Consider the following 114,542-nt stretch of genomic DNA (forward strand, 5'->3'; position numbering starts at 1 on the left):
TTATCCGGTGACGCGCCGCCCCTATGGGGGGCGTCACACCGTGGAGTCGGCCGGAAGCTCTCGGTGTGCATGTTTGAAAAGCCGGGATTGCCAAGATCAGGAACCTATAGTCCGGATATGGCTCTCCACGAGACTAAAGACGTGAACGCCGGCGATGCCGACTCGGACGTGTTCACGTCCGCACTGAGCAGCCAGGTCCTCCCCAAGTACCGGATGCCCGATGACCACTCACCCACCGAGGTCGTCTACGAACTGCTCAGCAACGAGCTGCTCCTCGACGGCAACGCGGCCCAGAACCTCGCCACCTTCTGCACCACTTGGTCCGACGACGGCGTCCACCGCCTGATGAACCAGTGCCTCGACAAGAACATGATCGACAAGGACGAGTACCCGCAGACCGCGGAAATCGAGGCCCGCTGCGTCAACATCCTCGCCGACCTGTGGAACGCGCCGGCCGGCGGCGCGGCCACCGGCTGCTCGACCACCGGGTCCAGCGAAGCCGCCATGCTCGGCGGCCTCGCCCTCAAATTCCGCTGGCGCACCCGCCGCCAGGCCCAGGGCCTGCCCGTCGACCGGCCCAATCTGGTGTGCGGGCCGGTCCAGGTCTGCTGGGAGAAGTTCGCCCGCTACTTCGACGTCGAACTGCGCCAGATCCCGATCGAGGCCGACGCCACCGGTCTGCGGCCCCATCAGCTCGCCGAGTACATCGACGAGAACACCATCGGCGTCGTCGCCATCCTCGGCGTCACCTACACCTGCGACTACGAGCCCGTCGCCGAGATCGCCACCGAACTCGACCGCATCCAGGCCGAACACGGCTGGGACGTCCCGATCCACGTGGACGGGGCCAGTGGCGGCTTCATCGCGCCCTTCCTCCACGAAGACGTCGTGTGGGACTTCCGGCTGCCGCGCGTCGCCTCCGTCAACGCCTCCGGGCACAAGTACGGGCTCGCGCCCCTCGGCGTCGGCTGGATCGTGTGGCGCACCGCCGACCTGCTGCCTCCCGAGCTCGTCTTCGACGTGGACTACCTCGGCGGCGACATGCCGACCTTCGCCCTCAACTTCTCCCGCCCCGGCGGCGAGGTCATCGCCCAGTACTACCTGTTCCTGCGGCTCGGTCGCGGTGGCTACCGGCGCGTCCACGAGGCCTGCGTCGCCACCGCGCAGTACCTGGCCGGGGAGATCACCGCCATGGGCCCGTTCACCCTGCTCTACGACGGGCTCGGCGGCCTGCCCGCCGTCTCCTACCGGCTCACCGACCAAGCCGCGTCCGGCTTCAGCCTCTACGACCTCTCCGACCGGCTGCGGATGCGCGGCTGGCAGGTCCCGTCGTACCCGCTGCCGGCCGACCGGGACGACACCGTCATCCAGCGCGTGCTGATCCGGCACGGGGTGACCCGCGACCAGATCGCCCTGCTGGTCGAGGACCTGCGCCATGCGGTGGACCACCTCACCGCCACACCCCCGCCGGTCCCGGCGACCGAACCCCGCTCGGGCTTCCACCACTAGGGCCCGCCGTCCGGATCGGGCCGGGCGGTTGCGGCTGCCGCGGCGGGTCCACATCGCGCGCGGGGATCGCGTACCGGCGCGACGTGCGGAACGTGCGGAGCGGGCTGCTGGTGACGGACTCCCCGTACGCCACGGCGGCCCGCCCCGGCAGGTACCTGCGGCGCGGGGTGCCGTCGCCGTGGGTGAACCGGACGACCGCGTCCCGGCGGCCGGGTCCGTGACGATCCGGCCCCGCTCGTCGGTGCTCAGGCCCGCGTCGACGGCGAGCGCGGGCGGCGCGACCCGGTCCGGCCGGGTCACATGCGGGCGCCGAAGTTCTGCGTCCACCACGGGCCGCTCGGTCCCGTGTGGATGCCGACGCCGATCTCCTTGAAGGAGCAGTTGAGGATGTTGGCGCGGTGGCCCGGGCTGTTCATCCAGGAGTCCATGACCGAGTCCGCGGTCTGCTGGCCCCGCGCGATGTTCTCCCCGTACGTCGACCAGCGGTACCCGGCGGCCGTCGTCCGCTTCCCCGGGTCGGCTCCGTCGGGGTTGGTGTGCGAGAAGAAGTCCCGGGCCGCCATGTCGTCGGAGTGTCCCTGTGCGGCGGCCCGCAGCTGCGAATCCTCCTTCAGCGGGCCGCAGCCGGCCTTCGCGCGCTCGGCGTTGACCAGGGCGATGACCTGGCCCGCGACGCCCGCGGGGGCGGGCCCCGGAGCGGGGGTCGAGGGGCGCGGCACCGGCGCCTTGGACTTGGTCGGTGCGGGGCTCGGCGTCGGGCTCGCGGCGGAGGGGCTCGGCGAGGCGGAGGCCGACGGAGAGGGGGAAGCGGAGGGTGAGGGCGAGGCCGAGTCCGAGGGGGAAGCGGAAGCGGCGTCGGGCGCCGACAGCGCGGACAGCGGTGCGGCGGGCGCGGCGTCGGTGTCCTTGTCTCCCGAGCCGGGGAACCCGCCGAGGTAGGCGAGGCCGCCGCCCGCGACGCACGCGGCGATCACCGCCCCGCCGACTGCGCGGCGGCGGCTCTGGCGCCGCTTGCGCAGGACGCTGCGGCCGCCGCCGGGGGTGCCGTCCGCCCTGCCGCCCTGGCCGGAGACCGCGGGGGTGAGCTGCGTCGCGGCGTCGGAGAAGTCCGTGCCGTCGAGGCCCGTGCCCGTGCCCATCCCCGTGCCCGTTGCGACGCCCGCGCCCTCGGAGGCGTACGCCGCGTTCGCCGGTGCGTACGCCGCGCCCGCCGGGACGAAACCGCCCGCCGCGGCCGACCGTACGCCGGCCAGCAGGGCCGCCCCGACCGGGACCAGGGCCAGGCCCGCCAGCAGCCCCTCCGCCGGGAGCAGTCCGCTCCACAGTCCTGCGCACCGTATGCACTCCCGCGCGTGCCGGGCTATTCGCTTGCGCCACAGCGTCGACGGCGCCCCGTCCCAGCCGGCCGTCACCGTGCGCAGCTCCTCGCACGGGGGCTGCGCACCCAGGGCCCGCTCCACCACCCGGGCCGACTCCAGCTGCGCCTTCATCCGCTGCACCCGAACCGCCGTGTGCTGCGGGGACAGTTCGAGGGCCGCGGCCACCTCGGCACGGGTCAGCTCACCGGCGCACTCCAGCCACCACAGCGACAGCAGGGCGCGGTCGTCGGTGTCCAGCCAGCGGGTGGCGCGGGCCGTCTCCCGCTGCTGGCCTTCGAGCTGGAGCCGCAGGACGGTCAGGTCCACGAAGTCGGCGCCCGGGTCGGCCAGCTCCCAGGCCGCTTCGAGTCCGCTCTCGCCGGGGGCGCTGTGCCGGGCCTGCCAGTGCGCCCGCACCCGGTTCATGGCGATGGCGACCAGCCAGGACCGGAAGCTGTCGTCCGACCGCAGCGTGCCCAGCCCGTCGAGCGCCCGCAGCATCGTGTCCTGCACCACGTCGTCCACGTCGCAGGAGCCGTTCAGCGCCCGCCCCACGATGTTGTAGACGAGCGGCAGATAGGTGCTGACCAGCTCGTCCTGTGCGCGGGGATCGCCCGCGCGGGCCGCTGCCACCAGCGCTGCGGTGTGCTGTGTAGTCATGTGAGGTTCCCTGTCCGTACCGGCGGTCGATGATGCCCGATACCTGGGAGACCGTCGAGCGCGGCCCCGATAACGGTTATCCGGAAGAAGATTCCGAAGAATCTTCCGGGGCCCGCGCCGGATAGCGCCGCGCCGAGGCGTCCACCTGGGCGAGCCGCCGCAGCGCCACGAGCATCGCGTCCCCCAGCACGGTGCCCACCACGACACGTTCGACGAGGTCCTCCGGCTGCTCCCGGCGGGCCACGTAGGCGAGGTCGGCGGCGGCGATCAGCTCTCCGGCGGTCGCGAACTCGTCCAAATGCTCCAGATAGTCCCCGTGCCCGACCTTCAGGACGGAGGCCATCGCGGCGGTCAGTGCCTCCACCGCCGGGTGCCCCGGCTGGACCTGCCAGCCGCGCCGCTCGATCAGCTCTTCGGCCATCGCCCGGGCCTCGGTCCGTTCGGCGGTGTCGGAGTCGACGGGGTCGGGCAGGACGAGGTCCACGGTGCGGGCGGCTGCGCCCAGGAGCTTGTGCACGGGACGCTCGCGGTCCTCCACCGCCTCGACCACCTTGCCGACGGAGGCGAGCGGCAGTCCGCCGACGTCGGTGAGGGCGCGGATCAAGTGCAGGCGGCGCAGGTGGGAGTCGCCGTAGTGCGCCTGATTGGGGCTGGTCAACTCCCCGGCGGGGAGGAGCCCTTCGCGCAGGTAGTACTTGATGGTGGGCACCGGGACGCCGCTCGCCCGGCTCAACTCTCCTATGCGCACAGCGTTTTCTCTCTTTCGAACGGGCCGGGGACTTGCGGTACCCGGTCGCGTTATGGATAGTGAAGCTATCGGAAAGTGGACAGTGTGACTATCCATTACGGGGGAATCGTAGGATGCGGATCCACATCGCAGGATGGCATCGGCCGTTATTGCTCTTCACGGCGGCCATGGGGGTGATGACCCTGATTTCGGGGGTCGGGCTGCTCGTGGACGACCGGATGCTCCTCGGATCGCCGATCTGGCACAAACCCTTCAAGTTTTCGGTCTCGTTCGTGCTGTACGGGCTGACCCTGGCCTGGATGCACTCGCTGCTCACCCGTCGCCAGCGGGTCGGCTGGTGGGCCGGGACCGTCGTCGCGGCGGGCAGCGCGGTGGAGATGGTGATCATCGTGGGGCAGGTGGTGCGCGGCAAGCGCAGCCACTTCAACACCGAAACCCCCACGGACGCCGCCCTCTTCAGCCTGATGGGCACGACGGTGGTGGTGCTGTGGCTGGGCACCCTGCTGATGGCGGTCGTGCTGTGGCGCCAGCCGCTCGCCGACCGGGCCACCCAGTGGGCGATCCGGCTCGGCTCGGTGATCGGGCTGGCGGGACTCGCCGTCGGTTTCCTGATGACCCAGCCCACCGCCGACCAGGCGTCGGGCCGGATCACCGGCACGGTCGGCGCGCACGGCGTCGGGACCGCGGACGGCGGCCCGCACCTGCCGGTCACCGGCTGGGAGTCCACCGGGGGCGACCTGCGGATCGCCCACTTCGTCGGCATGCACGCGCTCCAGGTGCTACCGCTGCTGGCGCTCGGCCTCGCGTACGCGGCCCGGCGGTACGGATGGGCGGCCGACGCGGGGGTGCGGCCACGCCTCGTACTGGTGGCAGGGCTCGGGTACGCGGGGCTGGTCGGGCTGACCGTCTGGCAGGCCCTGCGCGGGCAGGCGCTGAGCTCGCCCGACGGGCTGACGCTGGGCGCCGCCGGGGCGCTGGCCGCGGCCGTCGCCGTGGCAGTGGCGGCGGTCCTGCGGATCGGTGCGGCCCGGAGTCGATCCGGCCCGGGTGGTTCGGGGGGCTCGGGCGGCTCGCCGGGTCCGGGCGCCGCCGGCGGCCCGGGTGGCGCGGCCGGCGCCCTGGTCGGTGCCGAGCCCCGCGGCTGAGCGCACACCGGCCGGCCCGGGCCGGCTCCGGCCGCCCGGGCCGGCTCACAGCAGCGGAGCCAGCGCCTGCGTCGCCGCGCGCAGGGCCGGCGCATACGCCTCGATCTCCTCGCGCGAGACGAGGAAGGTGACCGTGGTGATGCTGACCCCGCCGACCGGGCTGCCCCCGGGGTCCAGGACCGCGGCGCCGATGCACCGGATCGTCGCCTCGTTCTCCTCGTCGTCCATGGCGAAGCCCCGGGCCCGGACCGTCTCCAGCTCCGCCAGCAGCGCCTCTGGGCTGGTCAGCGTGTTCGGAGTGCGGGGCGGCAGTCCCGCGCTCTCGATCAGCGCCCGCACCTGCTCCTCGGGCAGGTGCGCCAGGATGCTCTTGCCGATCGCGGTGCTGTGCAGCGGCATCTGCATCCCGACCCGGGAGGCCGTCCGGAAGGGCTGGTCGCTCTCCAGCTTCCGGATGTAGGTGAGCGTCTCCCCGCTGTGCAGGGCCAGGTGGACCGTCTGGCCGACGGCCTCGCGCAGCTCGCCGAGGATCCGCCCGACGTCCTGCGGTTCGCCCCCGCTGACCAGGGCGGACAGCCCGCGCAGCCGGGGCCCCACCCCGTACCGCGCGTCGCTTTCGGGGCGTACGAAGCCCTGCTCGATCAACGAGGCGAGGATCCGGAAGGTGCTCGACTTGGGCACGGCCGCCGCCGCCACCACATCGGTGAGCCGGTGCGGCCCGCCGGGGGCGGCCACGGCCTCCAGGATCCGCATCGACTTCTCCAGCGCGGTGCCGGCCGTCGAGCTCCGGCCGCCGCGCGGGGGGCCTCCGGTCGCGTCCCGTGTGTTCCCGTCATCGGGCATGTGCTCTCCAAGGCGGGCGGCGGCGGGATAGGGTCCATGGCGAACGTTCCGTTACACGGTACATCGTTCCATTACGTGGAACAACTGCTGTGAGGAGCACAAGGAGGGCCCCCTGTCCTGCCACCCGTACGACGCGATGACCGCCCAGTGCCTGCTGCCGGTCCTGCGCAACGCCGACGCCGACGAAGCGGTCCACCGGACCACCGCCCTGCTGGCGGCCGGCTGCCGCACCGTCGAACTGACCACCTCCACCCCGGGCTGGGCCGAGGCCATCGCCCGGACCGTGCCGCTCGCCGACGCGCACGGCCGGCCCGCCCTGATCGGCGTCGGCACCGTCACCACCGCCGCCCAGGCCGGGGCGGCCCTCGACGCCGGCGCGGCCTTCCTGATCTCCCCCTATCCGGCCCCCGAGGCCCGCGCGGTCGCCCAACGGCGCGGGGCGGTCTTCGTCGAGGGGGGCTTCACCCCGGGCGAGATCGCCTCCGCCGTCGCACGCGCGGGCGCCGCCAAGGTCTTCCCGGCCCACGTCGGCGGCCCGCAGTTCATCCGCTCCCTCACCGCGGTCCTCCCCGGGGCGCTGTTCATACCGACCGGCGGCATCCGGCCCGCCGAGATTCCGCAGTGGCTCGCCGCCGGGGCGGCCGCCGTAGGCGTCGGCAGCGGCCTGCCCGACGATCCGGGCGAACTGGCCGCCGTGTTCGCCGGACTGGCCCGGCCGTGCTGCACCGGCTGCGCCACCGCGGGGCGCTGACGATGGCCCCCCGGACCGGCTACGACGTACTCGTCCTCGGCGAGGTCCTCGTCGAGATCCACTCCGACACCGCCCTGCACGAAGCCGCCGACGGCACCCCCGCCCGCATCTCCTACTCCGGCGACGCCCTCAACGCGGCGGCCGCGGCAGCCGCCGCCGGAGCCCGGACGGCCCTGCTGACCGTCGTCGGCGACGACGAGCTCAGCGTCCCGCTGCTGCACCGCGCCGCCGAGCTCGGCGTGGACGTCTCCCACGTACGCCGCGCCCCGCGCCCCAACGGCGCCTACCTGCTCGCCTCCGACGCCGAGGGCGACCGGGCCTTCGTCTACTGGCGCACCCACAGTGCCGGTTCCACCCTCTCCACCGCGCACATCGCGTCCTGGCGGGACCTGCTGACCGGGACGAAGGCCCTCATCACCAGCGGGATCACCGGAGCCCTGTCCCCGACCAGCCGCGAAGCGGTGGTGGCCGCCGCCGAGACGGTGCACGACTCCGGCGGGCACGTCTCGTACGACCCCAACTTCCGCCCCCGCCTCACCGGCCGGGCCGGGGCCCGGGAGCTGCTGGCCCGGATCGCCCCGCTGACCGGGCTGCTCAAGACGTCCTGCCCGACCGACGCCCAGGCCCTGGTGGGCACCGCGGATCCGCGCACCGCCGCTGCCCGCTACCGGGCCCTGGGCGTCCGTACGGTCGTCGTCACCGCGGGCGCCGACCGGCTCCTGCTCGACGACGGCACGCGGGCCGGCTTCCACCCCGTACCGGTCAACCCCGCCCCGGTCGACGCGACCGGCGCCGGGGACTGCCTCACCGGCACCACCACCGCCCGGCTCGTCCTCGGAGACACCCTCGCCGAAGCCGTCGCCTACGGCATGGCAGCCGCCTCGCTCTCGGTCTCCGGCCGCGGCGGCACGGGCCACGTCCCCACGTTCCCCCAAGCGGCGGCCCTGGCCACCACCCACGCCGCGAGCAGGCGCCCGTGACCCGGCGCCTTGGCAACAGGCCCCTGGCTTGCCGTTTATGGTCCGCCGTGGAACGAGGTTCGCACTTGTTCGGTGTTGCCCGGCGGCGGGGTGAACAGGCCCGTCTGGCTGTGGTGGTCGGGCACCGGCGCCGCCACGGAGGACGTTGACCGGTGCTGGCCGGCATTCCTGCGCAGGTTCGACGTTGAGCACACATTGCGGCTGCTCAAGCAGACTCTCGGCTGGAGCCGGCCCAGGCTCCGGGTCTCGGAAGCGGCCGACCGCTGGACTTGGCTCGTCCTGGCCGCACACACCCCGCCTCGCCCGCCCGCTCGCGCGCGACCTCCGACGGCCCGTGGGAGCGGCCGGCGAGTCCTACACCCGGCCGACCCACCACAAGGTCGCCACCAAACCCCGCAGGACAGGCTGACAAGCGACATCGGGGATCAGCACACTGAGCGCATGCGATACGAGGAGAAGGCGAAGCTCACCGCCGCGAGAACCCTGGTTCCGGCGGCCGTCCTGGGCCCAGCATCCACTGGTTCATGGTCAACAGCCCTCTTCTCGGCTGGCTCTGCCGGCCCACGGAGTCACTCGGCAGAGCCCGCTCACGCCGAGGTCAAACGGCAGGCTCAGTCCAGCCAGTCGAGGTCCTGGAACTCCAGTCCGTCGGCGCCGAGTTCGGTGTTCTCGGCGTGCTCGCGCATCCTCGGGCCGTACTCGGGGTGGTCGGCGAGCGAGGTGTACGTGTCGAAGTCCAGGTCGAGGACATCCGCGAGATCGGCGAGGTAGACGTCGAAGCCCGGGTACATCACGGCGACGTACGGCAGGTCGTCGATGTCGGTGACCAGCACCGGGTACTCGCCCGTGGAGTCCGGCGTGCCCAGGTAGAGCAGGCGGCGCGAGTCGCTGCCGCCGACGAGCGGCAGGCACACCGCGGGCAGCAGCTTCTCGAAGTCGGCGAACATCCCGACCATGACACCGCCGCAGCCGTACGTCCACTCGGCCGTCGCACCCAACCCCCGGTCCCCGAAAACGGGCTCGCGCTCGTCCTCGTACCAGCCGACGTCGGCGAGCCAGGAGCTGTCGAACTCCAGCCAGCGGCGCAGGCTCGGCGGCAGCGCCCTACCGCCGGGCAGCCTCAGCCGGTCGAGCACCTCCGGCGCGAGCGGCACCGGTTCGGATGTGTCGGGTGCGTCCGAGGTGGGCCAGCCCTGGTTCCTGACCCGCTCGATCACCCGGTCGATCAACGCCGCACCGTGCATGTTCTCGTTCACGCGGGGCACTGTGCCACACGGCACCGACAGCGCCGTGCAGCCCCGGTCTATGCGGCCGCGAGCAGCGCGATCTCCTCCGGGGACAGCCGCACCGCGCCCGTGGCGACGTTCTCCACGAGGTGCTCGGCGTTCCCGGTGCCCGGGATCGCGAGCACGTGCGCGCCCCGGTTCAGGGTGAAGGCGAGCCGTAGTTGCGCCGTCGACAGGCCGTGGGCCTCGGCGACGGCCCGCACCTGCTCGCTCTCCTGCGTGATCGCCCCGGCCTCCTTGCCCGAGCCTGCGATCGCGAAGAACGGCACGAAGGCGATGCCCTGTCGCCCGCAGGAATCGAGGAGGGCGTGGTCCTCGGCCGGGGAACCGATCCCGTACGGGTTCTGCACGCAGACGACGGGTGCGACGGCCCGGGCCTCGGCCAGGTGGTCGGGCCGTACGTTGGACACGCCGAGGTGGCGGATGAGCCCGGCCGTGCGCAGCTCGGCGAGTGCTCCGAAGTGCTCCGCGATGGACCCCGTGGTCTCCCGGCGCTGGACCCGCAGGTTGACCACGTCCAGATGGTCCCGACCCAGTTGGCGCAGGTTCTCCTCGACCTGTCCGCGCAGCTGCTCGGGCGTGGCCCACCACCACTCCCCGGACGGGTTGCGGCCCGGCCCGACCTTGGTGGTGATGACGAGGCCGTCGGCGTACGGGGCCAGCGCCCGGTTGATCAGCTCGTTGGCGGAGCGCGTGGGGGAGAAGTAGAAGGAGGCGGTGTCGATGTGGTTGACGCCGAGGTCGACGGCCCGCCGCAGTACCGAGATGACCCGTTCCCGGTCGCTGGGGGAGCCGTCGGCGAGGTGCGTCAGCCGCATGGCGCCGAAGCCGATGCGGCGGACGTCGAGATCGCCGAGCCGCCACGTGCCGGAGGTCGCTGCCGTGATCGCTTCGGAAGTCATGGCGTGAGGGTAACGGGGTCGGCGCCCCACCCCGCGGAGCGCACCGGCCGTCGGACCGCGGCTATCGCCGTACGCTCCACGGCCGGGACGTGACACCGGAAAGGCGGGGCGCGGGGGCGGGAAGCGGGTCGCTCACCCAGCCCGCGGCGAGCACCAGCCGGGTGGTGCGGTGGACGGCGAGGAAGCCGAAGGGGCGCTCGAAGGAGAGTTCGGCCCGGCGGGCGCGGTACTTGGGCCGGGGTGGCATTCCCGCGGCGTAGCGCGCCGCGACGGCGGTGACCGCCGCCGCCTCGAACCCCGTGGCGCTGAACGCGGCCGTGGCCGCCTGGCGCGCGGAGCCGACCGCCAGCGCCGTCGAACTGATCCCGGGGAAGTGGCCGTGCTCGTCGTCGGTCGCGGCCTCCAGCCCGAAGAGGCGGGCGTGCGCCAGCAGATCGTGTTCGGCCCGGACCGAGAAGGCGACCGTGGCGACGTGCAGCTGGGGCTCCGGGGCGTACGCGTCGACCGTGCGGAGGGTGAGTCCCGGACCCGGCTGACCTTCGTCGAGGGAGCCGGCGCCCGTGGACGGCGCGCCCCCGGTGACCGAGGCCAGTCCCGTCGCCAGGACGTCGCCCGGCGGGACGTGCGGCTCTCCGAGGATCAGGTGTACGTCCACCTCGTCCGCGCCGGCCACTTCGAGGGTCGTGACCGGTCCCGCCGCACCGTCCGTCACGCGGACCCGGTCGAGCTCGGAGGTGGTGCGGGTGGTGCGGTGCAGCCCGCGCAGGGCCCGCCCCTGCCACGGGCCCTCCGAGTGGGTTCGTCGGGGGCGTTCCGTGAACGGCTCGGCCCAGCGCAGCCGCAGCCCGAGCGCGGAGGCGAGGACCAGCGGCATCTCGGCGTCGAGCGTGACCGGCATCGTTTCGACGAGCCCGCCCGTCCCCTGTTCGGCCCAGGCGTCGAGGGCCTTGTGGTCGGTGTCCTCGTCGCCGGTCAGGGTGCCCCGGGCGCCGTCCGGGAGGCGGGCCAGCCACGGCTCGTGCAGGGGGAGGTCGGCGCGGGTCCACAGTCCGGTGGCCGCCTGGAGGCCCCGTACGCCGGCCAGGCCGGTCAGTAGCTCCCGGGCGGCCCCGGCCGCGGCCTCGGCGGGTATGCCGAGGGCTTCGGCGAGTTCGGTGCGGGCGGGGCCCGCCGCGCCGTCGGCGAGGAAGGCCAGCAGGGGCCACATCCCGGCCGCGGTGAGGACGGTGCCCTTGTCCGCGGTCGCCGACCGGCGGGCCCAGCGCGTGGTGAGCTGGTTGACGGCCTCAACCGTGGTGATCTTCATGGGGCGAGCGTACGGGGTGGGACGCCGCCGGGCCGGGTCGTTTCCGCGGCCCGGCGGCGCCGGTCTCGTGGCCGTGCGACGGCCGTGCAGGGGCCGGTCGACGGTCGTGTAGTGGCCGGTCAGCGACCGTGCAGGCCCTGGTCGACGGCCGTCATCAGCTCGCCGTCGGCGGTGTCCGCGTCCAGGGACCAGAACATGGCGCCGCCCAGGCCGTTCTCGCGGATGTACTCCGTCTTGGTGCGCAGTACCTGGGGGTCGTCGTACGTCCACAGGGTGCTGCCGTCGAACAGCCAGGCGTGTCCGCCCCGGCGGTCGCGGTAGACCTTGTACGTGCCCGAATCGGCCAGCTTCTTCAGCGCCTTGTAGTCCTCGTACCCGGCCGCCCAGGTCGCCGGGGCCGGTCCCGTCGCCGGCTGCCCCATACCGTCCCCGCCGCCGCTGACGCCGGTCCAGCCCTGTCCGTAGAACGGCATCCCCATCACCAGCTTGTGCGCGGGGGCCCCACGGTGGCGCCATGCCTCCACCGTGCCGTCCACGCTGAAGTCGCCGCGGGCGCGCAGCGCGGACTGCTGGGCGGTGGTCCGCTCACCGGAGACGTGGAAGTCGTAGCCCTGGAGGGTCACGAAGTCGAGGTCGCGCATGATGCGGGGGACGTCGAAGCCCGCGTCGATCTTGGCGGGTGCGGTCGGGACGAACGCCGTCAGTTCGTACTCGTCCTTGCGCTTCTGGCTGCGTGCGTACGCGTCGAGCTGGGTACGGAACTCCTTCACCAGCTCGGCGAAGTTCCGCTTGTCCTCGGGCCGGAACGTGGTGTCGGTGTCACCGGCCGAGCCGGGCCACTCCCAGTCGAGGTCGATCCCGTCGAAGACGCCGGCCGCAGCGCCCGCGCCGCCGCGGGCACCGTCCTGCGGCAGGTTGCCCTTGATGTAGAGGTCGATGCAGGACCGGACGAGTGCCTTGCGGGAGGCGGGGGTGAGCGCGGCGTCCGAGAAGCGCGTGGACCAGCTCCACCCGCCCAGCGAGAGGAGGACCTTGAGGCCCGGATGCCTGGCCTTGAGCTCGCGCAGCTGGTTGAAGTTCCCGGCGAGCGGCTGCTCGGCGCTGTCGGCGACCCCGTCGACGGAGTTCGCGGCGTCGAGCGGACGCACGTAGTCGGCCCAGGCGTCGGCCTCGCCCGGTACGTTCCCGGTGAAGCACTTGCCGTCCGCGCCGATGTTGCCGAAGGCGTAGTTGATGTGGGTGAGCCTGCCGGCGGTGCCGTTCGCCTCCAGGTCCTGGACCTGGAAGTCCCTTCCGTAGACGCCCCATTGGGTGAAGTAGCCGACCCGCTTGTACGAGCGGTCGTGCCCGCCGTCGGCCTGCGCGGCGGCGGACGGGGCGAGGGCGGTCAGCAGGGAGAGGGAACAGGCGGCGACGGCCAGCCTGCCGAGCATGCTGCGGCGCATGGGCTTCCTTCGGGGAGGCGGGAGCAGTGCGGGGGCGCGTGCGCGGTGCATGCCGGAAACTATTGGTCTGGACCAGGATGGTCAAGGGGGCGGGCCCCCTCCGCACCCCCCGGTCCCGCCGCCTGCCGGAGCTCCGCCCGGCCCCGTACGCTGGGCTCCCCGCGGAAGGAGTCTCCGGTCCATGCTCCTCGAATCCGGCGACCCGCGCCGTCGCCGTCACGGCCGCGATCCAGAGCGGCGACGTCCCCGGGCTGCGCAGGCTGTTGGACGCGCACCCCGGGCTCGCGGCGGGCCGCATCGTCCGGCGGGGGAAGGGCGCGGGCGAGCGCTCCCTGCTGCACATCGCCACCGACTGGCCGGGCCGCCGCCCCGAGACGGCACGGGTCATCCGCACCCTGGTGGCCGCCGGAGCCGACCCGGCGGCCCGGTTCGTCGGGGCGCATGCCGAGACACCGCTGCACTGGGCCACCAGCAACGACGACGTGGAGGCCCTCGACGCCCTCGTCGCAGCCGGAGCCGACATCACGGCGCCGGGCGCGGTCATCGGCGGTGGCACCCCGCTCGCAGACGCCTGCGCCTTCGGCCAGTGGCAGGTGGCCCGTCGGCTCCTCGAACTCGGGGCCCGCCCCGACCTCCACGAGGCTGCCGCCCTCGGACTGCTCGACCGCGTCACGGAGTACGTCACCGCGGGGCCTCCGCCGGCCGACGAACTCACCGGCGCGTTCTGGTCGGCCTGCCACGGAGGTCAACTTTCCACCGCCCATTACCTCCTGTCGCAGAAAGTCGACGTCGACTGGATCGGGTACGACGACACGACCCCGCTCGACATCGCACTGACCAGCGCAAACGAATCCCTCATCGACTGGCTCCGCAGCGTCGGCGCACACACTCGGGCCGAGCTTCCACCCGACTGACCCATAAATCCGTTAAATCCATTTGGATCTTCCAGGCGCTCCGTGTCAGAGTTGCTCTCACCGAAGGGGTGTAGCTCAGCTGGTCAGAGCGCTGGTCTCCAAAACCAGATGCCGCAGGTTCGAATCCTGCCGCCCCTGCGAACAGCACACGCCGTCGGGCCCGCCCCCTCTCCAGGGGGCGGGCCCGACGGCGTTGCTGCCGGAGGTGGTGCTGGACGCGGCCGTCGACCGGCGGTGAGGCTGGTAGCCGATCCGGACGCGGCTATCCGGCAGTGGGCTCCTCGTAGCCGTACGGGCGGGTGATGATCTCCATCCCGTGGCCCGACGGGTCCAGGAAGTAGACGCCGCGTCCGCCATCGTTGTGGTTGATCTCGCCGGCCCGCTTCATGTACGGGTCGGCGAAGTACGGGACCCCGCCCGCCCGGATCTTCCCGAACGCCGCGTCGAACTCCTCCTCGGAGACGAGGAACGCGTAGTGCTGCGCGGTGATGGAATCGGCCGGGGCCGTCGCGAAGTCCAGGGTGACGCCGTTGGCGGTGTCGACGGGGACGAACGGCCCCCACTCGGTCCCGACCTCAAGTCCGAGGATGTCCGCCAGGAAAACGGCGGCCTCCCGGTTGTTCCGGGAGTGGATGATCGTGTGGTTCAGCTGCACTGACATGAGTGAATGCCTCCGCAAGGCACATCACGGGCACCTCCATGTCTCACCCGGTCGGTGACCGACACGCGATGCCGTGATCGAGATCCTAAACACCACTTCCAGGTGGAGTCCACCGCATTCCGGTCAGGATGAACCTCCGTACACCGCTTTGACGTTGTCCTGTGCGGGATGCGTGCGCCCCGCCGGGCCCGCCGCGAACAGCCGGAGCAGGTTCTCCGTCACCCGGGTCGTCAGTGCCCCAGCCTTCGCGTCCAGGCCGTGGTTGGCCCCGCTGCGCCCGTCGCCCGTCGCGTCCAGCGCCTCCACCCAGCGCATGGTCCCGGTCGCGAACACGCCCGCGCCGCTCGGCACCGTGTAGTACGCGGTGTCCTGGTGGCTGGGCCGGCGCTCGCACACCACGGGGGAGTGGGCCAGTATCTCGATCGGCCGGGGCGTCGGGAACCCGGTGTTGACCTTGTCGTACTCCACCCCCACCAGGTGCGGGAAGTGGTCTCCCGCCCGCACACCGGTGCCCTCGAACAGCCAGTGGCCCGGGTTGGTCACCACGTACGGGGCGTCCACCGGGTAACCGTCGTAGATCACGCCCAGCAGCGAGCTCTCCGGGTCGGCGCCGGGCGCCGAACGGAAGTCCACGGTGGCCGGGTGGCCCCGCTTGAAGCCGGGGTCCTGGTCGTAGGAGGACTTGTAGCAGACCACCGTCCGGTCCGGACCGAGGTCGGAGGGCTCCAGCCGGATCCGGCGGAAGCAGCAGTTCGCGCCGAGGACCGCGATGTTGGTCCCGGCGTCCCGGGCGGCCGTGAAGTGGGCCCGCTGTTCCGGTGACCAGTACTCGTCGTGGCCGAGCGAGAGGACCGCCGAGGCTCCTTCCAGTAGCCGCTTCTCCCGCGCCACGTCGCTGGTCGTCGCGTAGGCCAGGGGTATCCCGAGCCGCTCGGCGAGGGCCAGCAGCGGGGCCTCGTACACCAGGAACAGGCCAGCGCCGTCGTCGTACTCGTACGGCCGGTCGAACGTGACGCACAGGGAGCGCGAGGCGTAGCCGCCACCGGGGCCGTCGTAGCTGCCGTAGCCGCCCCACCGGTTGTAGGCCTGCCACGTCGCCACCGCGTTCACCGCGACCGTACGGCCCGCGCCCGCCGCCGACCGGACCGTGACCGGGACGAAGCGTTGGCCCTCGCCGCCCTGCGCGTCGAGCCGTAGCAGGTAGCAGCCCTCCGGCCAGTCCTTGGTGTCGACGGTGGTCGTACGGGGCCAGCGGGTGCGGACCATCCGGGTCGCGGGATCCACCGTGTGCTCGGGCTGGCGCACGCCGGGCAACGCCTCGGAGCGCCAGACGAGCCGGGCCCGGGCGCCGCCGTACCAGCCCATCCGGTACGCGGAGACGATGAACCGGGGCGCGGTGGTGGACACGTGCAGGCCGAAGGGCTCGCCGGGCAGGACGCTGACCTTGTCGGCGAAGCCCTCGATGGCCCGCGCCGGGCCGGCCTTCGTCACATGCCAGTCGACGTTCCCCGGCTTGGCGTTCTCGGCCTTGACGTCGAACCCGACCGGTCCGCCCTCCCCGGCCGAGCCCTCGGGCGTCGGCCCCTTCTCCTTGCCCTTGAGCTCGCCCTTGCCCGCGGCTCCGTTCGCACAGCCCGCCACGGCCCCGAGGCCGGCGGCGGTGGCCGCCGCACCCGTCGCGATCGCGAGGAACCGCCGTCTGCCCGCGCCGTCGCCGTCGCCGTCCCCGGGGATGTGCTCCTGATCCATGGAGGGCACGTTATGTCACGCTTGACTCCCCACTCCACTGCCACCGGCTCGCCCTGCTGCTCGTGCCCCGCGCCCCGCCTCACCCCAGCCGCACCACCACCTGCTGGCCGGCCCCCGCCGCCGTGGTGAGACTGCCGAATCCGAGCCGCAATCGAGCGCCGGCGGCCTCCGAGACCACGGTGGGCGGCCGGGACAACACCGCGGCGACGGGCCGGTTCCACACCAGGGTCAGCGAGTTCAGCTCCCGGGCCGGGTCCGAGACGCAGACCGTGGCCGTTCCGTCGGATCTCTCCCGGACCGTCACCGAACAGGGTGCTGTCGCCTCCAGCGGACCGGCCGATCCGGCTCGCCAGAAGTTGACCCCGATGAACCCGAGCGAGGGCACCGAGACGCCTTGGGCCGTCTCCGAGTTGGCGAAAACCGTGAGCCACCCCGCGGCAGCAGCCCGGGCGGCGGTCTGGGCCGGCGTCGCCCCCGGTAGCAACTGATGGACGTATCCGGCGTCTGCCGGGTCCGTGCCGTGGTCGTACCAGAGGGTGAGGTAGCGCCGGGTCAGGGCCGTGGTGGACCCGCCCCGGTTGACGTCGCTCCACCGTCCGGTCCGCGCCTCCCGCAGCGCCCTGAACGCCCCCGCGCCCGACATCACGTACCCGCCGAAGCCCGCCAGGTGCGCCCAGCCGGGAGAGGGGAAGGCCGCCGACCAGCCCTGGGCGGTCGGCTGGACCGCCCCGCCCACGGTCAGGGCATGTGTACCGGAGGCGCCGAGATTTCGGTTGTCGATCACCGTCTCGACGACGGTCCCGTCCGAGCCGCGGATCCCCGCCCCCAGGCAGACGATAGTGTCGGCGAGGAAGAACCATGACGTGCGGGCCGAGAGCGTGCTGCCCAGGCCCCGCAGGTGCTGGCCCAACGAGGCGAACTCCCCGTCGGTCGTACCGCCCACCCAGGCCGCGTCGGGCCGGGACGCCCCCCAGTCACCGCCGGCCCCGTCGGCGAGTGCCTTGCGCGACACGGTGGTCCCCGGCAGCCGGTACGGGTCCACCGTGGGCCAGAAGGCGTCCGAATACTGGCCGTTGCCGTAGCTGGCCCCCCACCAGGAGAGCATCCCGCTCCCGGTGTGCCAGCCGCGCAGGTTCTCCCCGTTGCCCGTTTCGTAGTGGGCGATCCGCTTCGAGGCCATGGACAGCGAGGCCGCCCAGCCGGGCCGCCGGTGCGTGGCCCGGTCCATGGATGCGAACAGCCGGTGCCCGACCGGCTCGGGCAGTGCCGTGACCGATACGTCGACCTCTACCTGCGCCAGCCGGGCGAGCGAGGACAGTGGCAGGGTGGTGTCCGCGAGGGGCCGGCTGTAGTAGTCCCGGGCCATCCAGCCCTTCACCAGGCCCCGCCAGCGCACCCGTTCGGCGCTGCTCGCGCCCTCCGCGAGCAATACGATCGAGGCGAGCACCGCATGCCCCCGCGCGTGGTCGTCCTGCTGGACCTGCCGGGGGTCGGCCAGCAGCAGGCCCCGGCTCACCGCCCGACCCGACACGGTGTCCATGACGAGCCCGTTGAACAGGAACGGCGCCCAGGCCCGCTCCACCGCATCGAAGGCGATCTGCTTGCCGGGGTCGGTGACCTGCCACGGGGTGTCCTTCAGCAGAGCGAACAGCAGGCCCAGCCCGCCGACCAGCACGGCCCCGTACGTCCCGGTGTACGGCACCCAGGTGTGCTGGACGAACGACCCGTCGAGGTAGAGTCCGTCGCCGGCGGTGACGTACGGGAACACCGGCGCGAGCGCGTCCCGGCTCAGGGCGAGCTTCGCCGGATCCTCGCCGACCACCCCGCGCAGCGCCAGCACCCGGCACAGGTCCACCCGGTTCGCCCCGGTACTCGTTCCGGTGTACGAGCCGACCGCCGAGTCCGGGACGAAGTGGTCGACCGCCGCGCAGAAGTCCGCGAGCCGGCCGGCCGGCAACTCCTCGTACAGCATGACGCACAGGTCCAGCAGAGCCTGTGGGGCGCCGATCTGCCAGCAGTACCAGTTGCCGTACCGCACCTGACCGGCGTGGTAGACATCGGCGTGGAGATGATCGAGCCCGGTCAGCAGCGCCGAACGCAGCGCGGCGTCCCCGGTGAGCCCGGTCCCGGGCCGGACATGGGCCTCGGCCATCGTGCGCAGCCGGTAGTAGCTCTGCATCATCATCTCGGGGTCGCTGGCGTACCCGAGGTCGGGCCACAACGAACCGGGCGCCGGGGCCATGGCGGAGCGCCATCCGGCGGCCAGGGCGCCGAGATCGGCCAGTCGGGATCGGAACGGTTCCGCCTCGGCCGGGACCTCACCGCCCAGGAGGAGACCGCGCCATACCGCCCGCATCGCGTCGGGGAAAGCGCCGGTCGGTGCGGCCCCCGCCGGCGGGGCGGGTGCTCCCAGCAGCAGCGCACTCCCGCCGGCGGCGGAGAGGAAGGCGCGCCGACTCCACACGTCTGTCATCGCATGCTCCTTGTCCGATCCCGTACCGGCCCCCGCCGGCCCGTTCTTGCCCCGATCGCCCCACTCGGACTGCCTCACGCCACGTGCTCTCGGTAGCGGTCGATCACCTCCCGCAGCACCTCGGAACCGTTTCGTGCCCACAGCCCGGGGTGGAAGATCTCCACCTCCACCGGGCCCCGGTAGCCGGCCGCGTCGGCCAGCTCCCGGAACGCCCGCAGATCGATGCATCCGTCGCCCAGCTGCCCCCGGCCCGTCAGCACTCCCGCGGGGAGCGGGGTCACCCAGTCGGCGACCTGCACCGCCACGATCCGCCCGCCCGCCCCCGCCCGGCGCAGTTCGGCCGGCAGCCGCTCGTCCCACCACAGGTGGTAGGCGTCGGCCACCACTCCCACATGCCGCGCCGGGAACTGCTCGGCGATGTCCAGGGCCTGGCCGAGGGTGGAGACCACACAGCGGTCCGAGGCGAACATCGGATGCAGCGGCTCGATCCCCAGCCGTATCCCATGCGCCGCCGCCCACGGGACGAGTTCGCCGAGGATGTCGACGATCCGCCGCCGAGCCCCCACCAGGTCCCGGTCACCGTCGGGCAGGCCCCCCGAGACCAGGACCAGCGCGTCGGCACCCAGCTCGGCAGCCTCCTCCACCGCCCGGCGGTTGTCATCGAGAGCCGCCGTCCGCCCCGCCGGGTCGGCTGCGGTGAAGAACCCGCCACGGCACAGCGAGCTGACCCGCAACCCGGCCCCGGCGACCAGCTTCGCCGTCTCGCGCACCCCGAACCCCCGCACCGGATCCCGCCACAGCCCGACCGCTCCCACCCCGGCAGCCGCGCACCTGGAGACCAGCTCGGGCACCGACCACTGCCGGACCGTCTCCTGGTTCAGGCTGAAGCGGGCCGGAGCCGGACCCCGGCTCACGACACCACCCCGTACACCGCGAGGAGTCGTCGCATCCGCGCCTCGGCGAGATCCGGATCGGGGAACAGCCCCAGCCGGTCCGCCCGTTCGTATGCGGTGGCCAGATGGGGGAGCGGCCGGGCTGACTGCAGCCCGCCCAGCATCGTGAAATGCTCCTGGTGTCCCGCCAGCCAGGCCAGCAGCACCACCCCCGTCTTGTAGTAGTGGGTCGGCGGGGCGAACAGGTGACGGGACAGCGCCACCGTCGGATCCAACAGCTCACGGAAACCGACGGGGTCGTCCCGGTCGAGGGCGAGCGCCGCCCGCGCGGCCAGCGGGGCGATCGGGTCGAAGACGCCCAGCAGTGCGTCGCTCGCCGGCTCGCCGGTCCCGTCCCCGGCGATCAGCTCCGGATAGTGGTGGTCGTCGCCCGTGTAGCAGCGCACGCCCGGCGGAAGCCTGCGCCGGATGTCCCGCTCCCGCTCCGCGTCCAGCAGCGAGACCTTGATCCCGTCCACCTTCTCCGGGCGGTCCAAGACGATCTTCAGGAACACCTCGGTCGCCGCGTCGAGGTCGGCGTGGCCCCAGTACCCGGCCAGCTCCGGGTCGAACATCGGGCCCAGCCAGTGCAGCACGACCGGCCGCGAGCTCTGCCGCAGCAGCCTTCCGTACACCTCCAGGTAGTCGTCCGGGCCGCGCGCCGCGGCCGCCAGGGCCCGGGACGCCATGAGGACGGCCCCCGCCCCGCACTCCTCGGTGTGCGCGAGCTGTTCCTCGTACGCGGCGGTGATCGCGCCCGTCGAATGCACCACGCCCGCGACGAGTTGGTCGGTGCCCGCGCCGCCCACGATCCGGCCGCCCACCGCCCGGGCCTCGGCAGCCGACCGGCGGATCAGCTCCGCCGCGGACGGCCAGTCCAGGCCCATCCCGCGCTGCGCCGTGTCCATCGCCTCTGCGACCCCCAGGCCCTGCGCCCACAGCCGGTGCCGGAACGCCAGCGTCCCCTCCCAGTCCACCGCCGGAGCGGCCTGCGCCGAGGCGGCGAGCGGATCGGCGACCACATGCGCCGCCGCGTACAGCCTGCGGCTGCGTGCCGGAGCGCAGACCAGTGGTGCGAGAGGATCGGTACAGGGACGGTGCAGGCGGAATCCGCCGTCCGCCGTGGGGAGCCGGATGCTCACAGGACCACCTCCGGCACCGGAAGTCGCCGGCCCTCCGCGGAGGACCGTAGTCCCAGCTCGGCGAGTTGCACCCCGCGCGCGCCGGCCAGCAGGTCCCACTGCCAGGGCTCGTCGAGCACGACATGGCGCAGGAACAGTTCCCACTGGGCCTTGAAGCCGTTGTCGAACGGGCCGTTGTCCGGAACCTCCTGCCACTGGGTTCGAAAGGCCTCCGTCTGCGGCAGATCCGGGTTCCACACCGGCTTGGGCGTCGCCCCGCGGTGCTGGATCCGGCAGCCGCGCAGCCCGGCCACCGCCGACCCCTGCGTCCCGTCCACCTGGAACTCCACCAGCTCGTCACGGTGGACGCGCACCGCCCAGGAGGAGTTGATCTGCGCGACGGCACCGCTCTCCAGCTCGAAGACCCCGTACGCCGAATCGTCCGCCGTCGCCTCGTACGGTTTGCCCTCCTCGTCCCAGCGGCGGCCGATGTGCGTACGAGCCAGGGCCTGCACCGTGCGCACCCGGCCGAACAGCTCGTGCAGCAGGTAGTCCCAGTGCGGGAACATGTCGGCGACGATGCCCCCGCCGTCCTGCGCCCGGTAGTTCCAGGACGGCCGCTGGGCCGGCTGCCAGTCGCCCTCGAACACCCAGTACCCGAACTCCCCGCGCACGGAGAGGATCTCGCCGAAGAAGCCGCCCTCGATCAGCCGTTTCAGTTTCTGCAGGCCCGGCAGGAACAGCTTGTCCTGGACCACTCCGTGCTTGACCCCGGCCTCCGCGGCCAGGCGGGCCAGCTCCAGCGACGACGCGAAGGTCAGGGCCGTCGGTTTCTCGCAGTACACGTGCTTTCCCGCTGCCACGGCCTGCCGGACCGCCGCCTCCCGGGCGCCGGTGACCTGCGCATCGAAGTAGATCTCCACCTCGGGGTCGGCCAACACGGCGGACAGGCCCGTGCTGACGTGCTCCAGACCGTGCTCTTCGGCGATGGCCCGCAGCGCCGGCTCACGGCGCCCGACCAGCACCGGCTCGGGCCACAGCACCCTGCCGTCGCCCAGGTCCAGTCCGCCCTGCTCGCGCAGGGCGAGCAGCGAGCGGACCAGATGCTGGCGGTATCCCATCCGCCCGGTCACGCCGTTTATGGCGATCTTGATCGTCCTGCGCTCCACGGTGTCCCCTCCTTCGTGCTCGTGCGTGCCTTCGGTGGAAAGCGCGGGGGAGGTCGATAGAAAGCGCTTTCACTCAAATCAGGCTAGGCTCGGAAAGCTCGCCAGCGCAACACTCGTTCGAGTGATGGAAAGCGCTTTCTCAATCGGGGAGTATGGAGGTCCACACACCGGATGAGACGATGACCCGGGAAGAGCAGGAGGGGTGCAGCATGGCGGTGACTCTCGCCGAGGTCGCGGCGCACGCGGGCGTATCGCCCGCCACGGTCTCGCGCGTACTCAATGGCGGATACCCGGTGGCCGGCGGCACCCGGACCCGCGTGGAACGGGCCGTCGAAGAGCTCGGATACGTGGCCAACGGCCCCGCCCGCGCCCTTGCGGCCGCCACCTCCGACCTGGTCGGCGTCCTCGTCCACGACGTCGCGGACACCTTCTTCGGCATCCTCGCCGGATCCTTGCAGAGCGCCCTCGCCCCGACCGGGCAGGGGGACCCCCGCCGCCTCGCCGTCGTCTGCAACACCGAGGGCGCCCCGGCAGCCGAACTCGCCTACCTCACCCTGCTGGAAGGCCAGCGCGCCGGCGGAGTGGTCCTGACCGGCGGAGCCGTCGAGGAGCCCGGTCACACCGCCGCGCTCACCGCCCGCGTCGCCCGGATGGCGGGCTCCGGAGCCCCCGTCGTGCTGTGCGGACGGCCCCCGCTGCCCGTCCCCTCCGCACTGCCCGTCGCCACCATCACCTTCGACGACCGCGGCGGCGCCTTCCGCCTCGCCGAGCACCTGCTGTCGCTCGGCCACCGGCGCATCGCCTATGTCGCCGGCCCGCCGGGGCTGAGCACCACCCGGGAGCGGCTCGCCGGACACCGCGAGGCCCTACGGCGGCACGATCCCGCCTTGCCCGAAGCCTGCGACCCGCTCATGGTGCACGCCGGATTCGAGCGTTCCGCCGGGTACGACGCCACGCGCGAGCTGCTGCGCCGCGGGGCACCCTTCACCGCCGTTGCCGCCGCCAACGACACCGTCGCCACCGGAGTGGCCGCGGCCCTGCGCGAGGCAGGGCTGCGCATCCCCGGTGACGTCTCCGTCGCGGGCTTCGACGACCTCCCCTTCTGCGTGGACACCGCGCCCGCGCTCACCACCGTGCGCATACCGCTGCGCGAGGCCGGCATACTCGCCGCCCAGCTGGTCACCGGCCGCAAACCGTTGCCCCCGGGCGGCATCACCACCCTGCCCACCGAACTCATGGTGCGCGGCTCCACCGCGCCGCCCCCGCCCGAGGGGAGCCGTCCGTGAGATACGCCTTCTCCACGCTCGGCCTGCCCGGGGCACCGCTCGACCGGAGCGCCGCCCTCGCCGCCGCCCACGGCTACGACGGCCTCGAACTGCGCGCCCATCCCGAGGAGCCGCTCCACCCGGACAGTCCGTCTGCCGACCGAGCCAAGGGCCTGCGCACCCTCACCGCCGCTGGGGTCGCCGCCCTCGGGGTCGCGGGCTATGCCCGGGTGGCCTCCCCGGGTGCGGACGAGCCGGTCCTCGCCGAACTGCAGGCCCTGGTCCGGCTCGCCGGCGACCTCGAAGCCCCGTACGTCCGGGTGTTCCCCGGCGGAGCGGATCAGTCCAGGGCGCTCGCCGATGCCCACGCCGTGCGCAGGCTGGCCGCCGCAGCGCCGTTCGCCGAGCGGCACGGGGTGCGCATCCTGCTGGAGACGCACGACTCGCACCGGACCGGAGCAGCCGCCGCGCGGGTACTGGACCGGGTCGCGCATTCCGGCGCGGGCGCGCTGTGGGACGTACTGCACACCTGGCTCGGGGGAGAGTCCCCGGCCGAGTCGCGGGGGGCGCTGTACCGGCACCTGGGCTACGTACAGGTGAAGGACGTCGCGTCGGCGCAGGATCTCACCCCGCTCGGGCTCGGCGCCGGAGTGCTACCGCTCGCCGAGGCCGTGGCCGCCGTTCCGCCCGACGGTTGGCTGTGCTGGGAGTACGAGAAGCGCTGGTACCCCGGTGCCGCCGAGCTGTCGGGGCAGCTCGCACGCGGCCGGGAGTATCTGGCGCACCTGGCGGCGAAGGCGAAGGCGAAGGCTGTGACGTGCACGGGCACGGTGGCTCAGGCTGAGTAGGCGAGCCGCCCGCGGTCGACGGCGTAGCGGAAGTCCAGCCCCAGGGCGTACCGCTCCAGCTCCTCGACCGCCGTCGCCGCCAGCCGGTCCAGCTCTCCGCCCAGGGAACCCGCCACATGGGGGGTGAGCAGTACGTTCCGCAGGTTGAACAGGGGCGAGCCGGCGGGCAGCACCTCGGGCTCGGTGTGGTCGAGTACGGCGTGCAGCCGCCCCGCGACCAGCTCCTCGGTCAGCGCCACGGTGTCGACGAGCGAGCCCCGCGCGGTGTTGACCAGAGTGGCACCGTCCGGCATCAACGCCAGCCGGGCCGCGTCCAGCAGATGACGGGTCTGGGGGAGCGCGGGGGCGTGCAGGCTCACCACATCACTGCGGCGCAGCAGTTCGTCGAGCGCGCAGGCCTCGCCGCCCAGCGCGGTGAGTTCGCCCGGATCGGCGTACGGATCGTGTACGAGCACCCGCAGGTCAAAGGGGCGCAGCAGCTCCATGACGCGCCGGCCGATGAGCGAGGCGCCGACGATGCCGATGGTGCGGTGGTAGTTGCCGACGGTCGGATAGCGGCGCAGCGGGTCGATCGGGGCGCGTGCCGCCCGGTAGGCGTGGGCGGATTCCAGGACGCGCTTGTTGGCGAACAGGATCGCAGCGAGCGTGTACTCGGCGACCGGCACCGCATTGGCGGCCGCCGCGCTGGAGACCAGCAGCCCACGCTCCCAGCAGGCCTCCGTGACATGGTGTTTCACACTACCGGCGGCATGCACCACGGCGCGCAGCCGAGGCATCCGGCCCAGCGCCTCGGCGTCGAGCGGCGGGCAGCCCCAGCCGGTGAGCAGCACCTCGGCCTCCGCGAGACGGCGGTCGAGTGCGGGCTCGTCGGGCTCGCCGTGCACGAATCCGGTCAGCAGCAGGTCGGGGTCGACGTCGGCGACCCGGACGAGTTCGGGCAGCATCCGGCCGCTGATCACGGCGGCCCGGGTGCCCGGGCTCATGGCGAGCACGGTGGCGGGGCGGCGCCGGGGGAGGAGACGGTGGGTCACTTGACGGCTCCTGCGGTGAGACCCGAGCGCCAGAACCGCTGCAGGCCGAGGAAGGCCAGCACGAGCGGGACGACGGCGACGAGTGAACCGGTGATCACCAGGGGATAGAGCTCGGGCTGCTGGTAGACGCTGCGGTTCCACATGAACAGGCCCAGACTGACGGGGTAGAGCCGCTCGTCGTTGAGCATGGTCAGCGCGCCGTAGAAGTTGTTCCAGATGGCCGTGAAGGTGAACAGGAAGATGGTCACAAACCCCGGCCACAGCATCGGGAGCGACACGTGCGCGAACAGCCGCAGTTCACCCGCCCCGTCGACGCGGGCGGCGGCCAGTACCTCGTCGGGGACGTAGCCGACGGCGAAGACCCTGGCCAGGTACACGCCGAAGGGGTTGACCAGGGCGGGCACCAGGTAGGCCCAGTACGTGTTGACGGCGCCCGCGGCCGAGGCCATCAGGTACAGCGGCAGCTGGAGCACGGTGGCGGGGACGAGGATCCCGGCGAGGACGACGCCGAAGAGCTTCTCCTTGTGCCGGAACCCGTAGGCGTGGAAGGCGTATCCGCAGGCCACGCTGATCAGCGCCGAGAGGGTGGAGCCGACGACGGTGTAGAGGAGGCTGTTGGCGAGCCAGCGGCCGAAGATGCCGTCGTCGTACGTGAAGACCTCGCCGAGGTTGGTGAAGAGGCTGAAGTCGCCCAGGGCGTAGGGGTCGGTGGCGAAGAGGTCGCGGCGGTTCTTGGTCGCGGCCACGACCAGCCAGGCGAGGGGCATCAGGGTGTAGGCGGCGACGAGGAGGAGGGCGGCGTTGACGGCGGTACGGGAGAGGAGCGCGCTGCGGGGCGTGCGGCGAGCCGGCGCCGGGGCGGACGGGGTGGACGGGTCGGACGGGTCGGACGGGGTGGACTGTGCCGCAGCCGCTGCGGCGGCCCGGGCGGGTGGGGCGGTCATGCGGACCTCCAGCGGTTGCCGAGCTTGGTGGTGACGTACGAGGTGGCCCCGGCGACCAGGGCCAGGAGCAGCGCGCTCGCGGCCGCCAGTCCGTAGTCGTGTCCCTTGAACGCGGCGCTGAAGACGTACATGGTCGGGGACCAGGACTCGCCCATCTCGGTGGCCCGGAGCTGCAGCAACTGCGGGGCGTCGAAGAGTTGAACGGCGCCGACGCAGGTGAAGAGGACGGTCAGGACGAGAGTGGGCCGGATGCTCGGCACCTTGACCTGGAGAGCCGTGCGGATGGCTCCGGCGCCGTCCATGGTGGCGGCCTCCAGGATCTCGCGGGGGATGGCCTGGAGCCCGGCAAAGAAGATGATCATGTTGTAGCCCGTCCACTGCCAGGCCGAGATGTTGACCACGGACAACAGGGCCTCGTCGCGGCCGAAGAAGTTCCACGAGAGCCCGGCCGAGTCGAGGACGCCGAGGACGGGGCTGAGGCCGGGTGTGTAGAGGTAGAGCCAGACCATCGCGGCGACCAGGCCGGGGACGGCGTGCGGCAGGTAGAAGGCGATCTGGAAGAACCGGCGGGCGCGGGCGAGGGCGGAATCCAGGAGGAGCGCCAGGAGCAGGGCTCCGCCGACCATGACGGGGATGTAGAGCAGGCAGTAGGCGGCGACGTGGCGGAACGAGGCTACGAAGAGCGGATCGGACAGAGCCTTGGTGTAGTTCCCGATTCCGCTGAAGACCCGTCGGGCTCCGCCGAATCCGAGGCCGGACTGCTCTTCGCGGAAGAGGCTGAGCCAGGTGGCGTACGCGATCGGGGCGACGGTCACGAGGGCGAAGAGGAGGAAGAAGGGGGCCATGAACCACACGGCTGAGCGGATGCCCCCGACGGTCGAGGCGGGGTGGTTCGGTTGCGCCGCGCGGGCGGATCCCGGGGCGGCGGCTCCTTCGTCCGTGGTGGGGGCCGGGCAACTGCCGCCGCCGCTGGTCGGGCGGGGGAGGGGCGGGCGGGCCGGGGCTTGTGTCGGAGCCGGCGGCCCGGTGGGGGCCGTGTCGGCTTCCGTGGCTACGGGGTCGGCCGGGTGGGTGCCTGCGGCGGTGGGAGTGGGCCGGGGCGTGTCCGTCGGCGGGGGTGCTTGCGCGGACCGGGCGGGGCCGGTGCCAGTGCCTTCGGCGGTCGGGCGGCGGTGCGGAGGTACCGGATGATCTGCAGCTGTCGGGTGGGCGTCCGTGGCGGTTGGGGTGGAGCGGGCCGGGTGGGACCAGGGGGCGGACGCCGGGGCTGGTCGCACGGCCGGGGAAGTGTTCGTGTTCGTGCTCGCGTTCGCGGAGCGGGCATGAACGCCGACCGGGGCAGGGGCCGGGGCCGCGTCCGGGGCGCGGTCCGTTCCTCGGCTCGGCCCCCGGTCAGGTGGCTCCGTGTCGGGCTCCCGGGTGCCGGATCCGGGCTTCGGGGCGGCCGTTGCGCCGTCGGGCACCGGCATGGCCCCGGCGGCGGCGGCACGGGCGGCATCGGCGGCGGAAGTGGTGGCGGCGGCACGGGCGGCATCGGCAGGGGCGGCCGGAGCACCAGTGGTGTCCGTCGGGCTCTCGGGAGGCGCTCCGGCCCCGTCGCCTCCCGGGGTGGTGGGACCGGGGCGGTCGGTGGTGGGCATCAGTCGGCCAGGCCCAGGCCGCGGTCCTTGATGGTCTTCTCGGCGGCCGACTGGCCCTCGCTCAGGGCCTTGATCAGGTCCGCGCCGGCCGCGCTCTGCGCCGAGTTGACCTGGAGGTGGACCGGGCCCCAGGTCCAACCGGGCACGATGGTTGCCGCGGCCGCACCGGCCAGGCCGTACGGGTCCTGCCCCTCGAAGTACGCCGTGTCGAACGACTTCGCGGCCTCGGCCCGCATCTCGGCGTTGGCCGGCAGGGTGCTGCTCGGTGACTTCAGGGAGCTGAGCCGTGCCTTGATGGCCTCCGGGTCGGTGGTGACCCACGCGATGAACTCCGCCGCGGCCCTGGTCTGCTTGCTGCCCTTCGGCACGATGTACGAGGTCCCCCCGTACATGCCGGTCGCGGGCTTGCCGTCCCAGGTGGGCAGCGGGGCGATGCCCCACTTCCCCTTGAGGTCGGGGTAGTTCGCGAGGAACGTGCCCGCGGTCCAGGCGGCGCCGATCACGGTCGCGACCTGCCCGGATGAACGTTCCTTCGCCTCCCCCTCACCCCACAGCGGGGTCTTCGACGCCACCCCCGAAGCCATCAGGCCGTTCCAGTACTGCGCCACCTTCTTCGAGGCGGGGTCGTCGATCGCGACCTTCCACTTGTCGCCTTCGGTGCCGTACCACTTGGCGCCCGCCTGCCAGGAGAGTCCGGCCAGTACCGCCGGATCGCCGCCGCCGAAGTTCGTGATCTTCACCGACGGGTCGGCCCGGTTGATCTTCTCCGCGGCCGCCCCGTACTCGGCCCACGTCTTCGGCACGGCCACCCCGTGCTTCTCGAAGATGTCCTTGCGGTAGAAGAGTTCGAGCGGCGTGACGTCGAACGGCACCGCCCACGTCTTGCCGCCCAGTTTCACCAGGGACTGCACCACCTCCGGGAACTTCTCCGAGACGAGCTTCCCGGACGTCGCGCTCAGGTCCTCCAGATTGCCGCCGCTCGCGAACTCCGGGAGCGCGGAGTAGTCCATCGTCGCGATGTCGGGCGCGTTGCCGCCCTTGACCGCGTTGGCCAGCTTCGCCGCGCCGTCCGGCCCGCCCGGCACCGCCGAGAACTTCACCTGGACGTGCGGATGCGTCTTGTTGAACGCGTCCGCCGTCTGCTGGGCCCCCGCGGACGAGGACCAGTACGTGACCGTGACCGGCTGCTCCGGTGAGCCGCCGGCCGCCCCGGCCCCGTCCGGCTTCGCCTTCCCGCCGCACGCGGTGGCGAGCAGGGCCAGGGAGGCGACGGAGGTGATCGCGGCGATGCGGGGCATGCGGGAGGAACGGAAGCTGCGCGACATGGAGGGGCTCCTACGAACGACCGCGAACGGCGGCGGATGGGAGAACGCGGCCCATCTTTTGTGCGAACACGCACACCGTCAAGAGCGAATGCGCAACTCGATCGAAACAATCAGTTCAGAACTCCGTGACCCGTCCTTCCCGCCCCCGTCCTTACGCCCCGCCCCTCCCGCCCCCGTCCTTTGCGTCGTTCCTCCCGGCCCGGTCCCTCATGAACGGATCGTCAGCCGGGGGAGGAGTTCCAGATGCTGCCGGGACCCCTCGTCGCGACCCTCGCCCGCCGCCGTCAGCCGGTCCAGCAGCAGCCCCGCCGCCCGAGCCCCCACCTCGCGCTTGGCCGGCGCCACCGCGGAGAGCGGTACGTCGGCCAATCCCGCCACCTCGTCGTCGTACGTGATCACGGCGAGGTCCTCCGGTACCCGCACCCCGCGCGCCTGGAGCCTCGGGATCAACATGATCGCGTCGGTGTCGCTGTGGATCAGCGCGGCGGTCACCCCGCCCGCCGTGACCGCCTCGCACAGGTAGTCCAGCGTCCGCGCGAACAGGTCCGCCTCGGAGAGCGGGTCCGGCCCGGCCGGCGGCCACGGCGGGGCCGGCTCCAGCCCGAGTGCGGCCACCGCGGCCTCGTACCCGGCCCGCAGCCGCGCCGTCGTCGGCGTCACCCGGCTGGCCAGTGCGATCCTCCGGTGGCCCCGCCCCACCAGGTGTTGTACGGCCGTCGCCGCGCCGTGCGCATGGTCGGAGGCCACCCGGTCCAGCGCTGCCGCCGGGTGCCCGGGCGGCGCCCACCGCTCCACCAGGACCGTCGGAACCGGCAGTTCCGCGGTCCACGCGCCCTCGCCGGGGCCGGGTGAACCGGCCTCCCAGTTCGGGGTCAGCAGCAACCCGTCCGATCCGGTGGACAGCAGCCGGTCCGCCTGCGTCCGGTCCTCGCCCGGCAGGTACCGGGTCAGACCCACGGTCAGCCGCGCGCCCCGCGCCTCGACCACCTCGCGGGCCCCGCGTACGACCTCCGCGTAGTAGTACTCCGCGGTCGGCACCACCATCCCGATCACCAGCCCCCCGGCATCCGCCCGGGCCGCCGCCCCGCCCCCGGCCCCCGAAGTCACCGGCGCCGGCCCCGACACCTGCGCCCGGTCCGCAGGAGCGGCCTGCCTGCCGGCCTCCACCCGGCTGATCACCCCGTGCATCCGGTGGATCTCGCCCCGGGCGGCCATCGCCTCGATGTCGCGCCGCAGGGTGACCGGCGAAACGCCCAGCTCCTGCGCCAGGTCCGCCACGCGCACACTGCCCCGCGCCCGGACGAGCGCGAGCACCTGCGCCTGACGCTGGTCCACATGTGGTCTCAAGAGTTCCCCCGACGGCATTCGTGGTTGGGCTCCGGTGTGTTTCCGGGGCGCTCCGCCATCATAGAGAACTGGAACGATCGATTCGATCGTTTCCGATCAACCAGTCATTGACGGTGCGCACGGTGCGTTCATATATTCGGCGGCATCCGGCACCTCACGGCATCTCGACCGCTCTCGGGAGTCAGCGCATGCTCACGTACGACCAGGACGGATTCCGGCGCGCAGGGCGCCCCCACCGCATCGTCTCGGGGGCCCTGCACTACTTCCGGGTCCATCCGGACCTCTGGGAGGACCGGCTGCGGCGGCTGCGCGCCCTCGGTGTCAACACCGTCGACACCTACGTCCCCTGGAACTTCCACGAGACCGCCCCGGGCGAGGCTGACTTCACCGGCTGGCGCGACCTCGGCTGCTTCCTGCGCACCGCCCGCGACCTCGGCCTGGACGCCATCGTCCGGCCCGGCCCGTACATCTGCGCCGAATGGGACTTCGGCGGGCTGCCCGCCCGGCTCCTCGCCGCCGACGGCCTCCACCTGCGCTGCTCCGACCCCCGTTTCGAAGCCGAGGTCGACGGCTGGTTCGACCTCGTCGTCCCCGAGCTGCTGCCACTGCTCGCGGGCCGCGGCGGACCCGTCGTGGCCGTGCAGATCGAGAACGAGTACGGGTCGTACGGGAACGACACCCGCTACCGCGCCCATGTGGAACGGGCCCTGGTCGAACGGGGCGTGGACTGCCTCCTGTTCACCGCCGACGGGCCCGAGGACGCCATGCTCCAGGGCGGCGTGCTGCCCGGCCGGCTCGCCACCGCCACCTTCGGCGCCCGCCCCGCCGAACGCCTCGCCCACCTGCGCCGCTACCAGCGGACCGGCCCGCTCGCCGCCATGGAGTTCTGGATCGGCTGGTTCGACCACTGGGGCGAGGACCACCACGTCCGGGCCGTCGAGGAGGCGGCCGACTCCCTCGACGAACTCCTCGCCACCGGCGCCTCCGTCAACCTGTACATGGCTCACGGCGGCACCAACTTCGGCTTCTGGGCGGGCGCCAACCACACCGGGTCCCGCCCCGGCGACCCCGGCTACCAGCCCACCGTCACCAGCTATGACTACGACGCCCCCATCGGCGAGGCCGGCGAACTCACGCCGAAGTTCCACGCGTTCCGCGAGGTCATCGGCAAGTACGTGCCCCTGCCCGACGGCCCGCTGCCGCAGCCGCCGCCCCGCATCACCCCGGCCCTCGCCGTCCGCGGTGGCTGCGCCCCGCTCCTGGAGCACCTCGGCCCCCTCGGCGGTGAGCCCGTACTGCGCCCCGCGCCCGAGTCGATGGAGAAGCTCGGCCAGGCCCACGGGCTGATCCACTACCGCACCACCGTCACGGGGCCGCGCCCCGCCATGCCCGTGCGGATCGACGGCCTCGGCGACCGCGCGTACGTCTTCGCCGACGGCGAGCCCCTCGGCATCCTCGACCGCAACCGGCCGGACGAGGGACTCGACCTGGCCGTCGGCGAGGCGGGCGTCGTCCTCGACGTCCTCGTCCGGTCCCAGGGCCGGGTCAACTACGGCCCGCTCCTCGACGACCGCAAGGGCATCTGGCGCGGCGTCCGGCACGGCCACCAGCAGCTGTTCGAGTGGGAGATCCGGCCGCTGCCGCTCACCGACCTGACCGGCCTCGACTGGTCGCCGGAGTCCCGGCACACCGGCGGCACCCAGGACACCCCGGAGTCCCAGGACACCCCGGAGTCCCAGGACACCCCGGAGTCCCAGGACACTCCGGAGTCCCGTGACACCGCGGGCACACGTGACACGGCGGGCACCCGTGACACCGCGGGCACCCGTGACACCCCGGACACCCCCGGCGCGCGCCGGCCCGCCTTCCACCGCTTCACCCACGCGCTCCCGGGAGCCCCCGCCGACGGTTTCGTCGACGTCTCCGGCTGGGGCACCGGCCTCGTCTGGCTGAACGGTTTCCTCCTCGGCCACTACGACACCCCGCGCGGTCCGCAGCGCACCCTCTACGCCCCCGCACCCCTGTGGCGAACCGGCCGGAACGAGATCGTCCTGCTTGAGCTGGAGCGTCCCGGCGCCGAGCTACCGCTGTGCGACCGCCCCGACCTCGGGCGCCCCACCGTCGTCACCCTCCAGTGAGACCGCGGTGTCCAGCAGCCCCACCGAAACCCCGGTGCGCTCCCATGACCTCCGTCTGAGAGAAGCTCTTCCCGTGAAGCGAACGAGCACCCGCCTGGCCGACGGCCGCGAGATCCTGTATTACGACGCCGACGACGGCGCGGCCCGCGGCGTCCCCGACACCCGCCCCCTCGACGCGTCCGCCACCTCCTCCGAGGTGCGCCGCGACCCGCTGCTCGGCGACGCCGTCGTCATCGCCTCCCACCGTCAGGGACGGACCTACCTCCCGCCCGCCGACGCCTGCCCGCTGTGCCCCTCCACCGAGGGGCGGGCGAGCGAGATCCCGGCCCCCGACTACGACGTGGTCGTCTTCGAGAACCGTTTCCCCTCCCTCGCGGGCGACACCGGCCGCTGCGAGGTCATCTGCTTCACCCCCGACCACCGGACCTCCTTCGCCGAACTCGGCGAGGAACGCGCCGCGCTCGTTCTGGCCGCGTGGACCGACCGCACCGCCGAACTCTCCGCCCACACCGGCGTCCGGCAGGTCTACTGCTTCGAGAACCGGGGCACCGAGATCGGCGTGACCCTCGCGCACCCGCACGGCCAGATCTACGCCTTCCCCTTCATCACCCCGCGCACCACCCGCATGCTCGCCACCGTCGCCGAGCACCGCGCCCGCACCGGCGGCAACCTCTTCGAGGAGGTCCTCGCCACCGAACGCGCCGAGGGCACCCGGGTCGTCCTCGAAGGCGAGCACTGGACCGCCTTCGTGCCCTACGCCGCGCGCTGGCCGTACGAGGTCCACCTCTATCCGCACCGCCGCACCGCAGACCTGACCACACTGGACCACGCGGCACGCAACGAGTTCCCCCGCCTCTACCTGGAGCTGCTGCGCCGCTTCGACCGGCTGTTCGGGACGGTCGGACCCACCCCGTACATCTCCGCCTGGCACCAGGCGCCGGTCTGCGGGGACGGCCGGGACGACTTCGCGCTCCACCTGGAGCTCTTCACGGTCCGTCGCACCGCTGACAAGCTCAAGTACCTGGCGGGCACCGAATCCGGCATGGAGGCCTACATGAACGACGTCCGGCCCGAGGACGCGGCCGCGCGGCTGCGGGAAGTGGCGAGCCCGTGAACGACGAGGCGCGTACGCACCGTGGCGGGCCGGCGCACCGGACCGCCGACGGGTTCCGCCGGCTGTACGGGGCCCCGCCCGAGGGGGTCTGGGCGGCGCCGGGCCGGGTCAACCTGATCGGCGAACACACCGACTACAACGACGGCTTCGCCCTGCCCTTCGCCCTGCCCCAGCGCACGGAGGTGGCCGCCGCCCGGCGCGCCGACGGGACCGTCCGGTTGCACTCCGCCGACATCCCCTCGGGCGTGGTCACCGTCCGCCCCGCCGAACGGGATCCGCAGCGCCCGCCCACCGGCCAGGCAGGATGGGCGGCGTACCCGGCCGGGGTGCTCTGGGCCCTGCTGGACGCGGGCCTTCCGGTCGGGGGCGCCGATCTGCACGTGCGGTCCGACGTGCCCACCGGAGCCGGACTGTCCTCCTCCGCCGCCCTGGAGGTGGCCACCGCCCTGGCGCTCACCGATCTGTACGGCATCGCTCTCACCCGGCCCGAACTGGCCGCCCTCGCCCGGCGCGCCGAGAACGCCTACGTCGGCGTGCCGTGCGGAGTGATGGACCAGATGGCTTCGGCCTGCGCCACCGACGGCCACGCCCTCCACCTCGACACCCGCACCCTCGAACAGCGGCACATCCCCTTCGACTGCGCGGCGGCGGGCCTGCGCCTCCTGGTCATCGACACCCGCGTCAAGCACGACCTGGCCGACGGGGCCTACGCCGAACGCCGCGCCTCCTGCCACGGCGCCGCCGCCGCGCTCGGACTGCCAGCCCTGCGCGACCTCCCGTACGAGGAGCTGGAGCGGGCCCTGGCCCGCCTGGACGACCCGGTCCGTGGCAGACGGGTCCGGCACGTCGTCACCGAGAACGAACGGGTCGTACGGGTGGAGGAGCTGTTGCGTGCCGGGCGGCTGCGCGAGACGGGTCCGCTGCTCACCGAGGGCCATGCCTCGCTGCGGGACGACTACGAAGTCTCCTGCCCGGAGCTCGACCTGGCGGTCGCCACCGCCAACGCGGCGGGCGCGTACGGGGCCCGGATGACCGGTGGCGGTTTCGGCGGCTCGGCCCTGGCCCTGATCGACGCGGACGCCGAGGAGGCCGTGACCGGGGCGGTCGCAGGGGCCTTCGCCGGGGCGGGGTTCGCGGCGCCGCGCGTCACGTCGGCGGCCCCGGCCGCCGGAGCGGAGCGCATCCTCTGAGGGGAGCGGGAAGGCGGCCGCTGCGGGGCGGTCGCACGCGCCGCGCCGGCCCGCCGTTCGTCCGACGGCGCAGGGCCGTGCCGCCGCCCGCTGCCCTGCGGCGCGGTTGTCCACAGGCGTCCGCCCGGTCGCAGCGGTGCTCCTACACTGGACCGATCACTTGGTCGATCATGTGCCGGACGAGTGCGGAGGAACGAAACGCATGCGCTACATCCCGTTGGGCAGTTCAGGGCTCCAGGTCTCCGCTGTCGGCCTGGGCTGCAACAACTTCGGTGGCCGCCTCGATGCCCGGGCCACCCGCGCCGTCGTCGACGCCGCGCTCGACGCGGGGATCACCCTGCTCGACACCGCCGACATCTACGGCGACCGCGGCGGCTCCGAGCGCCACCTCGGACAGGCCCTCAAGGGCCGCCGCGACGAGGTCGTGCTCGCGACCAAGTTCGGCTATGCGGGCATGTCCATGGAGTACGGGCCCGCCGCCGGATCCCGCGGCGGCCGGGCGTACGTCCGGCGGGCCGTCGAGGAATCCCTGCGCCGCCTGGACACCGACCACATCGACCTCTACCAGCTGCACAGCCCCGACCCGGCGACCCCCGTCGCCGAGACCCTGGCAGCGCTCACCGAGCTCGTCAACGAGGGCAAGATCCGCTACGTCGGCCACTCCAACTTCAGCGGCTGGCAGTTGGCCGAAGCCGCCCATGTCGCCCGCGAAACCGGCGCGGTCCCCTTCGTGTCGGCGCAGAACGAGTGGTCGCTGCTCCGGCGGGACGCGGAGCGGGAACTGGTCCCGGCCGCCGTGCACTACGGCCTCGGCGTGCTCCCGTACTTCCCGCTCGCCAACGGCCTGCTGACCGGCAAGATCCGCCGGGGCGCCCCGGTGCCGGCGGGCTCGCGACTGGAGAACCGCGGCAGTTACGTCACCGAGGAGCGGCTCGACACCGTCGAGGCGCTGGCCGCCTTGGCCGACAAGTACGGGCGCAGCATCCTCGAACTCGCCATCGGCTGGCTCTCCGCTCGGCCGGGGTGTTCCTCCGTCATCGCCGGCGCCACCTCCGCCGAGCAGGTACGTGCCAACGCGGCCGTTGCCGACCGCCCCCTGGAGCCCGAACTGCTGGTGGAGATCGAGGCGATCGCGGGGGAGTGAGACGCGCGCTCAGACGGGCGCGCCGGTCAGGACGTCCACCTTGCCGGTGTCCAGCGAGTAGTAGGCGCCGACGACGCCCAGGGCGCCCTTCTCCACGAGGGGCCCCAGGTCGGCGTTGGCCCGCAGATCGTCCGCGGTCACCTTGATCTGGTGGTGGGTCATGGTGTCGACGGGGTCGGCGCCGGGGTTCTTGGCCGTCAGCTCGTACGCCGGCACCATGGCCTTCGCGATCGCCCGCAGGTTGCCGGGCAGCGGCTTGCCGGCCTTCAGCGACTTGTACGCGGCTTCGACGGCGCCGCAGCGCTGGTGGCCGAGCACGACGATCAGTGGAGTGCCGCCCGTCATCGGCCCGTACGCGACGGAGCCGGTCACCACCGGGCCGACGGCCTGCCCGCCCGTGCGCAGTACGTACAGGTCGCCGAGCCCGGTGTCGAAGATCAGCTCGGGCGCCACCCGGGAGTCGATGCACGACAGGATCACCCCGAAGGGGTCCTGGGCCTCGGCGACCAGCTCGCGCCGCTCGGGATCCCGGTCGGGGTGGTCGAGGTGTCCGCTCACCCAGCGGGCGTTGCCCTCCATCAGGCGGGTGAACGCGGCCCGGGGGGTGGCAGGGCGCGGCGGCGGGGCCGCGGTCGTCATCTTCGGCGTGCTCGCGGACGAGCATCCGGCGAGCGCGCCGAGGGCGGCCGCGAGGCCACCGGTCAGCACGACCCTGCGAGCCGGAAGTCCTGCTGTGTGCATCGTGGGTGCCCTCCGCGCCGCGCAGCCGCGTCCGTACGTCGTGACGACCGCGATTGTTCTGCGTGCCGGGGAGAGCGGACGGCAGGCGCACGTGGGCGCGGACCCCTTTGCCACAGACGGCGCAGAGCCTGCCGGGGGCGGCCCGGCCGACTGCCCAGGAGGTGGCCCGGGGGCGGGCCGGGGCACGGCCGGTCGCCGGGCCGAGTCCCGAGACGGCCGACGGGGCGGCCCGTTTCGCGGGCCCGCCACCCGCGCGCCGGTCAGGACACGATGTCCTTGCGGGAGAACCCGCGGAAGGCGAGCGCGAACAGCACCAGTGCGTACGACACCGACACCGCCGCTCCCTTGATCATTCCGCCCCATTCGAGCTGCGGCTGCAGCGCGTCCGCCCACGCGAACTGCCAGTGCGCGGGCAGGAACTCTCGCCACGAGCCCAGCGCCGTCACCGCGTCCAGCACGTTGCCGACGATCGTCAGGCCGACCGCGCCGCCCACCGCGCCCAGCGGCGCGTCCGTCCGCGTCGACAGCCAGAACGCCAGCCCGGCCGTGACCAGCTGCGACACGAAGACGAACGCCACCACCAGCGCGAGCCGCGGCACGCTCTCCCCGGCCGCCAGGGAGCCGCCCGTCGGCAGCTTCAACGGACCCCAGCCGTACGCGGCCGTGCCCGCCGCCAGCGCCACCACCGGTAGCAGCACCATCGCCGCCAGGCTGAAGCCCAGCGCCACCACCAGCTTGCTCCACAGCAGCCGGGCCCTCGGCACCGGCGCGGCCAGCAGGTAGCGCAGCGAGGACCAGCTCGCCTCCGAGGCCACCGTGTCCCCGCAGAACAGCGCCACCGGTACCACCAGCAGGAAACCGGCCGATACGAACAGGCAGGTGGCGGCGAAGTTCGCACCGGAAGCCGTCGCCGTGTCGATGAGCGTGATCCGGCCGTTTCCGCCGCCCCGGCCGCCGTCCTGTCCGCCGCCCACCGCGAACGCGATGATCATGACGAACGGGAGTGCGGCCAAGATCCCGCCCATCACCAGCGTCCGCCGCCGGCGCCACTGCCGGAGCGCCTCCACGCGCAGCGGCAGCGTACGGCTCGCCCGGTAGCCGGCGGCCACTTCCGTCACGGCGCTCACGCCGCACCTCCGATCAGGGTGAGGAACGCGTCCTCCAGCCGGCGGTGCGGCCCCACTGCGGACACCGGCACCTCCAGCCGTACCAGTTCGGCGATCAGCCCGGCGGCCGTCGCCCCCTCCAGCCGCACCAGCAGCCCGTCGTCGGCGGCCGCCACGGACCCCACTCCTTCCAGCGCGGCCACCTTCGCCACGGTCCCTTCGTCCACCGGTCCGGCCAGCGTCACCAGCAGCGTGTCCCCGCCGCCCGTGATCTCCGCGACCTCGCCCGCCTGGACGAGCCGCCCGCGGTCCATGACCACGAGGTGGGTGCACGACTGCTCGACCTCCGACAGCAGGTGGCTGGAGACGATGACCGTCCGCCCGCCCGCCGCGTACCGGATCATCACGTCCCGCATCTCGCGGATCTGCGGCGGGTCCAGACCGTTGGTCGGCTCGTCGAGGATCAGCAGGTCCGGCATCCCGAGCATGGCCTGCGCGATCGCCAGCCGCTGCCGCATGCCCTGCGAGTACGTGCGCACGGCGCGCTCCAACGCGTCGCCGAGCCCTGCGATCTCCAACGCCTCCGCCAGGTGCGCGTCCTCGGTCGGACGCCCGGTGGCCTGCCAGTACAGATCCAGATTGGCCCGCCCGGACAGGTGCGGCAGGAAGCCGGCCCCCTCGACGAACGCCCCGACCCGCGACAGGACCGGCGCGCCGGCCCGGACCGCGTGCCCGAACACCCGGACCTCTCCGGCGTCCGGCGAGATCAGCCCCATCAACATCCGCAGCGTGGTGGTCTTGCCGGCGCCGTTGGGTCCGAGCAGGCCCAGGACCTGCCCCTTCTCCACCCGGAACGACAGGTCCCGCACCGCGTACCGATCCTGTGCCTTCGCGTACCGCTTCGTCAGACCCGTGATCTCCAGGGGTACGTCGGCCAGCGCGGGGTCTGGTTGGGCCTCCTGCCCCCGCGCCCCCGCGCCCTCTCGGCCCCTCCTGCGGACCCCCAGCAGCGCCGCGGCCAGCAGCGCCGCACCGAGCGGCAGCCCCCAGGTCCACGCGGGCAGCCCGGCCGACGCCGTGCGCACGCCGTCGGCCACCGGAACGGCCAGTGCGCCCTGCACCCCGACCGTGTACGCGGCCGGCGCGGCCGGGGACGCGTAGCCGAGGTCGGTGGCGGCGACGACGAGCCGCAGCCGGTGCCCGGCCTCCACGGCGTGGTCGACGGCGGGCAGCCGCAGCTCCACCCTCGTCCCCTGCTGCGCGTTCTCCACCCGCACCGGGGCGACCAACTGGCTCGGCAGCACCGCCTGGCGTCCGTCGGGCCCGACGTCGTACAGCTTGCCGAACAGGACGGCCGAACCGTCCTCGGCCGTCGACCTCACGTTCAGGGTGACGGTCGGCGTCCCGGTGATCCGTACCCCCTGGGCCAGCGGCTCCGACTCGAACCGGGCGTTCTGCCCGGGGAAGTCCAGCGACAACCCGGCCCCGAGGGCGGCGAGCTGCCCGCCGATCCCCGGCAGGGAGGACAGCGCGGGCGGAGCGCCGCCCGCCGGATTGGCGAAGCCCTGCTCCCGGCCGCTCAGGGCGAACTCCCGGGGGCCGGCGGTGAGACCGGGGTAGTGCCCGCCGCTCGCGCCGCGCAGCCGGACCGCGCCGTCGGTGGAGTCGATCCCGCCGGAGCGCGAGACCCGGAACGCCGGGCCCGTGTCAGCGCCCTCGTCGTCCTTGAGGTAGCGGTCGAACCAGGAGGCCACCCGGGCCTCGACCCGGCCGGACTCGCGCATGCCTCCGTCGTGGCCGCCGGCCGCCCAGTCCACGGAGACGGGCGCGCCGTTCGCCGCGATCGCCTTCGCCATGGCGTCGGCCTGGTCCAGCGGGAAGAGGGAGTCGTCCTGGCCCTGCACGATGAGGGTCGGCACCTTGATCCGGTCCCCGACCGCCGATGGGCTGCGCCGTTCCAGCAGGGCCCGGGCCTCGGCGTCGGGCTTCCCGGACATAGCGACCCGCTCGTACATCGCGCACAACTCCGGCTGGAACCGTCCGCAGGCGCCGGCACCGCCCGCGGGACCGGAAGCCCCGGAGCCGGAGGTCCCGGAGCCCGAGGTCCCGGCTGCGGAAGCGCCGGTGGCGGGGGCCGCCGCCGCGCCCGGGACGAGCCCCGGCTGCATCCCGTCGGCCGACCCGGTGGTGAAGAACAGTCCGGCCCACAGCTTCTTGAACACGCCCTGGGGGAAGAGCGAGTCCGCGAGGTTCCAGTAGGTGATCTGCGGGGCGATCGCGTCGATCCGCCGGTCGTACCCGGCGGCCAGCAGCGAGATCGCCCCGCCGTACGAGGCGCCCGCGACGCCGACGCGCGGATCCCCGTCCGCGTCGAGCCGCACCTCGGGCTGCTGCGCCAGCCAGTCGACGAGCCGCGAGACGTCCTTGACCTCGTGCTCGGGGTCGTTCAGCCCGATCTCCCCGCCGGATCGCCCGAATCCGCGCGCCGACCAGGTCAGGACGGCGTACCCCTCCCGTGCGAGCCGCTCGGCCTGCGTGCGGACATCGTCCTTGCTGCCGCCGAAACCGTGCCCGAGGAGCACGGCGGGCCGCTTCCCCGTGCCGCCGGCCGTGAAGTACGAGGTGTCGACGGCGGCGCCGGGCATCTCCACCACGCGGTCCAGTCGGTGCACGGCGGGCGCCCCGCCGGACGCGGCGGCGGTCCACGTACCGGCCCCCGCGACGACGGCGAACGCGGCGGCGCCCGCGAGCAGGCGGCTTCGGCGGCGCCGGGGCAGCCGGGGCTTCGGTAGTCGGAGCTTCATACCGAAACCCTAGACGCCGGGTGATCGAACCCCGAGCGCCCCCGGGCGGAGCCGCCCACCTCCTCAAGGCGTACCCGGGCCGCCCGGCATACCGCACCTGCGGTACCCGGACCCGACCTGCGCCGTACGCCGAGCGGCGGGAGGATGGCCGCATGCTGCTCGCCGAGGTCGCGCGCGTGTCCCGGGAGGTCGCCGAGACCTCCGCCCGTTCGCGCAAGACCGCCCTGCTCGCGGAGCTGTTCGCCGCCGCGCCCCCCGAGGAGGCCGGCCTGGTGATCTCCTACCTCGCCGGGCGCCTCCCGCAGGGTCGGCCCGGCATCGGCTGGCGGGCACTGGGCCGGGACGTCGAAGCCGCCGCCGAGCCCACGCTGACCGTCACCGCCGTCGACCGGGCGGTGGCGGAACTCGCCGCGGTGGCGGGCCCGGGCGCCCAGACCGAACGGCGCCGCGTCCTCGACGCCCTCCTCGGCGCGGCTACCGGGCCCGAGCAGCGGTTCCTGCGCAGCCTGCTCTCCGGTGAGGTCCGCCAGGGCGCCCTCGACGCGATCGCTCTGGAAGGGGTCGCCGCGGCCGCGGGGGTGCCGGCGGCAGAGCTGCGCCGCGCCGCGATGCTCACGGGCTCGCTGCCCCGGGTGGCGGCGGCGGTACTGGCCGACGGCGCGGCGGCCCTGCGCGAGGTCGCCCTCCGCGTCGGGCAGCCCGTACAGCCGATGTTGGCGAACACGGCGAAGTCGGTGGCCGAGGCGCTGGCCGCGCTCGGGCCCTGCGCGGTGGAGGAGAAGCTCGACGGGATCCGGGTGCAGGTGCACCGTGACGGGGACGACGTACGGGTGTACACGCGCTCCCTGGACGAGATCACCGACAGGCTGCCGGAGGTGGCGCAGCGGGCGCGGGCGCTGCAGGGGGAGCGGTTCATCCTCGACGGCGAGGTGATCGGGCAGACGCCCGACGGCCGGCCCGTCCCCTTCCAGGAGGTCGCGAGCCGGGTCGGATCGCGGATCGACGTCGAGACGGCCATGCGGACGCTGCCGGTCGTCCCCTACTTCTTCGACGTCCTGGCCGCCGGGGACGAGGTGCTGCTCGACCTCCCGGTGCGCGAGCGGTACGCGGCGCTCGCCGCCCTCGTGCCCGAGGAATCCCGGGTCCGCCGGCTCGTCGTCGAGGACCCGCGGGAGCAGGAGGACGCCGCCGAGGAGTTCTGGACCGAGACCCTGCGCCGCGGCCACGAGGGAGTGATGGTCAAGTCCCTCGACTCCACCTACGCGGCCGGGCGGCGCGGCAAACACTGGCTCAAGGTGAAACCCGTGCACACCCTCGACCTGGTCGTGCTCGCCGTGGAACGGGGCCACGGGCGGCGCACCGGACTGCTGTCGAACCTGCACCTGGGAGCGCGGGCTTCCGACGGCTCGTACGCGATGCTCGGCAAGACCTTCAAGGGGCTCACCGACGAGATGCTGCGCTGGCAGACCGACCGGCTGGGGGAGCTGGCGGTGGAGGACGACGGCTTCACCGTGCGCGTACGGCCCGAACTGGTCGTGGAGATCGCGTACGACGGCCTCCAGCGCTCCTCCCGCTACCCGGCCGGCGTCGCCCTGCGCTTCGCCCGGGTGCTGCGGCACCGCCCGGACAAGACCGCGGACGAGGCTGACACGGTGGAGACGGTGCTCGGCGAGCACCGTCCCGGCTGAGATCGGGCTTTGCCTCAGAGGCAAGGGAAATTGCCAGGCGGGCAGGATTCTGGCTCAATCGGGGCATGACATCCGGTCCTGCCCCCGGCACCGAAGGTCCCGACGAAGCGGTCGGCCCCGACGTCGGCGCCGAAGAACTGCCCTCCGTGGCACCGCAGCTGCGTGAGCTGCGGCGTCGCGCCGGGCTCACCCTGGAGGCCGCCGCCGCGCGGGCCCGGCTCTCGCCCGCGCACCTGTCCCGGCTGGAGACCGGGCGGCGCCAGCCCTCGCTGCCCCTGCTGCTCGGACTCGCCCGCACCTACGGTACGACGGTCTCGGAACTGCTCGGCGAGACCCCTGCCGTCGCCGATCCCATCGTACGGGCGGGCGGTCCGGGTGCCCGCGAGGCCGACGGGTGGACGTACTGGCAGGCTGGCGGCTCCGGCCGCGGCATGCAGGCGCTGCGCGTGCACGTGCCCCACGGCCGCAGCCAGGGCGAGCTGGTCCGCGTCCACCCCGGCGAGGAATGGCTGTACGTCCTCAAGGGGCGGCTGCGGCTGCACCTGGCCGAGGCCGAGTACCTGCTGGAGCCGGGGGACAGCGCGCACTTCGACTCCCTCACCCCGCACCGGATCGGCGCGGCCACCTCCGGCGGAGCCGACCTCTTGTTCGTCCACACCCTGCTGCAGAGCAGCCTCGCCGGACTGTGCCTCGGCGGCGGCGCCGGCGCGCCCGCACACCCCTAGGTCGCGTCGTCAAAGCCCCGTCTGACTGGCGGGCCCGCCGACGCTACATTGACGACACTCCCAAGGAGCCCCACCGTGAAGCTGCAGTCCAAGTTCCCGCGCGGTCTGATGATCCGGCTGATCGCCTACTTGTTCGTCGGCCACCTCTTCGCCTTCTTCGTCTACCTCCTCTTCGTTCTGGGCGGCCAGAACCAGTAACGAACGCCGGGTCCCGCGGCTCTGGAAACGTGCAGGTCCTGTCGCTACCCTCCGCGCATGATTTCCACGGTTGTCTGGGGTACCGGCAACGTCGGCCGTTTGGCCATCCGTGCCGTAGAGGCCCATCCGGCGCTGAAACTGGCCGCCGTCATCGTCCACCATCCCGACAAGATCGGCCGCGACGCGGGCCGGCTCGGTGAGCTCGACCACGACACCGGGGTCGTCGCCACCGACGACATCGAGGCGGTCCTCGCCGCCGGGCCGCAGGCCGTCGTCTACGCGGCCTCCGGCGACACCCGCCCCGACGACGCGCTCGCCGACATCACCCGGGCCATCCGGGCCGGCGCGGTCGTCGTCAGCCCCGCCCTCTACCCGCTCTACGACCACCGCAACGCCCCGCCCGAGTTCCGCGACCCGGTGGCGGCTGCCGTCGCAGAGGGTGGCGGCTCGCTGTTCGCCTCCGGCGTCGACCCCGGCTGGGGCAACGACGTGCTCCCGCTCCTGCTCAGCGGACTCGGTACCACCATCGACGCCATCCGCTGCCAGGAGATATTCGACTACTCCACCTACGACCAGCCGGATTCCGTCCGCTACCTCGTCGGCATGGGCCAGCCCATGGAGTTCGAGCCGATGATGCTCATGCCGTCCGTCCCGACCATGGTGTGGGGCGGGCAGATCCGGATGATGGCCCGGGCGCTGGGCGTCCAACTCGACGAGATCCGCGAGACCGTGGACCGCCGCGCCCTCGACGCCACCGTGACCACCCGGACGATGGGCGAGTTCGCGGCCGGAACCCAGGGCGCCATCCGCTTCGAGGTGCAGGGCATCGTCGACGGCGAACCCCGCATCGTCATCGAGCACGTCACCCGCATCCACGCCTCCTGCGCCCCCGACTGGCCGTCGCCCCCCGACGGCGGCGACGGCGCCCACCGGGTGATCATCGAGGGCCGCCCGCACATCGAGGTCACCATCGAGGCCACCGACGAGGGCGACAACCGCTCGGCGGGCGGCAACGCCACCGCCGTCGGCCGCCTGGTCGGCGCCATCGACTGGCTGGTGGAGGCCGAACCGGGCCTCTACGACGCCCTCGACATCCCCCTGCGTCCCGCCGTCGGCAAGCTCGGAAGGAAGAAGCCATGAGGATCGACATACCCGAAGGCCAGCACCCGATCGAGTACGTGTGGGGCGACATGGTCCCCGGGATCGGGATGGCCGCCGCGAACTTCTCCCTGTCGGTGTACGCCCACACCACCCTGGGGTTGCGCGAGTTCGAGGCCGCCCGGCTGCGCGTCGCGCAGATCAACGGGTGCGTGTTCTGCCTCGACTGGCGGACCGAGCGCGACGGGGAGAAGGTCGAGGAGGAGTTCTCCGACGCCGTCACCGAGTGGCGCACCACGGACCGTTTTGACGAACGGACCCGGCTGGCCGCGGAGTACGCGGAGCGCTACACGCTCGACCACCACAACCTCGACGAGGAGTTCTGGGAGCGGATGACCGCGCACTACAGCCAGCTGGAGATCGTGGAGCTGACGATGAGCATCGGGTCCTGGCTGGCGTTCGGCCGGCTCAACCACGTGCTCGGCCTCGACAGCGTGTGCGTGCTTCCGGGCCACTGACGAGGCGGGGGACGGCAACGGTTCCGGGGCCGGCCGGTGTGTCCGACGGCCCCGGGTCTGCGTGGGGATCGCCTAGAGGTCGGTGGCGATGATCTTCTCGATGTTGCGTTCGGCGAGCGCCGTGATGGTGACGAACGGGTTGACGCTGGTGTTGCCGGGGATCAGCGCGCCGTCGATCACGTACAGGCCGGTGTAGCCGTGCAGGCGGCCGTAGTTGTCGGTGGCCTTGTTGAGTACCGCGCCGCCCAGCGGGTGGTAGGTGAGGTGGTCGCCCCAGATCTTGTTGGTGCCGAACAGGTCGGTCCGGTAGATCGTGCCCTCCTTGGAGTTGATCTTGTCGAAGATGCTCTTGGCCATGTCGATGGACGGCTGCTTCCATGCCGTCTGCCAGTTCAGCGCGACCGCACCCGACGCCGCGTCGTACGTGAACTCGGCGCGGTTCGGGTTCTTGGTGATCGACAGGTAGAAGGAGGCGTACGTCTCGATCCCGGTCGGCAGCGGCGCCACCTCGGCGAACGCCCCTCCCGCGTCCCAGTTGTCGATGCCGCCGCAGGGGATGGACGCCTGGACCTTGCCGGTCGGGTCCCACAGGTGGTTGGCCCGGCCGCACATGACGTTGCCGTTGTCGCCCCAGCCCTTGCCGACCTCGCCGTTCAGGGCGGGCAGTTTGCCGGTGGCCTTGAGCTTGACGAGCAGTTTGCTGGTGCCGATGCTGCCTGCCGCGAAGAACACCTTGTCGGCGACCACGGTCTTGGTGGCCGTGGTGTCGCCCGTGGTGTTGATCTGGTCGATGACGACGGTGTAGCCGCCGCCGGCCGCGGGGGAGACCGACGTGACCTTGTGCAGGGGGGAGATGGTGACCCTGCCGGTGGCCCTGGCCTGGGCGAGGTAGGTCTTCTGCAGCGACTTCTTGCCGTAGTTGTTGCCGTAGAGGATCTCTCCGGCGACCGCGGACTTGGTGGCGGTCCCGGCGGCCTCCTGCTTCATGTAGTCCCAGTCGTACACGTCGGGGACGAAGACGAAGGGGAAGCCGGAGCGCTGGGCGTGCTTGCGGCCGACGCGGGCGAACTGGTAGCAGTCGACCGTGTCGAACCAGGCCGGGTCGACCAGGCCTACCCCCAGCCCGGCGTTGGCCCGCGGGTAGTAGGTGGAGTACATCTCCTCGGCGTCCACCGACGGGAGGATGGCGCCGAAGTTTGCGCGCCTGGGCGTGACCGCCATACCGCCGTTGACCAGCGAACCGCCGCCGACGCCGCGGCCCTGGTAGACGATGATGCCACCCATCTCCTCGGCGTCCAGGATCCCGGTGTAGCGGGGGATGTCCCTGTCGATCGGGAAGCCGAGGAAGTTGCTCAGGGGCTGCTTGGTCTTGGTCCGCAGCCAGTAGGAGCGCTGGTCGGGGCTGGTCGTGTTGCAGAAGATCTTGCCGTCCGGGCCCGGGGTGTCCCAGGCCATGCCCATCTCGATCATGTGGACGTCGACTCCGGCCTGGGCCAGTCGCAGGGCGGCGACGGACCCTCCGTAGCCGGTGCCGATCACCAGCGCCGGAACGTGCGCGCCGTTGTCGATGGGGCCGGCGCCGGCCGCCACTGATGCCACGGCCTGCGCGTGGGCCGGGGTGATCTGACCGACGAGGGTCGCAGCCCCAATGATGGAACTCGTTCTAGCGATGAATCCACGACGCGAGATTCCCTTGGATTCGTTTCCGTGCAGGGTGTTGTCACCCATGTGACGTTCCTCACTCTCGGCAGAATGGGAACGAGTTCTACTGCCGGGCGCATGGGAAGTCACTACATACGTCAAGGTAACTTTCGGCCTGTCACGTCACAGGGGTGCCGGGTCCCGGGCGCCGGACCCACCCCAGCACCAGCAGGGACGCGACCGCCGCGAAGGCGCACCAGGTGGCGGCGAATTCCAGTCGCCACAGCGCTGAGCAGGGCAATGCCCCGGCACCGAGCACCAGGGCGAGCACGCGCAGCCGTCGGTCGCCGGACAGCAGGCGGGCGCCGAGCGTGGCGAAGAGGTAGCCCGCGAGGACGAGCGGCATCCACGGAACATTCACGCCGTAGCCGAGGAAGCGCCCCCGGATCCCGGCGACGGCCGGCCGCGTCGCGGGGCAGTACGAGAGCACCGCGGCGGTGGCGAGGCCGACGGCCGCCGGCGCCCGGAGCCGGCGCCGGTCCGCCGCGGCGGCCGCGAGCACGACCCCGAGCGGCACCCACACCGGCAACACCGGCAGGGCGATCACCACCCAGGCCGTGGTGGCCGGACCGCAGCCGACGCCCGCGCGCCACACGGCGGCCTCCACCAACTGGTGGACCCGGAGCAGCAGCGGAGGTGCGGCGACGGGCAGATCGCGGGCCCGCCGTACGCGTGCCACGCACACGATCCCGACGGCGGCGACGACCGTGCCGGCCGTCAGATCGGCCGTGGCGTTCCAGCACGTGGTGCGGCGGTCACGGCTCCGCCGTCCTCTTGGGTTCGAGCGGCGGAGAAGTCGTCGCGCAGTACGTGTGGCACTGCGGGTGGCACCCCGCCCCCGGCACGGGGGTGCGGACGGTCGCCCAGGCCACGGCGGCGCCCACCACCAGGAGCCCCGCGCACCACAGCATGGCCCGTCCGAAAGCGGCGTCGAACTCGGGCGCCGAGCGGTACGCCTCCGGCCCCATACCGGCCAGCAGGGGCAGTGCCGCCACCGCCAGCAGGCCGGCCGCCCGCGCGGCCGCGTTGTTGATGCCGCTGGCCAGGCCCGCACGGCCGGGGTCCACCGAGGACAGCACGGTGGCGGTCAGCGGCGCCACCAGGGCCACCATGCCCATGCCCATCACGACCAGCGCCGGCAGCACGTCCCGTACGTACGAGGCGTCCGGACCCACCCGCAGCATCAGCACCATGCCGGTCGCGCACAGCAGCGGTCCCACCGTGAGCGGGATCCGCGGCCCGATCCGTTCCCCGAGTGCCCCTGACCGGGCCGACAGCAGCAGCATCAGAGCGGTAGTCGGCAGCAGTGCGGCGCCGGCGGCCAGTGCCGAGTAGCCGGAGACCACTTGGAGCTGGAGCACGACGAGGAAGAAGAACCCGCCGAAGGCCGCGTACACGAACAGGGTGACCAGGTTGACGGCGGTGAACTGCCGGGAGGCGAAGATGTCGGGCGGCACCATCGGATCGGGCCGGTGCCGCTCGGCGTACACGAACGCGACGGCCAGCAGCACGCTCCCGACCGCCGAGGCGATCACCAGCGGAGCCCCGGACCGGGCCTCGATCAGGGCGTACGTCAGCAGGGCGAGGGCCGCGGCTCCCAGGAAGGCGCCGAGCACGTCGAACCGTCCGTGCGCCTGCGGGTCGCGCGATTCCGGGACGTGCCGCAGGGCGACGGGCGCGCAGACCGCTGCCACGGGCACGTTCAGCAGGAACACCCAGCGCCAGCCGGGCCCGTCCACCAGCCAGCCGCCGAGGAACGGCCCCACGGCCGCGCCCACACCGCCGAACCCCGACCACAGCCCGACGGCCCGGGCCCGGTCCCCGGCCGCGATCGAGCCCTGGATCAGCGCGAGCGACCCCGGCGTCAGCAGTGCGCCGCCGACGCCCTGGAGGGCCCGCGCGGCGATCAGGACCCCCGCGTTCGGCGCGATCCCGCACAGCAGTGAGGCGGCCGCGAACCACACCACCCCGAGGACGAAGATCCGGCGCCGCCCGTACCGGTCGCCGAGCGCCCCGCCGACCAGGATCAATCCGGCCAGGGTGACCAGGTAGGCGTTGGCCGTCCACTGGAGCACGGCCATGTCGGCGCCGAGGTCCACCCCGATGGTGGGGAGGGCGACGTTGACGACGGTCGAGTCGAGCAGGGCCATGCTCGACCCGAGCACGGTGGCGAACACGATCCACCGGCCCCGGGCGGACGCGAGTGCGACACCGGGTCCGGCCGGAACGTTCGCCGTCGCTCCCGGCGCTGGATCGTTCATGCCTTCAGGCTGGCCCGCCCGGCCGGGAAGGGCCACCCAGACGCGGCAGAATACGGCGCATTAGGCCCTCTTGTAATGAGCATGACCTCTCCTTCACCATGACCGCGCACGTCACGCACGCCCTTCCCGCCCAACCTGCACACGGCGTCCGAGGAGGACCACACGTGGCCCAACGCAACAGGCGACGATCCTTACGCGCGGCGCTCGCCGCTCTCACCGCGGCCCTGCTCCTGCCCGTCGGCGCGGGGGTCGCAGCGGCGGCGCCGGACCCCGGCCCCACGCCCACGGCGGCCGAGCGCAAGATCGAGCCGAAGCTCCGCGCCCAGCTCGACGACTCCGCCAAGACCGTCTTCTGGGTCTACCTGGACAGCGCCGCCGACCTCGCGGCGGCGGGCCGGCAGAAGACCCGCACGGCCAAGGCAGAAACGGTTCTGCGCGCCAAGCGGGAACACGCCGCGCGCAGCCAGGCCGAGGTGCTCAAGGCCCTGGACGGCGCCAAGGCCGAGTACACCTCGTACTGGATCGTGAACGCGGTCCGCGTCGTCGGCAGTCAGAAGCTCGCCGGCACCCTCGCCCAGCGCCCCGAGGTCTCCCGGATCGACGCCGACGACAAGGTCACCCTCCCCGAGCCCGCCGAGGGCAAGCGGGAGAAGGCCGGCGCCGACGCCGTCGAATGGAACATCGACAGCATCAAGGCCCCGCAGGTCTGGGAACAGCTCGGCGTGCGCGGCGAGGGCATCGTCGTCGCCAACATCGACAGCGGCGTCGACTACACCCACCCGGCCGTGAACGGCCAGTACCGCGGCAAGAACGCCGACGGATCGTACGACCACAACTACAACTGGTTCGATCCGGCCGGCGTCTGCCCCACCGCGGCCCCCTGCGACAACAACGACCACGGCACCCACACCATGGGCACCATGGTCGGCGACGACGGCGGCGCCAACAAGATCGGCGTGGCGCCCGGCGCGAAATGGATCGCGGCCAAGGGCTGCGAGACCAACTCCTGCTCCGAGGCCTCCCTCCTCGCCGCCGGCCAGTGGATCGTCGCCCCGACCGACCTGAACGGCCAGAACCCGCGCCCCGACCTCGCCCCGCACGTCGTCAACAACTCCTGGGGCAGCGCGACGCACGACGACTGGTACCAGCAGATCGTCGACACCTGGCGCGCCGCGGGCATCTTTCCCGCCTTCTCCAACGGGAACTCCGGCCCGGGCTGCGCCACCAGCGGCTCACCCGGCGACTACGCGAGCTCCTACAGCTCCGGCGCCTTCGACATCAACGGCGCGATCGCGTCGTTCTCCTCGCGCGGCGCGGGCCCCGGCGGCATCATCAAGCCGAACATCGCGGCCCCCGGCGTGAACGTCCGCTCCTCCGTCCCCGGCGGCGGGTACGAGGCCTTCTCCGGCACCTCCATGGCCTCACCGCACACCGCGGCCACCGTGGCGCTGCTCTGGTCCGCCGCACCCGCCCTCGAAGGCGACGTCGCGCAGACCGAGCAGCTGCTGAACGGCAGCGCCCAGGACACGGACAACGGCCAGTGCGGCGGCAACGCCGCCGACAACAACGTGTTCGGCGAAGGCAAGCTCGACGCGTTCGCCGCCGCCTCGGCCGCCCCGCGCGGCGCCATCGGCGCCGTCTCCGGCACCGTCCGCTCCGGCGGCGCCCCGGTCGCCGGAGCCAAGGTCACCGCCACCGGACCCATCGGCCGTACCACGACCACCGCGGCCGACGGCACCTACACCTTCCGCTCCCTGTCGGTCGGCGCCTACACGCTGACGGCCGCCAAGTTCGGCTACGGCCAGGAGACCGCGACGGCGACCGTCACCGAGAACGCCACCGCCACCGGCGACTTCAGCCTCACGCAGGCCCCCACCGGCAAGCTCACCGGCACCGTCACCTCCGCCGCCGGACCCGCCGCGGGCGCCACCGTCACCGTCACGGACACCCCGGTGACCGCGACCGCCGACGCGCAGGGCCGCTTCGAGGTCACCCTGCCGCACGGCACGTACGAGGTACGCGCCGCGCACTCCTCCCGGTGCGTCACCGGCGGCAGCGCCCGGGCCACCGTCGCCGGCGACGCCACGGTGTCGGTCAGCCTGCCCGAGCGCACGGACGGCTACGGCTACGCCTGCTCCACCGCGGGCAGCCGCCCGTACGCGGCGGGGGACCGGCAGCTCGCGCTGAGCGGCGACAACACCACCGAGCGCGTCGACCTCCCCTTCCCGGTCCCGCTGTACGGGAAGACGTACGGCCAGGCCTGGATCGGCACGAACGGCACGGTCAGCTTCGGCGGCAACAACACGGGTGACGTCAACGGGGACATCCCGAGCACGGCCACGCCCAACGCGGCCCTGTACCCGTTCTGGGACGACCTGGTCGTCGGGGCGGCGGGCAGCGGTTCGGGCGTCTTCACCGCCGTCACCGGCGCCGCCCCGCACCGGACGTACGTCATCGAGTGGCGCGACGTGGCCCACTGGTCGGCGCAGGGCGACAGGTTCTCGTTCTCGGCGGCGATCGGCGAGGACGGCACCGTCACGTACACGTACAAGGGGACGGGCGGCACCGGCATCAAGGGCGGCTCCACGGCCACCGTCGGCGTGGAGAACGCGGCCGGCACGGACGCCTTCAAGTACTCCTTCAACCAGGCGGTCATCACCGACGGCCTCGCCATCGCCTTCAAGACCACCAAGAGCGGCGTGGTCACCGGCCGCGTGCTGGACGCGAACGACGGCAACGGCATCGCGGGAGCCACGGTGACGGTCGGCACCGGCGACACGGCGGTGTCGGCGACCACCGCGGCGGACGGCGGGTACGTCGTCCAGAGCCCGTCCGGCTCGCGCGCGGTGTCCCTCACCGCCCCGGCGTACGAGTCCGCGGCGGCGACCGTCGACGTCAAGGCGGCCGACGTCACGACGGTCACGCAGGCCCTGCGCACGGGCCGGGTCACCGCCGCCAAGTCGGCGGTCGAGGTCGTCCTCCCCGCGGGCCAGAAGCGGACCCGCACCCTCGACCTCAGCAACCCGGGCCTCGGCACGGACTTCACGGTGGCCGAGGACGCGGCCTGGCTGACGGCCACCCCGGCGACGGGGAACCTGCCGACCGGCGGCAAGTCAGCGCTCACCCTGGCCGTGGACACGTCCGGCCTGGCCGCCGGGACGGTCCTGACGGCAGACCTGAAGATCACCTCGGCCAGCGGCCGGGCACCGGTGCTCACCGTGCCGGTCAAGGTCGTGGTCCCGCGCTACCAGGTCGCCCTGGACGCGGGTTCCGACTCCACGAGCACGGACACCCTCGGGGACGGCTGGTCCCCGGACCGCAAGTACACCGCCGGCTCGTACGGGTACCAGGGCAGCTCCTCGGTGCACTCCACCGGCCGCACCATCGCCGGCACCGCCGAGCAGCGGCTGCTGCGCAACGCCCGTGAAGGCATGTACGAGTACCGCTTCGACAACGTCCCGAACGGCACCTACACCGTGGAGCTCGGCTTCGCGGAGCTGTCCTCGACCAAGCCGAACAAGCGCGTGTTCGACGTCCTCGCCGAGGGGACGCAGGTGCTGCCCTCGCTGGACATCTCGTTGGAGGCGGGCACGTACACGGCCCTGACCAAGACGTACACGGTCACGGTCACGGACGGCGCGCTCAACGTCCGCTTCGTCGCGCACGGGGGCTACGGCAAACCGCTGCTGAACTCCCTGCGGGTGACCGACCGGCCCGACAAGAGCTAGCGGGGCCGCTCAGGGCGGGCAACGGGGGGCGGGGCGCCGCGGGGCGTCCCGCCCCTGCGCACGTCAGCGCAGAAAGCCCTTGTCGCGGTCGGCGACGGAGTCCAGGGGGGCGGCGGCGCGCAGGACGACGTCGAGGGCGCGCTGCGGATCGCACACGTACGTACCGCTGGCCCAGGCGGCGTTGGCCTCGATCACCGACCAGCGGCCCTCCGAGACACCGACGTCGACGACGATCGCGGACGGGAGGGTCGCGAACGGCAGCCGCTCGGCGAAGGCCACCGCCTCGCGCACCGCCGGGCCCAGGCTCAGGCGGCCGTCCGCGGCGTACCGGCTCGCGGTGTGCACGGCGCCGTCGAGGAGGTACGTCCGGTACTCGGCCGTGAAGCGGGCGACATCGCTGACCAGCACCTCGGTCTCCGGATCCACCGCGTCCGGGCCGGGGAGGCGCGAGCCGTCCGCGTACACCAGGGCCGGGATCGACTTGTCGTTCGGCGATTTCACGAAGACCGGCCGGCGCAGCGCGTAGGCCTCGCGGATCGGGACCAGCCTGACCTCCCTGCCGGTGAACTCCCGCGGCAGCCGCGCCAACCAGTGCGCCGGAGCCTCCAGCAGCCCGATCCCGAGCTGCGGCGCGACCGCGTCCGCGAACCCCGGACCGGCGTGCAGGTGCGCGGCGCGCAGCCCGTCGGGCACGGCGAAGGACTCCAGCCGTACGGTGCCCAGCCCGCGCGCGCGGGCGGCGTCCCGGATCCGGGCGGCGGAGTCGGTGACGCGGGGCGGCAGGATCAGGTTCACCCGGGAGACCCTGCCAGGCGTCCCGGCGGACGGCACGCGGATTTCCGGGCCGCGTCCGGCGGCTGGCATTCGGGTGGCCCGGCCCGAATCCGCACCGACTCGGGGCGCCGCACCGGGGAGCCGGGTCCGGCGGTGGCTAGCGTGGGGAACCATGACGCTCCAGAGCGCCCGGGCCACCGGACCCGAGCCGGCCGAACCGCCCGAAGCAACAGCCGGGACGCCCACGCCCGCCGTACGCGGTGCCCCCGCCGAAGCGGAGCCGCCCGACTGGGCTGACCGCGCCGACGGGTCCGGGGTGGCCGGTGCGGCCGAAGTGGCCGAAGTGGCCGGTCGGGTTCGGGGGGTGGTGCAAGCGGCGGACGCCGGGGCCGTGTGGGGCGTCGGGGGGCCGGACGGGCTCCATGGCGGGTCGGCGGCCGACGGCCCGGACCTCGACGTCGGCGGGCTGATCCCCGTCCTCGCCCTGTGGCCCGTGATCGGGAGCCTCGTCGCCGAAGACGCGCTGCGGTTGCACACCCCGATCGCGGCGTACGGGGCGGAAGCCGCCGCGGACAGCCCGGCCGGAACCACCACGCACCACTTGCTCAGCCACTCCACCGGCCCCGCGGCCCACACCGCGCTCATCGGCCTTGCCGAGCACCTCACCGGCAGCACCCTCGCCGACCTCGCCGCCACCCGCATCTGGCACCCCCTCGGCATGACCGGAACCCGCTTCGCCGACGGCACCCTGCGGGCGCCCCTCGCCGACCTCGTCCGCTTCCTGAGTCACCTCCTCTCCCCGACGGACCGTCCCCCGACCCGCGCCTGGATCACCGAGTCCCTCCGCATCCGCACCGGCGAACTGACCCCCGCCCGCGGCCTCCTGTGGCAGCCGGGCCCGTACGGCACCTGGTCCTGCGGCGAAGCCCCGACGGTCTGGGTCTCACCCCGCCTCGACCGCTGGGCGACCCTCCTCCCCACCCTCCCGCCGGGCCCCCTCCGACCGGCCTTCCGCGAAGCGGCCTTCGGGCCGGCCCCCTCCTGACGCGCCCGGGACCGCCCCGGTCGCAGGCGCGGGTCCACCCGGGCAGTACTCGGGGCGCGGTCCCCGCGAGGCCGACGTACGGTGAGGTCGATGTCACCGACCGTTGGTTTCCGGCTGGGCGCGGAGGTACACGGATGCGCACGCTCCAAGAGGCCGCGCCGCCGGAGGACCTCGCCGCCCGGGCCCGTGGTCCGGCGGCCCGATCCCAGGGAGGCGGTGCCTGCATGACCGGTCCCGGTACGACCCAGTCGGCCGTCTCGCGCGGGCAGCAGGTACGGGCCGGGCGCACGGCCGGCCGCGCCCTCCCGCTGTTCGTCCGCGGCCGTGGCTCCGGCGGCGCCCGCCCGGTGTACTCCGCCGACGAGCTGCGCACCCTGCGGGCCCGCCACGACGGGGCGCCCGTCCTCGTACGGGGCCTGTCCGGCCCCGTGCTCGTCCTGCTCGACCGGCGGGAACTGCGGCAGTTCTACGACGCCGATCCGCGGGACGTCGTCACACCGCCCACGCCCGCGTCCGGGAGCACGGGCGCAGGCGGAATCCCTTCCTGCGCCACCGTGCGCGCCGTCATCGCCGAGGAGGCCCGACACCTGACCGCCGCCACCACCCTCGACCTGGCCCGCGTCCGGCACACCGCGGCCCGCGCCGCCCGGCGGATCGTGCTCGGCGACGGCGCGGCCGCTCGCGCAGACGAGCGATTCACCGGACTGCTCGGCCGGTTCCGCCGCGGCGGGGACCGCCCCGGGGCGGCCGACGGGCACACCCTGCTCGGCCGGACGACGGCCTCCCACGCCTCCCACGCCGACCGAGCCGCCCACACCGACTACGAAGACCGGGCCCTGCGGGCCATGGACTGCGTCCCCGCGACGCTGCTGCGCACCCTGCTCCTGATCGCCGCCCACCCCGCCGAACAGGACGCCGCGGCCGCCGAAGCCGCGGCGGCCGCCGGATCGCCGACCCCGGGGGAACTGCCCCGGCTGCGCGCCTGCGTACGCGAGTGCCTGCGCCTGTACCCGGCGGTGCCCGACCTGATCCGCGTCACCCGTACCGAGACGGTGTGGCGGGGCGTGCGCCACCCGGCCGGCACCACCGTCCTGCTGCCCGCCCACTTCCACCAGCGCGATCCTGAACACGTGCCCGCCGCGCACGTCTTCGTACCCGGCCGCTGGAAGACCCCCGGCGCGGACGAGGACATCCGGATGGCCCCGTTCGGCCACGGCCCGGACCGCTGCCCGGGCGACCGGCTGGGGCTGCTGATCACCACCGCGCTGTGCGCCGAGGTGCTGCGCCGCCGCCGCGTCACGGCCACCCGACCGGTCCTCGACCCGCCCGGACCGCTGCCCGTGGCACTGGATCCGCGCGGCATCCGGCTCGCCCTCGACCGCCGCTGACGCCACCCTCCCCACCGACCTCCCGCGAGGATTCCATGTCCGACGCCGCGACCTCCGCGCCCACCGACCCGGACGGCGAACTGCTCGACGCCCTGTGCCGCGAGCTCGCCGAGGCCGCCGACGCCGTCGGCGAAGCCGCCCGGCACGCCTCCGAACTGGCCCTCGGTACCCGACTTCCGGCCGCCGTCCTGGGCCGCCGCCGTGCCCGTTCCCGACACGGCTTGCGGACCCTGCTGCGCACCCTCACCGACCCGGCGGGCCTGGGCTGGGCCCCGCGCGGCCGCGGTGTGGCACGGGCCGGCTGGTTCGCCGGGATCCTCACCGGCCGGGAGAGCCTCGCGGTCAGCCTCGCCGTGTGCGGTCTCAAGGCCCGGATCCGGGTGGCAAGCGCGGAGCGTCCCGATCTGCTGGACGACCCGGACTGCGCGGAGATCCTGCGGGCCGTGGACGAGGACCGGCAGGGTGCGGCCGTGCGGGTGTTCCGCCGGCTGGTGCGGGACCGGGGCGCAGAGCGGGCGTTCGCGCTGCTGTCCCCCTCCTTCGCGGACCTGTTCGCCTGGAACGCCCTGACCGACACGAACCCGTTCAACGACCACGCCGGCTGGCAGGTGGCCACCGGCCGGGCGGTGCCCGCCCGGCCGCTGCTCGGGCTCGGCGCCGCCGTCCGGGCCTTCTGCGGCCGCGACCGGGACCGGAACAGGGATCCGGAACGGGATCGGGACCGGGACGGCGATCGCCGGCACGGGCGACACCGGGCCCCCGCCCCCGCCGGCCGGCACGAGGGCTGCGTCCACACGATCGGCCTCATCGGCACCGGCGGCATCCTCCTCGTCCAGCCCTGGCGCAGCCGGTGAGCCCGGCCACCCGGCTGCGGACCGGCCCGCCGGACCCGGCCGACGGCCTGCGCGGCCACTCCGCCGCCCTGCGCGACCACGCGCTGCGGCTGCGCGCGGCGGCCGAGGCGCTGGACTGGCAGGGCCCGCAGGCCGACGCGTTCCGCGCCGAGGTCGCCGCACTGGCCGACCGCTGCGCCACCGCCGCGAACGGTCTGGCCGTGGCCGCGGCGCAGCTAGAGGACGAGTGACAGCAGCAGGACGCAGCCGAGGCCGACCACCGAGATGATGGTCTCCATCACCGACCAGGTCTTGACCGTCTGTCCGACCGTCATCCCGAAGTACTCCTTGACCAGCCAGAACCCGGCGTCGTTGACGTGGCTGAAGAACAGCGAGCCGGACCCGACGGCCAGCACCAGCAGGGCCGTCTGCGTGGTCGACGTGCCGGCGGCGAGCGGAGCCACCAGGCCGGCCGCCGAGATCGTGGCGACCGTGGCCGAGCCCGTGGCCAGGCGGATGGCCACCGCGATCAGCCAGGCCAGCAGGAGGGCCGGGATCGACCAGTGCTCCGACAGGTCCAGGATCATCTGGCCGACGCCCGCATCGATCAGGGTCTGCTTGAATCCTCCGCCCGCCCCGACGATCAGCAGGATGCCCGCGATGGGTGCCAACGACTTCTCGACCGTCGTCGAGAGCCGCTCCTTGGTGAACCCGGCCGCCCGGCCGAGGGTGAACATGCCCACCAGTACCGCCGCGAGCAGGGCGATCAGCGGGGATCCCGCGACGTCCGTGACCCGCTGCAGGCCGTTCTTCGGGTCGTCGACAACGATGTCGACCAGTGCCTTGAGCAGCATCAGTGCCACGGGCAGCAGCACCGTGAACACCGTGGCCCCGAACCGCGGGCGGTGTTCGAGTTCCGCCGGGGGCCGCTGCGGGACCAGGTGCTCGGGTGCCGGGACGTCCACCCAGCGCGCCGCGTACCGGGAGAACAGCGGCCCGGCGATGACCACGGTCGGGATCGCCACCAGCACGCCGAGGGCGAGGGTGACGCCGAGGTCGGCGTGCAGCGCGTCGATGGCGACGAGCGGGCCGGGGTGCGGCGGGATCAGCCCGTGCATGACGGACAGGCCGGCCAGCGCCGGGATGCCGATCCGCATCAGCGAGTAGTTGCCGCGCTTGGCCACCAGCAGCACCACCGGGATCAGCAGCACGATGCCGACCTCGAAGAACAGCGGTAGTCCGATCACCGAAGCGATCAGCACCATGGCCCAGGGCATGGCCCGGCCCTCGGCCTTGGCGAGGATGGTGTCGACGATCTCGTCCGCGCCGCCCGAGTCCGCGAGGAGCCTGCCGAGGATCGCGCCGAGGGCGATCAGTACGCCGACCCCGGCGACGGTGGCGCCGAGACCGGCCGTGAAGCTGGTGATGGTCTTGTTTAGCGGGGCGCCCGCGAACACTCCGAGGGCGAGCGAGCCGAGCGTCAGCGCCAGGAAGGCGTGCAGCCTGAGGCGGGTGATGAGCAGGACGATGACGGCGATGCCCGCGAGGACGGCCACGCCCAGCCGGGCGTTCCCGGCCGAGGTGATCGGGGCGGGCGAGGCCGCTGCCAGTATCTCGACGCTGAGACCTGTCACGGTGGGGTTCCTCGGTTTTCTCGGGAGGGAGGGGCGGGCCGGCGGAAGCCGGGCAGCACGGACAGGGCCGCCAGGGCCCGTTCGGTGATTTCCTCGGGTGGTCCGGACACGTCGACGACGACGCCGCGTTCGTCCTGCCGGAGCGGCTCCAGCGTGGCGAACTGCGAATCCAGCAGGGCGGTCGGCATGAAATGGCCCGTGCGGGCCGCCATCCGACGCTCGATCAGCGGGCGTTCTCCGGTCAGGTGCACGAACACCACGTCGGGCGCGGCCTTGCGCAACCGGTCGCGGTAGGCGCGTTTGAGCGCCGACGCGGCCACCACGGCGCCCCGGCCCGCGGGCCGGTCGCGGATCCACGCGCCGATGGCGTCCAACCAGGGCCGCCGGTCGGCGTCGTCCAGGGGAATGCCGGCGGACATCTTGGCGATGTTGGCCGCCGGGTGGAACGCGTCGCCCTCCACGTACGGGAGGTCGAGCGCGTCCGCGAGCAGCCTGCCCGCGGTCGTCTTGCCCGTGCCGGCCACGCCCATCACCACCAGCACGCTCTGGGTGCCGCTCACGTCGTACCTCGCTGTCTTCGTCGACATCGGTTCGTGCGCCCTCACTGAAGCCCATTAAGTAGTACTTATTCAAGAGGTTGACGGTAAACGTCATATCTTTAGTGCGTCGCACCGGTCGAGCGGGTGACCGTACGCTTACGCCATGACCACTGAAGGCCAGGGACTTCACTCCCACGTGCTGGACACCCTCGGCCTGGCGATCACAGCGGGCGAGCACCCGCCAGGCAGCGTCCTGCGGACCGAGGAGATCGCCGAGCGCTTCGACGCTTCGCGCACCGTGGTCCGCGAGGCCGTCCGCGTCCTGGAGTCCATGCAGTTGGTCGAGTCCCGCCGCCGCGTCGGCGTCACCGTGCGCCCCGCCGAGGAGTGGAACGTCTACGATCCGCGCGTCATCCGCTGGCGCCTCGCCGGCACCGACCGCCCGCGCCAACTGCGCTCCCTGACCGTGCTGCGCTCCGCGATCGAGCCGGTCGCGGCCGGCCTCGCCGCAGCCCGGGCCACCCCCGACCAGTGCGCCGCGCTCACCGAGGCCGCCCTCGGCATGGTCCGCACCTCACGCGGCCACCAGCTCGACGGCTACCTGGAGCACGACGTCGCCTTCCACCGGATCGTGCTGAACGCCTCCGGCAACGAGATGTTCGCCCGCCTCGGGGACGTCGTCGCCGAGGTCCTGACCGGCCGTACGCAGCACGCCGTGATGTTCCACGACCCCGACCCGGCCGCCGTCACCCTGCACGTCCGGGTCGCCGAGGCCGTACGGGAGGGCGACGCGGCCCGCGCCGAGGCGCTGACCCGGCAGATCGCGGTGGGCGCCCTCCAGGAACTCGACGTCCTCGCTCCGGCGCCCGCCTCCCCGTGACGGACCCGGCGCCCGGCGACGCCGGGCGGCCACGAGCGGCTAGGGGGTCTCCTCGAAGCCCGCGAAGTAGGCGGCTGCCATGTCCTGTTCCGCGTGGCCGCGGGCCGCGGCGCGGTGGAGGCGGGCACGGGTGGCCCGGGCCAGGTCGACGGACACGCCCGCCCGGTCCGCCGCCTCCGCGATCAGGCCGGTGTCCTTCTCGGCGCCGTGCACGGTGAAGCTGGGGGCGAAGTCCCGCTCCAGGACGGCCTTCATCTTCGCCTGGAGGTACGGGTTGTCCATCGGGCCGCCGGTCAGGGCCTGCGCGAACAGCTCCGGATCCACCCCCAGCCCCTCCGCCAACGCGAGGGCCTCACCGACCGCCGCCGTCAGCGTGATCGCGTACCCGACCGTGGTCAGCTTCAGCCGGGTGGCGGCCCCCGCCTCGTCCCCGGCTCGCAGCGTCTTGCCGCCCACCGCGGCGAACACCGGTTCCAGCCGAGGATCCGCCGGTCCGGCGGTCAGTACCACCAACGTCCCGGCCTCGGCGGGCTGCCGGGTCCCCTGCACCGGGGCGTCCACGAACACCAGTCCGTGCTCGCGGGCGAAGCCGGCCAGCTCCTCCAGTGCGGCCACCCCGACCGTGCTCATCTGCGCCCACGCCTGGCCCGCGCGCAGCCCGGGAGCAGCGGCGGCCATCGCCTGCGCCACCGCCGCGCCGTCCGTCAACATGGTCAGCACCACGTCGGCCCCGGCGACCGCCTCGGCCGGGCTGTCCGCGACGACCGCGCCGTGCACGGCCAACGGTTCGGCCTTGTCCCGCGTCCGGTTCCACACCCGCAGCCCGAGCCCGGCCCGCAGCAGGTTCCGGGCCATGCCCGCCCCCATGATCCCGGTGCCCAGCAGCGCGACATTGGTCACGGTGTCACTTCCCTTCAGGAAACCTCCGGTTCGTCCAGTGTCGCCGCCGCGGAGCGCTCGCGTCCGCAGGTCTCAGTCATCGCTGGCGGACTTCTTCCGCGGCGTCGTCTGCTGGACGGCCCAGCCGTTGCCGTCGGGGTCGGAGAAGTAGACGAACGAGCCCCACGGCATGTCCTGGATCTCCGTCACCTCGATGCCCCGGGCGCGGAGGTCCTCGTACGCCTCCTCGATGTCGGTGACGACGACCTGCATGTTGTCCAGCGACCCCGGGGCCATCCGGGTGAGGCCCTTGCCCAGGGCGATCGAGCAGGCCGAGCCGGGCGGGGTCAGTTGCACGAAGCGGATGTCCTCGCTCACGGTGACGTCGTGATCGGCGTGGAAGCCGATCCGCTCGTAGAAGGCCTTGGCCCGGTCGACGTCGGTGACGGGGACGGCGACCAGCTCCAGCTTGATGTCCATCGGTGCTCCACGATCTCCACGGTCGGCAGCGGCCCCCGCACGGGGCCTCCCGGCATCATGCGCCAGCGGCCGGTACGCCGCTGCCCGGAGCGGCGTCCGCCGCGGCGAACTGGGTCCGGTACAGCTCCTCGTACCGGCCGCCGGCGGCCAGCAGCTCCGGGTGCGTTCCGCGCTCCACGATCCGGCCGTCCTCGACGACGAGGATCAGGTCGGCCGCCTGTACGGTCGACAGCCGGTGCGCGATCACCACCGCGGTCCGGCCGGAGAGGGCCTCGCCCAGGGCTTCCTGCACCGCCGCCTCCGAGGTGGAGTCCAGGTGCGCCGTGGCCTCGTCCAGGATCACCACCCGCTGCCGGGCCAGCAGCAGCCGCGCGATCGTCAACCGTTGCCGCTCACCGCCCGAGAGCCGGTAGCCGCGCTCGCCGACCACCGTGTCGAGCCCGTCGGGGAGCGAGGCGACCAACCCGTCCAGCCGCGCCCGGCGCAGGGCCTCCCAGATCTCCTCCTCGCCCGCCTCCGGCCGGGCCAGTAGCAGGTTGGACCGCACCGACTCGTGGAACAGGTGCCCGTCCTGGGTGACCATGCCGAGCGTGTCCCGGACGGAGTCGGCCGTGAGGTCCCGTACGTCGACCCCGCCGAGGCGGACGGCGCCCGCATCGACGTCGTACAGGCGCGGCAGCAGCTGCGCGATGGTCGACTTGCCGGCGCCGGACGAGCCGACCAGGGCGATCATCTGCCCCGGTTCGGCGCGGAACGACACCTCGTGCAGGACCTGCGTACCGCCGCGGGCGTCGAGGACCGCGACCTCCTCCAGCGAGGCGAGCGAGACCTTGTCGGGGGAGGGGTAGCCGAAGGAGACCCGGTCGAACTCCACGGCCACCGGCCCGTCCGGCACCCGCCCGGCGTCCGGCTTCTGGGCGATCAGCGGCTTCAGGTCGAGGATCTCGAAGACCCGCTCGAAGCTCACCAGGGCGCTCATCACCTCGACGCGGGCCCCGGCGAGCGCGGTCAGCGGCGCGTACAGCCGGGTCAGCAACAGGGCGAGGGCGACGACGTTCCCGGCGTCCAAGCTCCCGCGCAGAGCGTAGTGGCCGCCGAGCCCGTAGACGAGCGCGAGCGCGAGGGCCGAGACCAGGGTGAGCGCCGTGATGAACGCCGACTGGGCCATCGCCGAACGGATCCCGATGTCCCGGACACGCGCCGCCCGGGCCGCGAACTCCGCGGATTCGTCGGCGGGCCGGCCGAACAGTTTGACGAGGGTGGCGCCGGGGGCGGAGAAACGCTCCGTCATCTGTGTGCCCATCGCCGCGTTCAGTGTCGACGCCTCCCGCTGCATGGCGGCCATCCGCGTCCCCATCCGGCGGGCCGGCAGCACGAACACCGGCAGTAGGACGAGGGCCAGCAGTGTGATCTGCCAGGAGATGCCGAGCATCACGGCCAGCGTCAGCAGCAGGGTCACCGTATTGGCGACCACCCCGGACAGCGTGTTGCTGAACGCCCGTTGGGCACCGATCACATCGTTGTTGAGCCGGCTGACCAGGGCGCCGGTGCGGGTCCGGGTGAAGAAGGCCACCGGCATTCGCTGCACGTGGTCGAAGACGGCCGTCCGCAGGTCCAGGATCAGCCCCTCCCCGAGCGTCGCCGACAGCTTGCGGGTGAGCAGCCCGAGCCCCGCCTCCACGACGGCGATCACCGCGATCAGCAGGGCGAGCCGGGTGACCGTACCGCTGTCCCGGCCGTTCACGATGGCGGTGACCACCCGGCTCGCGAGGACCGGGGTGGCCACCGCGAGCAGCGCGCTCACCACGCTGAGCAGCAGGAACAGGGTGAGCCCGCGGCGGTGCGGGCGGGCGAACGAGGCGACCCGGCGCAGGCTCGCCCGGGAGAGCGGGCGCCGGTCCTGCTGGGCGTTCATCGCGCTGTGCAGCGATGTCCAGGCGGTAACTTCCATGTCCATGAGGGGAACGCTAGGACCTCAACCAATCTTGAGGTCAATGGAATGGCGGGATCGATACCGAACTCCCGCCCGAACGAGGGATGTTCGCGCACCCTGGGGACTGTCCGTGGCGGGTGTCATCATCGGGGAATGACGCAGGGATCGACGCAGGAACCAGGGTCCGATCGCTCCGGCCGGACGACCGCCGACACCGCCTTGCGCCTGTTCGAACAACGGGCGCGGGACACCCCGCGGGGCTACGCCGTCATCGCCGGCGTGGACAGCCTCACGTACGGGCAACTGGACGTCCGGGCCAACCAGTTGGCCCACCACCTCGTGGCCGACGGACTGCCGCCCGGCGCCGTCGTGGCCATCGCGACCGCCTACCGCGCCGACATCGTCGTCGCCCTCCTCGCCGTCCTCAAGGCCGGCGGGACCTACGCCGTCCTCGACGTCGAGGCCCCGCTCACCGGGCGTCTGCAGCTCGCGGCCCTCACCCCGTACGTCCTGCTCGCCGACGCCGCGCACCACGCCCGGCTCGACGACGGCAGTGGCCTTCGGGTGATTCGCACCCGCGAGGAGGCGGCCGAGCTCACCGGCCGTCCCATCGAACCGCCGCAGCGGCCCGAGTCCGCCGCGACCGCCGCCGTCCTGTTCACCGGAGCGGCGACGCCGCGCGCCGTGCCCGTCACCCACGCCCGGCTGCTCGCCGCCCACGAAGCCTGGGCCGAGGTCGTCCGTCCCGTGCCCGGGGACCGCCACCTGATCACCCCCGGACCGGACGTCACCGCCTTCGCCGCCGGCTGGACCCGGGCCCTGTGCTCGGGCGGCGGCCTCGTGCTGCCCCAGCGCGGCCCGTGGACGCCCGAGTCGATCCGCCGGGCCGTCGGGACCGAGGAGGTCAGCGTGCTCCACACCGACCCGGCCGGCGCGACCCGGCTGCTCATACGCGACGCCGTGCGCCCCGGCTCCGCCGCCGTGCGCGGCCGCCGAGGCGGCCCAGACCCGGCCCTGCGGTCGCTGCGCCTGGTCACGGTCACCGGAGACCGCCTCTTCCTCGACGAGCAGGACGCCCTGCAGGGCCGGCTCCGGGCCGGCGCCCGGGTGCTCAACGCGTACGGACCCACCGAGGCCGCGGGCATCGGTACCTGGTTCGAACTGCCCCAGTTGCCATGCCCGTTGGACGACCCCGAGCAGCTGTCCCTGATCGGCACCCCGTTCCCCGGCTGCCGGGTGGAGCTCCAGGACGGGCAGATCCGGCTCACCCCGCCCGACGGCGCAGACGCGATCCCCACCGGCGACCTGGCGGAACTCCGCCCGGACGGCCTGCTGGAGTTCCGGGGCCGGATCCGGGACCGGATCACGACGGCGGACGGCGCATTCGACCCGCACGTCGTCGAAGCCGCCGTCCGCAGCCACCCGGACATCGGAGCCGCCCTCGTGAGCGAAGTCCCGGACGGCAACAGCGGTGCGCGCCGGCTGATCGCCCACCTGGCACCGCCCGCCGATGCGCAGGCCTGGCCCCCGGCCGCCGACCTGCCGGACGGCGCACGGCTCCACGACCACCTCGCGGGGAAGGTGCTCCGGGCGCAGACCCCGCAGGCCGTGGTCCGGCTGCGCACCCTGCCCCGCAATCGCGCGGGCCAGGAGGACCGGGCCGCCCTGGCGCAGCCCGCTCTCACGGCGGAGCAGGGCGAGGGCAGTACCGCGGGGGGCGCCGGTAAGTACGCGGCCGCCGCCGGGGGTTCTGCCGTCGGGCCGTTCACCCTGATCGGTGTCGGCGCCGTGTTCGTGGCCTTCACCGGATTCTTCTTCTTCATCGTCTCGCGGATCCTGTGGCCGGACGCGACCGACCTGAGCGGTGTGCCGAACCCGTGGGCGTTCCTCTTCTTCGTGCTCTACCTGTTCGAGGGGGCCGCCTTCGCCGCCGGGCTGCTGTTCCTCTTCCGCGGCAGGGAGCGGATGCTGGAGCACGGCCGCAGCCGGGGCAGCGGCAGCGGCCTCACCACGGCCGCGCACCTGGCGGTGGTCTACCTGCTCGCCGCCTGGTTGCCGCAGGACAACCTCTACCGGCTCGCGGCCAAGCGGGACTGGCCGCTCCAGGCAGCCCTCGTGTACACCTTCAACATCCCGCTGATGATCGCGGCCGCCGTCGTCGCGGTCTACATCACCCGGAAGCCGCCTTCGCCCTTCGATTTCGACGACGCCGGCTGACCTTCCCTGAACGCCGCCCCCACGGCGAGCGCCTCCGCCCGGACCAGTGCTTCGGCCGCGTCCAGCACCTCCCTGCTGTGCGCGGCCACCAGCACGCCCAGCCACGGCGCCGGGTCGAAGGCGCCCGTCGGGACCGCGGGGAGGAACACCGCCCCGAGCTCCGCGCAGCCCCGGTCCAGCGTCTCGCACAGCTCGTCCAGCGCGGCCCCGGGCAGCCTGGCCCCCAGCTCCACCCGGTCCGCGATCCGTACGAAGTGCCCCGCGCCCCGCAACGCGTCGAGCCGGGCCGCGACCATGAAGGCGACCGACGGGCCGGTGAGCCGCAGGTTCGTCTCGGTCGGCGCCAGCCGCCCCGCCCCGTCAGCGACGAAGTCCACGTCGAACCAGCCCCGGTAGCCGGACGCCGCCAGCTCCCGGCCCACCGCCTCCCCGAACGCGAGCAGCGGCTCCTCCGCCCACGCGGGCACCACCCCGGGACCCACCGTCGCGCCGCGGTACCCGGCGCCCGCCACGTCCATCACCGCGCCGCCCACCTCGTGCACCCGGCCCGTCCCGTCCACGAACCCGTCGTACGTGAGGTCGCGCGGTGCGTCGTCCGGCCCGGCCGGACCGGACACGTACTCCTCCACGAGCAGGGGCCCGCGCGGCAGCCCCCGCAGCACCGCGCGGGCGCCGCCCGCGGTGCGGAACCGCTCCGGTGTCACCACGGTGGTTCCGGAGCCGCCGACACCGTGCTCCGACTTCAGAACGGTGCCCTCGCCCGCTTCGGCCCGGGCTGCCAGCAGCCTGGCCGCCGCCCGCCGGGTGGGGGCCGGCCACTGGGCGGGAAGCACGATCCGGGGATGTCCGCCGCCCGCCAGGATCCGCCCGAACAGGGCGTGCGCCGCGGACTTCGACTCGTACCGCAGCTCGCGCGGCCGCCACGGCCGCCCGGCCAGCCGCGCGAACGCCGCGGTCCGCCCCCACGGTACGAGGGGCAGCCCGGCCGCGGTCAGCCGCCCGGCGAGCGCCGGGCGGGCCCGTACGGCATCCGACAGCCCGGAACCCCTCTGCGCGGGGCCACCGTCCACCAAGCCGTCGTACACCTCCACCCCCTGCCACTCCAGGACGCGACCGACCCGCTCGATCCAGCCCGGCGGCACCGCCCCGGGCAGCACCAGCGCCCTGGGCCACGGGCTGTAGAACGCGGCCAGGCAGGCGTAGTGGTGCGCGGCGCGCTGCTCCCGGTCCAGGGAGGCGTCGGCGAACTGCGCGTTGTACTCGCCGACGTTGCCCACGTGCACGGCCGGTCCGCCGCCCGTCCAGGCCCGCGCCCAGCCGGCGAGTGGTGCGGGCGCGACCTCGAACCCCACCAGCCCGGCGGGCACGTCGTCGTCGCCGGGCCGGCCCGCCGCCGGCGAAGCGAGCGCGCCCATCGCCCGGTAGAACCCGGCCGCATGCGGATCGGAGTCGATCAGCAGCCTGTGGATCCCCAGTTCGGCGGCCCGGCGCAGCACGTCGCGGTACAGCCGCCGTCCCACGCCCCGCCCGATGGCGTCCGGCTCCACGAACAACAGCCCCAGCCGGGCCACGGGCGGCGCGCCCTCCAGGGAGGCGAGCCCCAGGACCCGGCCGCCGGACGGGTCTTCGGCCACCACGATCCGGCGGCCCGCCACCTCCCCGGCCCGGATCCCAAGTTCCTGCGTGCACGAGGCCAGGAACTCCTCGTCGTACCCCCAGTAGGCCTTGGAACGGAGCACGAGCCCGGTGAGCGCCTCCGCCTCACCGGCCCCCGCCGCCCTGAGCTTTACCATTCCCTGACCTCCCCATGGTCTGCCGCGAGACCGTGCGATAGATTCGGCCACCCTGACGGCAGGTGCGTCAGGTACGGCAGGTCCTTCCTACCCCCGCGGAGAACGGCTTCTCAATGAGCGACATCGTCAGCGGACTCGGCCGCACCAGCGCCTTCGGAGCCCTCGGGCTGGTGCTGTTGATCCTCGGCATCGTCCTGGTGGACGTGCTGACGCCCGGGAAGCTCCCCCAGCAGATATGGGAGGACCGCAACCGGAACGCGGCCGTCGTGCTGAGCTCCGCGCTCCTCGGCGTCGGCGGGATCGTCTTCACCTCGATCTGGACCACGTACGACGACTTCGGCAAGGGGCTGCTGTCCACTGCCGCGTTCGGTGTGCTCGGTCTGGTCCTGATGGGCGTGGCCTTCCTGGTGCTGGATTGGGTGACGCCCGGCAAGCTCGGCGCGATCGTCGTCGACCCGGAGCCGCACCCGGCGGTCTGGGTCACGGCCTCCTGCAATCTGGCGGTGGCCGCCATCGTCGCCGCCTCGATCGCCTGACCGGCCGCTGGAGGACGCCGCTCACGCGAGGCCCAGCGCGAACACCGCGAACCCGGCCGCGAGCAGCCCCGCGAGAGTCCGCCGTACCGTCGTGGCCCGGGTCCACGGTTCCTCGAACCGGCGCGCGTACCGGGCGATGGTCACCAGCAGGATCGCGAACACCGGCATCCACACCAGCCGCGCCGCGATCCAGCCCGGGCTGTCCGGCGCCGTCGTCAGACCGGCCAGCCCGCCCGCGAACGAACCGGGCACGGCAGCCGCCAACATGGCCGTCTGGTGCCAGCACAGGATCGTCATCGCACACAGGTTGATGACGACCACGGGGGCCCACAGCGCCGGCCGGGCCAGCACTTTCGCCAGCCGGTCGCGCAGTAGGACCGCCGCCCCCGACTGCGCCGCGGCCAGGGCCAGCACCAGCAGCGACGGCGGGTGCGAGTTGGTGCGGGCCTCCCCCGGTACGCCGACCATGGACGCCGGGTAGTGGAAGAACACCAGCAGCGCCGCGAACAGCGCCGCCCCGCCCACCAGCAGCAGCGAGGCGCCGCGGCGCCCGATCCGCCGCTCGCCCCAGGAAACGCCCAGCTGGTACGCGAACAGCCAGCCGGGCAGGATGTTCACCAGTGCCAGCCAGGACGGCACGGAGTCGGCGAGCGGCCCGTACCGCAGGAAGTCCACCACCGCGACCGAGGCGAGCAGCGGGGCCGCCGCCCAGCCACCCAGCCGGTGCGCCGCCCGTACGCAGTACGGGGTCAGGGCGGTGACCACCACGTACACCCCGACGAACCACAGCGGCTGGACCACCAGCGTGGCTCCGGTCCGCAGAGTGGTCTCCGGCACCCCCGCCGCGTACAGCACCGGCGCGGCCAGCGCCCACACGGCCGTGACCCCGAGCACCGGCCGCCCCAGCCGGACGATCCTGCCCTTCAGCCAGGCCCCGGCGGACCCCGTGCGGCGGTGGTAGGAGAGCACCGAGGCGTACCCGCCGACCAGGAAGAAGATGCCGAGCATCTGGAGCACCCAACTGGCCGGGGCCAGGCCGCCGAACGCGGACAGCGGGCTGGCGTTGTGCAGGCCGCCCTCCGCGTCGAGGGTGAACCCGCCGAGCAGCCAGTGCCCGGTCGGCACGGCCAGCAGGGCGAGGGCGCGCAGGCCGTCGACGGCCCGGTCGCGGTCGGCGGGGGTCTGCCGTTCGATCCGGTCGGCCGTCCGCCCGAGCAGGGTCAGGGCGCTCATCGGGCCTCGCCCTTCGCGATCGCGGCGAACGCCGCCAGGGACTGGGTGCCGGGTACGAGGTAGCCGGTGTGGCCGTGTACGTCGGCGGCGGGCACCGTGCGCGCGCCGAACGCGGCGGAGGTCGGATCGGCGCCGTGGCCGAGCCCGGCGAGCCGTAGGTTCGGTACGTCGGAGATCCAGTCGGAGGGCCCCCGGGCCGCCCAGACGCGGGCCCGGGTGTGCAGGCCGGCTACGGTGTCGGCGTGCATGCCGGGGGAGCCGAACACGACGATGTCGGTGGCGTCCGTGCGCCGGGCCGCCAGGCCCCCGACCACCGATCCGTAGCTGTGGCAGAACAGCACGGGGTCGGGCGCGCCGACCGCGTCGAGCCCCGCGGTGAACCGGGCCAGTCGATCCGCGCCCGCCTCGGCGAGCCGCCCGGAGGCGGCGTCCAGACCGACCCCGACGGGGGTGGTGTAGCCGGCCCACGCGACCACCGCGGTGTTCCCGCCGGCCGCGGCGTGCAGCGACCTGGCCATCCCGGCCGGGCCGGTGTGAGGAGCGCGCCCCGCGTCGTACGTGGTGGCGTCGCTGTCTGAACCCGGCACCACCACCGATACGTGCGCGGCCCGCTCCAGGTCCCCGAACACCTCGACGACCTGGCCCCGGCCGCGCGGGTCGAAGGCGAGGATCTGCCGGCCCGGCGAGGCGAGGGAGGCGTAGCGGGCCTCGCCTCTCGCGAGGACGGCCAGTCGGTTGGCCTCGTACCGGAGGGCGACGGGGGCGCCGTCGAGGTTGCCCGCCACCAGCGGGTGGCGCCGTACGAGCTCCCGGCGCTCCGCGTCGTCCAGCCCGGCGAAGAACCGGGCCACGTCGTGCGGCGAGGCGCTCGCCGGGTCGGGCAGCGACCGTCCGGTCGCGGTGTCGGCCCGCCAGGCCGCGGCGCCGGGCGGCGGCCCGGTCACCGCCCGCTGGCTGTCGCCGGAAGCCCATCCCGCGGTCCCCCCGACCACGGCCAGGGCCAACGCGGCCGTGGCCAGGGTCCTTCCGAAGCGGCGCATGCCCCTTCTCCTCTCCTCGTGACGAGGAGGAAGGTAGGAAGGAGGTACCGCACCGGACGTCGGACCGTGGAGCCAAGTCGGATGTCATACCCCGGTAGGGGGTGGAGGAGGGACCGGTCGCGTCAGGCGGAATCGCCCGGGCGGACGAGGCCCGCCTCGTAGGCGAAGATCACCGCTTGGGCCCGGTCGCGCAGGTCCAGCTTGGCCAGCACCCGCCCGATGTGCGTCTTGACGGTCTGCTCCGCCAGCACCAGGTGCCCGGCGATCTCCTGGTTCGACAGCCCGCGCGCGATCAGTTCCAGTACCTCGGTCTCCCGCGGGGTCAGCCCGTTCAGCCGCAGCGCCGGGTCCTTGCGCGGCGCCGGCCGCTGCTGGACGAAGTCCGCGATCAGCCGCCGGGTCACCGAGGGCGCCAGCAGGGCCTCGCCGGACGCGACCACCCGGACCGCCGCGATCAGGTCGGCGGGCGGCGCGTCCTTCAGCAGGAACCCGGAGGCGCCCGCGCGCAGCGCCTCGTACACGTAGTCGTCGATGTCGAAGGTGGTCAGCATCAGCACCTTCGGCCGGTGCACGACCCCCGGCGGCGGGCCGAGCAGCTCCCGGGCCGCCGTCAGTCCGTCCATCTCCGGCATGCGCACGTCCATCAGCACCACGTCGGGATGCACGGTGCGCGAGACCTGTACCCCCTGCCGGCCGTCGGGGGCCTCGCCCACCACGTCGATGTCGGCCTGCGCCGACAGGAGGGCGGCGAACCCCGCCCGTACCATGGCCTGGTCGTCGACGATGATCACACGGATGGTCAACTGGCGTCCTCGGTCGGGTGGTCCAGGGGCAGACGGGCCGCGACCCGGAAGCCGCCGTCGGGCAGCGGACCGGTGTCCAGCGTCCCGCCCGTCAACCGTACGCGCTCCTGCATGCCGACCAGTCCGTGCCCGGTGCCCGAACTCTCAAGTGCGCGCGCGGCGTCCCGGGCAGCCGGGCCGTTGACGACCAGCACGAGGACCTCCGCGGCGTCGTGCGTCACCGACACCCGGGTCTCGGCGCCCGGCGCGTGCCGCACCACGTTCGCGAGGGCCTCCTGCACGATCCGGTACGCCGACAGGTCAACGGCCGGCGACGCCGCCTGCGCCGCCCCGGCAGCGAGCGACAACTCCACCGGCTGCCCGGCCCGTACGGTCGCCTCCACCAGCTGCTGGATCCGGCCGATGCCCGGCTGCGGGGCCAGCTCGCCCGCGCCGCCGGGCGCCGCGCCACCGCCGCCGTCGCCGCCGTTCGCCCGGTCGCTGCGCAGCACCGTCAGCAGGCGCCGCATCTCGCCCAGCGACTCGCGCGCACTGGCCGCGATCGCCGCGAACTCCTCCTGCACCGGCTCCGGCATGCCGGGCAGCCGGTACGGAGCGGAATCCGCCTGCACGGTGATCACCGACATGTGGTGGGCCACCACGTCGTGCAACTCCCGGGCGATCCGCGCCCGCTCCTCCAGCAGGGTCCGCCGGGCCCGCTCCGCCTCGCTGATGCTCTCCTGCTCGGCGATCCGCTGCTGAGCGTCGCCGAGTCCGCGCAGCGCCCCGGTCACGGCGAGGAAGGCCCCGCCGAGCACGAAGAGCAGGGCGCTCGTGGTGGTCACCCCGGCGGGCTCGAAGAAGCCCAGCACCACCCCGACGGCGCCCGTCACCAGCCATACGCCGATCAGCGTCCGGACGGACTCGCGCAGCCCCAGGCAGATCACCAGCAGCAGGTACCCCACGATGCTCATCGGGGTCCACGGCCAGGCGTGCCCGGCCACCTCGTCGGCGTGGATCAGCACCACCGACCCGATGGTGTCCGCGGCCAGGACCAGCATCCACGCCGGCAGCGGCCGCGTCACCGCCAGCAGCAGCGGCACGGTCTGGGTCACGCCCAGCGCGCCCGCCCAGCCGCCGCCCGCCCCGTATTCGTTGGTCAGCACGGTGATCGTCGTCGGTAGCAGCGACACCACGAAGACGCCGACGACGACGTACGGCAGCATCCGCTGCCAGGCCCTCGGCGCCTGCGCGAACAACGGCTCCGCCGCCCGGGCGGGAGTGCGCAGCACCGCCGTGAACCGCATCGGCGCCCGTGGTCCCCCCGCGGGGGCCGGGGCACCGGGACGGGCTTCATCGCGATCGCTCATGATCGGGCCAGCCTATGCGCCCGCAGGCCCCCGCAGCGGGCAGGAGTAGGCTGCTCGCCGTCGATCAAGGGGGATCCGGTACGCATGGGCACGGCCGCAGCACTCGAAAAACTCGTCCCGGTACTGCTGGCCTTCGGCGGCGGCGTGCTGCTCGCCCGTCGCAAGACCGTCCCGGCCGAGGCCTCCAAGGTCTTCGCGGACTACGCCTTCCTCTTCGCCGTCCCCTGCTACCTCTTCGGCAACATCTACAAGAGCGACCTCGGCGCCCTCTTCAACTGGCGGGCGATCGGCGCCTACGCCGCGGCCGCCGCCCTCGCGGTGCTCGTCATTGCCTTCGCCTCGGCCGCCCGCGGCCTACGCGAGCCGCGCGACGTGGCGCTGCGCGTGATGGCCGGAGTCCAGGTGAACACGGCCTACTTCGCCGTCCCCGTGTTCATCACCTTCTTCGGGACCGCCGCGCCGATCTTCCCCGTGCTGCTCTTCCAGGTCTGCGTGCTCTCCCTCGTCGTCATCTCCATCATGGAACTGGGCCGCGCGGGCCCGGGCGCGGGCGGTCCCGGACAGCGGCTCGCGCGGGCCGTCGCCGCCTCGCTCGCCACACCGGTGGTGCTGTCCTGCAACGCCGGGATCCTGCTCAACCTCCTGTCGGTGCACCTCCCGAAGGTGGTCCTGGACGGAGCCGCGTTCGTCGGCGACAGTGCCTCGCCGATCGCCCTGTTCGCCCTCGGCCTGCACCTCGGCGGCGCGGGGCTCGACGTCAGGGGCACCTCCCGCGAGGAGCTGGCCCTGATCGCCTTCAAGTGCCTGGCCTTCCCGCTGCTGGCCTGGGCGGTGTGCGGGGTGCTGTTCGGCGTACGGGGGGAGTGGCTGACGTACCTCGTCCTGATCGCGGCGATGCCCACCCCGCAGAACCTGTTCGTCTTCGCCCAGCGTTACGAGGTCGGAGTGGACCTCTCCGCCTCGCTGGTGATCAAGAGTTCGGTCGTGTCGCTGCTGCTGCTCCCCGTGTGGCTGCAGACTGTGGCCTCATGAGCACATCGATACGAACTGCCGCCGAGAGCACTGCTGTTGCCGCCACCGGCTGGGGGCTCCTCGCCGCCTGGGCCGTGCACGACCTGGAGGAGGTGGCGACGGTGGGACGCTGGTCGCGCACCCGGGTCCCGGTACTGCGCGAGCGCCACCCCCGCGTACCCGACCGGGTCTGGGACCTGCTGGGCAGCACGGACGGCCGCCAGTTCGCGCGCGCCGTCGGGGTGATGGGCGTCATCGTGGCCGCGGCGGCCGCCGACGGGTACCGCACCGGTGGCCGGTCCGCCTTCTACCAGACGAGCCTGAACGGCTTCGGCCTGCACGGCGTCGTCCACCTGGCACAGGCCGCCGCCACCCGCGGCTACACCCCGGGCGTGGTCACCTCGCCGCTCGTCGTGATCCCCTTCACCCTCTGGGCCCGCGGCCGGCTGCGGCGCGCCGGGGTGCTGCGGCCCGTGGGGGTACGGGACGCGGTGCAGGGGCTGGCCCTGGCCGCCGCGGCCGCCGCGGGCTCACAGGCGCTGGCCCGGCGGCTCGGGTGAGCCGCGCCCGGCGAACCGGCGGTGCGGCGGTCGTTCCCCGTGGCGGCTTCGGTCGTTGACCCGGCATGGAGCTGTTGCCGACCAGCGCGGCGCCGGGTGTCGGTGAACGCGCCGACGCCGTGGCCGATGCCGCCTGCCACCTCTACGACGCCGTCGCGCCCTGGAGCTCCGCGGAGCCGGGCGGGTGGAGCCGTACGGCGGCCGAGGACGCGGCCGAGACGATCGAGACCACCGCGCACGCCTTGGCGTACGCCCATCCGCGCGCGGAGGTCATCCTGGCTCCGGTGCACGCCGCCCTGGCCGACCTGCGTCGCCAGCTCGGGCTCCCGCCCGCCGACCAGCTGACCGCGGACGGGCTCCCGGCGGTCCCGCGCACGGTGGGGAACCCGCGGCGCACCCGCTGGGTCCGGGTGCTCACCCCGTCTTTGCCCCGGCAACCGCCTGCTCGTACAACTTCTTGACGTCCGCGCCGAAGTACGAGCTGTACGAGGTGTCGGCGGTGTCCCCGCCCGTCTTCCAGCCGCCGATGACCCCCACGACCTCTCCGGTTTCGCTCTCCTTGTCGTAGTTCCTCAGGAAGGGGCCGCCGCTTGTCCCGCCGGGGTACCCGGTGCAGTCGATCCGCAGGAACGATCCGGGGATCCCCGGATCCTTGCTGGTGAACTTCGTCGTCCGGTTGACGCACAGCCGCGGGCGCGCCGCGGACGCCGGATAGCCGATCAGTGACACCTTCGCGTGCTCGTAACCCGCTCCCGTGACCAGGCGGTTCCCGCCGACCACGTCTTCCACCGGGAACCCGTCGGCGTCCGGTCCGACCTGCGCGAAGGCCACGTCGAGGGTGGCCCCCTTGTCGGCACCCAGGCTCTTGTACCGAGGGTCGATCCACACCTTCGACCGCCCGTCGGCGGTGCGCAGCACCGGGAACATCCCGTACGGCTGCGGGTTGTCCGCCGTGTACAGCGGTACGAAGGCCACCTGGCGGGCGTCGGTGCCGAGCAGGCAGTGCGCCGCGCTGAGCACCAGGTTGCGGCCCGCGGAGGCGACCACGCTCGCGGTGCAGAAGTACGCGCCGCCGCCCTTCATCACGAACATCCGGCCGACGACCGGGATCCCGTCGAAGTCCTGCCCCGTGCCGGGGTCGGTGGCCGGAGCCGCCGCCGGGGTCATGGGGGCCGCGGACGCCATCCGGTCGGCCGTCCAGAAGTTCTCCGCCTCGCGGGCGGACCACGTGGCGGACGACTTGGCGGACGACGCGGCGGCCCACGTCGCGGACCACTGCGCGGGCGGCGGCAGGGCGCTGCCGGCCTCGGCCACCGGCAGCGGCCCCGCGGGCAGCAGCAGGGCGGCCGTCGCCGCCGCCACGGTCAACGTACGTCGCATGTCGAGCTCCTCTAAATGGCCTGCGGGAAGCGGAACAGCCGGTCCGGGTCGTAGGTGCGCCGGACGTCTTCGAGGCGGGCGAGGTTGGTCCCGTAGTAGGCCTCGCGCCAGGCGGGCAGTTTCGGATCGATGTAGTTCTGGTAGGAGCGGCCGCCCGCCCACGGGCGCAGGTCCTGCCACAGCCCGTCGAGCCAGCCCTGGTGCCCCGCCACCTCCGCGGGCGTCGCGGAGGCGGGCCAGTAAGCGAGGTACTGGGTGAGGAACGCGCTGTCGCGGTGCACGAACGCCGTGTCGGACGGCGCCGGCCGGTTCACCGCCCCGCCCAGTTCCCCGGTGAACTGCACGACCCCGAGCCCGCCGCCCGGTGCGCCCTGCCCGTACCGCCGTACGGCGGCCAGCACCGCGGCGACCCCGGCGTCCGGCAGCCCGGTACGGCCCCAGAGGTCGCAGCGCCCGGCGTAGGAGTCCCGGCCGATCCGCCCCTCGGGGGTCCGGCCGGGCAGGGTCCCCGGCAGGTGGCATTGCTCGGCGCTCTGCTCCGAACAGCCCGACATGGCCCGCAGCGTCTCCTCGTAACCGCGCACGACGACCCAGCTGTCCCGCGGCGGCCTGCCGACCAGGTCGGACAGCCGGGTCAGCTGCCGGTCGAGTTCGGCGCGCCCGTCGAAGCACAGCACGCGCACGGCGGGCGCCGCCACGGGACCGGCTTCCACGAGGAACTCGACCTGGCTCCAGAACGGGTCGGGCAGGGCCGCCAGCCAGCGCTGCCAGCCGCGCAGCAGGGCGGCGGAATCGGCTTCGGCCCAGTGGAGTTCGGCGTAGGCGCAGTCAACCGCCGGGTGGGTGCGGAAGCGGAACTCGGTGACCACCCCGAAGTTGCCGCCACCGCCGCCGCGCAGGGCCCAGAATAGGCCCGGATCGCGCGTGGCGTCGGCCTCGCGCACGACCCCGTCCGGGGTGACGACGGTGACGCCGGTGAGTGCGTCGCAGGTGGTCCCGTACGCCCGGGAGGCCAGCCCCAGCCCGCCGCCCAGGGTGAGTCCCGCGATCCCGACCGTGGGGCACAGCCCGGTCGGCAGGCCCATGCCCCGCCCGGCGAGGGTCCGGTTGACGTCGCCGAGCCGGGCCCCGGCGCCGATCCGCACACCGGACCCCTCGACGGTCAGCCCGGCCATCGCGCCGACGTCGACGACGAGCCCGCCGGAGTTGGTGGACCAGCCGGCATAGCTGTGGCCGCCGCCGCGCGGCACCAAGGGGACCGCGGAGCGGCGGGCGAAGTCCAGGCAGACGGCCACGTCGGCGGCGTGCGCGGGATAGGCCACCGCGCCCGGCGCGACCGCGTCGTACCGGGGCTGGAACAACTGCCGGGCCTCGGGGTAGTCGCGGTCGCCCGGCAGCACCACCCGCCCGTCGATCCCGCGGGCGAGCGCCGCCCAGTCGGGGCCGCGGGCGGGCGTGCCGGCGCCGAGGGCCCCGACCGCCCCGATGGCGGCGAGGACGGCTGCGGGGGCGCTGCCCAGCAGCCGGCGGCGGTGGAGGCTCATTCCTCCTTCCTGCCATCGCCCGGGCCGAACGGCGCGAAGGCGGGCCCACGGGGACCACGTTGCCCCCCGAACGGCCCAGGGCCGTGGGCCGGCGACAGGCCGTCTCCGCTGGCCGCATGGTGAAGCAACAGCGTGGCGAGGCCACGGTCGACCACGTTCTGACCACCGCACTGCGGGTCTACGCCGAGTCCGGCCAGCAGGGCTTCACCGTCAGCGCCGTCACCGCGGCCGGCAAGGTCAGCCTCGGCAGCCTCTACCACCACTTCGGCAGCTTCGACGGCCTTGCGGCAGCGCTGTACACGCGGTGCATGGGGCAGTTGTTCGACGAGATGAACGAGGCCCTGCGGCGCAGCCGCACCGCCCGCACCGGTGTGCGCGCGCTCGTGCGGGCGTACTTGCGCTTCACCGTGGAGCACCGCGACGCAGCCCTCTTCCTGCACGCCTCCGCCTACTCGGGTTACCTGGCCGGTCACGCGGAGGAGATCCGGGCGGCGAAGGAGGCCAAGCTGGTGCCGATGGCCGAGTGGATGCGGGCACGGGTGGAACGCGGCGAAATCGCCCCCCTCCCACCCGCGTTGATCGAGACCATGCTCATGGGTCCGGTGAGCGAGGCCGCCCGCCGCTGGTTGTCCCCGACGTACGACCTGGACCTCGCCGAGGCGACCCGTCTCCTCCCGGACTGCATCTGGGACTCCCTCCGCCCCCGATGACCCCCGCGGACCCCGCGCATCCCGCAGCCCCTGCAACCCCCGCAGCTCCAGCACCGGAAGGACGCCCTCCGGGCCGGTCGACGGAGGCCCGGACGGGGCCGGTTCGATCCCCATGGCTGCGACCGGGCCGGGAGGTGAGTACCGTCTGCCCATGCAGATCGACGGAGCCGGCAGGCAGCAGCGGGGGCATGTTCTTCTCATAGCGGGCGATGCGGCCCTGCGGCGGCGGGCCGTTCAGGTCGCGCCCAGTGCGAACCTGGCCGCGCTCGGGGTGCTGCCGGTGCCGGCGCTGCTGAACAGCCACGTCCCCAGTGACACCACGTACCTCGACGGGGCCCGGGATCCCAACACCGTGCTGATGCGGCTGCGGGCCGCCGCGGCGACCCCCGGGCCGCTGCTCGTCTACCTCTCCGGCAGGCTCACGCTCGACCGCCGCGGGCAGCGCCTGCACCTCGCGCTCGCGGGGACCACGGCCTCCACCGTCCGCTACACGGCGCTCCCGTGGGACTGGCTGGGTACCGAGCTCGGGGCCCGTCCCGCCGGGCCGACCACCGTGGTGCTCGACCTCGTCGCCGACAAGTCCGCGTGGCCGGTGCTCCAGGAGTACGGGAGCCTGCCCGCTTCACCCTCCGCAGAGGTGTACGGGGTGGTGGTCCCGCCCGCCTTCGCCGGCGGGGTGGACCGGGTGAGCTCGTACACCCGTCACTGGATCGACCAACTGCGCCGCAGCCCCACCCGCCCCACCAACCTCCAGCTGCACGCCTTCGCGGTCGGAGCCGCCGCACTGCCGCCCGGCACGCTCGTCCTGCCGGCGACGCGCGAGCTCAACGCACCCGCTCCCCAGCAACACCAGGACCAGCAGGACCCGCAGGACCGGCAGGAACACCAGGACCAGGTGCCGGATCCGCGTCCGCACATCCACGCCCTCGCTTCCGACGGCCGGCACCGGGAGGCGGCCACCCTCGCCCAGGCGTGGGAGCAGCACGTGCTCCAAACCCACGGCTACACCTCGCCCGAGGCCACCCATTGGGCGGAGATCCGAGCCGACCTCGCCCGGATGGCCGGGAACTACCGGTCGGCGACCCAGCTGTGGATCAACGCCGGGCGCACCCGTCTGGAGCACCAGCCGCCGGACGCCCCCGAGGTCCTCGCGGCCGCGGCGGGCGCCCTCTACTGCTGGACCCAGCTGAAGGACCAGGCGGCGGCCCGCGACGCCGGCCCGGAACTCGTCCGGCTGCTGAGCGCCCTGCCGAGCCTCGAACCGAGGCTCCTGCGGCTGACGCAGCAGCGGCTGGAGGTGCTGGAGGGAAGCCGCTGACCGGTTGCTCCGTCAGGCCCGCTTGCGGGTCAGGAGGAAGCCCTGGGGGGACTTCTCGTGGCCCGCGGGCTGCCGGATCATGCGGGCCACCTCCTCCAGTCCGACCCCGGCGAGCAGGTCGGCGACCAGTTCCGGCGGGGTCCAGTACACGTCCAGTCCGACGGCGTGTCCGTACGCGTGCTCCAGCCGGATCTTCTCGTCGCCCGCCTTGAACGCGATCAGCGCATGACCGCCCGGCGCCAGCACCCGGGCGAACTCCGCGAACAGCGCGGGCAGTTCCCCCGGAGGGGTGTGCACAGTCGAGTACCAGGCGAGGATCCCGCCGAGCACCCCGTCCGCGATGTCCAGCGCCGCCATCGAGCCCACCTCGAAGCGCAGGCCCGGATAGCTGCGCCGGGCCACCGCGACCATCGCCGGGGACAGGTCGACGCCGAAAGCCCTTACGCCGAGCCCGTCCAGATGGGCCGTCACGCGTCCCGGACCGCAGCCCAGGTCCGCGACCGCCCGGGCCGAGCCGCCCTCGTTGCCGCGCACGCACTCGGCGAACGCGGCCAGCACGGCCCGCTCCAGCGGCTTGTCGGCCAGCTCCGTGCCGAGGAGCCGGGCGTAGTCGACGGCGACGGCGTCGTAGGACGCCCGTACCGAGTTGAGGTCCGAGGTCTCCTTCATGCCCTGTGACACTAGCCCGCCCGTCCCCGCGGCTCGGCCCCGGCCAGCGGATTGTCCAACTCCGCCCACTGGTCGCCCGGGATTCCGGGGCTCAGCCGCATCAGCGTCAGGGCCTTGGTCGGCAGCGGCGCGGTCAGCAGGGCCTCGGTGTCAGCGGTCACCGGGAGGCCGGCCGCCTGCGCCAGCGCCTGTCCGAAGGCGTCCGCCGAACCCGCCGTGGCCCCCAGCGCCCCGGTCAGCAGTGAACCGAACAATTTGCGCCGCAGCAGCGTCACGTCGTCGGTGACCAGCCGGCCCGTGAGGGGCGGCACCGGCAGGCCGTGCCGGACGAGGCGCTCCGGGCTGATCCGGATGTCGGCGAGGTCGCGGTAGACCAGCCGCAGCGGGGCCCCCGTCGCGGACAGGACGACGAGGAGGTTCTGGCCGTGGGCCTCCAGGGCCACCCCGAGGTCCAACACCCGCAGGCACACCGAGAGCGCGAGCCGGGCGAACTCGGCCCGCCAGGACGCCGAGCGTGCGAACGGCGCCCCGCCCAGGGCCGCGACCGGCACGACCCGCTCGCCCGCCGCGGCGTCCGCGTACACCTCGGGAGGCTCGCGCAGCACCGCCGCCAGATCCGGGCTGTCCGCGGTCGCGGCGCCCAGCGTACGGGTGATGTGCAGCCGCCCGTCGAGCCGCTCGGACAGGGCCTGCGCGAACGCGGACACCGCGGCCGCCGTCTCGATGGAGTAGCCGGAGATGTCCCGGACGGACGAGGTCAGCCGGGTGCTCAGCGCCGTCTTGACGTGTGCACCGCCCGCCACGGGAGCGAGGGTGCGCAGGGCCATCAGCGGATGTGCGGCGAAACCGGGGCGCAGCGCACCCGGCCCGCGGCCCGTCTGTTTCAGGACGTGTTCCGCCTGCCACGGGTGCACCGGCAGCAGGAGCCGCCCGCCGTCCCGCAGCTCGGCCGGCCACGCGCCCGTGACCAGGCATTCCCCGGCCGGTACGGCGACCAGCCCGAGCTCGACCACCGGCCGGTGTTCCGGCGCGTACGCAAGCTGCTCGGCCACCGAGAACCCCGGCCGGGAGCGGCAGTTGGGATGGTACGGATGGCCGTCGACCACCCGCTGCTCCCACTCCCACGCGGTGTGCGGTGCGGCGTCGTCCGCCGCGGCCGGCTGCCCGGCCCGGGACAGCGCGAGGGAGGCCGTGCTGTCGTCCAGCTCGGCGGCGAAGGCGTCCCCGTGCGGCACCCTCAGCGCCGCCATGAGCCGTCCGGCCTGCCGGTACGGTGCGCCGTCGAGCAGCACCTCGGACACGTACGGCTCGGTCGCGTACGGGTCCGGCAGCGGGCCCTCCAGTCGTCTGCCCCCGGACAGCAGGAGCGTCAGGGTGCCGGCCCCCCGCTCGCGGCGCTCCACCCACGGCAGCGGTTCGATGGCCAGCGCCCGCCACAGCCGGGTCAGCACGGTGGCCCGGGCGCCGGCGAGCGCGGCCCCGTAAGCGGAGCCGAGCGCGGGGCGCACCTCGGCCAGTTCGGCGGACACGGCCTGTTCGGCCGGGGAGGCGGGGAGGTTCATGCTGGAGTGCAGGGCCCTGTTCCTCTCGCGGGTGGCGTGATGATCACGTCATCATCGCGGATACTGAAGATCACGGCCGGTGGTACGCCCCGCGAACCCCGGCGCATGGGATGGACCGAATGGAATCCGTGGACCTCAACGCCGCAGCCGACGCATACGCCGCGACCCCCTTGCTGAACTGCCTGCTGCGGGAAGCGGCCGATCCCGCCGGGGAGTTCCCCGCCGCACCGGAGGGCGCCGCAGCCGGGCGCGTGCACCGGCTGCGCGGCAGCGGCCGGCTGCTGCGGGTACGGGACGGGCGCCGGCCGGTACGCCCCGAACTGCGCACGGCGGACGGCTGGCGTCCGCTCAACCACACCGAGCTGGTCAAGCTGACCGCCGACGAGCTGCGCCGGTACACGGGCGCGCCGAACGACGAGCTCCCGGTCGAGATCGCCGACAGCCGCGAGGCCGTCGCCGCGCTGCTGGCCGCCCGCGCCGCCGCCACGCCCCCGCAGGACCCGTACGTCCTCTCCGAGCAGTCGCTGGTCATGGGGCACCCGTACCACCCCGCCCCCAAGGCCCGGGGCGGCGCGCCCACCGCGAGCTGGCTGCCGTACGCGCCGGAGGCGTACGCCCGCTTCCCGGTGGTCTTCCTGGGACTGCGCGAGGACCAGGTGGCCGAGGAGGGCGGGCCGGCCGCCGCCGACGCGATCGACGCCCTGGCCGGGCTCCTCGACGGCCCGTGCCCACCCGCCGGGTACCGGCTGCTGCCCGCGCATCCGTGGCAGCTGGACCTGGTCGGCGGCTCGGCCGCCGTACGCACGGCCTTCGCCGACGGGCGGCTGCTGCGCCTCGGCCCCGGCCGCCGCCCGGCCTGGCCGACCGCCTCGATCCGCACGCTGTACGTACCGGGCGAGCCGAACGACCGGGGCGAGGGCGGCCAGGACCGCGACCTCTTCGTGAAGTTCAGCCTCGACGTTCGGATCACCAACGACGTGCGCCGGCTGTGGCGGCACGACCTCCAGAAGCTGCGCCGCACGGACGCCGCGGTCGAGGCAGGGTTCGCCGAGCTGCGCGGTTCCGGGTCGAAGGCGGTCTGGCTCTCCGACCGCGGCTACCGGACCGCGTCCTTCGCCTTCGAGGAACTCGCCGTCCTGGTCCGCGACGGCCTGAACGGGCGGGTGGAGAAGGGGGCCACGCCGCTGGCGTCGGCCGCACTGGCGGAGGGCTTCGCGGGCAGTCCGCTGGCTACGACGGCCGATCCGGCGGGGTGGTGGCGGGCCTACCTGCGCCATGTGGTCCCGCCCGTATTGGACTTGTTCGCCCGGCACGGCGTCGTACTGGAGGCGCACCTGCAGAACAGTCTCGTCGCGGTCGACGCCCGGGGCATGCCGGTACAGGCCCTGTTCCGGGACGCGGAGGGGGTGAAGCTGCTGGCGGACGTGGAGCGTGCGGCGGCCTGGCAGCGGCTGGTCTACTGCCTGGTGGTCAACCACCTGACCGAGATCGCGGAGGCCCTCGCCGAGGCACATCCGGACCTTGCCGCCACGGTGTGGCCGGCGGTGCGCGAGGAGTTCCTGCGCTACGACGCCGAACGCGGCCTGCCCGAGATCGCAGAGCTCCTGTCCGCCCCGTCACTCCCGGCCAAAACGAATCTGCTGCTCCGCTGGACCCGCGCGGACGGCGCGGCCGCACGCTACATCCCGCTCCCGAACCCGCTGTTGGGATAGGCGGCCCGTCTTCGGGCGCGGGGCCTGGGGTGGACGGTCGCCACCGCGGAGCACGATGCCGTCCGGCCTTGTTCTTGAATGACCGCTCATGTATTTTTGTGTCATGCCCAGACCGCGAGAGTTCGAGCCCGACACCGTGCTGGATCAGGCGATGCTGCGGTTCTGGCTGCGGGGATACCGGGCCACGTCCATCGAGGACCTCGTGCGGGCCACCGGGGTCAAGCCCGGCAGCCTCTACAGTGCGTTTCCCGGCGGCAAGCGAACGCTGTTCCTGAAATCGCTGGAACGGTATTCCACGTTGATCGTTCCCCAGAAGCTGGGCGAGCTGGAGGCGCCGGGTGCGTCACTGGCCGAGCTCCGCGGGTACTTCGACGGGCTGGTGCGCGACCTGCTGAGCCCGGAGGGCCGTCAGGGGTGCCTGCTGGTGAACACCGCGATCGAGAACGCAGCCGAGGACGACGAGGCCGCCGCCGTGGTGCGCGGTCACCTGGCCCGTCTGGAGAACTGCATGGCCACGGCCCTGCGCAACGCGCGTGACGACGGTGAGGTGCGGGCCGGGCTGGATCCGGTCGGCAGTGCCAAGCTGCTGGTTGCGACGTGTCAGGGGCTGATGGTCGTGGGCAAGGCGAATCCCGACGGGACGGTTCTGCGCGCCATCGTCGACAACGCGTTCTCCGCCCTCGCCTGACGGCTGAACCAGGGAGCCACCGCATGCGGTGGCTCTTTTCTCGGACCTCATAGTTGAATGACCGCTCAAGAATGGAGCCTGCCCAATGAAGGCCATCGTCATCTCCACCCACGGCGCGCCCGACGTGCTGCACGTCACCGACCTGCCCGACCCCGTGCCCGCCCGGGGGGAGGTGCTGGTCCGAGTCAGGGCATTCGGTTTGAACCATGCCGAGGCGTACATGCGCGCGGGTGCCTGGGGTGAGGTCGCGGCCGTCCCGGGGATCGAATGCGCCGGAACGGTCGAGGCCGACCCCTCGGGCCGTCTTGCGCCCGGCACCCCGGTCGTGGCGATCCTCGGCGGCATGGGCCGGACGCGCAACGGCAGTTATGCCGAGCTGGTCACCGTCCCGGCCGCAAACGTGGTCGCGGTGAACTCGTCACTGGGATGGGCCGAGCTGGCGGCCGTCCCGGAGGTCTACGCGACGGCGTGGAGCGGGCTGTTCGGAAACCTGGACCTGCGGCCGGGTGAACGGATCTTGGTGCGCGGAGCGACCTCCTCCCTCGGTCAGGCCGCGGTCAACCTCGCCGTCGACCACGGCGCGAAGGTGCTCGCGACCACGCGCAATCCCGGACATGCGCCGCTCCTGACGGCACTCGGCGCGGAGGGTGTCCTCGTCGACGACGGCGACCTGGCCGCACAGGTCCGCCGAAGCGGCCTCGTCGTCGACGCGGTGCTCGATCTCGTCGGCAACAGCGTCCTGCGCGACTCCCTGGCTGCGGTCCGGCTCCGCGGACGGGTCTGCCAGCTCGGTTTCCTGGGCGGCTTCGAACCGGTACGCGACTTCGATCCCATCGCCGATCTCCCCACCGGCGTACAGCTCAGCTTCTTCGGCAGTGCGTTCGTCCTGGGCAGCCCCGAATTCCCGCTTGCGGACGTTCCTCTGGACGCGGTGTACGCCAAGGTGGAGGCGGGCGTCTTTCCGGCCGGGCCGGTGCGGGTCTTCCGGTTCGCCGAGATCGTCGAAGCCCATCGGGTCATGGAGGCGGGTGAGGCCCTGGGCAAGATGGTCGTCACCGTCGAGTGAGGCCCCATCTCGCCCCGGGGGCGCCGGCACGATGACCCCGGCGGCCCCGTGGCGGGGCGGGGTGTCGGGTGTGGTGGTATCCGGCCAAGGTGGGGCGGGATCGGGGAGTGCCTGTCACCCAGAGGTATAGACCAATGCTAGGTTGGTCGGGCAGACCGCGCAGTCCTTGACCATCCGTCAGAGGAGTAGCCATGCCCTCCCCTTCGCGGGGCGGCGGCCCCGCCGTCGCCATGCCCAAGTACCAGTGGATCGCCGCAGCGCTGCGGCGCGAGCTGGAGCGCGCCGCGCACACCCCCGGCGGCAGACTGCCCTCCGAGCGCACCCTGGCCGCCCACTACCAGGTCAACCGGCAGACCGTCCGGGCCGCCCTCCAGCACCTGCGGGACGACGGCCTGATCGTCACCGGACGGCGCGGCACCCGGCCGGCCGTCGCGGGGATCGAGGCCGCGCAGGGAGCCCCCGTCCCCGCCGCCGCGACCGTCTCCGTACTCGCCGTCGCGCCCGCGGTCGCGCCCGACCAGAGCTGGCTCACCCTGGTCAGCGTGCCGCCCTCGCTCGCCGGGCTGCTCGGCATGTCCGGAGGGGACCGGACCTTGGTCCTCCACCGCCGCGAGCGCGGCCCGTCGGGGGAGACCCTCCGGGACGCGGTCACGTACCTCTGCCCGCGCGCGGTGGCGGAGGATCCCGAACTCGCCGGCTACCGCGAGCGCCCCGCCGTCCGCGACGAGGACCTCGGGCCGCTGCACCGTTGGCTCGACCGGGCCGCCGAGCACGGGCGGGTCGCCGAGACCCTCACCATGACCCGCAGCAGCCACCCGCCGGCCGCCTCCCCGGTCTGCGGTCTGACCGTACGCCGCACCCTGCACGACGATGCCGGTCGGCTGCTCGCCGTGACAGACCTCGCCTTCCCGACGTGGGACCGGTTGACCTTCCACCGGGACCGTGCGGTGGCCGGATTCCGCGTCAGCTGAGACCGTCGGGAGCGACTCCGAGGACGCCCTCAGAACTGCCCCTCAGAACCGCAGGGCCCACGAATCGACGTATCCGGTGTAGCCCGCCCAGGCGTCGAAGACCCTCAGCTTCCACACGCCGTTGGCGGTCTCCGAGGAGGCGTCGATCGCGAACACGCCCCTGAGGTCGGCCGTGCCCCACCCGGTGTAGCTGTCCTTGACCGGGTACACCGTGCCGTCGGGGGCGACCACGTCGACCTGGAGGGTGCCCGAGTCCGGGTGCTTGATGTCGAGCTCCACGTCCAGCTGCGCGGGCGCGTGTCCGGCGACCCCGCTGACCGTGACCGGGGATTCGACCGTCTCCAGATCCGCGACCGGGTAGTCCGCGGTGTTCGCGAAGCGCGGCCCGGGCACCCGGTTCGGCGCCGTCCCCACGTACAGGAGCCGGTCGGGCGAGCCCGGTCCGGCGTCGACCAGCGAGCCGGTGGTGGCCGCCGCGGTCAGGGCGCCCGCGACCTGGGCGGGCGTGGCCGTGCGGTGGTCGGCGAGGTAGAGCGCCGCCGCACCCGCCACGTGCGGGGAGGCCATCGAGGTGCCGGACATGGTCGTGCTCCAGTCGTCTCCCCAGAAGACCGCCGAGGTGATCGAGTCGCCCGGCGCGAACAGGTCCACCAGGGGGCCGTAGTTGGAGTAGGAGGCGCGCGCGTCGCCGTCGGTGGTGGCCCCGACCGTGAGCGCCGTGGAGACCCGGGCGGGGGAGTGGGTGGAGGCGTCCGCGCCCTGGTTGCCCGCGGCGACCGCGTAGGTGATGCCGGAGGCGATGGAGCCCCTGACGGCGGCGTCCAGCACGTCGTCGGGGTCGCCGCCCAGGCTCATGTTCGCGACGGCGGGCTTCACGGCATTGCGGGTGACCCAGTCGATCCCGGCGACCACCTGCTCCGTGGTGCCCTCGCCCGACCAGTCGAGTACCCGGACGGACACGACCTTCGCCTTCTTCGCGACGCCGAACGTCGTGCCCGCGAGGGTCCCGGCGACGTGCGTGCCGTGCCCGTGCAGGTCGTCCGACTCGTAGTCGTCGTCGATGGCGTCGTACCCGTACGAGGCGCGCCCGCCGAAGTCCTGGTGGCTGATGTTGACGCCGGTGTCGATGACGTACGCGGTCACGCCCTGTCCTGCCGCATCGGGGTACGTGTAGCTCCCGTCGAGCGGGAGCCTGCGCCGGTCGATCCGGTCGACGCCCCAGGACGGCGGGTCCGGCTGCGTGGCATCGAGGTGCACCTTCCGGTTCTGTGCGACCTCGGCTACGGCGGGGTCCGCGGCGAGCCGGCGGGCCTGGCGCTCCGACAGTTCCACGGAGTAGCCGTTCAGCGCGGCGTCGAACGTCCGGCGGATCCTTCCGCCGAAGCGTGTGGCCACCGCCCGCCCCTTTTCCGTACGGGCGCCCGCGCGGGCCGGGTTCAATAGGACGAGGTAGCTACCGGCGACGGCTCCGGGTGCTCCGGCGTAGCGCACGGCCCCCTCGGGCGGTCCCGCGGCCGAGGCGCCGGTGTGCCCGCCGAGGGCGAGGGCCGCGGCCAGGGCGAGGACGGCTCCGCAGCGCCGTAATCCGAACTGCCCTAATCCGCTTGTTCTGTGAGATCTCGTGATCATACGGGTCGATCCCCCCTTGGGTCGTCCGCTCAGAGTGGAGCGGCCCGGGGGCCCGCACAAGGGGGTTCACACAGGCGGAATCCGGCCTGCCGCTCGCGCGCGTGTACGCGGGTCGTGCGTGCGCACGGGTGTGCCCCGCGTGCACGCGGGCGCGAGTAAGTGGACAGCCGCATTTCAGGCAATTCTTGACGTTTAAGCTGAAAGAGACCACCATCTACGGCAGTCAAGGTCCCGCGCCGCAAGCCGACAAGCCCAAGGAGCGAACCCCATGCCCGCCCCTGCCCCGTCCTCCACTTCTGAAACCGCCGCAGTCGTCCCCCGTCCGCGCCGCGGCACCCAGGCCGCCCGGATCGCGGACCTGCCGCGGATCGAGGAGCCAAGGGAGGTGGCCCCCGCGGATGCGAGGGAGCTTTCGCGGGTGTTCTTCCGGCGGCTCCACGAACTGCCCGAAGGGACGCCGGAGCACCGGTACGTCCGCAACGCCCTCATTGAGATGAACGCCTCACTCGTCCAGTACGCCGTCCGCCGGTTCCGCGGCCGGGGTGACGCAGGCGACATCGAGGACATCGTCCAGGTCGGCACGATCGGCCTCATCAAGGCGATCGACCGGTTCGACCCGGCCCTGGAGAACGAGTTCGCCACCCTCGCCATGCCGTACATCACAGGCGAGATAAAGCGGCACTTCCGCGACACGTCCTGGGCGGTCCGCGTCCCGCGCCGGCTCCAGGAGCTGCGGATCGACATCGCCAAGGCGAAGGAGCAGCTGACCTCCACGCTCGACCGCTCGCCGACCGTCGCCGACCTCGCCGACCACCTCGGCCTCGCGGAGGAGGAGGTCATAGAGGGTCTCGTCGCCGCCAACGGCCACACCAGCGGCTCCCTGGACGCCCCGCACACCGCGCACGCGGAGGGCGGCGACGCCTCGGCCGACGGCCACACCCTCGCCGACGTCATGGGCGAGGAGGAGCCGGCCCTGGAGCGCGTCGAGGACATCCAGACCCTCGCGCCGCTGCTCGAACAGCTCACCGACCGCGAACGCCGGATGCTCCGGATGCGCTTCGGCCAGGAGCTGACCCAGGCGCAGATCGGCAGCGCGCTGGGCATCTCGCAGATGCAGGTCTCGCGGCTGCTGACCCGCCTCCTGGCCCACCTGCGCGCCTCCATGTTGGAGGACCCGGACCCGGAGCAGCAGGCGCCCCGGCCGGAGTGAGGTGCATCACCTGGGCGTTTGCCCCGGTGAGTCCTGGGAAACCGCGGGTACCGGAGCGGACCCTTCCGCCGGTCGTCACACGACCGCGAGGGCGCGGGCGGATCCCGCACCGCTCCACGGCCACGCCCGGCCCGACCGGCCGGGCGCAGGCCGTCCCAGGTACGACCCGCGAGGTGTATGTGTCCACGCTCCAGGCCGAACACGTCTACAAGGTGTTCGGAAGACGACCCGCCGACGGTGCCGCCGCGGTCCGTGCGCTACGAAACGGCGCCGACCGCGACGAGCTGCGCGCCAACGGGACGACGGCCGCTGTGATCGACGCCTCATTCCGTGTCGAACCCGGCGAGATCTTCGTCGTCATGGGTCTGTCGGGATCCGGCAAGTCCACGCTGCTGCGCATGCTGAACGGACTGCTCGACCCCACCGAGGGGCGCATCCTCTTCGACGGACAGGACCTCACCTCACTCTCCCGGCGTGAGCTGCGCCACGTCCGCTCCACGAAGATCAGCATGGTCTTCCAGCACTTCGCGCTGTTCCCGCACCGCAGCGTGCTGGAGAACGCGGCCTACGGGCTGGAAGTCCAGGGGGTCTCCCGCGCCGAGCGCGAGCGCCGCGCCGCCGAGGCGCTGGAGCTGTGCGGGCTCGCCGGCTGGGAGGCGTCCTGGCCCGACGAGCTGTCCGGCGGCATGCAGCAGCGCGTCGGCCTCGCCCGCGCCCTGGCCACCGACGCCGACCTGCTCCTGATGGACGAGTCCTTCAGCGCACTGGACCCGCTGATCCGCCGCGACATGCAGGACCAGCTGCTGGAGCTCCAGCAGCGGCTCAAGAAGACCATCGTGTTCATCACGCACGACCTCAACGAGGCCATGCGCCTCGGCGACGGCATCGCCGTCATGCGCGACGGGCGCATCGTCCAGCAGGGCACCGCCGAGGACATCCTGACCCGGCCCGCCGACGACTACGTCGCCTCCTTCATCCAGGACGTCGACCGCTCGCGCGTGCTCACGGCCGACGCCGTGATGACCGACCCCGTCGCCGGGAGCTGCGCCTGCGGCTGCCCGAGCGTCACCGCCGACACCCCGCTCGCCGACCTGTGCGCCGTCAGCGCCCGCGTCCCGCACCCCGTCGCCGTCACCGACGACGCCGGGACCGTCGTGGGCTCCGTGGCGCAGGACCGCCTCGTCGCCTTCATCGGCGACGAACAGCGCGCCCCGGTGCGCTGCGCGGAGGTGGCCGCCTGATGCCCCGCCTGCACCTCGGCGCCTGGGTCGACAGCGGCGTCGACTTCCTCCAGCGCCACCTGTCCTGGCTGTTCGACGCCGTCAGCGCGCTCGTCACCGGCCTGTACGACGGCATCCACGCCGTGCTGGACGCGCCCGCCCCGCTGCTGTTCGCCGGTGTCCTCGCCGTCGCCGCCTGGTGGCTGCGCGGACTGCTCGCCGCGCTCCTCGCCTTCGCCGGCTTCGCGCTCGTCGACTCGGTCGGCCTGTGGGGCGACGCGATGTCCACGCTCTCCCTGGTCCTGGTCGCGACCCTCGTCACAGTCGTGTTCGCGGTCCCGCTCGGCATCTGGGCCTCCCGGTCCGACCGGGTCAGCGCCGTCCTGCGGCCCGTCCTCGACTTCATGCAGACCATGCCGGCCATGGTCTACCTGATCCCCGGAATCATCTTCTTCGGCGTGGGCGTCGTGCCGGGCATCATCGCGACGATCATCTTCTCGCTGCCGCCCGGCGTACGGATGACCGAGCTCGGCATCCGCCAGGTCGACGCGGAACTCGTCGAGGCCGCCGACGCCTTCGGGACCACCCCGCGCGACACCCTCGTGCGCGTGCAGCTGCCGCTGGCCCTGCCGACGATCATGGCGGGCATCAACCAGGTCATCATGCTCGGCCTTTCCATGGTCGTCATCGCCGGCATGGTCGGTGGCGGCGGGCTCGGCGGCGCCGTGTACCGGGCCATCGGCAACGTCGACATCGGCCTCGGCTTCGAGGCGGGCATCTCCATCGTCATCCTCGCCATGTACCTGGACCGGATGACCGGGGCCCTGGGCCGCCAGGTCTCCCCGCTCGGCCGGCGCGCCCTCGCCAAGGCGCAGGCCGCCGCGAGCGGAGCCGCCAAGCTGTGGAACCACCGTCCCCAGCCCGCGTACGCCGTCACCGGCGCCGTGGTCCTCGCCCTCGTCGCGGGCGGCCTGAACACCTTCGGCGGTTCCGGGCAGCCGGCCGCCGCCGCCGCCGGCGCCGGCGGCATCGGTAAGGGCCGCAAGATCAGCATCGGCTACATCCCCTGGGACGAGGGCATCGCCTCGACCTACCTGTGGAAGGAGCTCCTGGAGCGCCGGGGCTTCCAGGTGGAGGCCCGGCAGTTGGAGCTCGGCGCCCTGTTCACCGGGATGGCGGGTGGCCAGGTCGACTTCCAGACCGACGCCTGGCTGCCGGTCACGCAGGCCCAGTACTGGGAGAAGTACGGGAACAAGCTGGACGACCTCGGGTCCTGGTACGGCCCGACCTCCATCGAGCTGTCCGTCCCCTCCTACATGAAGGACGTCACCTCCCTCGCCGACCTCAAGGGCAAGGGCGCCGAGTTCAAGGGCCGGATCATCGGCATCGAGCCGAGCGCCGGCGCGATGGGGATCCTGAAGGGCAAACTGCTCAAGGAGTACGGCCTCGACGGCGAGTATCAGGTCGTCGACGGATCGACCCCCGGCATGCTCGCCGAACTGAAGCGGGCCTACGAGAAGCAGGAGCCGGTGGCGGTCGTGCTCTGGTCGCCGCACTGGGCCTACGCCTCGTACGACCTGAAGAAGCTGCAGGACCCCAAGGGGGCCTGGGGCAAGGGCGACGGCATCCACACCCTGGCCCGCAAGGGCTTCGCCGCCGACGAGCCGGAAGTGGCCTCCTGGCTGCGCTCTTTCAAGCTGACCGAGGCCCAGCTGACCGGCTTGGAGGCGAAGATCCAGGACGCGGGCAAGGGCAAGGAGCAGCAGGCGGTCCGCAGGTGGCTGAATGACCACCCCGAGATCGCGAAGGCCGCCTGACCACCGCACGGCGGGGAACGCGCCGACGGTCGGTGGAGGAGTACGCTCCGCCGACCGTCGCGTCTTCGCCCGCCCGGGCCGAGGGTTTCGCACCTCCTGGTGCCGGCGCCGGCCCGGCCGGTGACGCCGGTCTTCGCCCCCCCCGCGGCCCCCCCGTGCACCTCGCCGGCGCGGTCGATCCTCGCCGACACCCCGTCGCCTCCCGCGGGGACGGCACCGGCCCGCGGGCTCAGCTGGTGAGGAACGCCGCGATCCGCTCCGCGAACGCCTCCTCACCGAGGATCTCGATCCCCGCCTCCTCGGCCTTGGCCACCTTGCTGCCCGCCTTCGCCCCCGCCACGAGCAGCGTCGTCCGCCCCGATATGCCGCTCGCGGACTTCCCGCCCGCCCGCTCGATCAGCTCGCGCACCTTGTCACGCGTGTCGTAGGCCGCCAGCGCACCCGTCATCTTCCCCGTGACCACCACGCTCTGACCGGCGAGCGGACCCTCCGCGCCCGGGCCCGAGCCGCCGCCCGGACGCTCCACCTGAGGCTCCGTGAGGTTGACCCCGGCCGCGGCCAGCTTGTCGATGACCGGCCCGAGCACCGCGACCCGGGCCACGATCCCGGCCGCCTTGGTGTCCCCGACCAGCTCGACCTCCGTCATGGCGGCGGCGTCGGCAGCCCGGATCGCGTCCATCGTCCCGAAGTGGCGGGCGATGCGCCGGGACATGCCCCGCCCGGTGCCGATGACCCCCAGCGCGCAGAACACCCGGGCCAGCGGCCTGGCCTTCGCGGCCTCGATCTGCTCCAGCAGCTTGACGGCCCGCTTCTCGCTGCCCGCGGCCTGCGCGAGCGCCGCGTGGTCCAGCCCGAACAGGTCGGCCACGTCCCTGACCCGGCCCGCCTCGACCAGTGCCCGTACGTACGTCTCGCCGAGGCCGTCGATGTCCAGCTGGTCGCGCCCGGCGGCGTACAGGATCGAGGCGATCCGCCCGCAGTCGGCCGGCTGCGCACACCGCCACCGCTCCTGGCTGCGGTCTATCTCCCCCTGGCAGCCCGGGCAGACCGCCGGCGGCTCGATGGGCCGCTCCGCGCCGGTCCGCAGCTCCACCACCGGTGCCTCGACCCGCGGGATGATGTCGCCCGCCTTGTACACGGTCACGGTGTCGCCGAGCTGCAGGCCGCGGCGCTCGATGTCGGCGGGATTGTGCAGCGTGGCGTGCCGCACCACCGAGCCGTCGATCTCCACCGGTTCCAGCACGGCGGTCGGCGCCAGCACCCCCGTACGGCCCACCGCCCAGGTCACGTCGAGGAGCCGGGTGCGCCGCTCCACGGCCGCCATTCTATGGCGAGTGACTGTTGTTGCCGAGCTTCGTTGAAGTCTGTGTGACCGAGGGTGAGATTGATGCGCGGTGCTGGCAGGTTCACCGGTTCGATGTGAGGCGGGCGCTGGGGGAGTTGGACGGGAAGCTTGCCGGGATCGACTCGGATCTGGGGTCGTGGTCTCGAGCGCGCGGAGTCCGGCAGGGGCAGAGGTTCTTGCTGGGACCGACTGGGTGCCCTGACCTGAGGGTCAATGCCTGCCTTGGATCCGCGAAGTGGCGCAATCTCGGGTCGGAGTCCGAGAAGGACTACACCTACTCGCTGGCCGTATGGCTGAACTTCCTCCTCGTCATGGGTGTGGAGTGGTGGGAGGCGACCGATGATCACGCGGAGGAGTTCTTCTTCTGGCGTGTCACGGATCCTGCGAACAGCGACCGCATCGAGACGAACTCGTTCTCACGTGACCTTGCCGGGCTCAAGAAGTTCTACCGGTGGGTCGGCAAGAAGTACGGCGTGAGCGACCCATTCGTGGACTTCGATGCACCGCGAATCGTCCGTCGTGCGAACGTGAAGTGGCTCGACCCAGCCGGCTACACCCGATGGCTTGACCTGGGGATCCGGGGCATGGACTTGGCCGGGCGTCTTGATCCCTGGTGGCGCGGCCGCAACGAGCAACGCGACAGGGCCTTCTGTGACGGGCTCTACGGGAACGGCTTGCGCGTGGCGGAATGGGCGAGTGTCGCACTGCCCGAGCTGCCATCCATCGGCAGGCGCCGGCGTTTCTACACCTGTCATTTGTCTGATGAGTGCGCCAAGGGTGGGTACGGACATCCGTACTGGATCCCGCAGAGCGTGATGAAGGGGGTGTTCTCCTACGTCGAGGGATCGCGGGCTGCTGCGGTGCGGCGGGCTCAGCGGGCGGGCCGATACGAGCGCGTCCAGGGCATGCGGTTGGTGTTGGAGACACACGGAGCTGACGCAGTCACCCTGCAGGACGCTGGAGAAAGGGGGGAGAAGTGGCTGTGGAACGACATCGGCAAGGAGACCAGGCTGCTGCTGTTCCGGCGTACTGAACAAGGGCTGGAGCCCGTCGCGCTGTGGTTGAACGAGGACGGCCTTCCCCGGGACTGGCGCGGCTGGGAGCACACCTTCCAGGTCGCGAACGACCGGATCGAAAGCCTGGGCCTGGAGGGCTTCAGCTGCACTGCCCACATGCTCCGCCATTCCTTCGCACTCAAGTGGTTCTCGATCGGCAAGCTCGTGCGCGGGGCACAGCTTGGCCATCTCACCCGAGAAGAGCGTGAGGACTTCCGCGAGGAATTCGGCAACACCTGGCATCTGGTGCAGACAATGCTCGGCCACCGGAACGTGGAGACCACCAAGAAGGTGTATCTGGAGCCGTTCAGGACTCTGGACGTTGAGATCCTCTTGGCACACGCGGACGGGTTCCCGGTCTCTGCGTTCATGGCCGAGGCATTCGCCAGTCATCCACAGGTTCGCACGGACCCCCTGGCGGTGACGCGGTGACCGGCCGGCGGGCCTCACTGCCCTCCAGGCCCTCGACGACGCAGCGCGGTCGTTTGGGTACGGGGCTATTGGTGCGCTGCTTCAATGGGGACGGCACAGCGTTTGAAGACTACGACTTCGCTCCGCTGACTATGGACCCTGTGCTGAGGGAGGAGCTGATTGGTGCGTTCGCGAAGCGGACCGCCCCCGGCGAAGGCTTGACCTCACTGCTTTCGACTCTCGGCATCTACCAGGTGATCCGGCAGTTCGACCGCTACCTGGCGACGCTGCCCTGGCCGCCGCGGGCGGTATCGCACCTGACTGCCGAACAATTCGATGGGTTCTTCGAGTTTCGCAAGACCACGACCTCAGGTGCGGCGGGCGACCTCGGCGCTCTGAAGCTGCTGCTTCTGCAGGCCGAGGGTGTATCGGATGCCCTTGCCGGCCGTCTGGCGTCTCAGCTGCCAGGCCGGGTGACCATGGAGACGAAGGAGAGCTACAGCAGAGCCGAGTTTCAGCGGATCACAGCTGCTGCCCGGGCTGATCTTCGAGCGGCGGCCCGGCGGATCCGCGGCAACCGCGAGCTCCTGGCCCGGGCCCGGCGAGGCGAGGCGGATGCGAATCAGGATGCCGTCCGTGTTCGGCTGCTGGAATTCGTGGACCGCCACGGCACCATCCCGCGGGAGGCGCGGCCCAACGGGGCGACCAAGGGGAAGCTGTTTCCCGCGGCTTGGGTTCGGCGAGTCGCCCCCGTCCGGGAGATCGTCTCCTGGCTTCACCTGACGCTGGACGAGGCCGGGGCCGGCGCGGTCCTGCTGGCCGCGATGACCGGCGAGAACCCGCAGGTGATCTTCAAGGTTCCCGCAGTGCACCACCGCGCTGACGGCTACACCGGAGCGACCGGCACAGCAATCTTGGATCTGGTCAAGCCGAGGCGGGGCGGCCGGGCCCATATGACGCTCGCTCTGAGTGAAGTCCCGGACTGGATCAGTGTTCCGGAGCAACCTGAGGACCTCTCGGCCCGCGACGAGCTCCATACGGCCTTCGGTCTCTACGTCCTGTTGCACGAGCTGACGGCTCGGTCCCGGGCGCTGGTCGGCGGAAACCGGCTGCTGGTCGGCCATGCCACGTCAGGCGGGAGAGGTACTGGCCACGGCCTGCGGGCTATGGAGAACACCGAGACGATCAAGCGGAAGGGCGAAGCGTGGGGCCTTGTGGAGGACAAGCCCGATAAGAACGGCCGACCAGTCCCGCTGGCCCTGAGACTTGATCTCCTCCGGCTGACGCACATCGAGCTCTACCAGCGGCCGGTCGCGCACACCGAGAAGACCGCGGCGACCGCCTACCTGGCCCGGAACCGGGGCAACGTTGAGGAATACCGCAAGGTCGTGGCCAAGACCCTGGCGAACGAGGTGGACAAGGCCCGAAGCCGGGGAAAGGTGGCCAGCTTGTCGGCGGAGCAGGTCGCCCGGGCCAGTACCGATCCTGAGCAGGTTGCCGCCGAGTTGGGCCTCAAGCCGGAGATCCTCAAGCGGTTGATCGCAGGTGAGCTCGACACCGTTCTGGCCGGCTGCAGCGACAACCGGAACGGCCCGCACGCACCTGAGGGCGAAGCCTGTCCTGCCTCCTTCATGCTCTGCCTGGGCTGCGAGTGCGCCAGGGCCCTGCCTCGGCATCTACCGGTCCAAGTCCTGGTCCATGACAGGCTGGGTGAACGCCGGGAGCACATCGACGCACCACGCTGGGCCAAGCGCTTCGCAGGCCCCCACGCCCAGCTCGGCGACCTGTTGGACCAGCACGACGAGACGGCCGTACTCGATGCCCGCCGCGATGCCACCGAAGCCGACCACGCACTGGTCGAACGATTCCTGAACCGGGAGCTCGACCTCCGATGACAACACCCGCCTACGACCTTGAATGGGGAGAAATCCCCGCAGGCACCCAGTGGCCGCAACCGGATACGGTGGTCCTGCTCCACCGCGACCTGCGACCGGACACCGACCCGACGAAGCTCTCCCGCTTCCGTGACGACCGGTGGGACCTTAACCAGGCCATCTTCGAGGACCACTACCGGGCCACCTCGTTGAACTTCGAGCTGATTCCCGAAGCATTGCGGCTACAGACAAAGCACTACGTCTGGCAGCTGCTGAACCACGGGAAGCTATGGGCTCCGCGGGGCGCGCGACGAGTGAGGGTGGCGGTCACCACCGTCCACATCGCGTTCGTCAACGAGCTGCAGTTCATCATCGAGTGGCTCGTGAAACAGGGCATCACCGGGTTCTGCCAGGTCACCAATGAACTCTTGGACTCGTTTGTCGACGCGATCTTGGACGAGGACGACCCGCTCACGGGAACTTCGCGCACCCTCACGGAGATCCGCCGCCTCTGGGGTCACCGGGACATCCTTCCGCCCGCGATGAGACTGCCGCAGGCACCGCCCTGGGCAGGCGAGGACACCACTGAGATCCTGGGCCCGCAGGCGAAAGGACAACGCGCGAACCGCACCCGGCGCATCGCGGAACCCACCATGCAGATGCTGCTGATCTGGGCGATCCGCTTTCTCGAGGACTTATCCGACGACATTCTCGCCGCCCGTGACGAGCACGCCACACTCCACCTGCGGACACCCGAGGGACGCCGCCGCAGCGGAACCACGAACCCGGTCCGACACCGCCCCGGAGATCTGCAACCGAAAGTCCGCGCCTACCTCGATCAACTGCGTCAGCAGGGCGGATCACTGCCCGGGCGCCGCCTGGCGAACGGCGAGCTGGTCATCCGCTGGACCCACATCGCGGTGGCGCTGGACTGCGGGGACTCGATCAGGAACACCGGGACCGGCCGCCTGATCACCGAATCAGGACTGCCGATCGGCGAACAGACCCTGCTGGGCACCCGGTTCATGGGACTGAGAGACGGAGGCCCCTGGCGGCGGAACATCGCCTACGAGGAGGCCCCTGCACTCGCACGGCTGCTGAGCACTGCCTGCTTCACGATCGTGGCCTACCTGTCGGGTGCTCGCGTCGGCGAGGTCCTCAACCTACGGCGCGGCTGCGTCGCCCAAGACGCCGACACAGGGTTGTGGCTGATGCGGGGTCTCTACTTCAAGGGAGCCGAGGACGCCGACGGGAACAAGATCCCCGAGGGAAAGGCGCGGCCGGATCCGTGGGTCGTCATCGAGATCGTCGCGCGAGCAGTCAAAGTCCTGGAACAGCTTCACCCCAGCCCGCTCCTCTTCCCGACCCGACTGGAGCCCTTCCACCGGCGCTGGGCGGGGGAGAAGCGTCTGGGAGAAGCACGATCGGATACGTCCATCGCGGAAGACCTCAACGACTTCGTCGAGTGGGTCAACCAGGAATGCACACGGCTGGGTCGCACCGATCTGATCCCCAACGACGGGCGAGGCCCGCTCAAGGTGAGCCGATTCCGGCGGACGCTGGCGTGGTTCATCCGGCGGCGACCTCGCGGGCTGATCGCCGCCTCGGTTCAGTACGGTCACGCCCACACCCGGATGCTCGAAGGGTATGCGGGCAGTTACGAGTCCGGTTTCCCGGATGAGTACGCCTTCGAGGACTGGCTCTACCGGCTGGAGTGTCTTGCCGAGGACGAGGAAGCTCTCGCTTCGGGTGAGCACGTCAGCGGCCCAGCGGCGGATACTTACCGCTACCGCATCGCGGCGGGGAACCGCGAGTTCGCCGGCCGAGTTCTCACACGGGAGCGGCAGGCAGTCGACCTCCTGGGCAACCCGCTGCTGCAGATCTATCACGGGCTGGGCATGACCTGCGTGCTCAACCCTGCTACCGCCGCCTGCCAGCTACGAGGGGACGCCGAGGACCCGCTGGTCACCCCGGACCAGGACGACTGCAGGCCCAAGTGCCTCAACCTCGCTCGGACCGACCGGGACCTCGACTACGTCAGACAGCAGACCGCCAAGCTCTCCGAGATCGTCGCGGATCCACTCGCCCCGCCCTACCGCCACCAGCGCGAGCGCCACGAACTTGAGCGGCTGAAATCCATCATCCAGGCCCACGAGGAAGGAGCGGGAGGCACATGACGGCCATCCCCCTCGGCGACGAGACCGACCCGACTCGGCACGCGATCATCGCCGCCATGAACCGGCTCTTCGCGGGCAAACCAACGCGATCGACCGGGCGTCTCAACATTTCCCAGCTGGCCATCGAAGCCGACGTCAAGCGCTGGCACCTGACTCATCAGCACCAAGACCTACAAGAAGTCTTCAAAGCGCGAGCAGCCTCCGATGAAGTCAAGCGGGCCAAGCACGTCCGAGAAGAGGGCGCCCACCAGGAACTCAAGAGGAAGCACGCCGACCTGCAGGCTCATGCGCGATTCCTCGAAGAACGACTCCAGATCTACGCGGCCGCAATCAACTTGCTGACGCTGGAAAATCAGTCGATCACCGAAGGGAAGGAGGACGCGGCCAAGGTCCGAGTCATGCCCCGCCGACCTCGCCGGCTGCCCTGAGGAATCGCATCCAGACCCTCTAAGGACTCATTGCCGCCGGGCCACGCTGACCCGCGCGTCCTCGCCTCTCATTGCTTGCGGCCAGCGGTCGTCGATGACACCCGCTGCTTCCCGGCAGGCGCCACAGGCGTTCTCTCGCTCCGGCAGCCACGGGTAATCGGACGGCGACATGCCGGCTTCCTGGATTCCGCACAGCGTCCTGTCGAAGATGCCATAAGCGTGCGCGGCACCGGCAGGAAGGCCATCCGCGACGGCCCTCTCCCAGCGTGTCGCCAAGGGCAAGTACGGCGGTCGCGAGATCTCGAACCACTCGCCGCCCACATGCGTGGCGGCATGACACCAGGAGCAGGACCAGATCTCTTCTTCCCACGCGGTCGGGGGCACCGGCCACCGCCACATCGCTCGTCCACACACATCACACTTCACAGACGGCTCCTCACACGCCCACGCGATCCGCCCCAAGCCGCTGACATCGCGCCAGTTACCAAGTGGGTTTCCAGATCAAAACGTCCTTCTAGCAGAGCAACAGTCCTGTTGCATGAGAGCGGAGATCCGTTGCCTATCTGAACAGGCACTTTCCACGCTCAACTGGCAGACCCTCTACGCCTCAAACAAGCGGGAGAACCGCCAGCTTGTACGCGGTCGCCCAGTGCGGGTGGCGCGAGCCCGTCCCGGCCGCGGCCTGCTCGGCCAGGCGGTCCAGCTTGACGACGACCCCGTCGATCCCGAACGGCAGCCGGGCCCGCAGGGCCGCGATCCGGTCGACCTGCTCCTGTACCTCGGCGACCGTGGCCACCACCGTCAGCCCCGCCGGGGTCGCCGCGGCCGTCTGGACGCCGGCCGCGGCGACGAAGGCCATCACCTGCGCGTGCGAGGTGTCCGGCAGCACCGCGCCGTCGAGCTCGACCGCGCCGAACGCCCAGAACGTCATCTCCACCGTGTACGGGCGGCCCTTGGCCCGCAGCGTGCCGGCCGCGCCGTTGCGCGCATTGGAAAACGCCCCGGCGCCGTGTGCCGCGCGGATCTCGTTGGCCCGCTCGAACTGGGCGGTGGCCAACAGGACTTCGCCGCGCACCTCGAAGGAGACGTCCGACGCCAGCCGCTCCGGCAGCCCGACGATGGTCCCGATCGCATGGGACACGTCCTCACCGCTCGTCCCGTTGCCCCGGGTGACGAGGCGGACCAGCCGGCCGCCCTCGTACCGGGCCGCCAGCGAGGCCCCGTCGAGCTTCGGCTCGACCACGTAACCGCCCGCGACCGGCGCTCCCAGCCGGCGCACCACCGACGCCTCCCAGTCGCGCAGGTCCTGCGGGTCGAACGCGTTCGCCAGCGAGAGCATCGCCGCCGTGTGGGCCACCTCCCCGGCCGGCACTGCGCCCCCGGCCACCTTGCCGGTCGGCGAGGCCGGGTCGGTGTGCTCCGGGTACCGTTCCTCGTAGGCCTGGACCAGGGAGACCAGGAGGTCGAACGAGGCGTCGTCGAGCAGCGAATCACCGGAGCCGTAGTAGGCGGCGGAGGCCCTGATGGCCGTACCGATCGCATCGGCGTACTCGTCGCGGGTGGTGAGGGCGGAGCCGGCAGGAGCGGTGGTGGTGATCGTCATGCCCCGATACTCATCCAGGGGTCTGACAACGCCCGCCGGCCGGAGCCCCGCCTCCCCTGCGCGGGGGAGGAAGCCGAAGCCGAAGTCACCCCCGGGCACGAGTGGTCGTCGCCCCGAGTGCGGACGTGCTGGTCGGCAGGCCTGTGGAACAGTGCGACGTGAGCCAGTCGTCCGTTGACCGTTCCGGGAGGGTCCGTTCATGTCCGAGGCCGCCGTTCTCCACCCCGAACCCGCAGTAGCCGACGTTCCGCCGCCGTCACGGCGGGTCGTCAGGGCCGCATACGCCTCCGCGTTCTCCGCGACGGTGGGCTTCGTCCCGTTGCACGCGGTGTGGGCGCTCGGCATTGCGCTGTGGGTGGACGAGAGCAAGTTCCGCGACTGGTACGCCGTCGATGGCGGACCCTACCTGTTCGTGCTGTGCGGGCTGGCCGTGATGGCCGGTGTCCTGGCCCTGAGCCTGGTCCGGCCGTGGGGGCTGGTGTTCCCGAGGTGGGTGCCGCTCGTGGCGGGACGCAGGGTCCCGCCACGGACACTGGCCACCACGGCCTTCACGGTCGCGGCCTTACTGCTCCTGTACACCGTCTGGGCCGCGGTCCTGACCGTCGATCAGTGGAACGCCCCCAGCATCTTCAGCCGGTGGATCGTCGTCTACGGGATCCCGCAGTTCCTGGTCTGGGGAATCGGCCTGTTCATCGCCGCACGCTCCTACCACAGCCGGACACGGAGCTCGCGCGGATGACCAGCCGCGATGACTCCCGTACCGAACCTGACCTGGTGGGAAGCGGTTCGGCGGGCCTGGCCCTGAATCCGGCCCTCCCCGAGTGGCTGACGGGGTGACCTGAAAGATGCTCAAAGATGCTTGATTGCAGACTGGTTCGAGCAGAATCCTTCAAGTGATCTCCATGGGCCGCTATCTTGCCAGGCGCATGCCAAAGCGGTGTGTCCGCATTCCGGACCGCACGAGGAGCTGCCCCATGAGACTCATCCGCGTCCCCAGCCGCATCCGCAAGAAGCCGAAGCGGCAGCGCGCCTGCCTGGCCGCCCTGCTCGCCGGCGCCCTCGCCGTCGCGGGTCTGGCCGCTGCCGGCCCGATGGCCCCACCGGCCGCCGCTGCTCCGGCACCCGCCACGGCAGGCAACGCCACCGGCCTCACCCGGTCCGGGAACACCTTCACCGTCAGCACCACCGGCGGCGCCAAGGCCCGCGTGGTCGTCGCCCGCACCGACATCTTCCGGCTCTGGCTCTCGCCCGACGGCTCCTTCACCAACGACCCGGCGGGCTCCGACCTGGCCCCGACCACCGACTTCGGCTCCGTCGACACCGCATTCACCGACGCGGGCGCCTACTACCGGATCACCACCGGAGCCCTGAACATCCGCGTCAACAAGGCCCCCCTGAAGTTCTCCGTCTACCGCGCCGACAATTCCACCCTCGTTTGGCAGGAGACCCAACCCACCTCCTGGACCGGCACCCGGACCACCCAGTACCTGGCCCGCGGTGCCGACGAGCAGTTCTACGGCACTGGCCTGCGCCTCGGTGAATGGGCGCTGCGGGGCAAGACCGTCCCGGTGGCCGTCGACAACAAGTGGCGCGAGAACAACAACGCCAGCCCGGCCCCCTTCTACATGTCCACCAACGGCTACGGCGTCATGCGCAACACCTGGGCCCCCGGCTCGTACGGTTTCAACGCGCCCACCACGCTCACCCACGACGAGAAGCGCTTCGACGCCTGGTACTTCACCGGCGACTCGCTGAAATCCGTGCTCGACGCCTACACCGATGTGAGCGGGAAGCCGTTCATGGCGCCGATGTGGGGCATGGAACTCGGCAACGCCGACTGTTTCAACGCCTCCAACCCGGCGTACCAGGGCGACCACGACCGACTGCGCCACCAGACCACCCCCGACGTGGTCGGCTACGCCACGGACGCCCGCGCCGCCGACATGCCCTCGGGCTGGTTCCTGCCCAACGACGGCTACGGCTGCGGCTACACCGCGCCCCTGAAATCGACGGTCGAGGCCTTGCAGGCCAAGGGCTTCCAGACCGGACTGTGGACGTCCACCGGCCTCGGCTCCATCGCGGACGAGGTCGGCGTCGCCGGCACCCGCGGCGTGAAGACCGACGTGGCCTGGATCGGCGGAGGCTACAAGACCGCGTTCACCGGCGTCCAGCAGGCCGTCGACGGCATCGAGAAGAACTCCGACGCCCGCCGCTACGTCTGGACCGTCGACGGCTGGGCCGGCACCCAGCGCAACGCGGTCGTGTGGACCGGCGACACCAACGGCACCTGGGACGACATGCGCTGGCACGTCCCCGCCATCGCCGGCGCGGGCCTGTCCGCGCTCAACTACGCCTCCGGCGACGTCGACGGGATCTTCGGCGGCAGCCCCAAGACGTACACCCGCGACCTCCAGTGGAAGGCCTTCACGCCCGCCTTCATGACCATGTCGGGCTGGGGCGCGACCAACCCGTCCGCCGGCTACCAGGACAAGCAGCCCTGGCGCTTCGCCGAGCCGTACCTCTCCATCAACCGCAAGTACCTCCAGCTCAAGATGCGGCTGATGCCGTACCTGTACACCATGAGTCGCACCGCACACGAGAGCGGTGTGCCGAGCACGCGCGCGCTGGTCCTGGAGTACCCTGACGACCCGGTGGCTCGCGGCAACCTCACCAGCGGCCAGTTCATGGCCGGTGATTCCTTCCTCGTCGCGCCCGTCGTCTCCGACACCTCGGTCCGTGACGGCATCTACCTGCCCGCCGGGACCTGGACGGACTACTGGAGCGGGAAGACGTACGCGGGCCCGGGCTGGCTGAACAACTACCAGGCGCCTCTCGACACCCTGCCCCTGTTCGTCAAAGGCGGGGCGATCGTGCCGATGTGGCCGCAGATGAACTACTCCGGCGAGAAGCCCGTCTCCACCCTCACCTATGACGTCCACCCGCGCGGCAACTCCTCCTTCAGCCTGTACGAGGACGACGGGCTCACCCGCGCCTACCAGTCCGGCGCGTACGCCCGCCAGCAGGTGGACGTCACGGCCCCCACCGCCGGCTCCGGCACGGTCACCGTCTCCGTCGGGGCCCCCACGGGCAGCTACTCCGGCAAGCCGGCCGCACGCGGCTACGAGTTCACCCTCCACGTGGCCTCCGCCCCGGGAGCGGTGACGGCGGACGGCGCCGCCCTGGCCCGCCAGACGTCCAAGGCCGCCTACGACGCGGCCGCGTCCGGCTGGTACTTCGACCCCGCCGACCGCGGCGGCGTCCTGTGGGTCAAGTCCGGTACGAAGTCCGGAGCGTTCGCCATCACCGTCACGGGCACCTCCGTCCCGGCGGCCGACCCGATCCCGGTCACCTCCGCCCCCGTTCCGCAGTCGGCGTGGTCCCTGGTCTCCACAGACAGCCAGGAGACCGCCGCGGAGAACGGCGCGGCCGCGAACGCCTTCGACGGAAACCCGGGCACGATCTGGCACACCGCCTGGTCCTCGGGCACGCCAGCAGCACTGCCCCACGAGATCAGCATCGACCTCGGGGCCCGCTACGCGGTCGACGCCCTGGGGTACCTGCCCCGTCAGGACGGCGGGGTCAACGGCCGGATCGGAAACTACGAGGTGTACGTCTCCGACACCACCACCGACTGGGGCACACCGGTGGCGACCGGCGCCTTCGACGACACCGCGGCCGCCAAGTCCGTCTCCCTGTCCACGAAGACGGGCCGCTACCTGCGCCTGAGGTCCCTGACCGAAGCCGGCGGCCGCGGCCCGTGGACCAGCGCCGCCGAGATCAGCCTCACGGGGCGCGCGGCCCCGCTCCCGGCCGACGCCACCCTCGTGGGAGCGGCCTCCGCCCGCTGCGCCGACCTGCCGCACAGCGCCACCGCGCCGGGCACCGAACCCACCCTGTACACCTGCCACGGCGGCCCCAACCAGCGCTGGACCCTCGGGGCCGATGGCCGGGTCACCGGCCTGGGCGGGGTCTGCCTCGACGGCACGAGCGCCTCCCGGATCACCGTCCAGACGTGCGGCGCAGCCGCCGGCCAGATCTGGCGGCCGGGGCCGGACGGCAGCCTGCGCACGCTCGGGCAGTGCCTGGCCCCGGTCGGCGCGGGCACGGTGAACGGCACCGGGCTCACCCGCGCCGCCTGCGACGGCAGCGCGGCGCAACGCTGGACCTTCACGCCCTGACGCCGGTCGCGATCAGGACGCGGCGCCGCCGAGCACGGCCCGGCAATCCCGCCGGGCCGGCTCGCTCAGCAGACCCCGCAGCCGGGTGAACAGGGCGAGGAGGTCGGGCCCGTGGGCTGCGCGGAACGCCGGGTCGATCCGGGCGAGGTCCAGTTCGTTCGCGGCGGACAGCTCGGCGAAGTCCCGCCGCGACTGCCGTTCGGGGGAGTGGAAACGACCGGTGAACCGGTCGCGGAACGCCACGGTCGACGGCTCCGTCCCGTCATCGGCGGCGAGCACCGGATAGGAGGCCGAGCGGTCGCATCCGGCATAGAGGTAGACGATCTCCTCGGCCTCCGCCCCGATCACCGCCGCCAGCTCGGCCCGCCGGCCGACCGGCATCAGGGCGGTGGCGAAACCGTCCGTACCGTAGGACGCGTGGCACAGGCCCGCGAGGCACAGCTCGGGCCGCGCTCCCCACGCCCCGAGCTGCGCGCGGACGCGTTCCAGATGCGCGAGCAGGGTTCCGCCGGGGTGGTCGAGCCGGTCGGCGCCGAGCTCGCGCAGCAGCGCGAGGGCGCGCGCCTCCCGGTCCTCGGCGCGTGTCGGTACCGGCATCGGCATGGTCCTTCCTCACGCACGTGCAGGACGGGCGTGGGTCGACACCCGTCCCCGCCCGCGCCGGGTCCGGACCGTGGCGCAGACGGGGACGGGTTGCCGCCCGGGGCCCTGCACCGATCGTTGTCCACCCGTATACCCAAGTCAATCCTCTGATTCCCTATCAAGACCCAAGCGGTAGCTTGGATCTCATGACTCTCGACGACCTCCGCGTGTTCGTGGCCGTCTGCCGGGCCGGCAGTCTCAGCGCAGTGGCCCGCGACCTCGGCTGCACCCAGTCGGCCGTCAGCCAGCACGTCCGCCGCCTCGAAAAACAGACCGGAACCGAGCTGCTGGAGCGGCACGCCCGCGGGGTCGTCCCCACCGGGGCGGGCCGCATCCTCCAAGCGGCCGCCGCCGACGGGATCGCCGGCCTCGACGGCGCCCTGCGCCGCCTCGACGACCTCGTGCGCGGGGACACCGGTTCGGTGCGCATCACCACGGGCGCGACGACCGTACGGCACTTCATGTCCGAGGCCGTCGTGGACTTCCGGCGCCGCCACCCGCAGGTCAGCCTGGAGTTCCAGACCGAGAACTCCAGCCGCAGCTGCTTCGACGCGCTCGCCGCCGACGACCTGGACCTCGCCTGGATCACCATCGGCAGGCCCGTGCGCGGCATCGAGCAGCGCCCGGTGATGGAGCTGCCCTGGGTCCTCGCGGTCTGCGCCGACGACCCCCTCGCCACCCGGCCCCACCTCGCACCGGCCGACCTCGCCGACATCCGCCACATCCGGCTCCCGGAGAACTCCGCGTCCCGCGCCCATCTCGACACCGCCCTCGCGGAATCCGGCATCCGGATTCGGTCGGACACCAGCGTCGCCGACTGGGACACCGCCCTGCTGCTGGCCGAACTCGGCCTCGGCCACGCCGTCGTGCCCGCCCTGCCCGGCTGGCGGGTCCCCGGATCAGACGGCCCGCTGCGCCTCGTCCCGGTCCCGGCCCTGCCCCCGCTCGCCGTCGGCTGGGCCGTGCGCCGCTGGACGGCCCTGTCCCCGCTGGCCCGGGTCTTCGCTGACGACGTCGCCCGCAGCTGCACGGCGCGCGCCGCGCGGCAGCAGTGACGCCGGCAGCAGTCCCACGGCGGCCAGCGCGGCCAGCACGAACAGCGCCGCGGGCGAGGCCCCCGTGCCGGCGGCGCCGCCCGCGGCCACGGCGATGCCGAAGGTCGGACCGACGTTCATCGCCGTCTGCTTGAGCCCGCCGACGACCCCGGCGTAACCGGCCGGGGCGTCCCCGACCACGGATGCGGTCGCGGTCACCATGACAGCGGCGAACCCGGCGCCGAGCACCGCGAACGCCGCCATGACCCCCGGCCCGGACCACGCCGCGCCCAGTCCGCCGACCCCGAGCACGACCAGGCCCGTACCGGTGAGCGCGGTCCGGCGCGGCCCGTACCGGCGCAGCGCCTTCCCGGCCAGCGGGGCACCGGCGACCATGCAGCCGGTCAGCGGGAGCACCAGCAGGCCGGTGGCGAGCGGGTCGAGCCCCCGTACGTCTTGGAGCAGGAAGGTCGCCGTGAACAGCGCCCCGAACATGCCGCCGGAGACGGCCAGCAGCAGTGCGATCGAGGCCGCCACCGGCCGGGACCTCGCAACGGCCTCCGGTACGAGGGGATGCGCGGCCCGGCGTTCGTGCCGTACGAGGGCCAGCGCGAGGGCGGCGGCCACGCCGAGCCCGAGCAGCGTCGGCGCAGCGGTCCAGCCGTGCGCGGGCACGCCGGCCAGCGCGTGCACCAGTACGGCGAGGGCCGCGGCCAGCAGCGCCGCTCCGGCCGGGGCGGGCGGCCCTTCCGGTCCGGTCCGGGGCGGCTCGGGCACCCGTACGGCGAGGGCGAGCGCACCGATCACGAGGGCGATCGGCACGTTCAGCACGAACACGGAACGCCAGCCCGACTGCGCGACGAGCACGCCCCCCAACAGCGGACCGGCCGCGGCGGCCACGCCGATCGCACTGGTGCGCACGGCCACCGGGGAGGACAGCCGTTCGGGCGGGTAGGCGAGCCGCAGCAACGCGAGGGTCGCCGGTTGCAGCAGCGCCCCGAACACGCCCTGGGCGGCACGGAGGGCGATGACCCAGGCCACCCCGGGCGCGAGCGCGATCCCGGCGGAGGCCGCCGCGAAGCCGAGCACGCCGACGAGGAGGAGCCGCGCATGCCCGTACCGGTCACCGAGGCGGCCGGCGAGGACGAGGAACGCGGCCACTGCGAGGAGATAGGCGGTACTGGTCCACTGGACCTGGGCCACGCTCGCCCCGAGGTCACGGCGCAGGCTGGGCTGCGCCACGCTCAGGACGGTGCCGTCGAGGGCGACGAGCATCGCTCCGCCGACGCTGACGAGCAGCGCGATCCGCTGTCGGTGGCCGCTCATGCCGGGACCGGCGCGAGGTGCGCGTCGAGGGCGGCGTCGACGAGCCGTTCGACGCCGGCCGGGTGACCGGATCCGAGGACGAGGGGCAGGCTGCCCCAGGCCCACAGTTGAGCCACGCCGTGCAGATTGGCCCACAGTGCGGCGGCGGTGACCTCGGCGTCTCCGGTGGTCCGGCAGCGCGAGACGAGCCCGACGAGCACGCGGAAGAGCGGGATCGTCGACTCGCGCAGCTTCGGCGGCTGTTGTCCGGTGTCGGCGGGTCCCTCGCTTCCTTCGCTTCCTTCGCTTCCTTCGCTGTCGAGCAGGTCGTGACGGAACATCAGCTCGAACATCCCGCGGTGTTCCAGCGCGTAGCCGACGTACGCGCAGCCGAGCGCCCGCACCTGCTCGCGCGGCGAGGCGTGCGACGCGGTGGCGGCTGCGAACCGGCCTCCGAGGTCCGCGAATCCGCGCCGGGCGATCGCCGAGAGCAGGGCGTGGTGGGTGGGGAAGTAGCGGCGGGGCGCGCCGTGGGAGACCCCGGCCCGGCGGGCGATCTCGCGCAGGCCGAGGGCGGCGGTGCCTTCGGTCAGCACGAGTTCGACGCCGACGTCGATGAGCCGCTCCCGCAAGGGGCTGTCCTGTTCCATGGGCCCGTGTCTACCAGGTCGAGTAGACAGTGTCTACTCGCTGGCCGGCCGCCATCCCTCTCCGGCTGCGGCCGCAGTCGGAGGGCAGGGGCTACGCGTTCCCGTCCGCCGGCGCGTGGTGCAGGGCGTGCACGAGCCCGGCCACGAGGTTCGCCCGCTCGGCCATGGCCCCGATCACCACGTACTCGTGGTCGGCGTGGGCACCGCCGCCGACGGCGCCCAGGCCGTCGAGGGTCGCGACCCCCAGCGCGGCCGTGAAGTTGCCGTCGCTCCCGCCGCCGACCGAGCGTCCTTCGAGGCCGGGGAGCAGTCGCTGGGCCACCGCGAAGAGGCCGGCCGACGCCGTCTGCGGCATCGGGGGGCGCCCGATGGACCCGTGGACCGAGATCTGCGCCTCGGGAAGGTGCGGTGCGAGCGCCGTGAACGCGGATTCGATGCGCTCCTTCTCTTCGGCCGACTCGACCCGGACGTCGACGACGACGGTCGCCCCGGCCGGGACGACGTTGTCCAGGGTTCCCGCGGACGCGACGGTCGGCGTCACGGTCGTGCCGACCTCGGGCCGCCCGAGCGCGGCGATGTCCAGCACCTGGTGGGCCGCCTCGATCAGGGCGTTCACCCCGGCCTCGGGCTCCAGTCCCGCGTGCGAGGCCCGGCCCGCGATGGAGACCTGGAACGTGCCGCACCCCTTGCGGCCGGTCTTCAGGGCTCCGCCCTCGGCGGCGCCTTCGAGCACGAGCACGGCCCCGCAGGCGAGGGCGCGTTCCTCGATGAGGGCCCGGGAGGAGCGGGAGCCGACCTCCTCGTCGCAGGTCACCAGGATCTCGACCCCCGACAGGTCGTCGAGCGCCGCCAGCCCGTGGACGGCCTGCACCAGGCCGCCGAGCATGTCGAAGACCCCGGGGCCGGTCGCATGTCCGTCCTCGACGGCGAACGGGCGGCGTTCGAGGGTGCCGAGCGGGAAGACCGTGTCGTGGTGGCCGAGGATCAGCACCTGGGGTTCGCCGCCGCCCGACCAGTGGACGTGGGGTCCGGCCTCGCCCTCGATGAGGACGGCCTGCCCGCCGAGGCGGCCCTCGATGACGGCGGCGACCGTTTTGGCGGAGGCGCTCAAGGCGTCGAGATCGCGTGAGGGGGACTCGATTTCCACGAGTGTCCGGAGGTCCTCGATCATCGCGTCAACGCTCACGTCGACGGCCTTGCGCATCGTCATGGCGCAAGGGTAGTCGCCGGGGCCGTGGCTCGACGCGCGGCGGAAGCGGTGGCGGCCGGGCCGAAAACGGCACCGGAGGGGATGATGGAGGCAAGGAGGTGCACGGGCCATGGAGGAGCATGACGGCGGTCCGGCGGCGGGCAAGCTGGAGGAAGGCAGACTGCTCAAGGAGCTGGAGGCCATTCACCGGACCCGCCACGAGACCCTGCTGTACGGGTCGGACGAGGCGCTGGTCACCCACACGCAGCGGATGAACGAGCTGGAGCACGAATACGTGCGCCGGCACCCCCAGCGCGCCCAGACGGCGGCGCGGACCCGGTCGGGCGCACGCGCCCGGAGCGGCGAGGACTGAGCGACCCGACTTTTCCGGGGCCGCAGTCTCCGGGCCTCACTTCTTGGCGTGCTCGCCCAGGTAGAACAGCAGCCAGACGAATCCGGCGAACACGTGCGTCCCGAAGATGTAGAAGGACGCGCGCAGCGCGACGCCCTTCTCCTTCCACTTCTCGTTCGTGTCCGGCACAGGGGGCTCCGTTCGGGGTGGACGGGTCGAAGTGAACAGCGTACGTGGATCCCAGAAATAAGACCTTTCTGCCTCGAATGAGACATTCTTGTATTATTTCCGCAGCGGTGAAGCGGGTGCCGGGCCCAGCGTGGTCGTGCCCGGCGCCGCGCGGTGGCCCAGGCCCGTTCGGTAGGCGTCCAGCGCAGCCTCGATCCGGCCCGTGCGCCGCAGCAGATCACCCAACAGTCGGCACAGGTCCGCCAGGTCACCGCTCGCCCCACTGCGTTCCAGCAGGGTCAGCGCCTGCACGTAGTGTTCCTCGGCGGACTCGACCTCCCCGCGCTCCTCAGCCATCAGGCCGAGCAGCCGGTGCGCGCCGCCCGCGTGCACGGCGCCGTGGCTGTCGCCGAGTTCGAGCAGCCCGGACAGCAGCTCGGCGGCCTCCTCGCAGCGGCCCAGCCGGCGCAGCACATCGGCGAGTTCCACCTCGACCTGCGCCGTGTAAAGGGCCGCGTGCCGCGCGGAGAGCATGTCCCTGGCCGTGCGCAACTCCGCCTCCGCCGCGCCGAGATCGCCGTTCTGCGCCTGTACGTACCCGCGCATCCAGTGGCAGTGCGCCAGGTCGGTCCGCAGCCGCAGCTGCCGGTAGATCGCCTGGGCCTTGGCGAGGGAGGCATCCGCGTCGGCCGGCCGGCCCGCAGTGAGGAACGTACGCGCGACCTGCCGGTGCATCCCCGCCACCAGCGCCGGATCGGCCACCTGCGGGGCCAGCGCCAGGGCCAGCTCTGCGGCGTGCGCGGCCCGCGCATGGGCGCCCATGTCGATGTACGGACCGATCACCGCGGCGTAGAGCAGCACGAGCGCCTCGGGATCGGCCAGCCCGTTCGCGTTCAGCTCGTCAATGGTCGATTCGAGCAGGTAGCAGGCGTACCGGAGCTCCCCTGCGAGCAGGTGGGCGACGGCCCGCCCGCGGATCGGGCGGGCCCGGCGCGGCAGCGGCTCGTCCGCCAGCAGCCGCTCGGCCGCCTCGAAGTGCCCGATGGCGTCCGGCAGTTCACCCGCCTCCAGGGCGCAGTCGCCGAGGCCCAGCAGCGCCTCCGCGCGCTCGGCGTCGAGGCCGTGCCGTTCCGCGTCCGTCAGGAGCCGCCGGTAGCGGACGGCGGCCTCGGCCGCGGCGCCGGCCGCCAGCGTCTGCTGCGCGTCGGTGAGGGCCAGTCGTAGCTCGGTGGCCAGATGGGCGGGACGCCCGGTGGTCAGTTCCTCGTACGAGGTGCCGAGCCGCTCCGCGAGGAAGCGCAGCGCCGTCTCCGAGGGCCGGACCTTGCCCGACTCCAGCGTCGAGATGTAGGCGGAAGTGTAGGAGGGCTCCGCCAACGCCCGCTGTGTCAGCCCGCGTTCGGCGCGCATGCGCTGAACCCTGCGGCCGATCTCAGCCGGTTCGTCCATGTAGACCCCCTCGTTGTTCCAACTCCCCATGGTGCATGGGCGGTAGGCCATTGCGCACGTCCCGTGCGCCCCCTAGTTTAAGCAACCGATTCAGCGCACTTATCACGCCGTTTAACGGGGAGAAACTTCATGGACGCGTCCCTCCGCCCGACGCTGCGCGCCACCTTCGCCGCGGTCTGCACGACGGCCCTGCTGCTGGCCGCGGGCCCCCTCGCCGCGGCGGCCGCGGCGCCACCGCCGGTCCCCTCACCGGCCCCGGCCAAGACCGGGACCGGGACCGAGGTGGAGATACCCGGGCCGGAGCACGGCACGGCCGCCGGATCCGGCCACACCCGCGTCCCCGCCGCCGGGCGGGCCAAGGAGCCCCCGCAGCTGTCCGAAGCCGAACGGGCGGCCGACGGCGAGGTCGCCAAGATGGTCGACAACGGCCCGACCGCCGACCGTCTCGACATCGTCGTCGTCGGCGACGGCTACACCGCCGACGAGCAGGACCGTTTCCACGCGGACGCGCGCGCCAAATGGGCCGAGATCACCGCCGTCGAGCCGTACTCCACGTACCGCAACCTCTTCAACGTGTGGACCGTCGACGCCGTCTCCCACGATTCGGGCGTCTCCGGCGACCCCACGCCGGCCACCGTCCGCGACACCGCCCTCGGTTCGTACTTCTGGTGCGAGGACATCGAACGCCTGCTCTGCATAGACCAGCCGAAGGTGGACTCGTACGTCGCGAAGGCGCCGGCGGCCGACCTGGTCCTCGTCCTCGCCAACAGCGCCAAGTACGGCGGCGCCGGCTACAACGAGCCCAGCGCCACCCTCGGCTACGAGGGGATATCCACCGCCTCCGCGGGCAACGCGAAGTCCGGCCAGGTCGCCATCCACGAGACCGGCCACTCCCTGGGCAAGCTCGCCGACGAGTACTTCTACCCCGACACCCCGGGCTACGAGAAGTACGAGGGCCCCGAGCCCGCCGACTCCAACACCTCCACGCTGCCCGCCGACCGGATGGCCGCCGAGCACGCCAAGTGGTACCGCTGGCTCGGTGCGCAGTCGCCCGACGGCGGCACGGTCGGCGCATACGAGGGCGGCGGCTACTACGTCACCGGCCTGTACCGGCCCACCGACGCTTCGATCATGCGCGTGCTGGGCAAGCCCTTCAACCTGCCCGGCACCGAGGCGATGATCGCCGGCTTCTACCAGCACGCGAAGATCGCCACACCGCTCACCCCGACCGGCCGCACCCTGCGGCTGCGCAACACGGCGAAGGTCTCCGTACCGCGGCTGGCCGGTGCGGACGGCCGGCAGCCGGACGTCCGCTGGTACCTGGACGGCCGGGAGCTGAAGCGGTTCGCCGGCCGGTCCGAGGTCGCCGTAGCCGAGCTGTGGCTCTTCGACCTGCGCACGCACAAGCTGTCGGTCACGGCCGAGGACCGTACGCCCTCGGTCCGCGACCCGCAGATCGCCCGCAGCCTGAAGACCACGGTCGACTGGAGCGTCCGTCTGTAGTTCCCGGTCCTCCGGAGGCTCAGGCGCCGGCCGCGTACGTCCAGAACTCTCGCGTCGTGGCGGGCGGGGTCGGACCGGTCATCTCCAGCTGGGTGAGCAGGACCGAGACGGCGCCGGTGGCCGGGGTGACGTGGGCGGCGGTCCCGGTACCGCCGACCCAGCCGTACCTGCCGGGCACGTTCCACGGATCGCTCTGCGTGACGTCCACCGACCCGCCGAACCCCCAACCCTGGCCCTCCAGGAACAGCTCGGCCCCGGCCCGCTGGGCCGGGGTCAGCCAGTCGGTGGTCATCATCCGCACCGACCCGGCCGACAGGAGCCGACCGCGGTCCCCGTCCAGCGCCCCCTCCGCGAGCAGCATCCGGGCGAACGCGTACCAGTCGTCGGCGGTCCCGACCAGGCCGCCGGCGCCGGAGGGGAAGGCCGGGACGCTGCTCCACTGCCCGTGGGGCGCGTCGACCGGTTCGAGGCCGCCGTCGCCCCCGCGGTAGAGGGTCGTGAACCGGCCCAGGTCCCCGGCCGGGACGGCGAACCCGGTGTCCGCCATGCCCAGCGGCTCGAAGATCCGCTCGGCCAGGAACTCGGGCAGCGACTGCCCCGTGACCCGGGCGATCAGTACGCCGAGGATGTCGGAGCAGGTGTTGTACAGCCAGGCCTCGCCCGGCTGGTACAGCAGCGGAATGCGCGACAGCGCCTTCATCCAGGCGTCCGGAGCCGCGACCTGCTGCGGCTGCGGCGGCCCTTGCTTGAGCTCGCTGAACAGCAGGCCGACCGCGGGCAGCGAGAAGTCGGACGGGAACCCGTACCCGGCGCGGAACGTGAGCAGGTCGGACACGGTGATCAGGCGGTCCGCCGGCACCACGTCGTCGACCGGGCTCGCGGGCGTACGGACGACGACGGGCGAGGCCACCTCCGGCAGCCACGGGGCGACCGCGTCGGTCAGGGCCAGCCGGCCCTCCTCCACGAGCATCATCACCGCCGCCGCGGTGACGGGTTTGGTGAGCGAGGCGAAACGGAAGATCGAATCCCGGACCATCGGGGCCGTGCCCTCGGCGTCGGCCGAGCCGACGGCCTCGACCTCCACCCGGTCGCCGCGGGCCACCAGGCCCACCGCCCCCGGCAGCGATCCGCTGCTCACGTGCCGTTCCAGGATGTCGCGCAGGCCGGTCATCACTCCACCTCTCCCGATGCCTCTCCCGAATCGGGACCGGCCGACCCGGCCGACCCCTCGGTAACCAAGACTCCCGCAGCGGAGTGGATTCATCGGCCGGACGCGCGGCGCGCGGCCGGAGCGGTCACCACCAGTAGGCGGGATACTTCGGAGCCTTGCGCCGCACGCGCGAGGCGGCGTACCCGGTCAGGACGAGCAGCACCGTCGCGCCGAACAGCAGGGGGACGAACCGGTCCGGGGCCGGGTTCTGGAGCACGACCACCACGGCGGTGGCGCAGGCGGCGGAGTGCGGGGTGCGCGCGGCCATCAGCAGCGCGAGCGTGACCCCGGCCGCGACGGCCGCCGCCCAGGCGCTGCCGCCGGCGGCAGCGAGGACGCCGTAGCCGACGGCGGCGCCCAGAAGATGGCCCACGACCACACTGCGCGGCTGGGCCAGCGGCAGGGCGGGGGCGCTGTGCACCAGGGCGGCGCTGGCGGCCAGCGGCGGTATGAGCACCGGCTCGTGGATCATCGCCCCGATCCCGACGAGCCCCAGCAGGACCGACGTCACGGCGCTGATGCTGTGGAAGGCGGCCGCGGGCGTGGGGCGCGCGGGAGCCCGGCCGACGGCGAACCGGGGCCGGGGCGACTCGGGGGCGGGGGCCGCGGCGCCGGACGGAGCGGGGGCGGGCTGCGGAGCGGCGGGCTGCGCGGGGGCGGACGGGGGCTGCAAAGCGGTGCTCATGTGCGATTTCCGGGGCAGGACGGCAGGGCGGGTGCGGTCGGGGCGACACGAAGCGGGGTGATCAACCGCCGCCTCGGCCTCGCGCCTGTCCCGGGTACGGCCGACGCAGACCGACCACGAGCTTATCCGTCAGGTGTGGCGCGCCCGTCCCGGGGGAGGGACACGGGTACCGGAAGGACGGCCATGACGAAGTACTCCCAGGACACGGAGCCACCGGCGGACCACGGCCCGCCGGCCGCCCCCGCACCCACCCTCGCATCGACTTTCGTACCCTCCGCCGAAGGCGGAGAGCCGGCCTGCCTGCTCCACCTGGTATGCCCCGACTGCGGACGGCTCGCCGACGAACCGTCCGCCC

At 72.8% G+C, this 114,542-nt stretch carries 94 protein-coding genes, 1 tRNA gene and 3 pseudogenes (1 of these 98 running past the window's edge); 48 read left to right on the top strand and 50 right to left on the bottom strand.

What is annotated here, in order from left to right; genetic code table 11:
- The first annotated feature begins 117 nt into the window (after positions 1–117).
- Positions 118–1,509: a glutamate decarboxylase gene (locus OHA65_RS34480; RefSeq protein ID WP_405758326.1), complete on the top strand. Its 1,392-nt coding sequence runs from the start codon at positions 118–120 to the stop codon at positions 1,507–1,509.
- 296 nt (positions 1,510–1,805) lie between these two features.
- Here OHA65_RS34480 and OHA65_RS34485 read toward each other — a convergent pair whose 3' ends face one another.
- Positions 1,806–3,527 (bottom strand): sigma-70 family RNA polymerase sigma factor, encoded by a 1,722-nt coding sequence (locus tag OHA65_RS34485; protein ID WP_405758329.1) that lies wholly within the window; start codon positions 3,525–3,527, stop codon positions 1,806–1,808.
- A gap of 76 nt (positions 3,528–3,603) precedes the next feature.
- On the bottom strand, positions 3,604–4,260 hold the full coding sequence (locus OHA65_RS34490) for a MerR family transcriptional regulator (protein WP_327280052.1): 657 nt from the start codon (positions 4,258–4,260) through the stop codon (positions 3,604–3,606).
- A gap of 182 nt (positions 4,261–4,442) precedes the next feature.
- Between OHA65_RS34490 and OHA65_RS34495 the strand changes: the two genes are divergently transcribed.
- Positions 4,443–5,420: a hypothetical protein gene (locus OHA65_RS34495; protein ID WP_327285892.1), complete on the top strand. Its 978-nt coding sequence runs from the start codon at positions 4,443–4,445 to the stop codon at positions 5,418–5,420.
- Positions 5,421–5,465: 45 nt separating this feature from the next.
- Here OHA65_RS34495 and OHA65_RS34500 read toward each other — a convergent pair whose 3' ends face one another.
- Positions 5,466–6,263, bottom strand: a complete 798-nt coding sequence (locus OHA65_RS34500; protein ID WP_327280053.1) for an IclR family transcriptional regulator — start codon at positions 6,261–6,263, stop codon at positions 5,466–5,468.
- A gap of 136 nt (positions 6,264–6,399) precedes the next feature.
- Here OHA65_RS34500 and OHA65_RS34505 point away from each other — a divergent pair, with 136 nt between their 5' ends.
- From OHA65_RS34505 to OHA65_RS34515, 3 genes and pseudogenes are all read left to right on the top strand, one after another.
- Entirely contained in the window at positions 6,400–7,014 is a 615-nt protein-coding gene (locus tag OHA65_RS34505) for a bifunctional 4-hydroxy-2-oxoglutarate aldolase/2-dehydro-3-deoxy-phosphogluconate aldolase (protein ID WP_405763185.1), read from the top strand.
- Positions 6,981–7,994, top strand: coding sequence for a sugar kinase (locus OHA65_RS34510; protein ID WP_329315480.1), 1,014 nt, complete (start codon positions 6,981–6,983; stop codon positions 7,992–7,994). The genes OHA65_RS34505 and OHA65_RS34510 overlap by 34 nt, the downstream gene beginning before the upstream one ends.
- 75 nt (positions 7,995–8,069) lie before the next feature.
- Positions 8,070–8,362 (top strand): annotated as a pseudogene (locus OHA65_RS34515) (transposase); the annotation flags it as partial.
- A 243-nt stretch (positions 8,363–8,605) separates the two neighbouring features.
- Here OHA65_RS34515 and OHA65_RS34520 read toward each other — a convergent pair.
- The 4 genes from OHA65_RS34520 to OHA65_RS34535 form a co-directional block, all read right to left on the bottom strand.
- Positions 8,606–9,250, bottom strand: coding sequence for a hypothetical protein (locus OHA65_RS34520; RefSeq protein ID WP_329315482.1), 645 nt, complete (start codon positions 9,248–9,250; stop codon positions 8,606–8,608).
- A 47-nt stretch (positions 9,251–9,297) separates the two neighbouring features.
- Complete coding sequence (locus tag OHA65_RS34525) at positions 9,298–10,182, bottom strand: aldo/keto reductase (protein WP_327280057.1); 885 nt, start codon at positions 10,180–10,182, stop codon at positions 9,298–9,300.
- Positions 10,183–10,243: 61 nt separating this feature from the next.
- Positions 10,244–11,488, bottom strand: a complete 1,245-nt coding sequence (locus OHA65_RS34530) for a serpin family protein (RefSeq protein WP_327280058.1) — start codon at positions 11,486–11,488, stop codon at positions 10,244–10,246.
- Between the two features lie 119 nt (positions 11,489–11,607).
- A complete protein-coding gene (locus OHA65_RS34535) occupies positions 11,608–12,933 on the bottom strand; it encodes a glycoside hydrolase family 18 protein (RefSeq protein WP_405763188.1) in 1,326 nt (441 codons plus the stop codon).
- A gap of 62 nt (positions 12,934–12,995) precedes the next feature.
- Between OHA65_RS34535 and OHA65_RS34540 the strand changes: the two genes are divergently transcribed.
- Positions 12,996–13,847, top strand: a complete 852-nt coding sequence (locus tag OHA65_RS34540) for an ankyrin repeat domain-containing protein (protein WP_405763191.1) — start codon at positions 12,996–12,998, stop codon at positions 13,845–13,847.
- Positions 13,848–13,911: 64 nt separating this feature from the next.
- Positions 13,912–13,985, top strand: a tRNA-Trp gene (locus tag OHA65_RS34545).
- 124 nt (positions 13,986–14,109) lie between these two features.
- Here the strand turns inward: OHA65_RS34545 and OHA65_RS34550 are convergent.
- From OHA65_RS34550 to OHA65_RS34575, 6 genes are all read right to left on the bottom strand, one after another.
- The gene (locus OHA65_RS34550; RefSeq protein WP_327280061.1) at positions 14,110–14,508 is read right to left on the bottom strand and encodes a VOC family protein; all 399 of its coding nucleotides are present in this window, start codon (positions 14,506–14,508) and stop codon (positions 14,110–14,112) included.
- A 123-nt stretch (positions 14,509–14,631) separates the two neighbouring features.
- Positions 14,632–16,257, bottom strand: coding sequence for a N,N-dimethylformamidase beta subunit family domain-containing protein (locus OHA65_RS34555; protein WP_405763194.1), 1,626 nt, complete (start codon positions 16,255–16,257; stop codon positions 14,632–14,634).
- Between the two features lie 79 nt (positions 16,258–16,336).
- Positions 16,337–18,730: a polysaccharide lyase 8 family protein gene (locus OHA65_RS34560; RefSeq protein ID WP_405763196.1), complete on the bottom strand. Its 2,394-nt coding sequence runs from the start codon at positions 18,728–18,730 to the stop codon at positions 16,337–16,339.
- Positions 18,731–18,804: 74 nt separating this feature from the next.
- Positions 18,805–19,644, bottom strand: a complete 840-nt coding sequence (locus OHA65_RS34565; protein WP_327280064.1) for a sugar phosphate isomerase/epimerase family protein — start codon at positions 19,642–19,644, stop codon at positions 18,805–18,807.
- The gene (locus OHA65_RS34570; RefSeq protein ID WP_405763198.1) at positions 19,641–20,804 is read right to left on the bottom strand and encodes a dihydrodipicolinate synthase family protein; all 1,164 of its coding nucleotides are present in this window, start codon (positions 20,802–20,804) and stop codon (positions 19,641–19,643) included. Before OHA65_RS34570 ends, OHA65_RS34565 begins: the two co-directional genes overlap by 4 nt.
- Positions 20,801–21,904 (bottom strand): Gfo/Idh/MocA family protein, encoded by a 1,104-nt coding sequence (locus OHA65_RS34575; protein ID WP_405763480.1) that lies wholly within the window; start codon positions 21,902–21,904, stop codon positions 20,801–20,803. The genes OHA65_RS34570 and OHA65_RS34575 overlap by 4 nt, the downstream gene beginning before the upstream one ends.
- A gap of 257 nt (positions 21,905–22,161) precedes the next feature.
- Here OHA65_RS34575 and OHA65_RS34580 point away from each other — a divergent pair, with 257 nt between their 5' ends.
- Both OHA65_RS34580 and OHA65_RS34585 read left to right on the top strand, forming a co-directional pair.
- The gene (locus OHA65_RS34580; protein WP_327280067.1) at positions 22,162–23,238 is read left to right on the top strand and encodes a LacI family DNA-binding transcriptional regulator; all 1,077 of its coding nucleotides are present in this window, start codon (positions 22,162–22,164) and stop codon (positions 23,236–23,238) included.
- Entirely contained in the window at positions 23,235–24,065 is an 831-nt protein-coding gene (locus tag OHA65_RS34585; RefSeq protein WP_327280068.1) for a sugar phosphate isomerase/epimerase, read from the top strand. Before OHA65_RS34580 ends, OHA65_RS34585 begins: the two co-directional genes overlap by 4 nt.
- Here OHA65_RS34585 and OHA65_RS34590 read toward each other — a convergent pair.
- The 5 genes from OHA65_RS34590 to OHA65_RS34610 form a co-directional block, all read right to left on the bottom strand.
- Positions 24,053–25,048, bottom strand: coding sequence for a hydroxyacid dehydrogenase (locus tag OHA65_RS34590; protein WP_405763481.1), 996 nt, complete (start codon positions 25,046–25,048; stop codon positions 24,053–24,055). The two genes, OHA65_RS34585 and OHA65_RS34590, sit on opposite strands and share 13 nt — an antisense overlap.
- A gap of 44 nt (positions 25,049–25,092) precedes the next feature.
- Positions 25,093–26,040, bottom strand: coding sequence for a carbohydrate ABC transporter permease (locus OHA65_RS34595; protein WP_405758359.1), 948 nt, complete (start codon positions 26,038–26,040; stop codon positions 25,093–25,095).
- Positions 26,037–26,885: a carbohydrate ABC transporter permease gene (locus tag OHA65_RS34600; RefSeq protein ID WP_405763201.1), complete on the bottom strand. Its 849-nt coding sequence runs from the start codon at positions 26,883–26,885 to the stop codon at positions 26,037–26,039. The genes OHA65_RS34595 and OHA65_RS34600 overlap by 4 nt, the downstream gene beginning before the upstream one ends.
- A 794-nt stretch (positions 26,886–27,679) precedes the next feature.
- Positions 27,680–29,005 carry an ABC transporter substrate-binding protein gene (locus OHA65_RS34605; protein WP_405763203.1) on the bottom strand — a complete coding sequence of 442 codons (1,326 nt, stop codon included), beginning with the start codon at positions 29,003–29,005 and terminating at the stop codon, positions 27,680–27,682.
- 207 nt (positions 29,006–29,212) lie between these two features.
- Complete coding sequence (locus OHA65_RS34610; RefSeq protein ID WP_328764631.1) at positions 29,213–30,352, bottom strand: substrate-binding domain-containing protein; 1,140 nt, start codon at positions 30,350–30,352, stop codon at positions 29,213–29,215.
- Positions 30,353–30,540: 188 nt separating this feature from the next.
- Between OHA65_RS34610 and OHA65_RS34615 the strand changes: the two genes are divergently transcribed.
- From OHA65_RS34615 to OHA65_RS34630, 4 genes are all read left to right on the top strand, one after another.
- Complete coding sequence (locus OHA65_RS34615) at positions 30,541–32,490, top strand: glycoside hydrolase family 35 protein (RefSeq protein ID WP_405763205.1); 1,950 nt, start codon at positions 30,541–30,543, stop codon at positions 32,488–32,490.
- Between the two features lie 73 nt (positions 32,491–32,563).
- Positions 32,564–33,604, top strand: coding sequence for a galactose-1-phosphate uridylyltransferase (gene galT, locus OHA65_RS34620; RefSeq protein WP_329315497.1), 1,041 nt, complete (start codon positions 32,564–32,566; stop codon positions 33,602–33,604).
- Positions 33,601–34,794 carry a galactokinase gene (galK, locus tag OHA65_RS34625; protein ID WP_329315499.1) on the top strand — a complete coding sequence of 398 codons (1,194 nt, stop codon included), beginning with the start codon at positions 33,601–33,603 and terminating at the stop codon, positions 34,792–34,794. Before galT ends, galK begins: the two co-directional genes overlap by 4 nt.
- Positions 34,795–34,996: 202 nt before the next feature.
- Positions 34,997–35,938: an aldo/keto reductase gene (locus OHA65_RS34630; protein ID WP_329315501.1), complete on the top strand. Its 942-nt coding sequence runs from the start codon at positions 34,997–34,999 to the stop codon at positions 35,936–35,938.
- A 9-nt stretch (positions 35,939–35,947) separates the two neighbouring features.
- Here the strand turns inward: OHA65_RS34630 and OHA65_RS34635 are convergent, their stop codons facing one another.
- From OHA65_RS34635 to OHA65_RS34645, 3 genes are all read right to left on the bottom strand, one after another.
- Entirely contained in the window at positions 35,948–36,679 is a 732-nt protein-coding gene (locus tag OHA65_RS34635; RefSeq protein WP_327280076.1) for a carbonic anhydrase, read from the bottom strand.
- Between the two features lie 260 nt (positions 36,680–36,939).
- Positions 36,940–37,806 carry an ABC transporter permease gene (locus tag OHA65_RS34640; protein ID WP_327280077.1) on the bottom strand — a complete coding sequence of 289 codons (867 nt, stop codon included), beginning with the start codon at positions 37,804–37,806 and terminating at the stop codon, positions 36,940–36,942.
- Positions 37,803–40,589, bottom strand: a complete 2,787-nt coding sequence (locus OHA65_RS34645) for an alpha/beta fold hydrolase (protein ID WP_405763208.1) — start codon at positions 40,587–40,589, stop codon at positions 37,803–37,805. Before OHA65_RS34645 ends, OHA65_RS34640 begins: the two co-directional genes overlap by 4 nt.
- Positions 40,590–40,741: 152 nt before the next feature.
- Here OHA65_RS34645 and OHA65_RS34650 point away from each other — a divergent pair, with 152 nt between their 5' ends.
- The 5 genes from OHA65_RS34650 to OHA65_RS34670 all read left to right on the top strand — a co-directional run bounded on the left by OHA65_RS34650 (position 40,742) and on the right by OHA65_RS34670 (position 44,816).
- Complete coding sequence (locus OHA65_RS34650) at positions 40,742–42,277, top strand: ATP-dependent DNA ligase (protein WP_327280079.1); 1,536 nt, start codon at positions 40,742–40,744, stop codon at positions 42,275–42,277.
- Between the two features lie 65 nt (positions 42,278–42,342).
- Positions 42,343–43,002 carry an XRE family transcriptional regulator gene (locus tag OHA65_RS34655; protein ID WP_327280080.1) on the top strand — a complete coding sequence of 220 codons (660 nt, stop codon included), beginning with the start codon at positions 42,343–42,345 and terminating at the stop codon, positions 43,000–43,002.
- A 75-nt stretch (positions 43,003–43,077) separates the two neighbouring features.
- Positions 43,078–43,200 (top strand): DUF6126 family protein, encoded by a 123-nt coding sequence (locus OHA65_RS34660; RefSeq protein ID WP_054221626.1) that lies wholly within the window; start codon positions 43,078–43,080, stop codon positions 43,198–43,200.
- A 57-nt stretch (positions 43,201–43,257) separates the two neighbouring features.
- The gene (locus OHA65_RS34665) at positions 43,258–44,340 is read left to right on the top strand and encodes a dihydrodipicolinate reductase (protein WP_327280082.1); all 1,083 of its coding nucleotides are present in this window, start codon (positions 43,258–43,260) and stop codon (positions 44,338–44,340) included.
- Positions 44,337–44,816 (top strand): carboxymuconolactone decarboxylase family protein, encoded by a 480-nt coding sequence (locus OHA65_RS34670; RefSeq protein WP_030296442.1) that lies wholly within the window; start codon positions 44,337–44,339, stop codon positions 44,814–44,816. Before OHA65_RS34665 ends, OHA65_RS34670 begins: the two co-directional genes overlap by 4 nt.
- Before the next feature lie 72 nt (positions 44,817–44,888).
- On the opposite strand, the gene OHA65_RS34675 is transcribed toward OHA65_RS34670, so the two are convergent.
- The 3 genes and pseudogenes from OHA65_RS34675 to OHA65_RS34685 form a co-directional block, all read right to left on the bottom strand.
- Positions 44,889–46,544 carry a GMC oxidoreductase gene (locus tag OHA65_RS34675; protein WP_405758380.1) on the bottom strand — a complete coding sequence of 552 codons (1,656 nt, stop codon included), beginning with the start codon at positions 46,542–46,544 and terminating at the stop codon, positions 44,889–44,891.
- Between the two features lie 91 nt (positions 46,545–46,635).
- Positions 46,636–47,247, bottom strand: a pseudogene (locus OHA65_RS34680) (DUF6629 family protein); the annotation flags it as partial.
- Positions 47,248–47,272: 25 nt separating this feature from the next.
- On the bottom strand, positions 47,273–48,778 hold the full coding sequence (locus OHA65_RS34685) for an MFS transporter (RefSeq protein ID WP_328764636.1): 1,506 nt from the start codon (positions 48,776–48,778) through the stop codon (positions 47,273–47,275).
- Between the two features lie 164 nt (positions 48,779–48,942).
- Between OHA65_RS34685 and OHA65_RS34690 the strand changes: the two genes are divergently transcribed.
- Positions 48,943–52,506: a S8 family serine peptidase gene (locus OHA65_RS34690; RefSeq protein ID WP_405763210.1), complete on the top strand. Its 3,564-nt coding sequence runs from the start codon at positions 48,943–48,945 to the stop codon at positions 52,504–52,506.
- A gap of 63 nt (positions 52,507–52,569) precedes the next feature.
- Here the strand turns inward: OHA65_RS34690 and OHA65_RS34695 are convergent, their stop codons facing one another.
- A complete protein-coding gene (locus tag OHA65_RS34695; protein ID WP_327280088.1) occupies positions 52,570–53,301 on the bottom strand; it encodes an ATP-grasp domain-containing protein in 732 nt (243 codons plus the stop codon).
- A gap of 151 nt (positions 53,302–53,452) precedes the next feature.
- Between OHA65_RS34695 and OHA65_RS34700 the strand changes: the two genes are divergently transcribed.
- From OHA65_RS34700 to OHA65_RS34715, 4 genes are all read left to right on the top strand, one after another.
- Positions 53,453–54,325, top strand: coding sequence for a hypothetical protein (locus OHA65_RS34700; protein ID WP_327280089.1), 873 nt, complete (start codon positions 53,453–53,455; stop codon positions 54,323–54,325).
- A 134-nt stretch (positions 54,326–54,459) separates the two neighbouring features.
- Entirely contained in the window at positions 54,460–55,713 is a 1,254-nt protein-coding gene (locus OHA65_RS34705; protein WP_327280090.1) for a cytochrome P450, read from the top strand.
- 35 nt (positions 55,714–55,748) lie between these two features.
- Complete coding sequence (locus OHA65_RS34710) at positions 55,749–56,567, top strand: hypothetical protein (RefSeq protein WP_327280091.1); 819 nt, start codon at positions 55,749–55,751, stop codon at positions 56,565–56,567.
- On the top strand, positions 56,564–56,797 hold the full coding sequence (locus tag OHA65_RS34715; RefSeq protein ID WP_327280092.1) for a hypothetical protein: 234 nt from the start codon (positions 56,564–56,566) through the stop codon (positions 56,795–56,797). Before OHA65_RS34710 ends, OHA65_RS34715 begins: the two co-directional genes overlap by 4 nt.
- Here the strand turns inward: OHA65_RS34715 and OHA65_RS34720 are convergent.
- Both OHA65_RS34720 and OHA65_RS34725 read right to left on the bottom strand, forming a co-directional pair.
- The gene (locus OHA65_RS34720; protein WP_405763214.1) at positions 56,783–58,180 is read right to left on the bottom strand and encodes a gluconate:H+ symporter; all 1,398 of its coding nucleotides are present in this window, start codon (positions 58,178–58,180) and stop codon (positions 56,783–56,785) included. The two genes, OHA65_RS34715 and OHA65_RS34720, sit on opposite strands and share 15 nt — an antisense overlap.
- Positions 58,177–58,767 carry a gluconokinase gene (locus OHA65_RS34725; protein WP_327280094.1) on the bottom strand — a complete coding sequence of 197 codons (591 nt, stop codon included), beginning with the start codon at positions 58,765–58,767 and terminating at the stop codon, positions 58,177–58,179. Before OHA65_RS34725 ends, OHA65_RS34720 begins: the two co-directional genes overlap by 4 nt.
- A gap of 115 nt (positions 58,768–58,882) precedes the next feature.
- On the opposite strand from OHA65_RS34725, the gene OHA65_RS34730 reads away from it, so the two are divergent.
- Positions 58,883–59,599: an FCD domain-containing protein gene (locus OHA65_RS34730; RefSeq protein WP_327280095.1), complete on the top strand. Its 717-nt coding sequence runs from the start codon at positions 58,883–58,885 to the stop codon at positions 59,597–59,599.
- A 39-nt stretch (positions 59,600–59,638) separates the two neighbouring features.
- Here OHA65_RS34730 and OHA65_RS34735 read toward each other — a convergent pair whose 3' ends face one another.
- The 3 genes from OHA65_RS34735 to OHA65_RS34745 all read right to left on the bottom strand — a co-directional run bounded on the left by OHA65_RS34735 (position 59,639) and on the right by OHA65_RS34745 (position 62,915).
- The gene (locus OHA65_RS34735; RefSeq protein ID WP_328764642.1) at positions 59,639–60,499 is read right to left on the bottom strand and encodes an NAD(P)-dependent oxidoreductase; all 861 of its coding nucleotides are present in this window, start codon (positions 60,497–60,499) and stop codon (positions 59,639–59,641) included.
- A 72-nt stretch (positions 60,500–60,571) separates the two neighbouring features.
- Positions 60,572–60,958 (bottom strand): VOC family protein, encoded by a 387-nt coding sequence (locus OHA65_RS34740; RefSeq protein ID WP_327280096.1) that lies wholly within the window; start codon positions 60,956–60,958, stop codon positions 60,572–60,574.
- 55 nt (positions 60,959–61,013) lie between these two features.
- A complete protein-coding gene (locus tag OHA65_RS34745; protein ID WP_327280097.1) occupies positions 61,014–62,915 on the bottom strand; it encodes an ABC transporter ATP-binding protein in 1,902 nt (633 codons plus the stop codon).
- A 129-nt stretch (positions 62,916–63,044) separates the two neighbouring features.
- On the opposite strand from OHA65_RS34745, the gene OHA65_RS34750 reads away from it, so the two are divergent.
- Entirely contained in the window at positions 63,045–65,108 is a 2,064-nt protein-coding gene (locus OHA65_RS34750; RefSeq protein WP_327280098.1) for an AMP-binding protein, read from the top strand.
- On the opposite strand, the gene OHA65_RS34755 is transcribed toward OHA65_RS34750, so the two are convergent.
- On the bottom strand, positions 65,057–66,901 hold the full coding sequence (locus OHA65_RS34755; protein WP_327280099.1) for a GNAT family N-acetyltransferase: 1,845 nt from the start codon (positions 66,899–66,901) through the stop codon (positions 65,057–65,059). The genes OHA65_RS34750 and OHA65_RS34755 overlap by 52 nt on opposite strands.
- A gap of 113 nt (positions 66,902–67,014) precedes the next feature.
- On the opposite strand from OHA65_RS34755, the gene OHA65_RS34760 reads away from it, so the two are divergent.
- Positions 67,015–67,437 carry a DUF350 domain-containing protein gene (locus tag OHA65_RS34760; protein ID WP_327280100.1) on the top strand — a complete coding sequence of 141 codons (423 nt, stop codon included), beginning with the start codon at positions 67,015–67,017 and terminating at the stop codon, positions 67,435–67,437.
- 21 nt (positions 67,438–67,458) lie between these two features.
- Here the strand turns inward: OHA65_RS34760 and OHA65_RS34765 are convergent, their stop codons facing one another.
- From OHA65_RS34765 to OHA65_RS34780, 4 genes are all read right to left on the bottom strand, one after another.
- Positions 67,459–68,670, bottom strand: a complete 1,212-nt coding sequence (locus tag OHA65_RS34765; protein ID WP_329315515.1) for an acyltransferase — start codon at positions 68,668–68,670, stop codon at positions 67,459–67,461.
- A complete protein-coding gene (locus tag OHA65_RS34770) occupies positions 68,667–69,710 on the bottom strand; it encodes an alpha/beta hydrolase (protein ID WP_327280102.1) in 1,044 nt (347 codons plus the stop codon). The genes OHA65_RS34765 and OHA65_RS34770 overlap by 4 nt, the downstream gene beginning before the upstream one ends.
- A gap of 122 nt (positions 69,711–69,832) precedes the next feature.
- Positions 69,833–70,513, bottom strand: coding sequence for a response regulator transcription factor (locus tag OHA65_RS34775; protein WP_327280104.1), 681 nt, complete (start codon positions 70,511–70,513; stop codon positions 69,833–69,835).
- Complete coding sequence (locus tag OHA65_RS34780) at positions 70,510–71,862, bottom strand: sensor histidine kinase (RefSeq protein WP_405758398.1); 1,353 nt, start codon at positions 71,860–71,862, stop codon at positions 70,510–70,512. The genes OHA65_RS34775 and OHA65_RS34780 overlap by 4 nt, the downstream gene beginning before the upstream one ends.
- 84 nt (positions 71,863–71,946) lie before the next feature.
- On the opposite strand from OHA65_RS34780, the gene OHA65_RS34785 reads away from it, so the two are divergent.
- The 3 genes from OHA65_RS34785 (at position 71,947) to OHA65_RS34795 (ending at position 73,894) form a co-directional block, all read left to right on the top strand.
- Entirely contained in the window at positions 71,947–72,894 is a 948-nt protein-coding gene (locus OHA65_RS34785; RefSeq protein WP_327280105.1) for an AEC family transporter, read from the top strand.
- Positions 72,891–73,433, top strand: coding sequence for an HXXEE domain-containing protein (locus tag OHA65_RS34790; protein WP_327280106.1), 543 nt, complete (start codon positions 72,891–72,893; stop codon positions 73,431–73,433). Before OHA65_RS34785 ends, OHA65_RS34790 begins: the two co-directional genes overlap by 4 nt.
- Before the next feature lie 65 nt (positions 73,434–73,498).
- Positions 73,499–73,894, top strand: a complete 396-nt coding sequence (locus OHA65_RS34795) for a hypothetical protein (RefSeq protein WP_327280107.1) — start codon at positions 73,499–73,501, stop codon at positions 73,892–73,894.
- On the opposite strand, the gene OHA65_RS34800 is transcribed toward OHA65_RS34795, so the two are convergent.
- Positions 73,848–74,813 carry a serine protease gene (locus OHA65_RS34800; RefSeq protein WP_327280108.1) on the bottom strand — a complete coding sequence of 322 codons (966 nt, stop codon included), beginning with the start codon at positions 74,811–74,813 and terminating at the stop codon, positions 73,848–73,850. The genes OHA65_RS34795 and OHA65_RS34800 overlap by 47 nt on opposite strands.
- Before the next feature lie 11 nt (positions 74,814–74,824).
- On the bottom strand, positions 74,825–76,357 hold the full coding sequence (locus tag OHA65_RS34805; RefSeq protein ID WP_327280109.1) for an FAD-binding oxidoreductase: 1,533 nt from the start codon (positions 76,355–76,357) through the stop codon (positions 74,825–74,827).
- A gap of 116 nt (positions 76,358–76,473) precedes the next feature.
- Between OHA65_RS34805 and OHA65_RS34810 the strand changes: the two genes are divergently transcribed.
- Both OHA65_RS34810 and OHA65_RS34815 read left to right on the top strand, forming a co-directional pair.
- Positions 76,474–77,067 carry a TetR/AcrR family transcriptional regulator gene (locus tag OHA65_RS34810; protein WP_327280110.1) on the top strand — a complete coding sequence of 198 codons (594 nt, stop codon included), beginning with the start codon at positions 76,474–76,476 and terminating at the stop codon, positions 77,065–77,067.
- Between the two features lie 151 nt (positions 77,068–77,218).
- The gene (locus OHA65_RS34815) at positions 77,219–78,385 is read left to right on the top strand and encodes a hypothetical protein (RefSeq protein WP_327280111.1); all 1,167 of its coding nucleotides are present in this window, start codon (positions 77,219–77,221) and stop codon (positions 78,383–78,385) included.
- A 12-nt stretch (positions 78,386–78,397) separates the two neighbouring features.
- Here the strand turns inward: OHA65_RS34815 and OHA65_RS34820 are convergent, their stop codons facing one another.
- Together OHA65_RS34820 and OHA65_RS34825 are read right to left on the bottom strand one after the other, a co-directional pair.
- Positions 78,398–79,054 carry a methyltransferase domain-containing protein gene (locus OHA65_RS34820; protein WP_327280112.1) on the bottom strand — a complete coding sequence of 219 codons (657 nt, stop codon included), beginning with the start codon at positions 79,052–79,054 and terminating at the stop codon, positions 78,398–78,400.
- A gap of 11 nt (positions 79,055–79,065) precedes the next feature.
- Positions 79,066–80,616, bottom strand: coding sequence for an IucA/IucC family protein (locus OHA65_RS34825; protein WP_327280113.1), 1,551 nt, complete (start codon positions 80,614–80,616; stop codon positions 79,066–79,068).
- A 110-nt stretch (positions 80,617–80,726) separates the two neighbouring features.
- Between OHA65_RS34825 and OHA65_RS34830 the strand changes: the two genes are divergently transcribed.
- The 4 genes from OHA65_RS34830 (at position 80,727) to OHA65_RS34845 (ending at position 85,053) form a co-directional block, all read left to right on the top strand.
- Positions 80,727–82,328, top strand: a complete 1,602-nt coding sequence (locus tag OHA65_RS34830; RefSeq protein WP_327280114.1) for an IucA/IucC family protein — start codon at positions 80,727–80,729, stop codon at positions 82,326–82,328.
- Positions 82,329–82,431: 103 nt separating this feature from the next.
- Entirely contained in the window at positions 82,432–83,016 is a 585-nt protein-coding gene (locus tag OHA65_RS34835) for a helix-turn-helix domain-containing protein (protein WP_327280115.1), read from the top strand.
- An 85-nt stretch (positions 83,017–83,101) separates the two neighbouring features.
- Positions 83,102–84,082 carry a zinc-binding dehydrogenase gene (locus OHA65_RS34840; protein ID WP_327280116.1) on the top strand — a complete coding sequence of 327 codons (981 nt, stop codon included), beginning with the start codon at positions 83,102–83,104 and terminating at the stop codon, positions 84,080–84,082.
- A 191-nt stretch (positions 84,083–84,273) separates the two neighbouring features.
- On the top strand, positions 84,274–85,053 hold the full coding sequence (locus tag OHA65_RS34845; protein ID WP_405763217.1) for a GntR family transcriptional regulator: 780 nt from the start codon (positions 84,274–84,276) through the stop codon (positions 85,051–85,053).
- Positions 85,054–85,095: 42 nt separating this feature from the next.
- On the opposite strand, the gene OHA65_RS34850 is transcribed toward OHA65_RS34845, so the two are convergent.
- Complete coding sequence (locus OHA65_RS34850) at positions 85,096–86,682, bottom strand: S8 family serine peptidase (protein WP_328764652.1); 1,587 nt, start codon at positions 86,680–86,682, stop codon at positions 85,096–85,098.
- A gap of 268 nt (positions 86,683–86,950) precedes the next feature.
- Here OHA65_RS34850 and OHA65_RS34855 point away from each other — a divergent pair, with 268 nt between their 5' ends.
- The 3 genes from OHA65_RS34855 (at position 86,951) to OHA65_RS34865 (ending at position 90,929) form a co-directional block, all read left to right on the top strand.
- Positions 86,951–87,892, top strand: a complete 942-nt coding sequence (locus tag OHA65_RS34855; protein WP_327280119.1) for a SigB/SigF/SigG family RNA polymerase sigma factor — start codon at positions 86,951–86,953, stop codon at positions 87,890–87,892.
- 179 nt (positions 87,893–88,071) lie between these two features.
- Positions 88,072–89,133 carry a betaine/proline/choline family ABC transporter ATP-binding protein gene (locus OHA65_RS34860; protein ID WP_327280120.1) on the top strand — a complete coding sequence of 354 codons (1,062 nt, stop codon included), beginning with the start codon at positions 88,072–88,074 and terminating at the stop codon, positions 89,131–89,133.
- A complete protein-coding gene (locus OHA65_RS34865) occupies positions 89,133–90,929 on the top strand; it encodes an ABC transporter permease/substrate binding protein (protein WP_405763220.1) in 1,797 nt (598 codons plus the stop codon). The genes OHA65_RS34860 and OHA65_RS34865 overlap by 1 nt, the downstream gene beginning before the upstream one ends.
- A 229-nt stretch (positions 90,930–91,158) precedes the next feature.
- On the opposite strand, the gene OHA65_RS34870 is transcribed toward OHA65_RS34865, so the two are convergent.
- On the bottom strand, positions 91,159–92,244 hold the full coding sequence (locus OHA65_RS34870) for a helix-hairpin-helix domain-containing protein (RefSeq protein WP_405763222.1): 1,086 nt from the start codon (positions 92,242–92,244) through the stop codon (positions 91,159–91,161).
- Positions 92,245–92,297: 53 nt separating this feature from the next.
- Here OHA65_RS34870 and OHA65_RS34875 point away from each other — a divergent pair, with 53 nt between their 5' ends.
- The 4 genes from OHA65_RS34875 to OHA65_RS34890 all read left to right on the top strand — a co-directional run bounded on the left by OHA65_RS34875 (position 92,298) and on the right by OHA65_RS34890 (position 98,219).
- Positions 92,298–93,761: a hypothetical protein gene (locus OHA65_RS34875; protein WP_405545720.1), complete on the top strand. Its 1,464-nt coding sequence runs from the start codon at positions 92,298–92,300 to the stop codon at positions 93,759–93,761.
- A 140-nt stretch (positions 93,762–93,901) separates the two neighbouring features.
- A complete protein-coding gene (locus OHA65_RS34880; protein WP_405545721.1) occupies positions 93,902–95,635 on the top strand; it encodes a hypothetical protein in 1,734 nt (577 codons plus the stop codon).
- On the top strand, positions 95,632–97,791 hold the full coding sequence (locus OHA65_RS34885; protein WP_405545723.1) for a hypothetical protein: 2,160 nt from the start codon (positions 95,632–95,634) through the stop codon (positions 97,789–97,791). Before OHA65_RS34880 ends, OHA65_RS34885 begins: the two co-directional genes overlap by 4 nt.
- Positions 97,788–98,219 carry a hypothetical protein gene (locus OHA65_RS34890; RefSeq protein ID WP_405545724.1) on the top strand — a complete coding sequence of 144 codons (432 nt, stop codon included), beginning with the start codon at positions 97,788–97,790 and terminating at the stop codon, positions 98,217–98,219. Before OHA65_RS34885 ends, OHA65_RS34890 begins: the two co-directional genes overlap by 4 nt.
- A gap of 607 nt (positions 98,220–98,826) precedes the next feature.
- Here the strand turns inward: OHA65_RS34890 and OHA65_RS34895 are convergent.
- On the bottom strand, positions 98,827–99,822 hold the full coding sequence (locus tag OHA65_RS34895) for a hypothetical protein (protein ID WP_405763226.1): 996 nt from the start codon (positions 99,820–99,822) through the stop codon (positions 98,827–98,829).
- 199 nt (positions 99,823–100,021) lie between these two features.
- Here OHA65_RS34895 and OHA65_RS34900 point away from each other — a divergent pair, with 199 nt between their 5' ends.
- Both OHA65_RS34900 and OHA65_RS34905 read left to right on the top strand, forming a co-directional pair.
- Positions 100,022–100,561, top strand: a complete 540-nt coding sequence (locus OHA65_RS34900; RefSeq protein WP_327280123.1) for a hypothetical protein — start codon at positions 100,022–100,024, stop codon at positions 100,559–100,561.
- Positions 100,562–100,796: 235 nt separating this feature from the next.
- Positions 100,797–104,000, top strand: a complete 3,204-nt coding sequence (locus tag OHA65_RS34905; protein ID WP_327280124.1) for a TIM-barrel domain-containing protein — start codon at positions 100,797–100,799, stop codon at positions 103,998–104,000.
- 12 nt (positions 104,001–104,012) lie between these two features.
- Here the strand turns inward: OHA65_RS34905 and OHA65_RS34910 are convergent, their stop codons facing one another.
- Entirely contained in the window at positions 104,013–104,603 is a 591-nt protein-coding gene (locus OHA65_RS34910; protein WP_327280125.1) for a DUF6817 domain-containing protein, read from the bottom strand.
- A gap of 185 nt (positions 104,604–104,788) precedes the next feature.
- On the opposite strand from OHA65_RS34910, the gene OHA65_RS34915 reads away from it, so the two are divergent.
- Entirely contained in the window at positions 104,789–105,697 is a 909-nt protein-coding gene (locus tag OHA65_RS34915; RefSeq protein WP_327280126.1) for a LysR family transcriptional regulator, read from the top strand.
- On the opposite strand, the pseudogene OHA65_RS34920 reads toward OHA65_RS34915, so the two are convergent.
- The 3 genes and pseudogenes from OHA65_RS34920 to OHA65_RS34930 form a co-directional block, all read right to left on the bottom strand.
- Positions 105,680–107,002: pseudogene (locus tag OHA65_RS34920) on the bottom strand (MFS transporter); the annotation flags it as partial. The gene OHA65_RS34915 and the pseudogene OHA65_RS34920 overlap by 18 nt on opposite strands.
- Positions 106,999–107,631 (bottom strand): TetR/AcrR family transcriptional regulator, encoded by a 633-nt coding sequence (locus OHA65_RS34925; RefSeq protein WP_328764656.1) that lies wholly within the window; start codon positions 107,629–107,631, stop codon positions 106,999–107,001. The pseudogene OHA65_RS34920 and the gene OHA65_RS34925, both read right to left, overlap by 4 nt.
- Positions 107,632–107,722: 91 nt before the next feature.
- Positions 107,723–108,841, bottom strand: coding sequence for a M20 family metallopeptidase (locus tag OHA65_RS34930; RefSeq protein WP_327280128.1), 1,119 nt, complete (start codon positions 108,839–108,841; stop codon positions 107,723–107,725).
- Positions 108,842–108,950: 109 nt separating this feature from the next.
- On the opposite strand from OHA65_RS34930, the gene OHA65_RS34935 reads away from it, so the two are divergent.
- Positions 108,951–109,193, top strand: a complete 243-nt coding sequence (locus OHA65_RS34935) for a DUF6158 family protein (RefSeq protein ID WP_327280129.1) — start codon at positions 108,951–108,953, stop codon at positions 109,191–109,193.
- A 36-nt stretch (positions 109,194–109,229) separates the two neighbouring features.
- Here OHA65_RS34935 and OHA65_RS34940 read toward each other — a convergent pair whose 3' ends face one another.
- Both OHA65_RS34940 and OHA65_RS34945 read right to left on the bottom strand, forming a co-directional pair.
- Complete coding sequence (locus OHA65_RS34940; RefSeq protein ID WP_327280130.1) at positions 109,230–109,361, bottom strand: DUF6126 family protein; 132 nt, start codon at positions 109,359–109,361, stop codon at positions 109,230–109,232.
- Positions 109,362–109,454: 93 nt separating this feature from the next.
- Positions 109,455–110,789, bottom strand: a complete 1,335-nt coding sequence (locus tag OHA65_RS34945) for a tetratricopeptide repeat protein (RefSeq protein ID WP_328764657.1) — start codon at positions 110,787–110,789, stop codon at positions 109,455–109,457.
- A gap of 129 nt (positions 110,790–110,918) precedes the next feature.
- Between OHA65_RS34945 and OHA65_RS34950 the strand changes: the two genes are divergently transcribed.
- On the top strand, positions 110,919–112,292 hold the full coding sequence (locus OHA65_RS34950; protein WP_405763229.1) for a M64 family metallopeptidase: 1,374 nt from the start codon (positions 110,919–110,921) through the stop codon (positions 112,290–112,292).
- A gap of 19 nt (positions 112,293–112,311) precedes the next feature.
- On the opposite strand, the gene OHA65_RS34955 is transcribed toward OHA65_RS34950, so the two are convergent.
- Together OHA65_RS34955 and OHA65_RS34960 are read right to left on the bottom strand one after the other, a co-directional pair.
- Positions 112,312–113,463, bottom strand: a complete 1,152-nt coding sequence (locus OHA65_RS34955) for a serine hydrolase domain-containing protein (protein WP_329315533.1) — start codon at positions 113,461–113,463, stop codon at positions 112,312–112,314.
- Positions 113,464–113,587: 124 nt separating this feature from the next.
- Complete coding sequence (locus OHA65_RS34960) at positions 113,588–114,187, bottom strand: HPP family protein (protein ID WP_329315535.1); 600 nt, start codon at positions 114,185–114,187, stop codon at positions 113,588–113,590.
- Between the two features lie 183 nt (positions 114,188–114,370).
- Here OHA65_RS34960 and OHA65_RS34965 point away from each other — a divergent pair, with 183 nt between their 5' ends.
- A protein-coding gene (locus OHA65_RS34965; protein ID WP_329315537.1) for a hypothetical protein crosses the window boundary here: on the top strand, positions 114,371–114,542 show its 5' portion. The gene runs 47 nt beyond the window's last position; only the first 172 of its 219 coding nucleotides appear in the window; it begins with the start codon at positions 114,371–114,373; its stop codon lies off the right edge, out of view.

The organism is Streptomyces sp. NBC_00045 (genome assembly GCF_045041095.1).
Lineage (GTDB): Bacteria > Actinomycetota > Actinomycetes > Streptomycetales > Streptomycetaceae > Streptomyces.

Coding starts and splice junctions, on each gene's coding strand:
- OHA65_RS34480 (WP_405758326.1), top strand. CDS start 118: ATGGCTCTCCACGAGACTAAAGACGTGAACGCCGGCGATGCCGACTCG.
- OHA65_RS34485 (WP_405758329.1), bottom strand. CDS start 3,527: ATGACTACACAGCACACCGCAGCGCTGGTGGCAGCGGCCCGCGCGGGC.
- OHA65_RS34495 (WP_327285892.1), top strand. CDS start 4,443: ATGGGGGTGATGACCCTGATTTCGGGGGTCGGGCTGCTCGTGGACGAC.
- OHA65_RS34500 (WP_327280053.1), bottom strand. CDS start 6,263: ATGCCCGATGACGGGAACACACGGGACGCGACCGGAGGCCCCCCGCGC.
- OHA65_RS34505 (WP_405763185.1), top strand. CDS start 6,400: ATGACCGCCCAGTGCCTGCTGCCGGTCCTGCGCAACGCCGACGCCGAC.
- OHA65_RS34525 (WP_327280057.1), bottom strand. CDS start 10,182: ATGACTTCCGAAGCGATCACGGCAGCGACCTCCGGCACGTGGCGGCTC.
- OHA65_RS34530 (WP_327280058.1), bottom strand. CDS start 11,488: ATGAAGATCACCACGGTTGAGGCCGTCAACCAGCTCACCACGCGCTGG.
- OHA65_RS34535 (WP_405763188.1), bottom strand. CDS start 12,933: ATGCGCCGCAGCATGCTCGGCAGGCTGGCCGTCGCCGCCTGTTCCCTC.
- OHA65_RS34550 (WP_327280061.1), bottom strand. CDS start 14,508: ATGTCAGTGCAGCTGAACCACACGATCATCCACTCCCGGAACAACCGG.
- OHA65_RS34555 (WP_405763194.1), bottom strand. CDS start 16,257: ATGGATCAGGAGCACATCCCCGGGGACGGCGACGGCGACGGCGCGGGC.
- OHA65_RS34560 (WP_405763196.1), bottom strand. CDS start 18,730: ATGACAGACGTGTGGAGTCGGCGCGCCTTCCTCTCCGCCGCCGGCGGG.
- OHA65_RS34575 (WP_405763480.1), bottom strand. CDS start 21,904: ATGGGATACCGCCAGCATCTGGTCCGCTCGCTGCTCGCCCTGCGCGAG.
- OHA65_RS34580 (WP_327280067.1), top strand. CDS start 22,162: ATGGCGGTGACTCTCGCCGAGGTCGCGGCGCACGCGGGCGTATCGCCC.
- OHA65_RS34590 (WP_405763481.1), bottom strand. CDS start 25,048: ATGAGCCCGGGCACCCGGGCCGCCGTGATCAGCGGCCGGATGCTGCCC.
- OHA65_RS34595 (WP_405758359.1), bottom strand. CDS start 26,040: ATGACCGCCCCACCCGCCCGGGCCGCCGCAGCGGCTGCGGCACAGTCC.
- OHA65_RS34600 (WP_405763201.1), bottom strand. CDS start 26,885: ATGGCCCCCTTCTTCCTCCTCTTCGCCCTCGTGACCGTCGCCCCGATC.
- OHA65_RS34605 (WP_405763203.1), bottom strand. CDS start 29,005: ATGTCGCGCAGCTTCCGTTCCTCCCGCATGCCCCGCATCGCCGCGATC.
- OHA65_RS34615 (WP_405763205.1), top strand. CDS start 30,541: ATGCTCACGTACGACCAGGACGGATTCCGGCGCGCAGGGCGCCCCCAC.
- OHA65_RS34630 (WP_329315501.1), top strand. CDS start 34,997: ATGCGCTACATCCCGTTGGGCAGTTCAGGGCTCCAGGTCTCCGCTGTC.
- OHA65_RS34635 (WP_327280076.1), bottom strand. CDS start 36,679: ATGCACACAGCAGGACTTCCGGCTCGCAGGGTCGTGCTGACCGGTGGC.
- OHA65_RS34645 (WP_405763208.1), bottom strand. CDS start 40,589: ATGAAGCTCCGACTACCGAAGCCCCGGCTGCCCCGGCGCCGCCGAAGC.
- OHA65_RS34650 (WP_327280079.1), top strand. CDS start 40,742: ATGCTGCTCGCCGAGGTCGCGCGCGTGTCCCGGGAGGTCGCCGAGACC.
- OHA65_RS34655 (WP_327280080.1), top strand. CDS start 42,343: ATGACATCCGGTCCTGCCCCCGGCACCGAAGGTCCCGACGAAGCGGTC.
- OHA65_RS34665 (WP_327280082.1), top strand. CDS start 43,258: ATGATTTCCACGGTTGTCTGGGGTACCGGCAACGTCGGCCGTTTGGCC.
- OHA65_RS34670 (WP_030296442.1), top strand. CDS start 44,337: ATGAGGATCGACATACCCGAAGGCCAGCACCCGATCGAGTACGTGTGG.
- OHA65_RS34675 (WP_405758380.1), bottom strand. CDS start 46,544: ATGGGTGACAACACCCTGCACGGAAACGAATCCAAGGGAATCTCGCGT.
- OHA65_RS34685 (WP_328764636.1), bottom strand. CDS start 48,778: ATGAACGATCCAGCGCCGGGAGCGACGGCGAACGTTCCGGCCGGACCC.
- OHA65_RS34700 (WP_327280089.1), top strand. CDS start 53,453: ATGACGCTCCAGAGCGCCCGGGCCACCGGACCCGAGCCGGCCGAACCG.
- OHA65_RS34705 (WP_327280090.1), top strand. CDS start 54,460: ATGCGCACGCTCCAAGAGGCCGCGCCGCCGGAGGACCTCGCCGCCCGG.
- OHA65_RS34710 (WP_327280091.1), top strand. CDS start 55,749: ATGTCCGACGCCGCGACCTCCGCGCCCACCGACCCGGACGGCGAACTG.
- OHA65_RS34725 (WP_327280094.1), bottom strand. CDS start 58,767: ATGTCGACGAAGACAGCGAGGTACGACGTGAGCGGCACCCAGAGCGTG.
- OHA65_RS34730 (WP_327280095.1), top strand. CDS start 58,883: ATGACCACTGAAGGCCAGGGACTTCACTCCCACGTGCTGGACACCCTC.
- OHA65_RS34740 (WP_327280096.1), bottom strand. CDS start 60,958: ATGGACATCAAGCTGGAGCTGGTCGCCGTCCCCGTCACCGACGTCGAC.
- OHA65_RS34745 (WP_327280097.1), bottom strand. CDS start 62,915: ATGGACATGGAAGTTACCGCCTGGACATCGCTGCACAGCGCGATGAAC.
- OHA65_RS34750 (WP_327280098.1), top strand. CDS start 63,045: ATGACGCAGGGATCGACGCAGGAACCAGGGTCCGATCGCTCCGGCCGG.
- OHA65_RS34755 (WP_327280099.1), bottom strand. CDS start 66,901: ATGGTAAAGCTCAGGGCGGCGGGGGCCGGTGAGGCGGAGGCGCTCACC.
- OHA65_RS34760 (WP_327280100.1), top strand. CDS start 67,015: ATGAGCGACATCGTCAGCGGACTCGGCCGCACCAGCGCCTTCGGAGCC.
- OHA65_RS34765 (WP_329315515.1), bottom strand. CDS start 68,670: ATGAGCGCCCTGACCCTGCTCGGGCGGACGGCCGACCGGATCGAACGG.
- OHA65_RS34770 (WP_327280102.1), bottom strand. CDS start 69,710: ATGCGCCGCTTCGGAAGGACCCTGGCCACGGCCGCGTTGGCCCTGGCC.
- OHA65_RS34780 (WP_405758398.1), bottom strand. CDS start 71,862: ATGAGCGATCGCGATGAAGCCCGTCCCGGTGCCCCGGCCCCCGCGGGG.
- OHA65_RS34785 (WP_327280105.1), top strand. CDS start 71,947: ATGGGCACGGCCGCAGCACTCGAAAAACTCGTCCCGGTACTGCTGGCC.
- OHA65_RS34790 (WP_327280106.1), top strand. CDS start 72,891: ATGAGCACATCGATACGAACTGCCGCCGAGAGCACTGCTGTTGCCGCC.
- OHA65_RS34795 (WP_327280107.1), top strand. CDS start 73,499: ATGGAGCTGTTGCCGACCAGCGCGGCGCCGGGTGTCGGTGAACGCGCC.
- OHA65_RS34800 (WP_327280108.1), bottom strand. CDS start 74,813: ATGCGACGTACGTTGACCGTGGCGGCGGCGACGGCCGCCCTGCTGCTG.
- OHA65_RS34805 (WP_327280109.1), bottom strand. CDS start 76,357: ATGAGCCTCCACCGCCGCCGGCTGCTGGGCAGCGCCCCCGCAGCCGTC.
- OHA65_RS34810 (WP_327280110.1), top strand. CDS start 76,474: ATGGTGAAGCAACAGCGTGGCGAGGCCACGGTCGACCACGTTCTGACC.
- OHA65_RS34815 (WP_327280111.1), top strand. CDS start 77,219: ATGCAGATCGACGGAGCCGGCAGGCAGCAGCGGGGGCATGTTCTTCTC.
- OHA65_RS34820 (WP_327280112.1), bottom strand. CDS start 79,054: ATGAAGGAGACCTCGGACCTCAACTCGGTACGGGCGTCCTACGACGCC.
- OHA65_RS34825 (WP_327280113.1), bottom strand. CDS start 80,616: ATGAACCTCCCCGCCTCCCCGGCCGAACAGGCCGTGTCCGCCGAACTG.
- OHA65_RS34830 (WP_327280114.1), top strand. CDS start 80,727: ATGGACCGAATGGAATCCGTGGACCTCAACGCCGCAGCCGACGCATAC.
- OHA65_RS34835 (WP_327280115.1), top strand. CDS start 82,432: ATGCCCAGACCGCGAGAGTTCGAGCCCGACACCGTGCTGGATCAGGCG.
- OHA65_RS34840 (WP_327280116.1), top strand. CDS start 83,102: ATGAAGGCCATCGTCATCTCCACCCACGGCGCGCCCGACGTGCTGCAC.
- OHA65_RS34845 (WP_405763217.1), top strand. CDS start 84,274: ATGCCCTCCCCTTCGCGGGGCGGCGGCCCCGCCGTCGCCATGCCCAAG.
- OHA65_RS34850 (WP_328764652.1), bottom strand. CDS start 86,682: ATGATCACGAGATCTCACAGAACAAGCGGATTAGGGCAGTTCGGATTA.
- OHA65_RS34855 (WP_327280119.1), top strand. CDS start 86,951: ATGCCCGCCCCTGCCCCGTCCTCCACTTCTGAAACCGCCGCAGTCGTC.
- OHA65_RS34865 (WP_405763220.1), top strand. CDS start 89,133: ATGCCCCGCCTGCACCTCGGCGCCTGGGTCGACAGCGGCGTCGACTTC.
- OHA65_RS34885 (WP_405545723.1), top strand. CDS start 95,632: ATGACAACACCCGCCTACGACCTTGAATGGGGAGAAATCCCCGCAGGC.
- OHA65_RS34890 (WP_405545724.1), top strand. CDS start 97,788: ATGACGGCCATCCCCCTCGGCGACGAGACCGACCCGACTCGGCACGCG.
- OHA65_RS34895 (WP_405763226.1), bottom strand. CDS start 99,822: ATGACGATCACCACCACCGCTCCTGCCGGCTCCGCCCTCACCACCCGC.
- OHA65_RS34900 (WP_327280123.1), top strand. CDS start 100,022: ATGTCCGAGGCCGCCGTTCTCCACCCCGAACCCGCAGTAGCCGACGTT.
- OHA65_RS34905 (WP_327280124.1), top strand. CDS start 100,797: ATGAGACTCATCCGCGTCCCCAGCCGCATCCGCAAGAAGCCGAAGCGG.
- OHA65_RS34910 (WP_327280125.1), bottom strand. CDS start 104,603: ATGCCGATGCCGGTACCGACACGCGCCGAGGACCGGGAGGCGCGCGCC.
- OHA65_RS34915 (WP_327280126.1), top strand. CDS start 104,789: ATGACTCTCGACGACCTCCGCGTGTTCGTGGCCGTCTGCCGGGCCGGC.
- OHA65_RS34925 (WP_328764656.1), bottom strand. CDS start 107,631: ATGGAACAGGACAGCCCCTTGCGGGAGCGGCTCATCGACGTCGGCGTC.
- OHA65_RS34930 (WP_327280128.1), bottom strand. CDS start 108,841: ATGACGATGCGCAAGGCCGTCGACGTGAGCGTTGACGCGATGATCGAG.
- OHA65_RS34935 (WP_327280129.1), top strand. CDS start 108,951: ATGGAGGAGCATGACGGCGGTCCGGCGGCGGGCAAGCTGGAGGAAGGC.
- OHA65_RS34945 (WP_328764657.1), bottom strand. CDS start 110,789: ATGGACGAACCGGCTGAGATCGGCCGCAGGGTTCAGCGCATGCGCGCC.
- OHA65_RS34950 (WP_405763229.1), top strand. CDS start 110,919: ATGGACGCGTCCCTCCGCCCGACGCTGCGCGCCACCTTCGCCGCGGTC.
- OHA65_RS34955 (WP_329315533.1), bottom strand. CDS start 113,463: ATGACCGGCCTGCGCGACATCCTGGAACGGCACGTGAGCAGCGGATCG.
- OHA65_RS34960 (WP_329315535.1), bottom strand. CDS start 114,187: ATGAGCACCGCTTTGCAGCCCCCGTCCGCCCCCGCGCAGCCCGCCGCT.